This is a genomic window from Mesorhizobium sp. CNPSo 4670 (genome assembly GCF_057784235.1).
In genome coordinates, this window is sequence record NZ_JBWJFQ010000004.1 from 225,629 (window position 1) to 335,700 (window position 110,072).

Sequence of the window (110,072 nt, forward strand, 5' to 3'; positions counted from 1 at the left end):
CCAGCACCGCGCTGCCGGTGCCGAGGTCGAGCGCATTGCGCGGGTGCTCGCGGCGCATGACCTTTTCCAGCATTTCGAGGCAGCCGGCGGTGGTGCCGTGGTGGCCGGTGCCGAAGGCAAGGCCCGCCTCGATCTCGATGGCGAGTTCGCCGCTGTGGCGCTTCCTGCGGTCATGCGCGCCGTGGACGAAGAAACGGCCGGCGCGCACCGGCTTCAAGCCCTCAAGTGAACGCGCCACCCAGTCGATGTCGGGTAAGGCCTCGCGGCCGATCGACCTCGCAATGGAAAGGCCGGCAAGGATGTCCTTGGCCCGCGTCTCGACGGCATCGACGTCGCCATCGGCATAGAGCGACACTTCGTAGATATCGCGATCCTCATCGACCTCCAGCACGGCGATCGGCAGGCCTTCATCCTCGAAGGCCGCCTCGAACGCCGCGAAAATGCTGATGGATTCAAGCTTTCCGGTGATGAAATGAAGCCGTGTCTGGGTCATCGATTATGTGTCTTGCTCGAGCATGATCTTGTTCGAAAACCGGTTCCCACTTTTCGCTGACGCCGTCCTTCGGTTCGGGATCATGCGCCCGCGGCCAGTCGCTTCAACTTGGCGACGGCCGTGTCAGCGCTTTCGCCATAGGCGATGGTGCCGGCAAAGTCGCCCTTGGCGTTGAGCAGCAGCACCGAGGCGGTATGGTCCATCGTATAGTCGCCGTCGCCGGTGTCGACTTTCTTCCAGTAGATGCCGAACGATTTGGCCATGGCATGGACCTTGTCCGGATCCCCGGTGATGCCGACGATGCGGTCGGAGAAATTGCTGACATAGGCGTTCATCACATCGGGCGTGTCGCGCTCCGGATCGACCGAGACGAAATAGGCATGCAGGTTCTTGCCGTCGTTGCCGAGCGTCTTCAGCCAGCCCGCCAGTTCGAACAGCGTGGTCGGGCAGACTTCGGGGCAATGGGTGAAGCCGAAGAAGACGACGCTGGGCTGGCCCCTGAACGCGGCCTCGGTGATCGGCGCGCCTTTCTGGTCGACCAGCGTGAAGGCGGCGCCGAAGGGCTCGCCGCCATAGTGGCCACGGTACCAGTCGAAGGTCAGCCAGCCGATGCCGGCCGCCATCAGGACGAGAATGCCGACCAGAATAGAACGCATCATCAGTAAGGTCCGTCCGCAGAATCATCGGGAGCGCCGGCCACATGCCGCGCCAGCACGACAGTCTTAGCGGTTCGACCCCGCCCAGGCAAAGTGCCGCGTTGCCGCAACCGCATATGGGGTCGACGTATCCGCTTGCAAAGCCGGGCTGCTCGCCCCACCTGTGACCGGCAACTCGAACCGCAGGAGGCTATGTTGCAGGGACTGATTGGGCGAAAACTGATCGGCGGCGCGTTGGCCGCGTGCGTTGTCTTTGGCGCTGGCACGGCCGTCGCCGATGAAGTCGGCAAGGTCGGTGTCGACTGGCTGGGCAACGACATCATCGTCGAGGCGATCAAGGATCCGAAGGTGGAGGGCGTCACCTGTCACGTCGCCTATTTCGATCGCGGCATCATCGACCGCCTGCACAAGGGCAACTGGTTCGAGGATCCGTCCGACTCCTCGATCTCCTGCCGCCAGACCGGCCCAATCACCATCGGCGACATCGATATGAGCGAAGGCGGCGAGGAAGTGTTCAAGCAAGGCATCAGCCTGATCTGGAAGAAGCAGGTGGTGAACCGCATCTACGACAAGGCCAACGAGACGCTGATCTACCTGTCGCATTCACGCCAGGTGCAGAACGGCTCGGCCAAGATGTCGGTCACCACCGTGCCGCTCTACGGCCAGAACGTGGTGTGGACGAGCGGCAAGCCGAAATAGGTGGGTCGGCTGGAACCGAGCTTACGGAGGGTTGGTCCCGCTTGCGGGACCAACCGCCTAGGGGTAAAGCCGCCCGCATGGACCGTTCCGAAAATCTCGTCCCGAAGGATTCCGAGCCGCGCATCCATCCGACTGCGGAACTGAAGGCCTGCAAGCTCGGCCGCTATGCCTCGATCGGCGAGCGGGTGGTGCTGCGAGAAGTGACCGTCGGCGACTTCTCCTATTTCGAGCGCCACGCCGAAGCGATCTACACGACGATTGGCAAATTCTGTTCGATAGCCACAAACAGCCGCATCAACGCGCTGGAGCATCCCATCGAGCGGCTGACCCAGCACAAGGTCAGTTACCGGCCGAACGAGTATTTTCGCTGGCTGGGCGTCGACGCCGCATTCCGCGAGCGGCGGCAGGCGAAAGTCGTGACCATCGGCCATGATGTCTGGATCGGCCACGGCGCGGTGATCATGCCCGGGGTCACCATCGGCAATGGCGCCGTCATCGGCGCCAATGCGGTGGTGACGCATGACGTACCGTCCTACGCCATCGTCGCCGGGGTGCCGGCCAGACCGCTCAGATCACGCTTTCAGGCCACTGTCGCGGCTCGGATCGAAGCGCTCGCGTGGTGGGACTGGCCGGTCGAAAAGCTCGCCAGGGCAGTTCCCGACATGCAGGCATTGCCGATCGAGGCGTTCCTCGACCGCTGGGAAAACGACGCCATCTGACCGGACTGAAACCCCTTCCGCCATGCGGGGGTGGCGCGGCGGAAGGGGCTGGAGATAACCCGCTGGGTAGCGGAAGGAACAGGCACTCTTGCCTGTGCCGCTATTGTGGCATTGAAGCCATAAGGCGTGTTTTCCGCCTTGTTCTCTTTATGCGTGTAGCCAATTGCGCCTGACGTATTTGTTTGCGCCGGGAACCTGAAGCGGTCGCCGGTTGTTTCTCATCACGCCGCTGCGTTGAGGGATTTCGACACATGGAAAAGCTTTTCACCAAGATCGCCAACTGGGTCGCCCACGTCACCGGCCTGCCGCTGACATTTGCCGCCTGCTGCCTGATCGTCGTCGTTTGGGCGGTGACCGGGCCGTTCTTCGGCTTTTCGGACACCTGGCAGCTCGTCATCAACACCGGCACGACCATCATCACCTTCCTGATGGTCTTTCTCATCCAGAACACCCAGAACCGCGACGGCGCGGCGATCCAGGCCAAGCTCGACGAGCTGATCCGCGTCAGCGAGGGCCACAACAACTTCATCGGCATCGAACATCTGACCGAATCGGAGGTCGAGGAGATCCGTGACAAATGCGAGCGTGCGGCCAGGCGGCATGACGAGAAGATTGCCGCCATGGCGGCAAAGAAGGCTGTGGCGCAGAAGCGCGGGCCGAAAAAGCACGCGGCCTGAAGCGTCCGCGGTTTAGTTCGGGATCAACCGTGCGGTCATGCTCATTGCTTCATGAACGCCGCGAAATTCTCCTTGTAGTCCGGATGCCAGCGCGACAGAGCCGGACGGTTCTCGATGATGTCGCCGATCGCCCAGGCCATGCGCTTTTCATCCAGCGGCCGCGCCGCCTCATTGTCCGGGCACAGGATGTAGAAATCGCCCCTGGTCAGGGATTCCAGCATGAAATCAATGACCTGTTCGCCGCTCCAGGCGCCAGCCGGTTTTTCCGTCGCGCCCTCGGTGAGGCCGGTAAAGGTGAAGCCGGGGATCAGCAGATGGGCGGCGAGATGGGCGCCGGGTTCGTTGCGCAGCGCGTGTGCCAAGCCTTCCGTGTAGGTCTTCACGCCAGCCTTGGAGACATTGTAGGCGAGGTTGCCGGGCGGCGTGGTGATGCCTTGCTTGGAGCCGGTGTTGACGATCAGGCCGGGCTTGGCCGAGGCCAGCATGCGCGGCGCGAAGGCCTCGACGCCATGCACGACGCCCCAGAAATTGATGTCCAGAAGCCGCCTCCAGGCATCGCGGTTTTCCCAGGGCTTTCCGGGGTTGTTGCCAACGCCGGCATTGTTCATCAGCAGCGACACGTCGCCGAAGGCGCCGAACGCTCTTTCGGCGAGACGGTGCACTTCGTCCGCGTTCGAAACGTCGGCGGCAACGGCAAGCACGGCATCCTCGCCCGCAATCGCGGAAACGGCGCGGGAGGCGTCGTCAAGGCGTGCGCTGCCGATGTCTGCCAGCACGATCTTCATGCCCATCAATGCAAGCCGCTTGGCGGCCGCAAGACCAATACCGCTGGCGGCGCCGGTGATGACGGCGGTGTTGCCCGGGCCAAACGCGGGCAGGGCGGTCTGGATTTCGGCGTCGGTGATCATGGGCGATGGGGTCCTTCTTTCGATGGCGCAGAACTTAGCGCTGGAACGGGCCAGCGCAAGCCTCACTGCGCGTAAAGCGCATCGGGTTCGAAGCGATTTATGTGGCGCGCTTCAGGCCTTGTTTCATGCATGTCGTCGTCCCAAAGCCGCTGCACCCATTCGGGCGGCATGCATTGGCCCGGGTTGACCAGCCCGGCCGAGGCTGCGCATGTTGCCACGGCAAAAGGAGACTTTTGCCGTGAGAAATGGAGATTTCCTGATTGACGGACTGGGTCGCAATTCTGAAGGAACAGACCGCCACCGGCGATCAGATGAGCCGCGACGTGCCGGAGATGCTGGCCAACCCCGACATCAGCGAAGCGCAGGTGAAAACGCTCTTTTCCGCCCTCGAGAAACAAGCCGAGTTCGTCGAGAAGCTGCGCATGGCACTGGAGAAATTCGGCCATGATTTCTCGATCATCAAGGCGGCGGAACGGCTGGAGGAGCGCTATGCCGACCTTGCCGCCTCGGTGGCGGAAAAGCTGAAAGCGATGCGCAAGTAAAGCAATTCCAGGAAAAGTGTGAAGCGGTTTTCCCGGGAAAAGCGCGTAGCGCTTTCCCCAGGAATTGCGTCAGACAAAAAGCGCTATTTTTCGATCACCCGGGCGAAGCGCCTATCCGGCACAAACCAGATCATCGCAACCAGCACATAAAGCGCGACGCCGATCCACTGACTGACGAAGGTCAGCAGGACGCCTGCGATGTAGAGGGTCAGCGAGATCTTGCCCTTGCGGTCATTGCCCAGCGCCTTGGCAAAGGCGGTCTCGTTGCCGTGCAGGCGATGCAGTGCTGCGGCCAGTATCGTATAGGCGACGGCGCATAGCACGAGATCGATGCCATAGACGGCGACCGGCACCGGTGCGAAGTGGTTCTCGCCCACGAAGGCCGTCGTCACCGGCATCAGCGACAGCCAGAATAAAAGATTGAGGTTCGCCCACAGCACGCGGCCGTCGACGCGCTGCACCGTGTGGAACATGTTGTGCAGATTGTTCCAGTAGATGCCGACGTTGATGAAGGACAGCACATAGCTGAAGAAGATCGGCCACAACGGCAAGAGGGCGGAAACATCCTCGCCATGCGGCACTTTCAGCTCGAGCACCATGATGGTGATGATGATGGCGACCACGCCGTCGGTGAATGCTTCGACCCTGCCTTTGCCCATGAGTCCTCCCCCTCTATCGACGATATCTACGCGATGGTGGGACGGGCGGCTACCCGCCATGTGGCTGGGCGACCACCTCTGACGACGGGACGGATCGGTGCGGTTCGGGTGGAAGAAGATCAATTCGCCACCGTTGCCGGCGAACTGCGGAGGTATCGCCGGTCTGTCAGCCGTTCGGCGTCTCGGGCGCCATATTCGCGCGCTGGCGCGGCACGCCAAGGCCGGTATCCGGCGGCTCGCCGGCGGCCGGCCTGTCCTCGATCATGTGCATGGTGCGCCAGCGGCCGAAGCGGTAGTAGGCGGCGGCCAGCACCAGCGAGGTGATCGAGCCGGCCGGGAAACTCCACCACAGCGCTTCCTCGCCGATCACGCGGCGCATGAAATAGGCAAAGCCGGTGCGCACGACCAGCACCGAAATCACCAGGATGATCAGCGGCGGCATCACCGCGCCAGTGGCGCGCACGGTGGCGAACAGCACGATGGTGATGCCGAACAGGATGAACGACCATGACGCGACATTGTTGATGTGGGCAGCGATGTCGATCGCAGCGCTGTCGCTGCTCAGGAACAGGCTCAGCACCGAACGGTCGAAAAGCCAAAGCACGGCAACCAATGCGCCGGTCAGCACCAGATTGAAGCCGACACCGGAGGCGGCGATGCGGCCGATCCGGTCCCAGCGGCCGGCACCGACATTCTGCGCCGCCATCGAGGAGACCGCCGCACCGATGGCGAGCGCCGGCATCTGGATGTAGGTCCAAAGCTGCGCGGCGATGCCGTAGGCGGCGGCGACCTGCGAACCGTAGGAGTTGACGATGCCCATCACCGTCAGTGCCGCTACCGAGACGACGATCATCTGCAGGCCCATCGGCACGCCCTTGAAGACGATGATGCGCAGCAAGGAGGGGTCGGGCCGCAGCAGAGCAAGGTTCGCGCCGGCCAGCCGCAACGGGTGCTTGCGCACATAGAGCACGATCAGAATGGCGATCACGCTGACCGTCTGACCGATCAGCGTCGCGGTGGCGGAGCCGGCGATGCCGAGTTCCGGGAATGGCCCGATGCCACGGATGAGCAACGGGTTGAGTACGATGTCGAGGACGACGGCGAGCGCCATGAAGAAAAAGGGCGTGCGTGAATCGCCGGCGCCGCGCAGCACGGTCATGACGAAGGACAAAAGGTTCGTCATCGGCACGGCGACGAAGATGATACGCAGATAGGAGCGCGCCAGCGGCAAGGCATCGGCCGGAGTGCTGAGCGTGTTAAGGATGGCGTCGACCCATATCCAGCCGCAGACCGCGAACACCACCGAGACGAGGAAGAAGAAGGTGGCGCTGGTGCCGACGATGCGGCGCGCCTCGGGCAGATCGCGGGCGCCGACCGACTGTGCCACCAGGATGGTGGCCGCCATGCCGATGCCGAACACCGTGCCGAGGATGAGGAACAGGACGAGGTTGGCGTTGGAGGTGGCCGTCAGCGCCGATTCGCCGAGAAAACGGCCAACCCAGACGGCGTTGATCGAGCCGTTGAGCGACTGCAGCACGTTGGAGCCGAGCACCGGCAAGGCGAACAGCAGCAGCGTGCGCGGGATCGGGCCGGTGGTCAGGTCGCCGGTGCGCCGGCGCGTGGGCATCTTGTCGTCCATGGCAGGGAACTCTGCGAAGGCTGATCTCAGTCCGGTCCGTGCCTTGATCTAACCATGTTCTCAAAGCTTCGGTAATCGGATACTGGTTCTGGGCGCGTGGGGCGCGTTCCTTACTAGATCAAACTCGTAAGCCGGGGGTTCATGTCCGATATTCCACTGTTTTTTGAGCGCCTGAACAGGCGCGCGTTTCTCGGTGCCTCCGCTTTGGGCGCGGCCTCCGTGGCTCTTTCGGCGTGCACCACGACGGAGGTGGTGACGCCGCCAGTGGCAGCACCGCCAAGCGATCCGGCCTTCGGCGATGTCGCAAGCATGTATGCTGCGCGCGTCGACGAGGGCTTTCAGTTGCCGGCAATCCCGGTGGCCAAGATGGATCCGAAGTTCGTGCGTCAGATCGTGTCCGACCCGACCGGAGAAAAACCCGGCACGATCGTCGTCGATGTCTCCGAGCACTTCCTCTATCTGGTGCGCGACGGCGGCAAGGCTATCCGCTATGGCGTCAGCCTCGGCAAGGCCGGTTTCGGATGGACCGGCAGCGCCGTGGTCCAGGCCAAGAAGAAATGGCCGGTCTGGACGCCGCCGCCGGAAATGATCCAGCGCCGGCCGGAACTGGCGAAATACAAGGACGGCATGCCGCCCGGCCCGCAGAGCCCGCTTGGCGCCCGCGCGCTGTATCTCTTCCGCGACGGCAAGGACACGATGTACCGGCTGCACGGAACGCCGGAGTGGGACTCGATCGGGAAGAACGCTTCGTCCGGCTGTGTGCGCTTCATGAACCAGGACATCATCGACCTCTACGGCCGCGTCAACGGCGTCGCGCCGGTCTTCGTGCGCGCGAACCTGTCGGCCGCCGCGAAGATCACCGCCGTGTCGAACAGGACGGCCGAGCCGATCGACGCGGGCGTGCCAAAGGACGCGGAGATGTTGCAGTAAGTGTGCCTTCACGATCTGTAGGCGGACGCGCTCGGCGCGTCCGCCTGGGTGGTGTCGTTACTTCTTGGCGAGGCCGGGAAGCGTGACCTGATAGACCGTGAACATGGTGTCGACATCGGCGCCGTCTTCCGCCTTGTAGGGTGCGCCGACCTGGAAGCCGTCCTGGGTGAGGAAGTCGTTGTCGTTGGCCACGAACAGGAAATAGTCGTCAGGCAGCTTCGGATCGAGCACGCTGACCACCGACATCGCCTCCCACTTTTCCGAGAGGTTGTTCTTGTCGTTCGGCGCGCCATTGTGCAGGCCGAAGCGACCGAGTTCGCCCTTGTCGTTGAGGTCGATGAAGGGCGTCAGCTTGGCCGGCGTCACGGATGGGTCGAGCACGCCCTTGGGCGCCACCGGCTTGTCGGCGGCGTCGAAGGCGCCACCGGCGATGTCGGTCGCGGCGGAGAGGTCAACGATGTTGATCTGGCGGAGCAGCGAGGTGTCGCCCTTCAACCCCTGGCCGTTGCCGCTGTCGCGGGTCAGCATCAGGAAGGTCTGGTCGGACAGGGCCACGATCTCGCTCTGCGCCGCCACCTTGGTTTTGCCCTTGGCATCCTTGAACACCAGCAGCGGCACGACATATTCGTGCGCCAGCTTGAGATGGGCGAGGTCGGAAGCGTCATAGACCAGCGCGCGCGTGTTCTGGCGCGTCGCGCCGGAATCGCCGCCATCCTGCCGGGGCGCCGACTGCAGCACGGCGATCAGGAACTTGCCGTCCGGCGTCATCGCCATGCCTTCGAGGCCCTGGTTGTTCTGGCGGCCGGTATCTGGATCCTTCGGATCGGGCTCGGCAGCACTCGGACCAGGATTGTCCGAGGCGAAGTTCGGCGCGCCATGGCGCATCGGCACGAGGGCCGCCGGCGGCTGGGTCGCCGACAGCAGATGGCCTTCGGCGGAAAACCGATAGATGTTCGGGCCGTATTCGTCGGAGATGAACATCGAGCCGTCGGGTAGCCGCACGATCCCCTCGTTGTCGAGCGCCAGCTTGCCGTTGGCCTCGGGCAGGATCGGCATGTCGCCGCTTGCTGCGCGCACGCCGTTCAGCGGGTCGAGGCCGGTAGCATCGGCGCCCTTGTCGTCGGTCAAGAGCATGGTGTCGGCGAGCGTCGCCTTGACGCCGGACTGCTCCTGGCCGGCAGCGGGCGCCGCACCAGGCGCGGTCGGCGCGAACTCGATGCCGATCGTGTTGAGGCGCGGCCGGTAGTCGGTGGTGCCGACGACATTGTAGCCGCGGTCCGGCAGCAGCCAGAGCGAACCCTTGTAGCCGTCGGCGCCGTGCGTCCAGCCGGCGGTGTCGATCGCCATGCCGGAACCCGAGCCGAACGTCTCGCCGAACTTGTCCTTCTGGCTGGCCGGGATGCGGCCGACGCCGACCAGTCCCTTGTTGACGAAGCTGGTGCCGCCGACGGTCGCGGTGCTGTCGGCCAGCGCCGGCGTCAAGGCGCTGAACATTGCCAGCGCGACGCCGAGCGACACGGTTCGGTGCAGGTGTTTCATGGATGATCCTCTTTGTAACAAAGCGTGCCGGAGCGGCCGATGGCGTAAAAGCTGAAAGAGGTGCGGCATCGATGATGCCGCGTGCGCCTCCCCGAAAAGCGGTCTACGGCGCGAACATGATGCTTGCGTGACAGCGCGCAATGCCCGCCCGTCGGCATCTTTGCAAGCCGACAAAAACGTGTGGCCGCACGAAAGAATTGATCACCCCCTCAGGCTCCGGTCGACAAAGCGAGGTGTGCCCCGCATCGCACTAGACACTTATGTCCAGTGCGTATATGGTGCAGCCTTCGGACGAACCGGGGAGGGAAGCCCTTGAAGTCGCACTACCGCGCAGTCGTTATCGGGGGTGGCGTGGTCGGAGCCTCGGTGCTCTATCATCTGACGCGTTTCGGCTGGAGCGATGTGGCGCTGATCGAGCGGGCCGAACTGACGGCCGGTTCGACCTGGCACGCGGCGGCCGGGTTCCACGCGCTCAATGCCGATCCCAACGTCGCGGCGCTGCAGGACTACACCATCAAGCTCTATCGCGAGATCGAGGCCGAATCCGGCCAGAACGCGGGCCTGCACAAGACGGGCGGCGTCAACATGGCCAGCGATCCCCAGCGCTGGGAATGGCTGAAATCGGCCTGGGCCGTGTTCCAGTCGGTCGGCATCGAAACGGCTCGCCTGGTGACACCGGAAGAGATCAAGGAGATCTGCCCGATCGTCGATGTCAGCGACGTACTCGGCGGCCTCTACGATTCCAACGAAGGCCATCTCGACCCTTATGGAGCGACGCATGCCTATGCCGGCGCCGCGAAGAAGCGTGGGGCCGACGTGATCCTGCGCAACCGCGTGGTCGCGTTGAAGGCGCGTGCCGACGGGCACTGGGATGTCGTCACCGAGCAAGGCACGATCGTGGCCGAGCATGTCGTAAACGCCGGCGGGCTGTGGGCAAAGCAGCTCGGCCGCATGGCTGGCGTCGACTTGCCGGTGACGCCGATGGAGCATCACTATTTCATCACCGAGGACATTCCGGAGGTTGCCGCCCTCGACAAGGAACTCGGGCTTGCGGTCGATCTCGACGGCTTTTCCTACCTCAGGCAAGAGCGCAACGGCGTGCTGCTCGGCGTCTACGAGCAGAACCCGAAGCACTGGAACATGGATGGCGCGCCATGGGATTACGGCATCGAACTGATCCCGGAAGACATCGACCGCATCAGCCCGGAACTGTCCAAGGCCTATGAGCGCTTTCCGTGCCTGAGGACGGCCGGCATCCGCAAGTGGGTCAACGGCGCCTTCACTTTCACCCCCGACGGCAATCCGATCGTCGGGCCGGTGCGCGGGCGGAAGAATTACTGGCTTGCCTGTGGCGTCATGGCCGGCTTCAGCCAGGGCGGCGGCGTCGGCAAGTCGTTGGCCGAGTGGATGATTTATGGTGAGCCGCAGGCCGACATCTTCGGCATGGATATTGCTCGCTACGGCGCCTTCGCCGCCAACCGCGAATATCTCAGGCAGACGACGCGCCAGTTCTATTCGCACCGCTTCGTCATGACCTTTCCCAATGAGCGGCTACCCGCCGGCCGGCCACTGAAACGCCCCGGCGCCTATGACGGTATGACGGCGGCGGGATGCGAATGGACGGCGTCCTGGGGGCTGGAAATCCCGGCCTATTTCGCGCCGATGGGGTTTCGCGAGAACACGACGCTGCGGCGTTCGAACGCCTTCGACATCGTCGGCGACGAGGCGCTGCAGGTTCGGCGTGCCGCCGGTCTCGTCGATATCTCGGCCTACGCGCGCTATGCGGTTTCCGGGCCCGGCGCGGAAGCATGGCTTGACCGGCTGCTGGCCTGCAGGCTGCCGAAACCAGGACAGGCGCGGCTGGCGCCGATGCTTGGCCATGACGGACGACTGAAGGGCGACCTCACGGTCATCAACTGGGGTGGGGGCGACTATTGGCTGATGGGCTCCTACTATCTCAGGGAATTCCACATGCGCTGGTTCGAGAGCCATGCGGCGGAAGGGATTACTGTCACAGACCTTTCCGACACGGTGAGCGGCTTCCTGCTGACCGGGCCGAATGCACGCAAGATCCTGGCGCGCACGACGCATCAGGACGTGTCGGGCGCGGCACTGCCGTTCATGGCCTGCGGCGCATTCGACATCGGCATGGTGCCCGCGCGGGTTGCCCGCCTTTCGATCGCCGGCGAGCTCGGCTTCGAGATCAGTTGTCCGGTCACCATGCATGCCGGCTTGCGCGAGACGCTGCTTGCCGCCGGCGAGGATCTCGGCCTGGCCGAGATCGGCTACTACGCGCTCAATGCCCTGCGGCTGGAGAAGAGTTTTGGTATCTGGTCACGTGAATTCACGCAGGGCTACACACCCGATCAGGCCGGTCTCGATCGGTTCATCGCGTTTGGGAAAGGCGACTTCACCGGCCGCGAAGCGGCGTTGAAGCAGCGGGAGGCTGGCAGCGGCCAATGCCTGGTGACGCTGGAGGTCGATGCCGTCGACGCCGACGCCAGCGGCTTCGAGCCGGTCTGGCATCGAGGCCGGCGCGTCGGCTTCGTCACTTCGGGCGGCTATGGCTATACGGTCGGCAAAAGCCTGGCGCTGGCACTGGTCGACCGTGATTTCACGGGCGAGGGCACCGCGCTTTCGGTGCATGTCGTCGGCGCGGAGCGGCCGGCGCGCGTCATCGCGGGCTCGCCCTACGACCCCGACGGCAAGGCGATGCGGCTATGAGGAGGATTTCTGATGGATGACGCGGCACGTGACAGCAGGCGCGAGCGCCGGCGTGGGCGGACAGGCGAGGCCGGCTCGGAAACCAGCCGCCGACCCGATTACCGTTCGCTGAAGAATCCGTTCCTGTCGCAGCCGATTTTTTCGGATGATCAGGTCGCCGCCATCCACGACACGGCGTTGCGGGTGCTGGAAGAACTCGGCATCAAGGTGCTGCTGCCACAGGCGCGAGAGTACTTTGCGCGTGCCGGCGCCCTGGTCGATCCGGACACCGACATGGTGCGCATCGGCCGCGACATGGTGACTGCGGCACTGGCCTCGGCGCCGAAATCGATCCATGCTCATGGCGGTGCTCGCGCCCGCGATCTGACGCTCGAACTCGGCTCGATGATCTTCCTGGCCGGATGCGGGGCGCCGAACGTCACCGATCTCGAGCGCGGCCGGCGGCCGGGCACGCTGGCCGACTTCGAGGATCTGATACGGCTGGTGCAGCATTTCGACGTGCTGCATATGCTGGGACCCTGTATCGAGCCGCAGGACGTCGACAACCGCTTTCGCCACTATGCGGTCAACCGCGCTCAGCTGACGCTGTCGGACAAGCTTCCGTTCGTCTTCGCGCGCGGCACGCCGCAGGTCGAGGACGGCTTCGAGATGATCAGGTTGGCGCGTGGGCTCTCGGAGGACGAATTCCTCGCCAGCGCCCATTGCTACACCGTCATCAACACCAACTCGCCGCGCCAGCTCGACATTCCGATGGCGCAAGGCATCATCGATTTCGCCAGGGCCGGGCAGATCTCGGTCATCACGCCCTTCTGCCTGGCGGGCGCGATGGCGCCGATCACGGTCGCCGGTGCGCTAACGTTGCAGCATGCCGAAGCGCTGGCGGGACTGACGCTGGCGCAGATCGTGCGGCCCGGTGCACCGGTCGTCTACGGCTCCTTCTCCTCCAATGTCGACATGAAATCGGGTGCGCCCGCCTTCGGCACGCCGGAGCATGTCAAGGCGACGCTGGGCGCCGGCCAGCTGGCGCGCTTCACCGGGCTGCCATGGCGGTCCGGCGGCGGCAGCGCGGCCAACATTTCGGATGCGCAGGCGGCGCACGAGACGCAGTTCGCGCTGTGGGGCTCGGTGCTGGCCGGAGCGACGATGTGCATCCATGCCGCCGGCTGGCTGGAAGGCGGCTTGAGCGTTTCCTTCGAGAAGCTGGTCACTGATATCGAGGCGTTGCAGACGGTGGCTGAACTCTGCGCCCCGACGCCCGGCGACAGCGATTCCATCGGCTTCGAGGCAATCGCCGAGGTACAGCCGGGCGGTCACTTCTTCTCGGCCGGCCACACCATGGCGCGCTACCGCACCGCGTTCTACGAACCGCTGGTCGCCGACTGGTCGAATTTCGGCAATTGGACTCAAAGCGGCTCGAAGACGGCGAGCGAGCGCGCCACCGGTGTCTGGAGGCGCACACTTGCCGATTTCGTGCCGCCGGCTTCGGCTGTCGCCACCGCCGGTGTGCTCGACGCGTTCATCGCCCGGCGCACACAAGAGGGCGGAGCACCGCCGGTGTCCTGAGGCAGGAGCCGTCCGCAAGACGCCTGGCGCAGCTTTCGCGGGGTGATCGGTGACGGGTCATTGGCAATCGGCGCATCCCGTGCAGAAATGGCCGTCATGCGCGAAGCTTTGATCGCAGTGATGATCTTCCTGTGCCTGACAGCGGCGCCGCTGGTCAGCATGGCGATCTGGCCCCGGCTGCAGGTCAGACATCGCGACGACGATACGAACAATGTGGTTCGGCTCGCCGCCAACCTGTTTGGGGTCATGACGTCGCTGGTGCTCGGCCTGATGATCAACTCGGCCAAGAACACGTTCGAATCGATCGATCACAACGTGCACGACTATGCGACGGAGCTGATCCTGCTCGACAGGACCATGCGCGAGTATGGCCCGGAGACCGACGCGGCGCGCCAGCTGCTGGTCGTCTATGTGCAGAGGGTGGCGGGCGACGCTTCGCCGACTGGTGAAACGCCGGTCGTCGCCAACCGGCTGTCCGAACATCTGCTGACGGAGATCGGCACCCGGCTGAGGGCGCTGGAGCCGGCCGACGCGGCGCACAGCGCCCTTCTGCAGGATGCCGGTCAGCGCCTGCAGAAAGTGGTGGAGTTGCGATGGATTCTGATCGAGCAGTCGGAGGGTACGATCCCTGCGCCGCTGATCGCCATGCTGGTTGCGTGGCTGGTGCTGATCTTCGCCAGCTTCGGGTTCAGGGCGCCCCGCAACGCAATCACGGTTTCGACCTTCGTGGTTTCGGCCGTGCTGATCGCGGGTGCGATCTACCTCATCCTGGACATGGACATACCTTTCTCCGGCCCGATCTAGATTTCGCCGGCGCCCCTGCAGAGGGCGCTGGCGGAATTGCAGCGATGATGCGGAACCGGCGTCGTTCCCGGGCATTCATGGAGATGGCCTCAGGGAGGACGACATGGGATTCGACCAGTATCACGAACCGCCTGAAGAACTGTCGCAGAAGGTGCGGACCTTTGCCCGCATGATCACCTCGCTGATCGAGGAGGCGGAAGCGATAGGCTGGTACGAACAGCGCATATCGGTGGAGAAGGACGCGCAGGCCCGCGCCATCATGGAGAACGCGCAGGGCGAGGAGTTCAAGCATTTCGGCATGGATCTCGAATTCCTGCTGCGCCAGAAGAAGGACTGGCGGGCGGAACTGAAGGAAATCCTGTTCACCACCGGCGACATCGTCAAGGCCGGCGAGAGAGGTGAGAAGAAGGTGGATTGAGGCCTGATAGATCGTGACCGATCTGGCTCTGCTTCGGCCAGATCAATCGCTGTCGCGCGCCACCAGTTCCAATGGCCAGACCTCGCGCATGATGCGCGGACCTTGTGGGCCGGCGAAGGCCGGGATCGAAGCCAGCAGCATTTCAGCGAGCCGCTGACCCATCGGCTCCAGGGCCGGGCGGAAGGCGGTCAGCGCCGGCGAAAAGTAGCGGCAGAGCGGCGTATCGACGATGACGGTCACCGCCATGTCGTGCCCCGGCCTGATACCCATCTCGGCCAGCGCCTTGCAGCCTCCAAGTGCCATCGCGTCGTTGTTGAAGATGATGGCGGTCGGCGGGTCCTTGGAGCGCATGACCTGCGGCGTCACCTCATAGCCGCCGGCCTCGTTGATGAAACCGGACGCGATCAGCTCGGGATCGACCTCGATGCCGTGCCGCCGCAAGGCCTTGCGATAGCCGTCGAGGAACAGGTAGGCGAAATTGAGATTGAGCGACGGGCGGATGGCGGCAATGCGGCGGTGGCCGCGCGCCACCAGGCGGTCGACCGCATCGGCACCGGCCTTTTCGAAATCGAGGTCGAGCGAAGGGTAGGACTTCGACCCGGAGCGGCTGCGGCCGAGGGTGGCGAACGGGAAGCCGGCCTGGGTGAGATAGTCGATGCGCTCGTCCTCGCGCCGCGTCCAGGCCAGCACCACGGCATCGGCGCGGCGCGTCTCGACGACACGGCGCAGGCGTTCCTGCTGGTAGTCACCAGGCGCGCCCATGACCACGATCAAGTCGAGCCCGCTCTCGGCAAGCTTCGCCTGCAGCCCGATCAGGAACGGAATGAAGAACGGCTCGCCATATTGCTGGTCGCCCGGATGCGGCTGCAGCATGAAGGCGATCGAATGGGTGGCGCCCTGCCGAAGGCTGCGGCCGGACTGGTTCGGCGAATAGTTCAGCGTCCTGGCCGCCTCGAGCACGCGCTGGCGCGTGTCGGCATTGACGTCGGCGCGGCCGTTGAGGGCGCGCGACACGGTGCCGATCGAAATGTTCAGGTGACGGGCAAGGTCATGAATGCTGGACGCCAAGTGACTGTTCTCCCCCTTGCTTGGCTAGCACCGGTAAGCGCTCAGGCCAAGGCGACAAGACAATTTTTTGCGAGCGACCAATTGACATTCTACACCATCGGGTGTGTTCTCGTAAACGTTTACGGAAAACGTTTACGGCCATGCCGTGAATGCCGTGACGATCGGTCTGGAGGGACCGAGCGGAGGAGGAGTGCTGGATGATAAATGTCGTCCTGGCCGGCTGCGGAGCGATGAGCAAGCAGTGGCTCGATGCCGTCAGGCAGATCGACGGACTTTCCGTTGTCGGCCTCGTCGACCTTGACGCCGACAGGGCGAAGGCGAGGGCGCGCGAATACGACCTCACCAGCGCCGTCATCGGCACCAGCCTCGACGCGGTGCTCGACCAGACCAGGCCCGACGCGGTGTTCGACGTGGTGGTTCCCGCCGCCCGGCGTGAGGTCGCGTTCTCGGCCTTTGCCCATCATTGCCATCTCCTGACGGAAAAACCGCTCGCCGACAGCCCGGAGAATGCGCGCGCCATCGTCGAGGCCGCCCGCCAGGCCGGACGTATCCATGCCGTCGTCCAGAATCGCCGCTACGTCGCCAATGTCAGGCGCATCAGGCGCTTTCTCTCTTCCGGCGCCATCGGCGCCGCGACCAGCATCCATGCCGACTTCTTCGTCGCGCCGCATTTCGGCGGTTTTCGCGAAGAGATGGCCCACGTCCTGCTGCTCGACATGGCAATCCACACATTCGACGCCGCCCGCTACATGGTGAATGGCGAGCCGGCCGGCGTCTACTGCCAGGAATGGGAGCCGGCGAGTTCCTGGTACCGGCAGGGATCATCGGCCAGCGCCGTCTTCGATCTCGGCGGCGGCAAGGTCTTCACCTATGCCGGCTCCTGGTGCGCCGCCGGCTTCCGCACCAGCTGGGAGAGCACATGGCGCATCGTCGCCGAGCGCGGCAGCCTGGTCTGGGACGGCAATGACGAGCTGAAGGCCGAGGTCGTCCTGCCAGGCCGCGAAGGCCTGTTCGACCGTACCGAACCGATTGCCGTGCCGCCGCTCGATCCCGCCGACCGCGTCGGCGGCCATCTTGGCATCATCCAGGATTTCATGCGGGCGATCGAGACCGGCAGCGAGCCGGAGACGCGCGGCGCCGACAACATCAAGAGCCTGGCCATGGTCTTCGGCGCCATCGAGAGCGCCGAAACCGGGCGCCGGGTGACGATCTCTTCGCAGGAAGGACAATGATGCCAAACCCGCTTCTCGACATCAGGATCGGCACCATGGTGCGGGCCAATCTCGATGACCCGGCCGCCTATATCAAGGCGATCCTGCCGCACGGCTTCGAGTGCATCCAGCCCTTCTTCTGGCAGACTCTGGGCGGCAAGGATCTGCCGCGGCTTGCCGGTGAGATCCGAGAGGCGATCGGCGATGCCGACGTCACGGTCTCCTCGATCGGTGTGTTCGGCAATCCGCTGGAGAGCGGCGATGTCGATCGCGGCGTGCTCCAGGCCTGGGAAACGGTGATCGACAACGCGCATCTGTTCGGCACCTCGATCGTCAGCGGCTTCACCGGCCGCCTCCGCGGCAAGCCGTTGCCCGACAGCCTGCCACGCTTCAAAGAAGTCTGGGGTCCGCTGGCCAGGCGCGCCGCCGACAAGGGTGTGCGCATCGCTTTCGAGAATTGCGCCATGGACGGCAACTGGGCTGGTGGAGACTGGAACATCGCCCACAATCCGGATGCCTGGGAGCTGATGTTCAATGAATTGCCAGACGACAATCTCGGCCTCGAATGGGAGCCCTGCCACCAGCTCGTCTACCTGATCGATCCCCTGCCGCAGATCCGCAAATGGGCGCCGCGCATCTTCCATGTCCACGGCAAGGACGCGACGGTGCGCTGGGATGTGATCCGCGAACACGGCGTATTCGGCCGGCTGCCGTTCGTGCAGATGCGCACGCCGGGCTTCGGCGACAGCGACTGGACGCGGGTGATCAGCGAATTGCGGCTGGCCGGCTACAAGGGCGCCATCGACATCGAGGGCTGGCACGATCCGGTCTATCGCAACGAACTGGAGATCACCGGGCAGGTACGCGCCCTGGACTATCTGAAGCAATGCCGGGGAGGTGCCAGCTACCTGCCTAACCCGGTGTGATAGCGAGCCGGCGGGAGGTGCCGGCTGGCCAAGATTGCGGCGCATAGCCGAAGCGATCGTCGAAACCCCTCGGCCTGGCCAGGGAAAAAAGGGAGGATAAGTGCATGAGCATGACGATGAGAAGGACACTTCTGCGCTCGACCATCGTGGCCGCCGCCACGACGCTCGCCGCTGCGATTTACACCTTGCCGGCGCAGGCGCTCGACGCCCAATGGTGCAAGGACGTCCACATCCGCTTCTTCGTCGGCGGCGCCGAGGGCGACGCCTTCGGCACGATCGTCTATAATGGCGCCAAGCAGGCGGCAGCCGATCTCGGGCCGAAGGTCGATTACATTTTCTCCGGCTGGGACGTCGAAAAGATGGTGCAGCAATTGCGCGAGGCGGTCGCGGTCAAGCCAGGCGGCATCGCCATGATGGGCCACCCCGGCGACGCGGCGATCATGCCGCTGGCTGAACAGGCGCACAAGGACGGCATCAAGACGATGTACCAGAACGTGCCGGTGCCGACGGTGACAGCGGCGTTCGGCGGCGGTTATGTCGGCGCCCAGCAGGAGCAGCAGGGCCGCGCCCTCGGCGCCGAGGCGTTCAAGCTGGCCAAGCTGAAGGCCGGCGACAAGGCGATCATGATCGGCCCGTTCGAGAATGAGAGTCGGGGCGCGCGCGAGCGCGGGACAGTCGCCGCACTGAAAGAGGCCGGCATCGATGTCGTTCAAATCAATTCTCAAACCGAATGGGCAGCCGATCCGAATCTCGCGATCCCGTTGATCACTGCCGCGTTGCTCAACAATCCCGGCGTCAAGGCGGTCGGCTATCCCGGCGGGCAGATGCTCGGCAATGTGCCAACATATATGCAGGCCGCAGGGAGGAAGGCCGGCGACATCTTCAACTTCGGCTTCGACACCAGCCCGCAGATCGTCGAGGCCTTCAAGGGCGGCTGGGTACAGCTGACGGCCGACCAGCAGCCGTTCCTGCAGGGCTATCTGCCGATCCTCAGCCTCTGCCAGCAGGTGGTGCTCGGTCTGGCGCCGATGAATGTCGATACCGGCGCCGGCTTCGTCACGGTTGAAAATTACGAGATCGTCGCCGAACTCGCCAAGCAGGCACTGCGCTGACCTCCCAAGCTGCCGGCCGGGGCTGAGCCCGGCCGGCAGGACCGCCGGCAAAGGGGCCGGCAGCAACAACCAAGGCGAGGATCCGATGGCCGAACGCATCATCGAACTGCGCGATATCAGCAAGTCCTATGGCCAGGTCTATGCACTGGGCGGGGTCAATCTCAGCGTCGATCGTGGCGAAGTGGTTGGCCTGATCGGCGACAATGGCGCCGGCAAGTCGACGCTGATCAAGATCCTGTCCGGCGTGGTCAAGCCGACCAGCGGCGAAATCCTGATCCGCGGCAAGGCGGTGACCGGATGGAGTGCGGCGCGTTCGCGCGAGGCCGGCATCGAGACGGTGTTCCAAGACCGGGCGCTGGCCGTGCAGCAGACGATCGTGCGCAACATCTTCATGGGCCGCGAACTCACCGGCTTCCTCGGTTGGCTGAAGGTCAACAAGGAGATCGAGGAAGCCAGCCGGCTGATGCGCGAGATCGGCTTCACCTCGAAAGTGTTCACGCCGCAGTCGATTGTCGGCCAACTCTCGGGCGGCGAGCGTCAGGGCGTGGCGATCGCGCGCGCCATCTACAAGCAGGCGGAACTGATCATCCTCGACGAGCCGACGACGGCGCTGTCGCTGACCGAAACCGCCAAGGTCTTCCATTTCGTGCGCCAAGTCCGGGCAAGCGGCCGCTCGATCCTGTTCATCGGCCACAACATCCATCATGTCTTCGACATCGCCGACCGCTTCGTGGTGCTCGACCGCGGCAAGGTCGCGCTCACCGCCGACCGCAACGAGGTCAAGTCGGCCGAGGACCTGATCAACTTCATGGAGGATGTCGCACACCCCGGCGGGTTGGCCGGGCTGCACGACACCGGCGACGCCGAGAGGGCAGTGCGATGAGCAAGACCATGGAACCCGATCTGCACGAGCCGTCCACCGCCATTCCCCGCCCACAGAAAGAGTGGAAACACCCATCCGATCAATGGCTGCGCGGGTTCATCCTCGACAATCGTGCTTCGCTCGGCACGCTCGGCGTGTTCATCGTCATGATGGCGGTGTTCATGATCGCCAACCCAACCGTCTTCACGACCTGGTATCTCTACAGCTCGGTGCTGACCACGCTGCCGGTCGCGCTGTTCGTGGTGGTGCCGCTGGTCTTCGTCGTTACCTGCGGCGAAATCGACCTGTCGTTTCCGGCGACGATGGGTTTTGCTTCATGGGTCTTCGCGCTGGTCGTACAGGCCGGCTACGATCCGTTTCTCGGCATTGCCGCGGCGCTCGTCACCGGCGTACTGCTCGGTTTCCTGGTCGGCTCGCTGGTGGTCTATGGCGGGCTGTCGTCGCTGATTGCTACGCTCGGCATGAATTTCCTGCTGCGCGGCCTGATCCAGATCATCAACGAAGGCAAGTCGATGGCGCTGACCAACCTTGCCAACAGCTGGGCTTATAAGATTTTCTCCAGCCAGGTTTATGGCATCCCGGTGCAGATCTTCTGGGCTGTCGCCTTCGTCGTGCTGTCGGCGATGCTCTACAACCGCCACCGCTTCGGCGCGCAGGTGAGGGTGGTCGGCGACAATCCCGACAGCGCCCAGCAGATGGGCATCGACGTCAAGCGCGTGCGGGTGAAAGTGTTCGTCTTCGTCGGCATCGGCGCGGCGATCGCCGGCACCTTCTCGGTGATGATCAACTTCACCTGGTGGCCGACCGCCGGCGACGGCTATCTCTTGCCGGTGCTGGCATCGGTGTTCGTCGGCGGCACGCCGACCTGGGGCGGCATCGGCACCGTCGTCGGCGGCGCTATCGGTGCTGTCACCGTGTCCTTCATCCAGACCGGCGTCGTGGCGGCGGGCCTGAGCGGCTTCTACGTGCAGTTCTTCAACGGGCTGATCATCATCCTGTCGCTGCTCGGCCACAAATGGAACCAGGCGCGGTATCGGTGAGGGGTGGAGATTTTTAGCTGGGCGGTCGCTTGTAGGACAACGGGGCAAGCGGGCGCTCAAACCGCAGCCACAAACCCGTCCAGCACGCGCTTCTGACCGGCCTTGTCGAAGTCGATCGTCAGCTTGTTGCCTTCGATGGCCGAAATGTTGCCGTTGCCGAACTTCTGGTGGAAAACGCGATCTCCGACGCTGAAGGCGGATGGCGTATCCGAGACGGATTTGGCGACCAGCTCACCGTCGATGGTGCGGCCTTTGACGCTGGTGCGGCCGGCGCCGTAGCCGGAGTCGGTCTCGCCATAGCCGATGCGCTCGACCTGATGGCCGGAGCGCGAGCCCCAGTTACGGTCGGTCGCTTCAGTGCGGTTGGCTTGCGCGCGCTGCCAGCCCGGCGTCGCGTAGCTGTTGGAGAAGGCGCCGGATTTTTCGGTATTGACGCCGACATTGTCGAAGCGCGAGGCGCCATAGGGATTCTGCCGGCCACCGCGACCGGAGGCGAAAGAACCGCCGCCATAGGAATTGCCATAGCCACCATAGGAATTGCCGCTCTCGGCGACATCGACATGGGCTTCCGGCAGCTCTTCGAGAAAGCGCGACGGGATGGTCGACTGCCACAGGCCATGGATGCGACGGTTGGAGACGAACCACAAATGCAGGTTCTTCTTGGCGCGGGTCAGGCCGACATAGGCCAGACGCCGTTCTTCCTCCAGCCCGGAGCGGCCGCCTTCGTCGAGCGCGCGCTGGTGCGGGAACAGGCCTTCCTCCCAGCCGGGCAGGAAGACGGTCTCGAATTCGAGGCCCTTGGCCGAATGCAGCGTCATGATGTTGACGGCGTCGAGCTCGGCATTCTGCTCGGCGTCCATGACCAGCGCCACGTGCTCGAGGAAGGAGCGCAGCGACTCGTATTCCTCCATGGAGCGGATCAGCTCCTTCAAATTCTCCAGGCGGCCGGGCGCTTCGACCGAGCGGTCGTTCTTCCACATGTCGGTGTAACCGCTCTCTTCCAGAATGGTCTCAGCGAGTTCGGTGTGCGGCGTGGTCTCCAGCGCCTTCTGCCAGCGCTCGAAATTGGCAGCCACCTCGCGCAAGGCGGCGCGCGGCTTAGGCTTCAACTCGTCGCTTTCGGCGAGCTTGGCGGCGGCTTCCAGCATCGGCACGCGCAGCGCGCGCGCCGTGTCGTGGATCTGGCGGATGGTGGTTTCGCCCAGCCCGCGCTTCGGCACGTTGACGATGCGCTCGAAGGCGAGGTCGTCGGCGCCTTGCGCGACGACGCGGAAGAAGGCCAGCGCATCGCGGATTTCCATGCGCTCGTAGAAGCGTGGGCCGCCGATGACCCGGTAGTTGAGGCCGAGCGTGACGAAGCGGTCCTCGAACTCGCGCATCTGGAACGAGGCGCGAACCAGAATGGCCATGTCGTTGAGGTTGTGCTTCTGGCGTTGGTAGGCCTCGATGGTCTCGCCGACGGCGCGGGCTTCCTCCTCGGAATCCCAAGCGGCGTGGACATGCACCTTGTCGTCCTCGGGCTCGTCGCGGTCGGTGAACAGCGTCTTGCCGAAGCGGCCCTCATTGTGGGCGATGAGGTGGGAGGCAGCCCCCAGGATGTGCGCGGTGGAGCGATAGTTGCGCTCCAGCCGGATGATGGTGGCGCCTGGAAAGTCCTTGTCGAAACGCAGGATGTTGTCAATCTCGGCGCCCCGCCAGCCATAGATGGATTGGTCGTCGTCGCCGACGCAGCAGATGTTGACTTTGTTGTCGCTCACGGCCGCAGGCGAGCTTTGCGCGCTGGCCTCCGCGGGGGCGGCCTGGCCGGCCGACGCACGGTCGGGCTTGCGGCCTTCGGCCTGTCGCAGATCCGTCGATGTTGAAGAGCGTCCGGCATCGGGCCGCTGCGCCAGCAGGCGCAGCCACATGTACTGCGCGGTGTTGGTGTCCTGATATTCGTCGACGAGGATGTATTTGAAGCGCTTGTGGTATTCCTTCAGCACATCCGGATTGGCACGGAAGATGCGGATCGGATGGCACAAAAGGTCGCCGAAGTCGCAGGCGTTTAGCGTCTGCAGCCGCGCCTGATAGGCCTTGTAGAGCTCGCGGCCCTTGCCGTTGGCGAAGGCGCGGGCGTCGCCCTCGGCGATGTCGGCCGGGCCTTGCCCCTTGTTCTTCCAGCCGTCGATCATCTGGGCGAACTGCTTGGCCGGCCAGCGCTTGTCGTCCAGTCCCTCGGCCTGGATCAACTGCTTGATCAGCCGCACGACGTCGTCGGTGTCGAGGATGGTGAAGTCGGAGCGCAAACCGGCGAGCTCGGCATGTCTGCGAAGCAGCTTCACTCCAATTGAGTGGAAGGTGCCGAGCCACGGCATGCCTTCAACATTGCCTTCGCCGATCAGGATGCCGATGCGCTGCTTCATCTCGCGTGCGGCCTTGTTGGTGAAGGTGGCGGCGAGGATCTGCGAGGGGAAGGCCTTGCCGGTGGCGAGGATGTGAGCGATGCGGGTGGTCAGCACACGCGTCTTGCCGGTGCCGGCGCCGGCCAGCACCAGAACCGGGCCTTCGGTGGTTTCCACCGCCAGCCTCTGCTCGGGGTTCAGCCCCTTCAGATAGTCCGGCGCATTGTTGTGGCCGCTGCGGGCAGCCATGGCGCGCGCGGCAATGCCCGACGGGGCCGCGGGCCGCGCATTGGGTTCATCGAAAAACGGCATGTCTTCGGAAAAGCCGGACATCTCCCCCGAATGTAGTGATTCGGCGGCGAAAGGCCAGAAGTGTCTACGTTTTGTTCCGCTAAAGTGCCTGATATGGGCTGTTCAGGCCTTGCGATAACCGAGGGCGACGAAAAATCGATGTCCGAATGAGCGCGCCTCGTCCGTCATCACGGCGCCGAGGGCGACCTGCATCTGGTCGTAATAGCGGCGACCGGCGGGTGACGCCAGGAAGGTCGCGTAAAGCTTGAGATCGTCAAGCGGCAAATCCCGGTACATGTAGGCCGCCGATGCCATGACGTCCGTTTCGATGTCATGGCGAAGGCCTTCGGATCGCTGACGCAGCAGGGCCATGATCTGGTCGTCGGGCAGGGGCTTGCCGGCCGCTCCCAGCATCTCGGAAAGCATTGCATAGCCCATGTTCAAGGCCACGGCCTCTCCGGTGTCGACAGCGCTGAGATCGTCCACGAGCTTCTTGTACAGTGCGAGCCGAGCCGGATCCCTGGATGGAAGTTCGCCCAGGATCTTGGGACCTTCGATCGTCTTGCGTTGCCTTTCTTCCGGAGTTGAAGCCTGGATTTCCAGTGCCGTGACATGTTTGCCGAGGGGCGACGCATAGAACGAGGCCAGGTCGGACAGGTCCTGGGCGGGCAGTTTGTCCGTCATGCGCGATTCGATGGCTGCCTCCATCTTGTTCGCGTCAAAGGCGCCTTCCATGGCCGCCGCCAAGGCATCCTGGACCTTTTGCGGCGGCGTTTCCGGCGCCGATTTCACGGCTGCGATGAAACCCGGGCCGATAGCCATCAGCATCTCGTGAAAGCCGTTCGCCTTGTTGATCTCATGCAGCGTCTGTGCAGGCGCAGTCACGGTGAGAGAGACAAGGCAACAGAGTGCAAGCACCAGGCGCGTCAGCGGCGGAACGAATGACGTCATTTGCTTGCTCCTGCGGAGAGATGATGGAGACTGCTGGAAAACTCGACCGCAGGCAAGATGGATTGCCACCTTGGCGTGTGCGTCGCCTTGACAGGCGGGGCGGGCGGGAGAAAGCTGCTCGGAGGGCAGGAACGGGTGCATCGGGCTGTCCTCGGGCGTCGCAAAACGCAACAGTCGAAGGAGTATCATCTTGGCTGTCACCATCACCTCCCTCATCCTTTTCCTGATCGGTCTGGTGCTTGGCGGCGGCGGCATCCGCTTGGCTTCGCTGGGCGGCAGCTGGTACTATATCACCGTCGGCCTCGCCTTCCTGATCGCCGCCTGGCTGTTCTACCGGCGCCGGTCCACCGCGCTGTGGCTCTACGCGGCGATCGTGATCGGCACGCTGGCCTGGGCAGTCTGGGAAACCGGCTTCGACTGGTGGGAACTCGGCCCGCGCGGCGGCATCATCGTGCTGATTGCACTGTGGCTGCTGACGCCGTGGGCGCGGCGGGGGATTACCGGCCCTGACGCACGCGCGCCGCTGATCCTTGCCGTGCTGGCGTCGCTGGCGGTCGCCGGTTATTCAATGACAGCGGATCCGAAGGACATTGCCGGCGAGCTCGACACCGACAAGGTGATCCCCAATGCCAATCTCGGCAACGATGTGCCGGCCGGTGAGTGGCACTATTACGGCCGCACGCAGTTTGGCCAACGCTATTCGCCGCTCGACCAGATCACGCCGGACAATGTCGCCAAGCTGCAGCCGGCCTGGACCTATCGCACCGGCGACGTGAAAGGGCCGGACGATATCAGCGAGACAACGTATCAGGTGACACCGCTGAAGATCGGCGACACGCTCTACATCTGCACGCCGCACAATTTCGCCATCGCGGTCGATGCGGCGAGCGGCAAGGAGAAATGGCGTTACGATCCCAAGATCAAGCTCGACAAGGATCGCCAGCATCAGACCTGCCGCGGCGTGTCCTATTATGCGGATGCCGCAATCGCCGCCGGCCAGCCCTGTGCGACCCGCGTCTACCTGCCGACCTCCGATGCGAGGCTGATCGCGCTCGACGCTGCCAACGGGCAGGTCTGTCCGGCCTTCGCCGAAGGCGGCACGCTGAACCTGTTGACCAACATGCCCTATCCGAAGTCGGGCTATTACTATTCGACCTCGGCGCCATTGGTATCGGGCGGCAAGATCATCGTCGGCGGCGCCGTCAACGACAATTATTCGACGCAGGAGCCGTCCGGCGTCATCCGCGCCTATGATGTCAACACCGGCGCCCTCGTGTGGAACTGGGATTCCGGCAATCCGGACCAGACGACGCCGCTGGCGGCGGGCCAGACCTATACCGCCAACTCGCCCAACATGTGGTCAACGCCCAGCGCCGACGAGAAGCTCGGCCTGCTCTACGTGCCGCTCGGCAACCAGACGCCGGACCAGCTCGGCGCCGGGCGCAGCGACAATGTCGAGAAGTTCTCGTCCTCGATCACCGCGCTCGACCTCAACACCGGGCAGTTGCGCTGGGTGCGGCAGACCGTGCACCACGACCTCTGGGACATGGACGTTCCGGCGCAGCCGAGCCTGATCGACATCACCAAGGCCGACGGCACGGTGGTGCCGGCGCTGGTCGGGCCGACCAAGCAGGGCGACCTCTATGTGCTTGACCGCCGTACCGGCGAGCCGGTGGTTGCGGTCAAGGAAGTGCCGGCGCCCGGCGGCGCCATCGAGGGTGACCACAGCGCGCCAACGCAGCCAGCGTCGGACCTCTCCTTCAATCCCAAGCCGCTGACCGACGCCGACATGTGGGGCATCACCATGTTCGACCAGCTGGCCTGCCGGATCGCGTTGCACAAATTGCGCTATGAAGGCCGTTACACACCGCCTTCGGTGCAGGGGTCACTGATCTATCCCGGCAATTTCGGCACCTTCAACTGGGGTGGCGTCGCGGTCGATCCGGTGCGGCAGGTGCTGTTCGGCATGCCGACCTATCTGGCCTTCACGTCGAGACTCGTCCCGCGCGCGGACGTGCCGCCGCCCGGCAGCGACACCAAGGGCAGCGAGCAGGGGCTGAACCGCAATGACGGCGCTCCCTATGCCGTGGTGATGGGGCCGTTCCTGTCGCCGCTCGGCATTCCCTGTCAGGCGCCGCCCTGGGGCTATGTCGCGGGTGTGGATCTGCGGACTGGCACCATCGCCTACAAGCATCGCAACGGCACCGTCTACGACATGACGCCGCTGCCATTGCCACTGAAGGTCGGGGTGCCGGGCATTGGCGGACCGATGATCACCGCCGGCGGCGTTGCCTTCCTGGGCGCCGCGGTCGACGATTATCTGCGCGCCTATGACCTGACATCGGGCAAGCAGCTCTGGCAGGCCAGGCTGCCGGCCGGCGGGCAATCGACGCCGATGACCTACACCGTCGCCGACGGACGCCAATTCGTGGTCATCGTTGCCGGCGGCCATGGCTCGGTCGGCACAAAGCCGGGCGACTATGTGATGGCCTACGCGCTGCCGAAGTAGGGGAGACTACTTCAAGCCGGCATTGTCTTCACGGATCGACGCCTCAGCTGATCCCGAGATGGCTCTTCAGGCTGGGCACCGAGCCCAGCACCTCGTTGGTCAGGTCGGGTCCGGCGGCGGCCTCGGCCTGCTGTATCAGCGTCGCGCCCGCCTTCTGGATCTGCGCCATGTCGAGGCCCGATGCCTTGAGCGCCGCAATACCGTTGACCAATGCGCCGGCTTTCTCACCGAGAACGCCGCCAAGCGCGCCCTGCAGCGAGGACAGAAAGCCGCCACCGCCGGCCGGAGCGGCGGCCATGACGTCATACTTCTGCGCCAAGGCATCGGCGCCGGGGATCTTGGCGAAGAACGAGGAGGCGCTGGTGCCTTCCGCTTCGTGCTCCAGCACCGAGAATATGGTGCCGACGACCTTTTCCGTCGTCGCCTGGTCGAGACCGGCCTTCTGCGAAACAGTGTTCACGATGTCCTGTACGTCCATGACTTCACCTCAACCCTGGGTTTCGTGTTTGCCGGATGGCGCGGGCGGATGCGAACCTTGACCATGGACCTTCGACTTGCGGCAACGATCGTCGCGCGCAACGCTGGAATGGCGGTCGCGGCAAACAGGAAGGCGGTTGCCAGGATTGGCGAGGGCATGGTCATCGGCGTCGTTCCTTTCCAGATCGGGCCTTTCAGATCAGGACCGTGACCGCGCCGAGGCGCGGCCGACGTCGGTCAGTGTCCTCCACTATTGTGGCAGCGCCATCAAGATTTGTGGCCGATGACCAAAACGTGATGATGCTGGGAGCCTCCAGCCAATTGCGAGGGAGGACGAGTGTCACCGAGCCGTGACTGGACGACAGGAGCCTCGCTCCTATCTTGCGATCGGTACCAAAGCGGATCGAAGGAGCGCGCCCATGACGAAACCTGCCATCACCCAGGCGATGATCGACGCCTATGATGAATACACCCATCTGACGCTCGACCGCCGCCGCTTCATGGAGCAACTGACCCGGCTTGCCGGATCGGGTGCCGCCGCGGCCGCGATCGCACCGCTTTTGGCGGCAAATTCGGCGCAAGCGGCAATCGTCGCCGACAACGATCCACGCGTGAAGGGCGAGGACGTCACATATCCCGGCAGCAGCGGCGAGATGAAGGGCTATCTGGTCAAGCCGGCGAACCAGTCTGGCAAGCTCGGCACCGTCATCGTCATCCACGAGAACAGGGGGCTCAACTCTCATATTCGCGATGTGGCGCGGCGCGTGGCGCTCGAAGGGTTCGTGGCGCTGGCGCCGGACTTCCTGTCGCCGTTAGGCGGCACGCCTGATGACGAGGACAAGGCGCGCGACATGTTCACCAAACTGGATTCCGCGCAGACCGTCGCCAACGGGGTGGCAACGGTCGCTTTCCTCAAGGCCGAAAAGGACGGCAACGGCAAGGTCGGCGCCGTCGGCTTCTGTTGGGGCGGTGGGACGGCAAACATGTTGGCCGTCAACGCGCCCGATCTCAGCGCCTCCGTCGCCTACTACGGCATGCAGCCGAAGGCCGCCGATGTGTCGAAGATCAAGGCTGCATTGCTGCTGCACTATGCCGGCCTGGACGAGCGCACCAATGCCGGCATCGACGCCTTCAAGAAGGAGCTTGATGCCGCGCATGTCGAATACACGGTCTATGTCTATGAAGGCGCCAACCACGCCTTCAACAACGACACCTCGGCAGCGCGCTACGACAAGAAGGCGGCCGACCTCGCCTGGGGGCGCACGATCGCTTTCTTGAAGGAGAAGCTAGGGTAGCCGATCCGCGGCACCGATTGTTTCAGCGCGCCGGCTTGTGGAAGGCAACGCCGGCGACGACCAGCGCAATGCCGAGGCAATCGGTCAGGCTTGGAATCTGGCGCAGCACGATGACCCCTATCAGCGTCGCGGTGACCGGCAGCAGCGACAGCATCAGGGCGAAGCTCGCGCGCGGCAGCCGCGACATGGCGAGCTGGTCGCAGATGTAGGGAATGACCGACGAGCAGATTCCGACGCCGATGGCGGCGAGCAACAGCAATGGCGAGAAGAAGGCCGGCAGCGCGTCGGTGAGGCCGATCGGCAGCACGACGATGAAGGCGATGGCCATGGCCGCGCCGAGGCCCGCTATGCCGTCGCCTGCGCCCGCGCGGGCGACGCGGTGGCCGAGCACGATGTAGCCGACGAACAGCGCGCCGTTGAGGAAGGCCCAGAACAGGCCAAGCGGATCGCTCGACCACTTGACGTCGATGAGCAGCAATGTGCCGGTGACGGCAATGGCAAGGGCGGCAAGATTGCGCGGGCTCCTGAGGCCGATCAGTGCGATGCCGATGGTGCCGACGAATTCGATTGCCGCCACCAGCGAGATCGGCAAGCGGTCGAGCGCCAGGTAGAACGAACAGTTCATCATCGCCAGGCACGCGCCGAAGGCCAGCAACAGCTGCCGCGTCGAGCGATCGGCGCGGGCGAAGGTACGCCATGGACGGGTCAGCGGCGCGAAGATCAGGGCGGCGGTGGCGATGCGCAGCCACGCCATGCCGAGCACGCCGACATGCGGAAACAGCAGCACGGCGAATGCCGGCCCGAGATAATGGAACACGGCGCTGACGCCGAACCAGACATGTGGCGGCAGTCTTGTCGCCAACCCGCCCTGGACAGGGCCGGCAGGGGCAGGGCCTGCCGCGAGAGCTTGCGTTTGATCATCCATCGGATCAGTATCGCAGGCAGTTTTGTCGATTTATATGGGGGATGATTGGCTCTGCTGGCTAGGTTTCGCCCGGATGCAAGGAGTTTTCGATGAAACGCCTTCGAACTGAAAGCACCGACCTCGATGCGGCGGATATGAAGATCCTGCGCCTGCTGGAAAAGGACGCGCGCATCAGCACGGCGGAGCTTGCACGCTCGGTCGGCCTGTCGGCGCCGAGTGTCGCCGAGCGCATCAAGCGGCTGCAGGAGAGCGGCGTGATCGAGGCCTATTCGGTCAGAATCAACCCTGCCGCACTTGGCCTGCCGCTATCGGCATGGCTGCGCATCCGTCCGGTGCCGGGGCAACTGGCTGTGGTGGCCGAGATCATCCGCGACCTGCCGGAGATTGCGCAATGCGACCGGGTGACCGGCGAGGATTGTTTCATCGCGCTGGCGCATGTCGGCTCGGTGGCCGAGCTCGAACGGGTGATCGACCGCATCATCCCCTACGCGATGACCAACACGGCGATCATCCAGTCGTCACCGGTGGTGGCACGCTCGCCGCTGGGAGCGGTGAAGCGCCAATCTTGAGGGCGAGGCCAGTCTTGAGGGCGAGGATGTCGGTCCGAAGGCTTTAAGCGTGGCCGCGCCTCATGCGCGCCTGCTTCAGGATGGCGCGCCAGCGGATCATGTCGAACGGGATCGGCTCGTTGTTGTTGGCGATGTGGAAGATCTCGTTGTTGACGTTCTTGAGCGAGCGCCAGAAATCATAGTCGGTGATGCGCGGATCGGCCACGAGCCTGTCCACTTCGACCTTGATGTCGGTTTTCATGCACGTCCCTCGAACCGGCTTCGCCCGCCGCCGTATCGCAACCCATGAGCATCGTTCTCGACCGCTCCGCTGAGTCGTTCAATGGCTCAATTGGCTTGTTCCCGTTAAAACCTCGGTAAGGTTAACGTGGCCGTCGTGTCGCTTCAAGCGGTCTTGCGGCGAATCCCGATCGAACGGCCGGCGCGCTCCGGCATAGGCAGTGCCGAATGGGCGGCGCGCATGGCTTCGACCTTGGCAAGCACATCGGCGGGGAACGGCGCCACCTTCGGCCCGGCCATGTCGACATGCAGCGAAAGCGATTCCGAGGTGGCGGCGAGCCAGCCGTCGACATGGCGGATTTCCTGGTAGACCCGCAGTCGCTTGTCGTCATGGTCGATCAGCTGGAAGGTGACGGTGACCTTGTGCTCGAGATGCAACTCCTGCACGTAGCAGACATGGACTTCCGCCGTGTAGATGGTGAGGCGGCGGTCTCTGGCGTAGTTCGGCCCCATGCCCATTGCCTCGAAGGCGTCGTCCGAGCAGCGGTCGAACAGCACGTTGTAATAGGCCATGTTGAGATGGCCGTTGTAGTCGATCCAGTCCTTCTCGATGTCCATGGATTGGGAGACGAAGGGGGCGGGGATGGGCATCGAAACTTCCTTGTTCTGGCGCTGGACAGACTGTTGCCGGTGAGACTAGATCGGTCATCGTTTCACGGAAACGCCGAACTGCTCTATCTCCTTGTTTGACGCAATTCCGATGGAAAGCCGTTCCACGCCTTTCCTGGAATTGCCGAGCGCATCATCCATAGATGCACAACAAGGTTGCGCGCTGGTCCATTCGCGGAGGAATTCATGGCTCTGAGCGACCTCAATCCGGTCGAACGCAACGAGGAAGGCATTGCGGCCGTGCTCGGCATCCTCAAGCAGAGGCTCGGCGAGCGCTTCCAGACCGGCCAGGCCATCCGCTCCCAGCACGCCCACACCACCACCTATATTCCGACGCAGGCGCCGGATGGCGTTGCCTTCCCGGAGACGACGGCCGAGGTGCAGGAGATCGTGCGCGCCTGCGCCGCGTATCGGGTGCCGGTGATCGCCTTCGGCGTCGGCTCATCGCTGGAAGGCCACACCAATGCGCCGGGCGGCGGCATCTCGGTCGATACGTCACGGATGAACCGTATCCTGGCGGTCAATCCGCAGGATCTCGACTGCACGGTCGAACCCGGCGTCACACGCGAGGATTTGAACCGGCATTTGCGCGACACCGGCCTGTTCTTTCCGATCGATCCGGGCGCCAATGCCTCGCTCGGCGGCATGGCGGCGACGCGGGCATCCGGCACCAATGCGGTGCGCTATGGCACGATGCGCGAGAACGTGCTGTCGCTGACCGCGGTCATGGCCGACGGCGAGACGGTGACGACCGGCAAGCGCGCGAAAAAGAGCTCGGCCGGCTACGATTTGACGCGATTGCTGGTCGGCTCGGAAGGCACGCTTGGCATCATCACGTCGCTGACACTGAAGCTGCAAGGCATTCCGCAAGCCATCTCCGGCGGCGTTTGTCCCTTCCCGAGTGTCGAGGCGGCCTGCAACGCGGTCATCGCGACGATCCAGATGGGCATTCCGGTGGCGCGCATCGAACTCGTAAACGCACTGCAGATGCGGGCGATGAAGAATTATTCGAAACTCGATTATCCCGAGAGCCCGTGCCTGTTCGTCGAATTCCATGGCAGCGACGCCGGCGTTGCCGAGCAGGCCGAGACCTTCGGCATGATTGCCGAGGAGAATGGCGGCGGCCCGTTCCTGTGGACCAGTGTCGCCGAGGAGCGGACGAAATTGTGGAAGGCGAGGCACGACGCCTACTGGTCGTCGCTGACGCTGCGGCCGGGCGCCAAAGGGCTGTCGACCGATGTCTGCGTGCCGATCTCGCGCTTTGCCGAATGCGTCACCGAGACCGAAGCCGACATCGCCGAGATGGGGCTGATCGCGCCGATCGTCGGCCATGCCGGCGACGGCAATTTTCACGTACTGGTGCTGATGGACGTCGACGACCCCAAGGAGATCGCGCTGTCGGAAAAATTTGTCGCGCGGCTCAACATGCGGGCGATCGCCATGGATGGCACCTGCACCGGCGAGCACGGTATCGGCCAGGGCAAGATCGGCTTCCTGCGTCACGAACTCGGCCATGGCGTCGACATCATGCGCACCATCAAGCAGGCGCTCGATCCGCTTGATATCATGAACCCCGGCAAGATATTGCCGGGCGTCGGCTATTAGATGTCGGCTGCCGGACACAGGCGCCCATGCGCCAGGTCAAACCGGTTCGCTTACTCGACAGGCTTCTGCGGCGCAGTTGATGCAGGCTTCTCCTGCGCGCCCTGAACAAGCGTTTGCAGCATAGGGCGGGTTGGCGCGAAGAACGTCGTCCCGGTGTGCGGCGTGGAGAAATCGAGCAACCGGTCGTAAGCGCCCGGCGGGTCACCGATGTACATTCGCTGCAGCATCTTCTCGATCACCCAGAGATACCTGCTATAGCCGATAAAATAGGTTCCGAATTCCCGTCGCCCCGGCTGGCCGAAAGGCATGTTGTCGCGCAGGATGTCGTATTCGTTGCCATCGGCATCCTCGATGGTGGCAAGCGACTTGTGCGATTTGCGCGGCGCGTCGTCGTCATCGATTTCGATGTTGTCGATCTTGGTGCGGCCGATGATCTCTTCCTGGAGTGGCGTTGGCGTTCGCGCCCACGCATCGAGATCATGCAGATATTTCTGAACGACGACATAGCTGCCGCCGGCGAAATCGGCATCCTCATCGCCGACGAGCGCCGAGGCAGGCAGATCGAGACCGGTGGGGTTGGCCGTGCCGTCGACAAAGCCGAGCAGGTCACGCGCATCGAAATAGCGGAAGCCCGAGACCTCGTCGACGACAGTCACGCTGTCGCCAAGGCTGTCGAGCAGAATGCGCTCGAACTCGAAGCACATATCGGGGCGCTCGGACCGGATGTGGAAGAGAAGGTCGCCCGCTGTCGACGGCGCCGAATGAACCGCACCCTTGATCGGCGCAAACGATCTCAGCTCCAGCGGCCGCCGGTCCGGAGAGAGACGATCCCAGAACTCGCGGCCGATGCCGGCAATGCACGACAGCCGGCCGGAAAGGTCGCGAAATCCGACTGTCTTGACGAGATCGTCAAGCCCGCCGAGCACGGCCGCGACCTTGACGAGAGCGCTCTGCTCGCTTGCGACGGTGACGACAAGAAAGACGGCCGACAACGACAATGGAGCGTCGACGCTTTGGGCATCGATCGGCACGCGGTCCCAGTTCTTCCCTGACATCCGAAAAATCTCCGCTTTTTCCAGGATTTGTTTCAGATCACCCGAGATCACGCAACTGCGGATGAGACATCACGCAACACTGGATGAATTGCCTCTTTATCGACACGTGGATGCGGGTAGAGTGCGGCAGAATTTCAATCAACCCGTTCGGAGCTGATGCTCGCTCGCCTGTTCGTGATCTTCGGTGGCCTGTTCGTGCTGGTGCTGTGTGCGGCGCTGGTGGTGCCGTATTTTATCGACTGGACCGGCTACCGCGCCGAATTCGAGCGGGAGGCCAGCGCCATTCTCGGCCGCAAGGTGACCGTGCAGGGCGATGCCACGGCGCGGCTGTTGCCGTTTCCCTCGGTGACCTTTTCCAACGTCACCGTCGCCGGTGGCCCGAATGGCCAACCTGCCATGACCGTCGAGACGTTTTCGATGGATGCGGAGCTGGCGCCCTTCCTGCGTGGCGAGGTGCTGATCTTCGACATGCGGCTGGTGCGGCCGAAAGCGACCATCGATATTGCCAGCAACGGTACCGTCGACTGGGCGATGCGGCCATCCTCGCCCTTCGACCTCAACCAGATCTCGATCGAAAAGCTGACGGTGACGGAAGGGCAGATCAAACTCAGCCATGCCGCTGGTGGGCGCAGCCATCTCATCTCCGAGATCAATTCGACGATCTCGGCCAAGTCGCTGGCCGGGCCATGGCGCATGGACGGTACACTGCGGCTCGACGGTCTTCGCGCCACGGTCGTGGCGTCCACTGGAAAGGCCGAAGGCACCGGACAGATGCGGCTTCGGCTGAAGGCTGATCCCGATGCCTATCCGCTGGTCATCGAAACCGACGGCAATGCCGGCATCGTCAAGGGTGCCGCCGTCTACTCCGGCCAGTTCAAGATCTCCGGTGCCGACAAGAACAGCGCCGCGTTGCGTGGCAACGACGGCGAGACGGTGAAGGTCAGTGCCGGCAAGCCCGATCCAGGCTTTCGGCTGAATGGTAAGTTTTCGCTCGATCACCAGAAGCTCGGTGTCGACGAATTCCGCTTCGAGACCGGACCGCTGGACAATCCCTACACCGCCGACGGCAAGGCTTCGGTCGATCTCGGCCTGAAGCCGAGCTTCGCCATCGAGGCCAGTGGCGCGCAGGTGCAGTTCGACGAGGCGGTGGGCGCCGAGGCCGGCGCCGGCGCGACGCTCGACCAGCGCATCGCCGCGCTCGAACAGGCGTTGCACGAGATGCCGAAGCCGACCATACCCGGCACCGTCGAGGTCAAGCTGCCGGCGGTGGTCGCCGGCGATACCACGGTGCGCGACGTCCATCTTTCCGCCGAGCCGACCGATGGCGGCTGGCTGGTGGAATCGCTCGCCGCGACACTGCCAGGCCGCACCACGCTGGAGGCCAACGGCATGCTCAGCGTCGAGGATCATTTCGGATTCACCGGGTCGCTGCTGCTGGCCGTGGCGCAACCTTCAGGCTTTGCCGCCTGGCTGTCGAAGGATGTCGACGAGGCGATCCGCCGTCTGCCCGCCGCCGGTTTCAAGGCCACGGTCGATCTCACGGAAAAGCGCCAGGCCTTCAGCGATCTCGAACTGATCCTGGGCAAGGCGAAGTTTTCCGGCACTATCGATTCCAGCCAGCCTGACGATGCCAAACCGTCGGTGCTGATGCGGCTCGAAGGCGGTGAGCTCGATGTCGACGGGCTGGCGGCCTTCGCCTCGATCTTCGTCAGCGACAAGGGCGCCAATCGCTTTGCCGACCGCGACCTCGATTTCCAGATCAAGGCCGGGCCGGTCAGCGCCGGCGGCCTGACCGCCGACACGGTCGATACGGCGCTGAGGCTGCGCGACGGGTTGCTTGAAATCGACCGGTTGTCGTTGGGCGGGCTGGCCGGCGCCTCGATCAGCGCCACCGGCCGGATCAAGGATTTTCCGGCAAGTCCGACCGGCAAGCTCGACGCTTCGGTGGTTGCCGTCGATCTCAAGCCGCTGGTCGACGTCGCCGCCCAGCACTATCCCGACAATGCCGTGCTTAAGGGGCTGGCGAGCCGTGCAGCGGCCTATCCCGAGTTGTTCCAGGATGCGCGCGTCGACCTTGTGGCAAGTGCCGCCGACAATGGCGATGGCACCACGGGGCTGGCGGTGAGCGGCCAAGGCAAGGCCGGCGGCTCGGCCTTTTCGGCGTCGCTGTCGGGGAAGGGAGCAGCGGACAAGCTGCTCGAAGCGCCGGTGACGCTGACCTTCAACGCCAGGAACCCCGACGCCACGGCGCTGCTGGCGCTCTACGGCCTGCCGGCGCTGCCGCTCGGCATGCTGGGCGAGGCGAGCACGGACGTTCAGGCCAAGGGCACGCTTGGCGGCGGCCTAGCGACGACTTTCAGCCTCGCAGGCAACGACTTCAAGGCCCATTTCGAGGGAACCGTTGCAGACACGCCGCAAGGGGCTACCGCCAAAGGCAAGCTTAGCCTCGATGCCGCCGACATCGAGCCGTGGCTGATGACGACCGGCATCGGCCTGCCGGGCATGGGCGCGGGCATGTCGGCGTCGCTCACGGCGCAGGGCGACTATGGCAACGGCCTGCTGGTGCTGGACAATCTCAACGGCGCCCTCAACGAGGCGGCGGTGTCCGGTGACGTCAATGTCGACGTCAAGGACGGCGTGCCGCATCTGGCCGGCGCACTGGTGCTCGACGAACTTGACCTCGATCCGATGGCTGTGGCGCTGTTCGGCGATTCTGCTTTTCTTGCCAATAAGGGTGGGGGCGACAAGAATGGTGGCTGGCCGGCTGCTCCGTTCAGCCAGAAATCCAGCCTGCCATTCACCGCCGATCTCGACCTGACGACGGCGGCACTTGCCGCCGGGCCGTTCGCCACCGCCTATGACGCCGGCTTTTCGCTCAAGCTCGACCAGGAAGGCATCCGGGTTTCGGATCTCAAGGCGAAATTCCTCAATGGTGCGCTGACGGGCCTGTTCGAATTGAAGAACAATGACGGCACCGGACTTTTCACCGGCCAGATGAAACTGGCGGGCGCCGATCTGGCGACCGTGCTGCCGAATGCCGGCATAAGCGGCAATGGTGATTTCTCGACGGCACTGTCGACCAGCGGCAAGTCGGTCGATGCGATGGTGGCGGCTCTGTCCGGCTCCGGCACGGCGGCGCTGAAGGGCTTGCAGGTCGCCGGCGTCAATCCCGATGCGTTCAACGCGTTTCTCGCCAAGGCGGATGCGATAGGGCGCGACATCGATGCGGCCAAGACCGCCGCCTTCGCGCCGCAAATCGCCGCCGATGGCAGTTTTGCCGCAAAGGATACATCTGTCGCCTTCACGGTTGCCGGCGGCACGGTGCGGGCACCGCCGATCAGCTTGGAGAATCCGGCGGCGACCTTGTCCGCCGACATCATTGCGGACCTCAACGCAGCCATGGTTTCCGCCAAGGGAGCGATCACCTATCGGCCCGGCGACGACGCGCTGGTCGGCTCCGATCCGGTGATGAACTTCACCGCCGAGGGGCCGTTCGGCGCCGTGAAACGGCAGTTCGACAGCGAGCCGCTGGCACAGTTCCTGACCCAGCGCGCGCTTGAAAGGGAACAGCAGCGCGTCGAGGCGATGCAGGCGGCCCTGCTCGAAAAGCAGCGGCTGCGGCGCGAGGTGCGCTACTACGCGGCGTTGCAGGACGAGCGCGACAGGGCGGCCGAGGAACTGCGCCAGCAGGAGGAAGCAGCGCGGCTGAAAGCCGAGGCCGACGCCAGGGCAAAGGCCCAAGCAGATGCGCAGGCCCAGGCTGAAGCGGATGCAAAGGCGAAAGCCGATGCCGAAGCGAAAGCCCAGGCCGACGCCAAGGCCGCGGCCGAGCAGCAGGCCGCCGACGAGGCAGCCAAGGCGCAAGCAGACGAAGAAGCGAGACGCATCGCCTCGCAGGAAAAGGCAAGGCTCGAGGCCGAACGCAAGGCCGCGCAGCAGGCGCCGAAGGTAGAGCGTGCGCCGCTACCGGAGGCCAACGACAATCCGCCGCCGGCCAAGCCCAAGTCCAATCCGTTCACCATCGACAATCTGCTGAAGTCGTTGCAGTAGCGCAAACCGCCGCCGGCGCGCCGAACAATTGCGTCAGAGGACGGACATCTCGGCGCTGTCCGCGACGTAGCGAGCGTGACGAAAATCGCGAATGGCGGCAAGCCTGCCCTCCTGCCATCCCAGCAGCACGAAGTAGGAGGGCCGCGCCGCCGGATCGTTGGGATCGCAGACGAGGACTGCCGGCCTCCCTTCGACAAAGCCCGGCGCGAACCGCCAGTCCTGGACGCTCGAATAATTGTGGAAGTAGGTGCCGACTTCCTTGCGCCCGTTCAGCCGCGCCCTGGCCACCAGTTCCAGCCGCACCTCATCCGCCAGCATGTCGCGCACCGCGTCGAAATCGCGGGCGTTGAAGCGATCGATGTAGGCGTCGAGGAGCAGGCGTTCGGACGCACTCAGCCTGGGGGAAGGGCGATCCTCGGGTTCATCGGCGAGTTGTCGCAGGCGGCCGCGGCCACGATGCAGCGCCGCCTTGATGGCCGGAATGCTGGTGTCGAGCATGGCGCTGATCTCCTGCAGCGAATAGCCCAGAACGTCCATCATAATGACGCTGCTTCGCTGCGCGACGGGAAGGCGCATGAAGGTGTGCAGGCCGGCGGCCGCGGCCTGACGGTCGACGGTGGGGTTGGCCGGGTCGACGATCATGTCCGGATCCTCATCGGAAAAGGCCTTTTCACGGGCGCGACGGCGCAGGAAATCAAGCGCCGCATTGTGGGCGATGCGGAACAGCCAACCCTCCGGATTCGCTATCGGGCCGGTGTTGGGCAGAGCTTCGAACGCCTTGGCCAGGGCTTCCTGCAGCACGTCTTCACCGTCGATGGCCGAGCCCGTCATGCGGGCGCAGTAGCGGTGCAGCTTGGGGCGCAATTCTCCGAACAGCCGATCGAACGGCTCGCGGATATCGCCAGGGATGTTCATGCGCCTCTATCCCGACTACTCGCCCAGCATCCGATAGCTGCCCACCACGATCATTTCCTCACGTTGTGGGCGCTCAATGCAACGGTCGCGGATGCCGTTCTGAAAGGCCTCGAATGCCGCAAGCCCGGTGATGAGTTCGGCATGGGCATCAGTTTCCGTTTCGACCAGATGGACAAAGGTCCCGTCGACGGCCCGCAAAGTCATATAGCGAACGCCGTCCGGAGATTTGTTGCTCAGTTCCTGGAACACGGCCTTGATCAGCCGCTCGTTCTCATCGGCCAGCTCCGGCTTGGTCTTGTAGCGTATCAGATGGCGTTTCATCTTGATTGTTCCTTGGATCGTATTTCGCCTTGCCGGCCCACTCTTGTCGAGACGTTCCCGGGAAGCCCAAGGATTCGGGGTGCCAGGAATAATTCGCAGCCGTAATGCACGACGCCGGCGCGTCACTCGTTGACGAGCAGGCGCTTGAGCATGGGTTCAATGCGCGACAGCTCGTCGAGATGTGCTGCCGACAGCTCGGCCAGACAGTCGTCGGCGCGCTCGGTCAGCTGTAGCAGCACGCGGCGATGGTCATCCTTGTCCTGGTCCCTTGCCACCAGCCCTGCCTCGCAAAGGCGGTTGATCAGCTCGACGGCGCTGTGATGGCGAATGCGCAAGCGCTCCGCCAGATCGCCAACCGTCACCGGTCCGCCGTCCGGGAATCCCTTGATTGCCAGCAGCGCCTGATGCTGGCGCGGCGTCAGGCCGGCGCCTTCCGCCTGGATTTGGCTGAATTCGAGGAAGCGCCGGATCAGGTAGCGAAATTCGGACAGCCGCTGGTAGTCGGACTGCTTGATGGCGGGGCGAGGTTTCTGCGGCTGCGTCATACCAGACATTTGTTCGTTTTCCCGGAAAGCTCAAACGGATTTCGAGCAAAATCGGCTTGAATATTTATATCGTGTTACGATACATAGCCAGCCGACAAAGCCGGCTGGCCACCTCGACCATGCCGCGAGATACGGCTCGCCGCCAGAAAGCAAAGTCCGTCATGCAGCCCAATCACTCCAATCCCGGTCATCTCAGGGATTTCACCACCGATGCCAGGGTGCTGCTCGTCGCCGCCATCGCCGTGGTGGTGGCGACGGCGGGGCTGTCTGCCGGCATCGCGCTTTTGAAACTGATCCGGCTTGCCACCAACATTGCCTATTTTGGCCAGTTTACGCTTGCCGATCTGAAGCTACAGGACACGCCGCTTGGACTTGCCTCTGTGGTCGTCCCGGTGATCGGCGCGCTGATTATTGGGGTGATGGCGCGCTTCGGCAGCGAGAAGATCCGCGGCCACGGTATTCCAGAGGCCATCGAGGCGATCCTGCTCGGGCGCTCGAGGCTCGACGCCAAGCTTGCGGTCCTGAAGCCGCTGTCGTCGGCGATTTCGATCGGCTCGGGCGGCCCGTTCGGCGCCGAGGGCCCGATCATCATGACGGGCGGCGCGATCGGCTCGCTGATCGCCCAAATGCTGCCGGTCAGCGACAATGAGCGCAAGACGCTGCTGGTGGCAGGTGCGGCGGCCGGAATGACCACGGTCTTCGGCACACCGATCGCGGCCATCATGCTGGCGGTCGAACTGCTGCTCTTCGAATGGACCCCGCGTAGCTTCATTCCCGTGGCGGTCGCGGCAATCATTGCCGAGGTCGAGCGCACCATGCTGCATCTGCCCGGGCCGATCTTTCCGTTTCAGGGCGGCATGGAGGTGTCCTTCATCGGCCTTGCCGGCTGGGTCTCGATCGGTGTTGCGGCCGGCCTGTTGTCGTGGCTGCTGACGCAGATGGTCTATGCCTGCGAGGACGGCTTCCAGAAGCTGCCAATTCACTGGATGTGGTGGCCGATGCTGGGTGGCCTGGTGGTCGGCCTAGGCGGACTGATCGAGCCGCAGGCGCTCGGCGTCGGCTATGACAACATCACCGACATGCTGGATGGCCGCACGGTCGCCACCGCGGCACTCATCCTCCTTGTGGTCAAAGCCATAATCTGGTCGGTGGCGCTCGGTTCGGGAACGTCCGGGGGCGTGCTGGCACCGCTGCTGATCATGGGTGGTGCGATGGGAGCCGTGCTCGCCGGCGTTTTGCCCGCGGCCGATCCGGGCTTCTGGGCGCTGCTGGCGATGGCCGCCACCATGGGCGGCACGATGCGGGCGCCGTTGACCGCAACGTTCTTTGCCGTCGAGCTGACCGGCGACACGCACATGCTGGTGCCGCTGATCGCAGCCTGTGCGGCGGCACACACCGTCACCGTGCTTTTGATGAAGCGTTCGATCCTGACCGAGAAGATCGCCAGAAGGGGACATCATCTGGTTCGCGAATACCGTGTCGATCCCTTCGCCCTGACCAGGGTGCGCGAGGTGATGACCTCTCAGGTCGAGAGCGTATCTGCTGCGATGACGCTGCATGGCGCGGCGGCATTCCTGACGGCGCCGGAAACGCGGCATCCGAGCTTTCCCGTCGTCGACGAGAACGGGCATGTGATCGGTCTCATCGATCCGCCCGCGATCCTGCGCTGGAGACGCGCCGGCAGGCACCGTACCACGACGCTTGGCGAGCTGCTCGCCGGCAGCAAGATCACGCTGGCCTATCCGGATGAATATCTGGAGGGTCTCTCCGACAAGCTGCTGCTGGCCAACGTGTCCCATCTGCCCGTCGTCACCCGAGAGGGCCTGCAGCTGGTCGGTTATGTCGGCTGGAAGGATCTGATGCGCGTGCGGTCGAGGAAACAGGCCGAGGAACGCGATCGCTCGACCCTGCTTGGCTTCGGCACCAGACGCAGGAAAAGGCGGACGCGGTCGAGAGCCTCTAGGAGCAATTCCAGGAAAAGGGTTTAGCGGTTTTCCGTCCGAAAGTGCTTCAAACAACGAGTTAGAGCGGTTCGCCGTTTCCGGGAAGTGTCTAGCGGTTTCCGTCCGGAAGTGCGTAAAGACAAAGATTTAGCTGGCGCCGCGCTTTGCCCACTGCAGGACAAAGAGCCGGAGAGCCGAAGACAGGTTGGTGTCGCGGGGCCGCGTCTCGTCGACTTCGGCGACAAGACCGGCGAGCGTCAGCTTCCTGATCGATGCGATCGCGACGAGATCGTCATAGAAGGGCTTTTCCAGCGAATAGCTGGTGCGGTGACCGCGAATGGTCACCGAGCGCTTTTCGACGGCGCTCACGGCGGAGTGCTCATTTTGCTCTAAGCATCGGATTCATCCGGAAGCCGCCGCGCACTTTTCGGTCCGATGCTCTGGTTGTCTTTGTCGTCAAAGGGTTCGCGACGGTGGCCAGCGACGAATTTGTCGCTCTTGTCGGCGATCATGCGGTCGCGTTCCTTTTCGGCCTTGGAACGACCGTGCAGCGCCCGGTTCTGTTCGGCGACGCGCAGTTTCTCGTCCCGCGCCTTCTGCTTGCGGGCCTGGCGGAGGTTGACGATGTCGGCCATGGCGCGAAGCGTGGATTATTTCTTGCGGAAGGCGTCGAGCGAGACCACTTCGGCGCCCTTGGTGGCGGCGTCGGCAGCAGCGGGCTTCTTCTCCTGCTCGGCGGCGGCGGCCTTCTTCTCGGCCTTCGGCTTTTTCTCAGAGACGATGGTCAGCGGCTCGGGCGAGGCTTCAGCGGCTAGTTCCTCGGCAGCCACACCGTCCGTCTTGACGTCGAATTCGAGTTCGAAATTGACCGAAGGATCATAGAAGCCGCGTACGGCCGAGAAGGGGATTTCGAGTTTCTCCGGCACGTCGGAGAAGGACAGGCCGACCTCGAAGCCGGTGTCGGTCACCTTAAGGTCCCAATACTGGAACTGGATGACGATGGTCATCTGCTCGGGATAGCGCTCGCGCAGCCGCGACGACACGCGCACGCCCGGCGCGCCGGTCAGAAAGGTGATGAAAAAGTGGTGGTTGCCGGGGAGGCCGGTGCGCGCGACTTCGGCCAGGACCTTGCGCATGACGCCGCGCAACGCCTCCTGGGCGAGAATGTCGTAGCGGATGTGGTCGTCGGCCATGTGGCGGTCGGGTTCCGTTGAATCGTCCGCATAGCTGTAATCAAGCTTGAGCGCGGCGTAAACCGCATATAGACCACCTCCGCACCGAGACGAGGACTATTGCCGACGATTTGATCGCTCAGGCGCTGGCCAGCGCGGCCTGCTTTTCAACCGATGCGACGGACCGGCGCTTGCCAAACGCACGCAGGAAGGTGCGCACGCCATTGGTCGCCGACTGGAGCACCTCGTCCTCGCTCGGCGTGCCGCCGAGCATGAAGGTCGTTTGCAGCTCGGCATTGACGAGGCCGAGAAACTGGCGTGCCGCTACATCGGGATCCTCGATCGCGAGGTAACCGCCATAAGCCAGCCGCGCGAAGCGGGCGGCGATTGCCGGCCATGTCCGGCCTGGGCCCTGCTCGAGCCACTCGGCAAACAGTTCGGGATAGCGCTCGCCTTCGGTCTGGATCAGCTTGCGCAGGAATTTTCCGTCGCGGTTGCAGATGCAGTTCTGGTTCAGGCGCACGGCAAAGCCGATCAGGTCGGCTTCGAGGTCCTTGGGTTGATCGGGGAAGGTAGCAATGGTGGCGAAAATGCCGGTATTGCAGCGCTCGGTCAGATCGCGCACCACGGCGACGAACAATTTTTCCTTGTCGCCATGATGGTTATAGACGGTCTGGCGTGAGACGCCGGCCTCGACCGCGATCAGGTCGATGTTGGCGCCGGCATAACCTTCGCGGCAAAAGACTCCAGCGGCGGCGTCGACGATCGATATGCGCTTGGCCTCATGGCCGCGTGGCGGGAAAGTGTCAGGAGAAACGTGCATCTTCATCGAAATCTATATAGAGGTGATTGACGAATTAGACAAGAGTGTCTAAATTTGTGGACACAATATGAAGAGATTTGGCTCCGGAGAGACGAAGAGAATTCGCTCTTGGAGAGTCGGAATTTTCAGGGGATGGAACGTCCTTGGGTTACCCGCCGGCCTGCGGCGGCAACCAGATTCGAAAGAAGCCTTTATCATGAGTCCCAAATTCCTCCGCATCGCGGTCGTGCTCGGCTTGTTGTCCGCCATCGGCCCGTTCGCCATCGACATGTATCTGCCCGCGCTGCCTTCGATCGGCGCGGATCTGCACGCTGGCACTGCCGCCGTGCAGATGAGCCTGTTGATCTTCTTCCTGTCGATGGGTTTTGGCCAAATCGTCGTTGGGCCGATCTCCGACATGGTCGGCCGCAAGCTGCCGCTCTATGGCGGCCTTGCGCTGTTCATGATCGGCGGCATTGGCTCGGCAATGGCGCCGACCATCGAATGGCTGATCGCTTTCCGCTTCCTGCAGGGCCTTGGCGCCAGCGCCGGCATGGCCATACCACGAGCCATCGTGCGTGACCTGCACACCGGCAATGAGGCTGCCAAATTGATGTCGCTGCTGATGCTGGTGTTTTCGGTGTCGCCGATCCTGGCGCCGCTGACCGGCAGCCAGATCATCGAGAATTTCGGCTGGCGCGCCGTGTTCTGGACGGTGACGGGTGCGGCAGTGCTTGCCACCATCCTGTTGGCGACTTCGCTCAAGGAGACGCGGCCGGTGGAAGACCGCGCCGGATCCTCCTTTGCAACCGCGCTTTCCGGCTACCGCTTTCTGATGGGTGATCGCAACTTCCTCGGTCTGGTGGCGATCGCCGGTTTCGGCATTGCGAGCTTCTTCGTCTATCTGTCGAGCTCGTCGTTCATCCTGATCGATCATTACGGGCTTTCGCCTTCGGTCTACAGCGTGTTCTTCTCGATCAATGCGGTCGCCTTCATCGGCATGTCGCAGCTGACCGGTCTGCTGGCCGAGCGGTTCGGGCTGCGGCGCGTGGTGCGAGTCGCGGTGACTGGCTACGCCACGACGATGGTGGTGCTGTTCGCAGTGATGGCCACAGGCATCGACCGGCTCGACGTGATGGCGGCGTTGCTGTTCGTCGGCTACGGCTTCCTCGGCCTGGTCATCCCGACCACCTCGGTGCTGGCCATGGAAGAGCATGGCGAGATCGCCGGCACGGCTTCGGCGTTGATGGGCACGCTGCACTTCGCCATCGGCGCGCTCGCCATGGGCGTCGCCGGGGTGTTCTTCGACGGCACGCCGCTGCCGATGGTGGCCGGCATCACGCTTTGCGCGGTGATCTCCTTCACGCTGGCCAAGGTCACGCTCGGCCGCTCGCGCGAAGCCGTCGAGGCACCGGCGGAATAAGCGATTGCAATCGATGAAAAGGCCGGGCTTGCCCGGTCTTTTTTATCTCAATCCTGCCTCGGTCAGCACAAATCGAAGCCGGACCTCGACCGGCGCCAATGGCAGCGGGACCAGCTCGTAACCCAGTTCCGTATAGACGCCGACCAGCGCATGATAAGTGCGCTCGGCCTCGTCGAGCGTCTGCTTTCTCTCGGCATCCTGCGTGAAGATGTCAGGCCATGGCGGAGCAATGAAGACGCGGCCGGCGTAGCGGAAGCGTTCGGCGGCATGCATGAATTGCTCGGGAACGGGCAGGTCGGTCAGGCGCAAATAACCAAGTGTGTCCGGCACGCCGCGATCGAAAAAGACCGGGCCTGTCTGGTCGCACGCGACCTGATAGGAGCGCATCTCCCACGACAGCATCAACTCGGCAAACAGCGCGCGATCGTGCCAGGGCACGGCGGTCCCGCCTATGGCGGACTGGTCGCGGATGATGGCGCGGCAGGCTTCGACCGAAGTGGCGAAGCCTGCCCGGCGCAAGGCTTCGATCAAAGTCGTCTTGCCGGAGCCGGGACCACCGGTCAGCACGAAGAATCGATCTGAATCGTTTTGCATCTTTTGTCCATGGAGAAGGGGTACGCGGTGCTGCGCCCTTCGCGGCCATGGCGGTGCAAAGGGGCTGATCAGCCGAAGCTGTCGTTCCGCGTGAGGCGTATTGAAAGAGGGGAGAAGTGGAGGTTTCTGTTGCCAGGTACCTCCGAACCCCGCCTAGAAGTGCGAACCTCTAGGACTTGAATTGAAGCTATCGCACCGCATTAAGCAGCGAGACGTGCTTCCGCATAGTTGTCGTTGGCAACTATAAGTTTAGCCCGATGACGGTGGTACAATGCCGGGCAAAAGTACGATCTTTACACCTTCGTCGATCCTATTTCGCCCCCAGCAAAAACCGCCCTGTCTCAGCAGCGGCTTTTGGTGGAGGCGCCGGGTACCGCCCCCGGGTCCGAACGGCTTATTTCATCGCCCATTTATCGCCATAGTCGGTCAAGCCGACAAAACGAATATAGGGGCCGATGGTGGAAAATGAAAGGCCGCAATGGCACTTTGTCCCCATGCCAAAACCGCATCGCCAAGGGTTGACTTGGGCGCGGTCTCAACCGAAGCTTTGCGACGGTGAGGAGTTACCGACCTAGCGCATAAGTTGCAGCAGCGCGCCACAGCCCTCATCGATCGGATTCGTGGCGCCGACGAGGGGAATTCTGATGGCCGACTATCTTGCAGACGTGAAGAAATACGACGCCGCGGCAAGCGCCGACGTGGTCGACAAGATCGTGAAGCATCTGGGCATTGCGCTCAGGAACCGCGATTCCTCGCTGGTGTCCTGCACCGACCCGAAGGAACTCGACCGCGTCAAGGCCGGCTGGGTGTCAAAAAAGCTTGGCATATCAGACGACAAGAAGGCTGATGCGTCGATCGAAAAGGTCTGCGAGGCGATGGCCGCCGACAACACCAAGAACCGGGTGACTTTCTACTATCTGGTCGCCAAGGATCTGGGTAAGCTCGGCTCCCTCTGAGACCTTTTGATAATTCTACTCTGGCGGCCGACTAACGCGGTTTTCTGCGCTTCCTACAGCGCCGTGCGTCCTTTCGGACGCGCAAAGGATGCTGTGGCACTTTTTGGTTTTGCGCATGATCCTAGCGTGGCGTCAGCCCACACATGCGCTATGATTGGTAAAATCTCGAATCGAGCCGGAACCGATGCGCCAATATCTTGACCTCTTGCAGCATGTGCTGGACAACGGTGCCGATCGCGGTGATCGCACCGGCACCGGCACGCGCTCCGTGTTTGGCTACCAGATGCGTTTCGACTTGGCGCGCGGCTTTCCCGTCACCACCACCAAGAAGCTGCATCTCAAGTCTATCATCCATGAACTGCTGTGGTTCCTGGCCGGTGACACCAACATCAAATACCTCACCGACCATGGCGTTTCGATCTGGGACGAATGGGCCGACGAGAATGGTGATCTCGGCCCGGTCTACGGCAAACAATGGCGCTCGTGGCCGGATGGCCATGGCGGTTCCATCGACCAGATAGCAAATCTTTTGAAGGAGATACGCCGCAATCCTCAATCGCGGCGGCTGATCGTTTCAGCCTGGAATCCGGCCGAAGTGGAAGCCATGGCGCTGCCGCCATGCCACTGCCTGTTCCAGTTCTATGTTTCCGAAGGCCGGCTTTCCTGCCAGCTCTACCAGCGCTCCGCCGATATCTTCCTCGGTGTGCCGTTCAACATCGCTTCCTACGCGCTGCTGACTTTGATGGTGGCGCAGGTGACCGGGCTGACGCCAGGTGATTTCGTCCATACGCTCGGTGACGCGCATCTCTACGCGAACCATTTCGAACAGGCGCGCGAACAATTGCAGCGCACGCCAAGGGCGCTGCCGACAATGTGGATCAATCCCGAGGTGAAGGACCTGTTCGCCTTCCGCTTCGAGCATTTCCGGCTGGAAAACTACGTCGCCGACGCGACCATCAAGGCGCCGATCGCGGTCTAAGTCCCGCCGATCGGCTCACCCTCGAAATCAGGCACCGATCAGTCGATGCCGACCATCACGTCCGAAGCCTTGACCACGGCATAGGCCTGCTTGCCCTTTTCGAGCTTAAGATCGGCGACGGCCTCGTTGGTGATCGAAGCGGTGACGACGGCGCCGCCAATGTCGATCCGGACATGCGAAGTGGTGGCTCCCTTGACGATCTCGGTGACCGTTCCCTTAAGGATATTGCGAGCGCTGATCTTCATCGGAGTTTCCTTTCCAGTACTGGGGCCTTCCCTTGTTATATTCATGCGGATATATCGGTTGGCAGGCTTCGAGCCGATCGGATGTCAAACCCAGGGGAGTTTTCCATGACGCGCAAAGGTTTCGGATTGAAAGCGATCGCCATTGGCGGTTTTGCCGCGACGCTGATGGCGGCAGTGCCGGCCGCGCATGCGGAAGACAAGGTGGTGGTGTTTGCCGCGGCCAGCCTCAAGGACGCGCTCGACGCGGTGAACAAGGCATGCGAGCCCGATGTCGGCGAGGCCGCGACTGTCTCCTACGCCGCAAGCTCGGCGCTGGCCAAGCAGATCGAGGGCGGCGCACCTGCCGACGTCTTTATTTCGGCCGACCTCGACTGGATGAAATATCTCTCCGACAAGAAGCTGACCAAGCCGGACACCGAAGTGAAGCTGCTCGGCAACGAGATCGTGCTGGTGGCTCCGAAGGACTCGACGGTTGAAACCAAGATCGAGAAGGGTTTTGACCTTGCCAAGCTGATTGGCGACGGCAAGCTGGCCATGGGCGACTTCAAGGCTGTGCCGGCCGGCAAATACGGCAAGGCCGCACTTGAATCGCTCGGTGTCTGGTCGTCGGTCGAAGGCAAGGTGGCGCAGGCCGAGAATGTGCGCGCGGCGCTAAAGCTGGTTTCGACCGGCGAAGCCGCCCTCGGCATCGTCTACGCCACCGACGCGCACGCCGAAAAGGGCGTCAAGGTGGTCGGCACCTTCCCGGAGGATTCGCATCCGCCGATCATCTATCCGGTTGCCCAGACCGCCGATTCGAAGGACAAGGATACGCCGGCTTTCCTGAAATGCCTGCAGTCGGGCAAGGCTGGTGCGCTGTTCAAGGAGCAGGGATTTACTGTCCTGACGCCGAGCAATTGAGGTACGAAACCAACGCATGAACTGGCTGCTGGACCTCACTCCCGACGAATGGAATGCGGTCCGGCTGTCGATCAAGGTGGCGACGGTGGCGATGCTCGCCAGCCTGCCGCCGGGCATATTGATCGCGCTGCTGCTTGCCCGAGGACAATTCTGGGGCAAGACGCTGCTCAACGGCGTCGTGCATCTACCGCTGATCCTGCCGCCGGTGGTGACCGGCTATCTGCTGTTGCTGACCTTCGGCAAGCGAGGGCCGGCCGGCGCCTTCCTGGCCGAGCATTTTGGCATCGTCTTCTCGTTTCGCTGGACGGGTGCGGCGCTCGCTTGCGGCGTCATGGGCTTTCCCCTGATGGTGCGCGCGATCCGGCTGTCGATCGAGGCGGTTGACCGCAAGATGGAAGCGGCGGCGGGAACGCTCGGCGCAAATCCCTACTGGGTGTTCGCCACCATCACGCTGCCGCTGACCCTGCCCGGATTGATCGCCGGCGCCATCCTGGCTTTTGCCAAGGCGATGGGCGAGTTCGGCGCGACCATCACCTTCGTGTCCAACATCCCCAACGAGACGCAGACACTGCCGTCGGCGATCTATACCTTCACGCAAGTGCCGGGCGGTGATGAAGGCGCGCTCAGGCTGACGCTGATCTCCATTGTCATCTCGATGGCCGCATTGGTCGCTTCGGAGGTGCTGGCACGGCGTGTCGGACGGCGGATGGACATTGAATGACCGTCCTTGTCGACATCAGCCATCGCCTCGGCGATTTCAGCCTCGATGTTCGCTTTGAGAGCGCCGGGCGGCTGACGGCGTTGTTCGGACCCTCCGGGTCCGGCAAGACGACGCTGATCGACATGATCGCCGGGCTGATCCGGCCCGACAAAGGGCGCATCGAGGTCGATGGCCGCGTGCTGGTCGACACGGGCGCTGGCATTTTCGTGCCAAAGCACAAGCGCCGCATCGGCATGGTGTTTCAGGATGCGCGGCTGTTTCCGCATATGAGCGTGGCCAGCAATTTGCGCTATGGCCGCTGGTTCACGCCGGCGACGGAACGCTACGCCGAGATGGATGCCGTTGTCGAATTGCTCGGCATTGGACCGCTGCTGGACAGGCGACCGGCAAGGCTCTCGGGCGGCGAGAAGCAGCGCGTGGCGATCGGCCGGGCGTTGCTGGCCAGCCCTAGATTGCTGCTCATGGACGAACCGCTGGCCTCGCTCGACGAGGCGCGCAAGGCCGAGATCCTGCCCTATATCGAGCGGCTGCGCGACGAGTCAAAAATCCCGATCGTCTATGTCAGCCATTCGGTTGCCGAGGTGGCGCGGCTGGCCACTGACGTGGTGACGCTGGCGCAAGGCCATGTCATCGCCAGCGGACCGACCGAGGCGGTGATGCAAAGGCTCGACCTGCTCCCGGCGGAGGAGCGCGCCGAGGGCGGCGCCGTGCTGGACACGAAGGTGCTGCACCATGACGAGGTTTTCGGCATGACCGTGCTCGGCTCGGCCGCCGGCGATATCCGGGTGCCGTGGCTGGCGATGACGACAGGGGCGCGTGTGCGCATCCGCATCCGCGCCCGCGACGTGATGATCGCAACGGAGAAACCGACAGGCCTGAGCGCGCTCAACATTCTGCCGGGCACGATTGTCGCCATCGGCCCGGGCGAGGGCGCGACCGTTGAGGTCGGCATCGATTGCAACGGCGCAACCGTGCTGGCCCGCATTACCGAGCAGTCGCGGCAGGCGCTGAAGCTTCGGCTCGGCGGCAAGGTTTTCGCCGTGGTCAAGACGGTGAGCTTCGACCGGGCAAACACCGGCGCCGGCCTGCCCGCCGAAGCGGATGGCTGACCATCGCTATGTTTTTTTGGAATAGCGGTATCGCTGAGGAGCTTCTAGTATGGGATCGGACGTGACCGCGGAGGAGCAAAAATGCCGTCGCTGAGCTTGCGGATAAATCTCGACCCCGACGGGCGCATCGGACCGGGCAAGATCGAGCTTCTGGAGCAGATCGCCGCCTTCGGTTCGATCTCTGCCGCCGCGCGTGGCATGGAAATGTCCTACAAGCACGCCTGGGACCTGGTCGAGGACATGAACCGGGTGTTCGGCAAACCGCTGGTCGCGGCGCAGACCGGCGGCCGCAAGGGCGGCGGCGCGCAACTGACGGCGGTGGGGCTTGCGGTTGTCAGCCGCTTCCGCGCCATTGAACGCGCGGCTGCGGCTGCGGCAGCGACACATATGGAGGCGCTGCAGGCTGAAATCGATGCCGGGTGAGATCGGCTGGAAACTCTACCCTGACGGGCGCCTAGCGCGATTTTCTGCGCTTCCGGTGCTCGCGGACTTCAATGTCCGCTCCGCTCCAGTTCTCGAAATTCACGCTATTCACCTCGCCAGGGCGAGTTTCGAGCCGATCTCAGCGATGCCGCAAACAAAATGGGATTAGTTGTCCTGCGGCTCGCCAGGCTTGCGCAGCAGATACGTATCCATGATCCAGCCCTTTTGCCGACGGGCTTCTTCGCGGACCCTTTCGATCTCCGGGCCGATGTCGCCGATCCGGCCCGAGAGAATAATCTCGTCCGGGGTACCGAGATAGGCGCCCCAGTGGATAACGACATCCTTGTCGGCAAGCGTGTTGAACGCGCATTTTCCGTCCAGCATGACGACGGTGCTGCCGGCATTGTCGGCCAGGCCCTCCTGGGAGAGGCGGCGGCCGGTGGTGACGAGGACGGAATCGCCGATGCGGTTCAGCGCCATTTTGTGGCTGGCGGCAAGCGCCTGGATAGCGGTGATGCCTGGAAGGACCTCCAGTTCGAACGCGACATTGCCTCTCAGGTGCACGCGCTCGAGGATGCGCAGCGCGCTGTCGTAGAGCGAGGGATCGCCCCAGATCAGAAAGGCGCCGCAGCCATCCTGCGCAATCTCGTCGCGGATCAGGGCTTCGTAGATGGCGGCAATGGCCTCGTGCCAGTCGTCGACCGTCGAGCGGTAAGAGGGCGCCGGCTCGGCGCGCACCGGCACGTCGAATTCGACGCGGCGCGACTTCGGGTTGGTGACGAAGCGATCGCAGATCTGGCGGCGCAGATCGGCAAGGTCGTTCTTCTTCGCGCCCTTGTCGGGAATGAACAGCACGTCGGCGCGGTTGAGGCCGTTTATGGCCTGAACGGTCATGTGGTCTGGATTGCCGGCGCCGATGCCGATGACGAGAAGCTTGCGCATGGAACGATCTCCTGCCCGATCGAAACCTGTTAGTCCAGAGCGTCATGGCGCGCCCGCGGATGCGGAAGGGCTTTGAAACGCCACATTGAAACGGCTAGGGTCGTGTCGGCATTCTAGCCGAGGGGGCTTCCATGTTGCGATACGTCCTGACCGCCGTGCTGGCGCTTTCAGCCGCGCCTGCATTCGCCAATGATTCGGTTGCCGAGCTCGGCACCGGCGGCCTGATCCTGTCGCGCAGTGATGCGGTGTCGATGCAAAGCGAGGACCTCTTCATCTCGCCGGAAAAGGTGACGGTCGACTACGTCTTCCACAACAACACCGACAAGGATGTCGACGCGATCGTCGCGTTCCCGATGCCCGACATTTCGGGCGATCCCGAGGAGATGCCGGCGATCCCTGAAAATCAGAGCGACAATTTTCTCGGCTTCGAAGTGACGATCGACGGTGTCGCCGCCAAGCCGCAGCTCGAGCAGAAGGTGTTCGCGCTCGGCATCGACATCGGTGCGGATCTGAAGGCGCAGAATGTACCGTTCAACCCATTCGGCGACCCGGCGAAAGCTGCATTGGCAAAGCTGCCGCAAGCGGTGGCCGACGACTGGGTCAACCGCGGCATCATCATCGAGGACACGATTGACGACAGCCCCGGCGCGAAACCCAACTACGCGCCGTTCTGGCAATTGCGGTCGACCTACTGGTGGCGCTCGACCTTTCCGGCCAACAAGGACGTTCATGTCTCGCACCGTTACAAGCCGAGCGTCGGCGGCACGTCTTCGGTCAGCTTTTTCTTCGACGGCAAGTTCCAGGGCCAATACGTCAGCTACAAGACCCGTTACTGCATGGATGACACCTTCGAGAACGCGGTGCGCAAGGCGGCGAAGGATGGTCCAGACGGCTATCCCCAGTACAACGAAAGCCGCATCGCCTATATCCTGACCACCGGCGGCAACTGGGCGGCGGGCACCATCGGCAAGTTCAAGTTGACCGTCGACAAGGTCAATCCGAAAGCGCTGGTCTCGTTCTGCGGCGACAATGTCAAAAAGGTCGGGCCGACGACGTTCGAGATGACGGCAGACGATTTCTATCCCGAGCACGACATCGACATCCTGCTTCTGGATCCGACGGACAACAATGGCGGGGATGCGAACTGATGCATGTTGCGATCTACGTTGCCATTGCCGAGAACGGCGTGATCGGGCGGGATGGCGGGCTGCCCTGGCGCCTGTCGACCGATCTCAAGCGCTTCAAGGCCGACACGATGGGCAAGCCGATCATCATGGGCCGCAAGACCTTTGAAGGCATCGGCCGGCCGCTGCCGGGCAGGCTGAACATCGTCGTCACCCGCGACAAGGCTTGGCGCGCCGAGGGCATCGAGGTCGCGCATTCGCTCGAAGCCGCGATCCAGCTGGCGACTGTGCGCGGGCGCTGCATGGCCGGTGTGGACGAGGTCTGCGTCATCGGGGGCGGCGAGATCTACGCTCAGGCGCTGCCACTGGCCGACCGGTTGCACGTCACCCATGTGTTGGCAACGGTCGACGGCGATGCGCATTTCAGGCCGATCGATCCCAATTCCTGGCGTATGGTCAGCTCACAGGACGTTCCGGCGGGGGAAAAGGACAGCCACGCGACGCGCTATTCGGTTTACGAGCGCCGCCGCGACGTGCATTGAAAGACGACAAAGGGTCGCGACCGGACCAAATCGGACGAAGTCTGCAACGCATCGCGTTGAAAGCGTCTCGTGGCGTCCCTATAGAAGAACGATACTGGATTTCGCGCCATAATACCGGCGCTTGAGGGAATTCCATGCGAAAGGACATTCATGCCCTGGAACGATAAAAGCGGCGGCGGCGGCCCATGGGGCGGCGGCGGCAACAATCAGGGACCCTGGGGGCAGGGACCAAAGGGACCGAGCGGCCCGCAGGGCTCGCCTCCCGATCTCGAAGACATCATTCGCCGCGGCCAGGACAGGCTGCGGCGCGCACTGCCGGGTGGCGGTGGTGCGAGCCCGGCTATTTTCGCGCTGATCGCGGCCGCACTTGTGGTGCTGTGGGCGTTCCAGGCGGTTTACACCGTGCAGCCCGACGAGGTGGCGGTTGAACTGCGCTTCGGCAAGCCGAAGGCCGAACTGTCGCAGCCCGGCCTGCATTTCCATTGGTGGCCGCTCGAAACCGTCGAGACGGCGAAGATCTCCGAACAGCTCGTCGACATTGGCGGCGGCAACTCCAGCGGCAACGGCCTGATGCTTTCGGGCGACCAGAATATCGTCAACGTCCAGTTCTCGGTGGCCTATCAGGTCTCCGACCCCCGGGCCTATCTGTTCGACGTCTCCGATCCCGACGGCATGCTGCGCCAGGTTGCCGAAAGCGCCATGCGCGAAGCCGTCGGCCGCCGGCCGGCTCAGGACATCTTCCGCGATGACCGCCAGGGCATCGCCGCCTCAGTTCGCGAAATCATCCAGACGACGCTGGACGGCTACAAGGCCGGCCTCAACGTCAACGCCGTCTCGATCGAGGATGCAGCACCGCCACGCGAGGTGGCCGATGCGTTCGACGAGGTGCAGCGCGCCGAGCAGGACGAGGACAAGTTCGTCGAGCAGGCCAACCAGTACTCCAACCAGAAGCTCGGCCAGGCGCGCGGCGAGGCCGCACAGGTTCGCGAAGACGCGGCCGCCTACAAGAACCGGGTCGTGCAGGAAGCCGAAGGTGAGGCGCAGCGCTTCATCTCGGTCTATGACGAATATGCCAAGGCGCCGGATGTGACACGCAAGCGCCTCTATCTGGAAACCATGGAGAGAGTTCTGAAGGATTCGAACAAGGTGATCGTCGAGCAGGGCAACGGGCAAGGGGTCGTTCCCTATCTGCCGCTGCCGGCATTGCAGCCGAAAGCGCCGGCACCGGCCGCCCCTGCTGCCGTTACGGGAGGTAACCAGTGATGGCCAATCGTCTCCCCATCATCGTCGTCGCCGCGGCCATCATCCTGTTCCTGCTCTACTCGTCGGTCTTCGTGGTCAATGCGCGCCAGCAGGCGCTGGTGCTCAGGTTCGGCGAGATCGTCGACGTCAAGAGCGAGCCCGGCATCTACTTCAAGGCGCCATTCTCGTTCTTCGACGCCGATACTGTGCAACTGATCGAGAACCGGGTGCTGCGCTTCGACCTCGACAACATCCGCGTCCAGGTGTCGGGCGGCAAGTTCTATGAGGTCGATGCCTTCATCGCCTATCGCATCTCGGATCCGCGCGTCTTCCGTGCCGCCGTGTCCGGTCAGATCGAACTTGCCGAAGCCCGGCTCAGGACGCGTCTCGACGCTGCCTTGCGCCGCGTCTACGGTCTGCGCGATTTCGAGGCCGCGCTCTCCGAACAGCGCGCCGTAATGATGCGCGAAGTCCGCGATCAGCTCCGGCCCGACGCCACGTCGCTCGGCCTGCAGATCGAGGATGTCCGCATTCGCCGTACCGATCTCACCGCGGAAGTCTCGCAGCAGACATACGACCGCATGAAGGCCGAACGCCTGGCAGAGGCTGCGCGGCTGAGGGCACGCGGCAACGAAGCGGCACAGCGCATAACGGCTCGCGCCGATCGCGAAGTGGTCGAGATCGTTGCCGAAGCGCGCAAAGAGTCGGAAATCCTGCGAGGCGAGGGCGAAGCCCAGCGCAGCGCCACCTTCGCGGAAGCGTATAAGCGCGACCCGGCCTTCTTCGATTTCTATCGGTCGATGAACGCCTATGGCACGGCGCTGGACAACACCGGGACGACCATGGTGCTGTCGCCGAACTCGGAGTTCTTCCGGTTCTTCCGCGATCCTGATGGCAAGGAGGCGCCAGCGAAGCCGGTTTCGCCGGCACCTGCCGCGCCGGCGACGGCACCTGCCGCGCCTGCGGCACAGCCCAGCACCAGCCCGTAGCGGCAGGTGCAGGACTTTCTCGCCGCCATGGGCCTCGTCCTTGTGATAGAAGGTCTGGTCTATGGCGGCTTTCCAGGCCTTGCCAGGAAGCTGGCCACTGAAGTGCTGTCACTGCCCGAGAATGCGTTGCGGATCGCCGGGCTGGCGGCGATTGCCATCGGTGTCGGCATCGTCTGGCTGGTTCGAAGCGGGTGAGGGCGGCGAATTCGGTTTTCGGGATACGAGCTTCGATCCCGGGATACGAGCTTCGATCCCGGGATACGAACTTCGATCCTGGGATACGAGCTTCGATCCGGGGATACGAAGTTCGATCCCGGGATAACGGATGATTTATCCTCTGCCGATAGTCATAGCCGCAAACGTGCCTTATTTTTTGCCAACATGGCGCGACGCGGCGTTTTCGTCGAAGCGCTTTTCTTTTCAAGAATACCGGGAGGCTTCTCGATGACATCCAACACCCTTTTGCGCGCGGCACGGCGGACGCTGATCGCCGGCGCGGCAGCACTTCTTGTCAGCGCCGTCGCTGCTCCGTCCTTCATGACGCCGACATTTGCCGCCGACGGACCTGCTTCGGTTGCCGACCTGGCGCAAGGCCTGCTCGGGGCGGTGGTCAACATCTCGACCTCGCAGACTGTGAAGGGCACGGAAGGTCCGGGCGCGGTGCCGATGCCGCAGTTGCCCGAAGGTTCGCCTTTCCAGGATTTCTTCGACGATTTCTTCAAGAACCGTGGCGGCGACAAGGACAATGGCGGGCAGAAAGTGCAGTCACTGGGATCCGGCTTCGTCATCGACGCGGAGCAAGGCATCGTCGTCACCAACAATCACGTGATCGCCGATGCCGACGACATCGAGGTCAATTTCTCGGATGGCATCACCTTGAAGGCGACGCTGGTCGGCACCGACACCAAGACCGATGTCGCTGTGCTGAAGGTCGACCCGAAGGGCCACAAGCTGACGGCGGTGAAGTTCGGCGATTCCACCAAGATGCGCGTCGGCGACTGGGTCATGGCGATCGGCAATCCGTTCGGCCTCGGCGGCACAGTGACGGTCGGCATCGTTTCGGCCCGCAACCGCGACATCAATTCCGGTCCCTATGACGATTTCATCCAGACCGACGCCGCGATCAACCGCGGCAATTCCGGCGGTCCGCTGTTCAACAGCGCCGGCGAGGTCATCGGCATCAACACCGCAATCATTTCGCCGTCCGGCGGTTCCATCGGCATCGGCTTCTCCATCCCCTCGCAGCTCGCCTCGGGCGTCGTCGACCAGTTGCGCCAGTTCGGCGAGACCCGGCGCGGTTGGCTCGGCGTGCGCATCCAGCCGGTGACCGACGACATTGCCGAGAGCCTCGGCATGGCCACCGCCAAGGGCGCGCTGGTCGCCGGCGTCATCAAGGGCGGCCCGGTCGACAACGGCACCATCCAGGCCGGCGACGTCATCCTCAAATTCGACGGCAAGGACATCCATGAAATGCGCGACCTGCCGCGCGTGGTCGCCGAAAGCCCGGTCGGCAAGGCGGTCGACGTGCTGATCGTGCGCAAGGGCGTCGAGCAGACCGTGAAGGTGACGCTCGGCCGGCTCGAAGATGGCGAAAAGCTCGCCAGCGGCGAGGACAGCAGCAACACCGACAAGGACAAGGGTGACAAGGCTCCGGCCGTCTCGACGGCTTCGGTGCTTGGCATGACCGTCGGCGAACTGAACGACGAGACACGCAAGAAGTTCAGCATTGCCGCTGATGTCTCCGGTGTCGTCATTACCGATGTCACCAAGGATTCGGCTGCCGCCGAACGCGGCATCCAGCCGGGCGAAGTGATCACCGAGATCGCACAGGAATCGGTCGCCACGCCCAAGGACGTCATGGATCGGATTGGCGCCCTGAAGGAGCAAGGGCGCAAGAACGCGCTGCTGATGCTGGCGTCGAAGACCGGCGAGCTCAGGTTCGTGACGATCCGGATGGACTGAAGTCCGGAAAGGCTTGTAGTGCCCTGATTTTGAGAAGAAAAAAGGCGGCTATTGAGCCGCCTTTTTTCTTGCCTGCCAGTCCTTGCGCGACAATCTGTAGAGGACATGCCGCTTGAGCGCCGGGTGGCTGTCAGGGACGTCGGGATGATCGAAGTCGCTGGCCGGGTCGAACCTCATGCCGAGGCGTTTCATGACGGCGGTGGAGCGATGGTTGTCGCAGACCGCGAAAGACACGATTTCGTCCAGGTCGAGCGTTTCGAAACCGTAGGCGAGCCAGGCCTCGGCCGCCTCGGTGACGTAGCCCTTGCCCCAGAATTCCGGGGCGAGACGCCAGCCTATCTCGATCGTGCCGTCGGGTAGGACGTCGATGTCTTCTGTCCCGGTTATCCCGACAAAGCCGATGCACTCGCCGGTGGCCGCAATCTCGGCCGCGGCGAAGCCATAGCCGTCCTCATCGACCCAGGCGCGGACCTCGTCCATCCTGGCGTCCGCCTGCGCGCGGTTGCGGCGGAACGGAAAGAATTCCATGACCTGTTCGTCGGAGTTGATCCGGTGGAACAGTTCGCGATCGCGATCTTCCCAGTTGCGCAGGATCAGGCGCTCGGTTCGCATTGGTTTCATTGCACAAACTCTTCCTGTCTGTAGCCCTGCACATAGAGCAATGCTGTCAGGTCGCCGTGGTCGATGCGCACCTTTGCCTGTGCCGCCACCGTCGGCTTGGCATGGAGGGCGACACCGGTGCCGGCCAGCCGGATCATGTCGAGATCATTGGCGCCGTCGCCGACGGCAATCGCGTCTGTCGGCGTCAGGCCGAGGCGTGTGGAAATCTCGATCAGCGCATCGGCCTTGGCGGCGCGACCGAGTATCGGTTCGCCGACCAGCCCGGTGAAGCGGCCGTCCTGTTCAAGCAGGCGGTTGGCGCGGTTCTCCTGGAAGCCAAGCATGGCCGCGATGCGCGTCGTGAACACCTCGAACCCGCCAGACACCAGCGCCGTCCAGGCGCCATTGGCCCGCATGGTTCGCACCAGCGCGCCGCCGCCGGAGGCCAGCGTCAGGCGATTGGCGACGATGCGGTCGACCACGGCGGCGTCGAGGCCCTTCAACAACGCCACCCGCTCGCGCAAGGCCGGTTCAAACGCGATCTCGCCGTTCATCGATCGCGCGGTGATGGCGGCGACGTGATCCTTGACGCCGATCTCGTCGGCCAGTTCGTCGATGCATTCCTGGTCGATCATGGTCGAATCCATGTCGGCGATGAGGATCTTCTTGCGGCGGGTTTCCGCCTGCTGGACGACCACGTCGACCGGTTCGGTGGCGAGTGCTGCGCGCAAGGCGGCGCTTGTCCCGGCGGCGTCAGCCTCCCGCGGCAAGGCAAGATCGCAGGCAATCCCGTCGGCAAGCCAGGCAACAGCGCTTGCGCCGACCGACCGTGACGCCATATTCGCAAGCGACAGCGACAATGCGCGATCGGCGGGACGGGAAACAAGCGTGGCGATGAGCGGCATGGAACAATCCGGCAGACAGGCGGGCGAGGGCCGCGTGAAGGACGCGATCCTGATAGCCGGGCCGACCGCCAGCGGCAAGTCGGCCCTTGCGCTCGAGTTGGCCGAGCGCGAGGGCGCCGTCATCGTCAACACCGATTCCATGCAGGGCTATTCGGTGCTCGACGTGCTGACCGCCCGGCCGGGGGCGGACGACCTCGCACGCGCGCGGCATTTTCTCTATGGCCATGTCCACCCGGCCACAGCCTATTCCACAGGCGCCTGGCTGCGCGACGTGATGAAGCTGATCGAGGACGGTACGCTCTCCGGACAGCCTGTTATTTTTGTCGGTGGCACCGGGCTCTACTTCCGTGCGCTTGCCGAGGGCATTTCGGAAATGCCCGACATTCCGCAGCGGATTCGTGACCGCTGGCGCTATGAGCTGAAGGAGCAGGGCGCCGTCAAGCTGCACAGACTGCTGCTGCGCGAGGATTCGGCGGCTGCCATGATGCTGAAGCCGACCGACAGCCAGCGCATCGTGCGGGCACTGGAGGTACTCGACGCGTCGGGCCGTTCGATCCGGGAATGGCAGGCGGAGCGCGGCCGGCCGCTCATCGACAGGCAGAGCGCGCGTTTCTTCGTGATCGAGCCGGATCGAGCGGCGTTGGTCGACCGCATCGAAAAACGCTTCGACCAGATGTTGGACAAGGGAGCGCTGGACGAGGTCAAGCGGCTATTGGCGCTAGGCCTCGACACCGAATTGCCGGCGATGAAAGCGATCGGCGTTCGCGAACTGCAGGCTGCGATGGCTGGAGAGATTGGTTTTCCCCAGGCGATCGAGCGGGCCAAGATCGCAACCAGGCAATATGCCAAGCGGCAAACGACCTGGTTCAGGCATCAATTGGGCTCGGAATGGCAAAGATTGCGGCCCGGTGACGATCTGGAAACCACGATTTGATCGCCTGTCTCCATTGCAACCTGAAAAATTTATCTGCAAGGTAAGGTTCCCGTTGCGGTTGTCCAAATTAACCCTCCGTAAGCCCGCCCATGCCATAAGGTCAGTGGGCACTTTTCCATTGGGGAGCAGATGCGTTTCCACAAGGCGGAATCAGCATTTTTCGTCTTTATCTTCGTGATCCTGGCCGCCGGCCTGGTGACGCTGCATGCCTATGGACTGCTGCAATCCTTCGCCACCGAGCTGCATACGGCTTCGGGCATGGACAAGGTCATCTATCTCAACAAGCTGCTGTTCGCGACCGGCGTGCTTTTGGCCACTGCGCTGTTCTTCGGCATTTTCTTCATCTATCCGCTGATCCGCAAACAGGCGACGGAGGAAGGCAAGCTGCGCGCCATGACGGTTTCGCTCAGCGCCCGCTCGGAGACACTCGAGCATGCCGCCCTGACCGACGGCCTGACCGGCATGCAGAACCGGCGCTATTTCGACGACGCGCTGAAGGAATATCTCGAGGAGTTCCGGCGCATCGAAAAGCCCGTCGGGCTGATGATCCTTGACCTCGACCATTTCAAGCAGGTCAACGACACCCATGGCCATGATGTCGGCGACGAGGTGCTCAAGGCAGTTGCGAGCTGCCTCAAGGACTTGACACGCTATCACGACGTGGTGGCGCGGCTGGGCGGCGAGGAATTCGCGGTGGTCACGCCCAACATGGACTCCGAACTGCTGGGCAAGTTTGCCGAGCGCATCCGCAAGGCGGTCGCCAACATGTCGGTGCTCTCCGGCAATGTCCGGCTCAAGATCACCACCAGCGTCGGTCTGGCTGTCTGGGACCGCAAGGAAACCGCGGAGGAGTTCTATCGCCGCGCCGACCGCCAGCTTTATGAGGCAAAGAGGCAAGGCCGCAACCGCGTCTGCGCCTAAAATCCCGAAGAAGAATTCATGAGGCCGGTCGCCTGACGTCGCTTTCTCGACTTCCGGTGCTCACGGACTAAATGTCCGCTCCGCTCCGGCTTCTCGAAAGCCACGTCATTCAACTCGGCCTGATGAATTCCCTTTCGGGATTTACCCATGCGTGCCAACGACGCCCCGCCCTGGAAACTTGACGTGGCTTCCAAGTCGGTCGGCGGACTGGCGCTAGGTTCCCGGCTCAGTCGTTTTGCGGGCGCAGGCCGAAGGTTGCGGGCTTGAGACCGTAGCGCATGTCGAAATCGTCATCCGATTGCACGCGGCTGGTGGCCGGTGGCTTGCGGTAGTCGGGATCGCCGGCCTGGCGGCTTGAATCGACGACTTCGGCGAAGGCCATCGCCTGCTGCGTTGGTTTCGGCACGTTGCGCAGCCGCTCGACGATTGCCACCAGGTCGACATCCTCGCCGGCTTTCGATGCGGCTTCTTCGCGTTTGTTGGTGCCGGGGATCAATTCCGAGGATAGTTTTTCGAACTTCAGCCGCATCGTCGTCGCCACGCCTTCGCCAAAGGCAATGGCCTCGCGCTGGCCCATGGACGACAGGAAAGCCAGTGTCGAGGCCGAGGAGTCGGCAATCGCCGAACGGATGATCGCCTGATCCTGCTCGTTGGCAAGTCGCATGGCGAAGAAGGTCGAACATTGCGACAGGATGGTCGGGTCGAGCTCGCCCGGTCGCTGGGTGACGACGCCGAGATAACAGCCATATTTGCGGCCTTCCTTGGCGATGCGCGACAGCGCGTGCCTTGTCGGCGCAAAGCCGAGACGCGGATCGGCCGGCATGTAGCGGTGCGCTTCTTCGCACAAAAGCAGAAGCTGCAGCTTGCCCTCGCTCCACAAAGCGAGGTCGAAGGCCAGGCGCGCCAGCACCGAACAGACGGAATTGACCACTTCGGACGGCATGCCGGCCATCTCGAAGCAGGTCACCGGGCGGCCATGATGCGGCACCCGGAAGAGGTTGCCGATCGTCTCGTGGATAGTGTCCTCGATCAGGCGCGAGTTGAACATGAAGCGGTAGCGTGGGTCGGCCGCCGCCGATTCGACGCGCGTCTTCAAGGATTTCAGCGTCGGTCGATCGGTCTTGCTTTCGAGCATGCCCATACGCTCGTCGATCTGCTTGATGAGGTCGGCGATGCGGTAAGGCACCGGCGTATCGGCGGTCAGCGCATCGCTGCCGCGCCTGATGTAGCTGCCCGAATTCGGGTTGCGGTAAAGGTTCTTGGCGGCGGGGATGAGGTCGCGCAAGGCGTCAATCTCTTCCGGCACCGTCTCGCGGCCGCGGAACAGCACCTCGGCGAACTCCTCCAGCCTGAACATCCAGAACGGAAGGTCGAGCGTCTTGGAATCGACCCTGACGCAATATTCGGGCAGCGACGCGGCGAACTCGTTGTGCGGATCGAGGATCAGGATGCGCAGGTCCGGCCGCGCCGCGATCGACTTGCGCAGCAGCAACGAGACGGCGGTGGATTTGCCGACACCGGTGGTGCCGACAACGGCGAAGTGACGCGCCAACGTATCGTCGATGGCGATGTTGGCGGCGATCGTCTCGTCCTGCGAGAGTGTGCCGATGGTGATCGAATAACGCCCGGCAAGATCATAGACCGCCTGCAGGTCACGGGTGCGGATGCGATGGGCGATGGCGCCGATATGCGGATAGGTGGTGATGCCGCGATCGAAGATCGGCTTGGCGCCAGGTTCTGCTCCGTCGCGGACTTCGCCGATCAGCTCGATGCTGACCTCGATCGGGTTTTGACCTTCATTGCTCCAGGCGCGGTCCGACTTTCCGATCCCGTAGACCAGGCCGACGGTTCGCGTGGATCCCAGATTGATGGAAATCATCTTGCCGACCGTCCACAGGCCGGTCACCGCGCCGTCAATATCGTCCGCAAAGGCGCTGATGGTGGCGCGCGCACCGTCACATTGCACGACGTTGCCCAGAATGCGCCTGTCGTTCTGTTCTGCGTTGCGGCGCTCCTGCAATGTCGGTTCTCCAACGGAGGCTTCGCGTTCGACATACATGGATAGGCCAATCCCCATTTCCCCTGGAGCATCGAGCCTACAGGAACGGGGTTAAGGCGGGATGAGGTCGGATGGTGTAGAGACGATTAAGGGACCCGTGAAAATTGTCGCGAGAGGGCTCTTCTCCATCGCCGGCATTTCGCTATAATGGACATATGGATGATATAGCGAACGATATTTCCTCGACCATCGGCAGAAGAATACACGCCGAAAGGACCATGCGGGACTGGTCGCTGGCCGAGCTTGCGGGGCGCTCCGCTGTGTCGAAGGCGATGCTGAGCACGATAGAGCGCGGCAAGACCAGCCCGACGGCAGCACTTCTGGTGCGCATCGCGTCGGCCTTCGGCATGACGCTATCGACGCTCATCGCGCGCGCCGAATTGCAAAGCGGCGGGCTGCTGCGCGAGGCCGATCAACCGGTGTGGCGCGATCCTGGTACGGGCTATGTCAGGCGGCATTTGTCGCCCGCCTCGGACATGCCGCTGGAACTGATCAGGGTCCAGTTGCCGGCGGGCGCAAGGGTCAGTTTTCCCGCTGCGTCCTATGCATTCATCAAGCAGCAGATATGGTTGGTTTCGGGGCGGCTCGAGTTCATCGAGGGCGATGTGGTGCACCGGCTCGACCCTGGCGATTGCCTGGCGCTCGGCGCGCCGTCGGACTGTACCTTCCACGCCCTGGAACCCGGCGCCGACTATCTCGTCGCGTTGGTCAGGGGTTGAACTCATGGCCAGACGACCGAAGCGCTCCCACAATGGGGGGCCGCCTCTTGACGAGTACAAGGGCCCGCCATGGGGCAAGGGCGATCCCTATATCTTCCTTGCCTGGCACGCCGCCCATGCCAAGGCGTGGAAAGCGCCGAGCCGCGAGGTCATGCTGCTGCGCATGGACAAGGCCGAGCGGCTGGGCCTGACCTATGAGGAATACACGCTCGAGATTCTGGAACGCGGGCGGCATCTCGGGGAAGAGGACACCGAACGCATCGGCGCCATCAAGGCGGCCCGAAAGCGACGCCGTGTGCGCCATCTGGACTGACGGCAATGTGCCCGCATCTGCCGCCCCATCGCAATCACAGGACATCACGCGCATGAACTGGATCGAGATCGGACCACTGACCCCGGCTGCGGTGACGCAGGAGATGCTGGCCGAATTGCTGGTCGAAACGGTAGCGGCCGGTGGATCGGTCAGTTTCATGCATCCGCTGGCACCGGAAGCGGCTAGCGCATTCTGGCAGAAATCGCTGGCAGCGGCGGCAAGAGGGGAAAGGGCGGTGCTGGGCGCCTGGGACGGCGAGGTCCTGGTCGGCACTGTCACCCTGTTGCTCGACTGTCCGCCCAACCAGCCGCACCGGGCCGAGATCGCCAAGCTGATGACCCGTTTGGATTACCGGGGCAAGGGCGTGGGAACGCGCCTGATGCGGGCCGCCGAGAGCCTGGCCGTTCAAAAGGGGCGCACGCTGCTGGTTCTCGATACGGCGACGGAGGAGGGTGCTTCAGGCCTCTACGAGAAGCTCGGTTTCACGCTCGCCGGCGAGATACCGGACTATGCGTTGAAGCCGCATGGCGGACTGACCGGTACGCTCCTCTATTGGAAGCGTATCGGGCCAATCTCGTAACCAGTCACGCTGGACCGTAACCGGAAAGGCGGGACAGCAGCCACTGGCGGAAATCCTGCTCGGCGCTGGTCAGGCGCGCGGTCGACGCTTTGGTCAGGAAATGCCCCGAGGTGCTGGAGAGTTCGAAGTCGGAAAGCCTGACCAGGGTCCTGCTGTCGAGCGCGGTATTGACCAGCGGCCGCGAGCCCAGCAACACGCCGGCCCCGGCCCTGGCCGCCTCCATCGCGGCAACGAAACTGTCGAAGCGATGCGATCGCCGGGGGTGGCCGGCCAACCCAGCGGCCGCGAACCATTCCGCCCACATCTCGCGCGCGCCGGCGACCAGAAGCAGCGGCAGGGAGGTCCAGTCGGCGTCGCCGGCCAGGGCCGGGGCAGTCACCGGCACGAGCCGCTCGGCGGTCAGCCTGTCGGCTTCACGTCCAGGGAAGGATCCGTTGCCGAAACGGATGTCGAGCGTTGAGCCCGGCAGGTCGTAGTCGGCCGGTCGGTGGATCGTCACCAGGTCGAGCTGGATGCGCGGCAATGCCTTGGCCAGGTCGGGCAGGGCTGGAACAATCATCAGCAGGGCAAAGGAGATCGGCGCGCGAACGGTCACGGTCTGGACGGCGCGCGGCTCGAACAATTCCGCGGTGCTGTTGCCGATAGTGGCGAAAGCCGATTGGATGTGGGGCAGGTAAGCCGCGCCTTCCGGCGCCAGCGCGACGCCACGCGCCAGCCTGGAGAACAGACGCGTCTTCAGCCGTTCTTCGAGAAGCCGGATGTGCTGGCTGACCGCCGCCTGGGTCAGGCCAAGCTCGGTTGCCGCGGCGGTGAAATTCGACAGCCGCGCCGCAGCCTCGAAACTGCGCAGCCAGTCAAGCGGAGGCAAGGGCGGGATTGTTCGAGCCATTAGATATTTAAGGTCATTGGCCAAAAAACGATAATTTGAATTATGCCTTTCGCGCGGTCAACATGCAATCGAAACCTGCGGATCGGACCGCAGGCCTGGCTGCAGGAATGGATCTCCATGCTCACCCACGCGCTGATCGGCGACGAAGGCAAAACCATCGAACTTGGCTGGAAGGACGGGACGCGCACTCGCTTTCACGCCATGTGGCTGCGCGACAATGCGCTGGACGACAAGACGCGCAGTGCCGGCAACGGCCAGCGGCTCATCACCATCCTTGACATTCCAGCCGAGACGAAGATCGGCGCGGCGTCGATCAGGGGTGACGCCCTCGAGGTCAGCTTCGTGCCGGAAGGAAAGACGGTGAGCTTTCCCTCGATATGGCTGAGCGCCAACGCCTATGATCGCGATGTAGTCCGCCAAGCCGGCTGGACAGGCGAGGACACAATGCGCTGGACCAAGGCGACGATGCAGAATTCCGTGCCGCGTGCCGGCTATGCAGCTGCCAGCCGCGACCGCAACGTCTTGCGGCAATGGCTGGCGGCGGTGAAAGCCTATGGCTTCGCGGTGATGGACGATCTGCCGGCCGAATCCGGGGCGCTCTGCAAAGTGTCCGATCTGTTCGGCTATATCAGGGAGACCAATTACGGCCGCTGGTTCGAAGTGCGCGCCGAGGTCAATCCCAGCAATCTCGCCTACACCAATCTCGGCCTCCAGGCGCACACCGACAATCCCTATCGCGATCCGGTGCCGACGCTGCAGATCCTGTCCTGCATCGAGAATACGGTGGAGGGTGGCGAGTCCAGCGTCGTCGACGGGTTTGCCGTCGCGGCGGCCTTGCACGCTGAAAGCCCCGAAGGCTTCCGGCTGTTGAGTTTATGCCCGGCGCGTTTCGAATATGCCGGCTCTTCCGGCGTGCGGCTACGGGCGAAACGGCCGATGATCGAACTCGGGCCCGACGGCGAGCTGATCTGCATCCGCTTCAACAACCGTTCGCTGGCGCCGACGGTCGACGTGCCGTTCGCCGACATGGAGGCTTACTATGCCGCCTATCGCCGGTTTGCCGAGCTGATCGAAGATCCGTCCTTCGAAGTGACCTTCAAGCTCGAAGCGGGCCAGGCGTTCATCGTCGACAACACGCGCGTCATGCATGCCCGCAAGGCGTTTTCCGGCACTGGCAAGCGCTGGCTGCAGGGTTGCTATGCCGACAAGGACGGCCTGCTGTCGACGCTCGCGGCGATCGAACACGGGTTCAAGGAGGCGGCGGAATGAACAGCCAGGACCTGAACGCGGACAACATCGTCGAGTTCATCGCCGACATCTTTGAACGCCGGGGCGCGGAATCCTATCTCGGCGAGCCCGTCACCATGTCGGAGCATATGCTGCAGGGCGCATGGTTCGCCGAGCAGGATGGCGCACCGGACGAGTTGGTGGCGGCGGCCCTGCTGCACGACATCGGCCACTACACCAGCGAGTTCGGCACCTATTCGCCCGAGGATGTCGAGGACAAGCATCATGACGAAGCGGGCGGCGCGGTGCTGGCGCCGTTCTTTCCCCCGGTCATCGTCGAATGCGTCAGGCTGCATGTTTCGGCCAAGCGCTATCTCTGCGCCACCGATCCGAGCTATTTCGGCAAGCTGTCTCAGGCCTCGGTGCATACGCTGTCGCTACAGGGCGGGCCGATGAGCGCCGATGAGGTGGCCGAGTTCCGCAAGAATCCCTTCCATGAAGAAGCGGTCCGGGTCCGCATCTGGGACGAGAGCGGCAAGATCGCCAACATGAAGACACGGACGTTCCGCGATTACGTGCCGCTGCTGCAGCGGGTCGTTCGCGACTTTCGCGATCGCGCCTGACGCAATTCCGTCAAGGCCGAGCGCGCTCGCCGTCTTGCCGTTGCGCTCGTTCCGATGTATTGGCCGCGCCCGACATGCGGCTCGCATTTTCATTGGCCGCACCGTATCAACCACGCTTTTGATGGAGGCGACGATGAGATCTTGTTCACGCATTTCGCGCCTCCGCGGCGGACGAACGGGCTGACCCGCGCCACAGCGGTTCCAATTTCCTGACACTCTGAGGACCGCCGTGCCGCGATGCGCGGCGGCAGTTGTCGTCTGCGCGCGCCACGCTGCCCGCGACCGCGTTAGGCCGCATTGTCCATGAAAACGGTGGAAGCCTGGAGCTCCCCGCCGACGATCGCGGCTGCCTGAAAATCAAAGATGCAGCTTTGCAACACTCCGACAGGCCATTGTAAACATTGAAGGAATGGCACTTGCGCCGAGGTTCTTGTGGGCCTAGAGATCGCGCCTTTCCAACCCGTCATCCTGAAAGGAGACCTGTCCATGTCACGCCAACCCAGATCGACACATTCCGTGCCGACGCTGGAATTGCGTGCGGCTGACAGGGTTCCAATCGGGAAGAACGGCCATGGCCAGGTCCATGATCCAGCTCAGGCAGGACGCCGAGCGCCAACGCACTGAAGCATATCAAGCATCGCTGCGGCGGGTTTCCGCTATACCGCGCCCCGCTCCCGATTTCGAGCGGGCGCTCGACGAGGTACGCCGCGGCTATGCCGGCATGGCGATCCGCGACGGCGCGTTGTGGCGTCCAAAGCTGAAGACGCGCGACCCGGCGCGGCTGCGGCTGGCTGCCGCCCGCTATCTCTATGCGCGCTATCCGGTTTCTGCCGCGCTTGAGGCCATCTGGCTGGATAGGTCGGGGCTCGATGGTCAGGAGATCGCATTTCGCCTGGCCTGGTACGTCACGGCCGCAGGTGGCGGCTCGCTCTACAAGGCGGGCGCCAATGCGTGGCTGTCGCGAAAGGAGGTGCATTGCTTCCTGAACGTGTCCGGCGATTTCACCTTCGACGAGGCGTTCTGGTTCGCGATCGTCCGATCCTACACCGAGGATTGGGGGCTGGCTGCACGACTTGCACGCACGAAGATCGCGCGCACGCCGCGTGGCGAGTTGGCCTTCTGGCGCGAGGTGGCGCGCTTCTTCTGCGAGCATCCTGCTTCGAAGGAGGAGATCGACGATCTCTGTGACTATATCGGCGCCAAGCACCGGCGCGATGCTGCCTACAGCCTGAAGGGCCGCACGCTCGCCTCGCTGCACCGGCAGATGTCGGACTGGCATCGCGATCTTGCTGCGATCGAACGCATCGAGGCGATGCGCCGGCGGGCCGCCGCGCGGGCTCAGCCCGTCGCCGGCGCACCCGCGCAGTGCAGCGCCTGGGACGGCTCGCGCCTGCAGGATTGGGAATGGCATCCGCCGCCCAAGGAGGCGAAGGCGCATGGCGAGTGGTTCTCCATTCGCCAGTTGAAGACCGCAGAGGACCTCGTTGCCGAGAGCCGGGCGATGCATCATTGCGTGTCGTCCTATGCGACCAAATGCATTGCCGGCAATGCCTCGATCTGGGCGCTGCGACGCAAGGCGCTCGGCAAGACTGAACGCTTGCTGACGATCGAGCTCGATCCGCAGCATCGGGCGGTCCAGGTGCGCGGTTTCGGCAATCGTCTGGCAACGACGGACGAGCGCAAGATCCTCGAGCGTTGGGCCAAGGCGAAGTGCGTGACGCTGCAGGACTGAACAGACAGAGCCCGCGCGGCGGAATCGCCGCGCGGGTTCAAAAAGGAGCGGATGTACGAGGCGCTATCCCTTGTGATGGACCTGCTGCAGCCCGTAGACCGGCGTCGGCAGGCCTGCCTGCCTGGCCTTCAACTGCAGCGACAGGAACTGCGAATAGTGGCGTGACTGGTGCAGATTGCCGCCATGGAACCACAGTGCTTCCTGCTGCGTCGGTTTCCACATGTTGCGCAATTCGCCCTCCCATGGACCGGGATCCTTGGTGGTGTTCGAACCGAGACCCCAGCATTTGCCGACTTTGTCGGCGACGTCCCTGGAGATCAGGTCGGCCGCCCAGCCATTCATCGAGCCGTAACCGGTGGCGTAGACGATGACATCGGCGGGCAACTCCGATCCGTCACTGAGCACCACCGAATGCTCCTTGATCTCGACCACGTTGACACCGCTTTTCAGCTTGATCGAGCCATCGATGATCAGATCGGAAGCGCCGATGTCGATGTAGTAGCCCGAACCACGCCGCAGATACTTCATGAACAGGCCCGAATCGTCATCGCCCCAGTCGAGCATGAAGCCGGCCTTCTCCAGACCCGTGTAGAATTTTGCATCGCGCTTCTTCATCTCGGCGTACGCCGGAATCTGGAATTCGTGCAGGATCTTGTAGGGCAGGGAGGCAAAGACGAGGTCGGCCTTGGCCGTGGTCATACCGCTCTGCACCGCCTGTTCCGAATAGAGGGACCCCAGCCCGATTTCCATCAACGTGTCGGACTTGACGATATGCGTGGTCGAGCGTTGCACCATGGTGACATCGGCGCCTGCTTCCCAAAGTGCCGCGGCTATGTCGTGGGCGGAATTGTTCGAGCCGACGACAACGGCTTTCTTGCCGGCATAGGCATCCGGACCGGGGTGCTTCGAGGAGTGATGCTGATCGCCCTTGAAGTTTTCCATGCCTTTGAATTTCGGCATATTGGCCTTGCCGGATTGTCCCGTAGCAAGCACCAGCTGCTTCGGCCTTAGCGTAATGTCCTTGCCGTCGCGGTGGACGACCACCGTCCATTCCTTCTTCTTGTCGTCATAAGACGCGCTCTTGGCCTCGGTCGAGGACCAGTAGTTCAGTTCCATCACCTTGGTGTACATTTCCAGCCAGTCGCCGATCTTGTCCTTGGGCGAAAAGACCGGCCAGTTCTTCGGGAAATCGATATAGGGCAGATGGTCGTACCAGACCGGGTCATGCAGGCAGAGCGACTTGTAGCGCTTGCGCCAGCTGTCGCCGGCCCGCTCATTCTTTTCTATGATTATCGTGGGAACGCCGAGCTGCCGCAGGCGCGCGCCGAGCGCGATGCCGCCCTGGCCGCCGCCGATGATCACCGTGTAGGGCTGCGTCTTGAAGCCGAGCTCTGCGGCTTCCTTCTCGCGTTCCTCCTTCCATGTCTGACGGTTCTTGCCCGAGCCATGTTTGGCACCCATCGGTCGCGCGAAACCCGCCGGCTCCTCGTGGCCTTTCAATTCGACCATGGTGGTCAGCAGCGTCCAGATCTTGCCGTCCTTCAGCCTGACATGGCCGAAGCCACGCGCCACCTCTGTCTCAAAGCTGATCCAGCCGTCTATCACCCCGCCGCTCTCCGTCGCGTCCTCACCCTTGGCGATGGCAAAGTGGGATGGCTTGGTCTTCGACAACTGGCTCTTCAGCATGTCGCGGACCTGGTCGCGACCCTCCATGGTCTTGATGTTCCAGGTGAAGGTGACGAGGTCGCGCCAGTAACAGTCCTCCTGAAAGCAATCGACCGCTTTCTCGATGTCATTGGCGGCCAGGGCGGCGCCGAATTGGTCGAGCAGGTCGGACAGTTTCTTGTTAGGGGCCTTGTCGAGCATCAGCTTTCCTCCTTGGATTGTGATCGCTTCTCGTTCGAGCGATTTGGCCGGACTGAGTTGTCCACGATGAGCGGAGTATTTCTTCAAAAGCTCCGCAGCGTCACGCCCTCCAATAGTTTGGCGTGTTTTCAATGCCTTATCGGGAACCCCATGGGATTTTCCGGTGATGGCTTGCCGGTGCCGAACAGGAGAGCCGGCCCCTTTGCTGCGGGTTCATGTCACTCAGATTCGCCGTTGACAGCGGCGTAAAACCAATTCTATTGTCCGCCACCATGAAAACGGCACTCATTCTCGTAGGAAAGCGCGTGGGCAAGGCGGTGTAACCGCCGGGCGAAAACCTCCCATGCGCAACACACAGGCTCCCTCGGGGGCCTTTTTTATTGCCTGAAACACGACTAAACGACCAGCAATCGCCAGATGGCGGCAGTACGGGACCAGACCGATGAGCAACGGACAGAGTGAGCGGCGCGAAATGCCAAGAACCGAAATGACTGGCGCCGAAATGGTGGTGCAGGCGCTGAAGGACAATGGCGTCAAGCATGTCTTCGGCTATCCGGGCGGCGCAGTACTCCCGATCTACGACGAGATTTTCCAACAGGACGAGGTCGAGCACATTCTGGTGCGCCACGAGCAGGGCGCCGGCCATGCGGCCGAAGGCTATGCGCGCTCGACCGGCAAAGCCGGCGTCATGCTGGTGACATCGGGACCCGGCGCCACCAATGCGGTGACGCCGCTGCAGGACGCGCTGATGGATTCGATCCCGCTGGTCTGCCTGACCGGACAGGTGCCGACCTCGCTGATCGGCTCCGACGCTTTTCAGGAATGCGACACGGTCGGCATCACGCGCCCCTGCACAAAGCACAACTGGCTGGTGAAGGACGTCAACGAACTCGCCGCAACCATCCACGAGGCCTTCCATGTCGCGACCACCGGCCGTCCCGGTCCGGTCGTGGTCGACATCCCGAAGGACGTGCAGTTCGCCAGAGGCTTTTACGTGTCGCCGCAGATCGCGCCGCGCACCAGCTATCAGCCCAAGGTCCAGGGCGACCTGGACAAGATCAAGGCGGCGGTCGAATTGATGGCCGGCGCCAAGAAGCCGATCATTTATAGCGGCGGTGGCGTCATCAATTCGGGTCCGGAAGCGAGCCATCTCCTGCGCGAACTGGTCGATCTCACCGGCTTCCCGATCACCTCGACGTTGATGGGGCTCGGCGCCTATCCGGCATCGGGCAAGAACTGGATGGGCATGCTGGGCATGCACGGCACCTATGAAGCCAACATGGCCATGCATGATTGCGACGTGATGATCTGCATCGGTGCGCGCTTCGACGACCGCATCACCGGGCGGCTGACCGCGTTTTCGCCGAACTCGAAGAAGATCCACATCGACATCGATCCGTCGTCGATCAACAAGAACGTCCACACGGAAGTGCCGATCATTGGCGATGTCGGCCGGGTGCTGGAGGATATGGTGCGGCTGTGGCGGGCCACCGCCAAGGCCGACAAGAAGGCGCTCTACCCCTGGTGGGAGCAGATCGCCAAATGGCGTGCGCGCGATTCACTCGCCTACAAGATGAACAACGACGTAATCATGCCGCAATACGCCATCCAGCGGCTTTACGAACTGACCAAGGGCATCGACACCTACATCACCACCGAGGTCGGCCAGCACCAGATGTGGGCGGCGCAGCACTATCATTTCGAGAAGCCGAACCGCTGGATGACGTCAGGCGGGCTGGGCACGATGGGTTATGGCCTGCCGGCGGCATTGGGCGTGCAGATCGCGCATCCCGATGCGCTGGTCATCGACATCGCCGGCGACGCCTCCGTGCAGATGACGATGCAGGAGATGAGCGCGGCCGTGCAGCACGACGCGCCGATCAAGATCTTCATCCTCAACAACCAGTATATGGGCATGGTGCGGCAGTGGCAGCAGCTGCTGCACGGTAACCGGCTGTCGCATTCCTACACCGAGGCGATGCCGGACTTCGTCAAGCTGGCCGAGGCCTATGGCGGCCACGGCATCCGTTGCGAGAAGCCGGACGAACTGGACGATGCGATCAAGGAGATGATTTCGGTCAGGAAGCCGGTGCTGTTCGATTGCCGCGTGGCGACACTTGCGAACTGCTTCCCGATGATCCCGTCGGGCAAGGCACACAACGAGATGCTGCTGCCCGACGAGGCGACCGACGAGGCAGTGGCCAACGCCATCGACGCCAAGGGCAGGGAACTGGTGTAGCCCCACCTGGCCGAGGCAGGGCTGTCGCGAGAAGCCGTGCGAAAACAGAGAATTAGCTCAATAGTTTGAAAACGAGATTCATGTCATGAACGCACAGCACCTACAGCCCACGGGCTCCGCCTACTTCATCGCCAAGGAGACGGAAAGGCCGGAGAACCACACGCTTTCCGTGCTGGTCGACAATGAGCCGGGCGTGCTCGCCCGGGTCATCGGCCTGTTCTCCGGCCGCGGCTACAACATCGAGAGCCTGACCGTCTCCGAGACCGAGCATGAGAAGCACCTGTCGCGCATCACCATCGTGACGCGCGGCACGCCGCATGTCCTGGAGCAGATCAAGCATCAGCTCGAGCGCATCGTGCCGGTCCACCGCGTAGTCGACCTGACCGTGCGTTCGCAAGAGTTCGGCCAGGAGCGGCCGCTGGAGCGGGAGCTGGCCCTGGTCAAGGTTGCCGGTACCGGCGAGGCCCGCGTCGAGGCACTGCGGCTGGCCGACGCCTTCCGCGCCAGCGTCATCGACGCCAACACCGAGCATTTCATCTTCGAGATCACCGGCAAGGGTTCCAAGCTCGACCAGTTCATCGCCATCATGAAGCCGCTCGGCCTGGTCGAGATCTGCCGCACCGGCGTGGCGGCGATGAACCGCGGCCCGCAGGGGATGTAGGCACGGCCGGCCCTTCCAAATCTTTGACAAGCGTAGGTCTGGCTCTGCCACAAACCGGCCGCTGGTCTTTGTACGGCCGCCGGAAAGAGACAATAGTGCTGACGTGTCTGGGAGGATATCATGTCGCTTGACGCGTTCCTTGCCCTGCTTGTCTATGCCTTGGTGACGTCGATCACGCCGGGGCCGAACAATTTCATGCTTCTGGCATCGGGAGTGAATTTCGGCATAGTGCGGACGGTTCCGCACATGCTGGGCATCAGCATCGGTTTCCTGGTGCTGCTGGTTGCGGTTGGGCTTGGCCTGGGTGCGGTGCTGACTGCGTTTCCGATCTTGCATACGGCGCTCAAGGTCGCCGGCGGCGCCTACCTGCTTTATCTCGCCTGGAAGATCGCCATGTCGCGTTCGCTTGCCGGCAAGGGTGAGGCGAAGGGGCAGCCCATGCGCTTCATCGATGCGGCGGCATTCCAGTGGGTCAACCCCAAGGCATGGGTGATGGCGATCACCGCCATGGCCGTCTACACCAATCCGGAGCATCCGTTCCTGTCGGTGGTGTTGATCTCGGTAGCCTTCACCGTCGTCAATTTGCCGAGCGTCTCGGTGTGGGCGGGTTTCGGCACCGCGCTGCGCGGTTTCCTGTCGGACCCGGTGCGCCTGAAATGGTTCAATATCGCCATGGGCGTGCTGCTGGCGGCGACGTTGTGGCCGATGCTGCGCTAGGCGTGTCGACATTCCGATGATGCGGGCAGGTGATGCCGGCCTGACCTAAATCTCGGCCCACCTTGGTCGGCTGCACATCCATTGTGCAGTGCACATTAAATCTTCGTAATGCCGTGTTTTGGCCCTTTTCCGACAAAGGCGTGTCCTATCTATTCGGCGAAATCGCGGCAACGGGCCGTGATTTGCGCTAGAATGCGAACCATCGGCCCATCGCGTGTCGGATGGAGAGGGCCTTTTGACCATGCGTGGAAAAGTCGTTCTTTCGTTGCTTGCCGTCGCTTGCCTCGGCGCGGCGGGCTGGCTCTATCTTTCGCCGGACGCGCTGGGCAGGGTTGAACAGATCATCGGCGCAAAGCAGGTGGCCGCGGCGGACCAACCGGCTGCGGCTTCGGACAAGAAGGGCGCCACCGCGGCGCGCTCCGCATCCATCCTCTCGGCCGTCGCTTCGACCGCCGATTTCCCGATCCGGCGCTATGCGATCGGGTTCGTCTCGTCGCCGGCCGTCGTCAGCATCAATGCGCGGGTGTCCAGCCAGATCGTATCGATCGACGTCAAGGACGGGCAGATGGTGAAGACCGGCGACGTTCTGTTTTCACTAGACGACCGGGCGCTGAGGGCGCAACTGGCCAAGGACCAGGCGGCGCTCGCCAAGGACCAGGCGATGCTCGCCAGCTCGAATTCGGATCTCCAGCGGGCCAAGGACCTGGTCGCCAAGCAGGCCGGCACGCAACAGACCTACGACCAGGCGGTTGCGGCGCAAAAGGCTGCCGCGGCAACCGTCGATGCCGACAAGGCGACAATTGACGCCGACAACGTCCAGCTGGGCTTTGCCACGATCACCGCGCCGATTTCCGGCCGGCTTGGCGCCGTCAATGTCGCGGTCGGCGACCTGGTCACCACCAGCAACGGCAACAACAGCAGCACGGCGACCCCGCTGGTGACCATCACCCAGATGGACCCGCTGCAGGTCAACTTCAATCTGCCGGAAAGTAACCTGGCGCTTCTGCATAGGGCGCTTGCCGCGCCGCAGCAGGGTGCCGTGACGCTGACCAAGGACGGCGACCCGACGCCGATCGGCAAGGGGACGCTCGATTTCGTCGACTCCAGCGTCGACACCGCTTCCGGTACGATTGCGACGCGGGCGAGTGTGCCGAATGCCGATCTCTCGTTGTGGCCGGGCCAGTATGTGAATGTCGTGCTCGATGCCGGCATCATGCCGAAGATGACATCGGTTCCCACGGTTGCGGTGCAGCCCAGCCAGAAGGGGCCGTTCGTCTATGTCGTCAAGCCGGACAACACGGTCGAGATGCGGCCGGTGGAGGTGGCCCTGACCGAAGGTGAAAACAGCGCCATTAGCCAGGGGCTGAAAAACGGTGAGAAGGTAGTCACCGAAGGCCAGACAAGGCTGAAGGACGGCGCCGCCGTGCATGAAGGCAAGGCCGCGACCGGTGGCGGCGGCCAAGCCGCTCCCAAGGTCGCGCAAGCCGACAAGGCCGGCGAGGCGGCCCAATGATCTCTGAATTCTGCATTCGCAGGCCGGTCGCCACCCTCCTGATGTCGTTCGCCCTCGTGCTGGGCGGACTGTTCGCCTACAAGTTCCTGCCGGTGGCGGCACTGCCCAGCGCCGAATTCCCGGTGGTCAACGTCTCGGCGCAGTTGCCCGGGGCCTCGCCGGAAACCATGGCCACGTCGGTGGCGACGCCACTGATCAAGCAGTTCGCCACCATCGCCGGCATCGATTCGATCTCGACCACCAACTCGCTTGGCCAGACCTCGATCGCCATCCAGTTCGTGCTCAACCGCGACATCGACGCCGCAGCGGCAGACGTGCAGGCGGCGATCGCGCGTACGCAGAAATCATTGCCGCCGCAGATGACGGCGCCGCCGAGCTATCGCAAGGTCAATCCGGCCGATGCGCCGATCCTGCTGATGTCGCTGGTCAGCGACACGGTTCCGCTGACCGACCTCGATGCTTTCGCCGAAAACGTCATCTCGCCGTCGCTGTCGACCATCGACGGCGTCGCTCAGGTCTCGATCTTCGGCCAGCAGAAATACGCCGTGCGCATCCAGATCGATCCGACCGCACTCGCCGCGCGCGGCATCTCGATCGATCAGCTGCAGGCGGCGATCGCGTCTGCCAACAGCAACACGCCGCTCGGCGTGCTGCAGAACAACAAGCAGCAGCTCACCATCACGGCCAACACGCAACTCACCGACGCTGCCGGCTTCTCCAACCTCATCATCGCCACCAAGAATGGTCACCCGGTACGACTGGGCGAGGTGACCCGCGTCGTTGATTCGGTGCAGACGACCACCACCGCAAGTTGGTACGATGGTACCCGCGCGATCATCATGGCCGTGCAGCGCCAGCCCGACGCCAACACCGTCGACGTCGTCGACAAGGTCAAGGCGATGTTGCCGTCGTTCCAGGACCAGATGCCGGCCGCCGCCTCGATCAAGCTGCTCAACGACCGTTCGACCTCGATCCGCCAGGCCGTCGACGACGTGCAGTTCACGCTGCTGTTGACCATCGCGCTGGTGGTCATGGTGATCTTCGTGTTCCTGCGCCGGGTCACGGCGACCATCATCCCGGCCGTGGCGGTGCCGATCTCGCTGATTGCGACGCTTGGCGCGATGTTCCTGTTCGGCTTTTCCATCGACAACATATCGCTGATGGGCCTGACGCTTGCGGTCGGCCTTGTCGTCGACGATGCCATCGTGATGCTGGAAAACATCTTCCGCCATATGGAAGAGGATGGGTTGTCGGCCTTCGATGCGTCGCTGAAGGGCGCGCGCGAAATCGGCTTCACCATCATCTCGATCTCGATATCGCTGGTCGCCGTGTTCATCCCCGTGCTTCTGATGGGCGGCGTGATCGGCCGCATCTTCAACGAGTTCGCCGTCGTGGTGACGGTCGCTATCCTGGCCTCGATGTTCGTGTCGCTGACTCTGACGCCGATGCTGTGCTCGCGGCTGCTGTCGGTTACGAAGGCCGATCGCGACAAGCATGGCCCTGGTCACAAGCAGGACTTCATCACACGCGGCTACGACCGGATCTTGAGCTTCTGCCTGCGGCACACCTTCCTGGTGTTCCTGGTCTTCATCGGAACCGCGGCAGCGTCGGTATGGCTGATCCAGGTCTCGCCGAAGGGCTTCTTCCCGCAGGAGGATATCGGCCAGATATCGGTGACGACCATCGCGCGCCAGGACATCTCGTTTGACGCCATGGCCAAGCTGCAAGGGCAGGTGGCCAACGTCTTCTCGCATTCGCCTTATGTCGACCATGTGGCGTGGTCGGCGGGCAGCGGCAACAATGCGCTCAACCAGGGGCAGCTGTTCGTCCAGCTCAAGGCGAAGGACCAGCGTCCCGATATCGATAGGGTGCTTTCGGATCTAAGGCGACAACTGGCGGGCGTGGCGGGTATCGAGACCTACATGCAACCGGTGCAGAACCTGAGGCTGGGTTCGCGGTCGTCGGCCAGCGCCTATCAGCTCGTGGTTCAGGGCCTGGATACCGGCCAGACCGATATCTGGGCGCAGAAGATGAATGACGCGATGGCGGCCGACCATGCGACCTTCGCCGACGTCACCAGCGACCTGCAGAACAATGCGCTGCAGGCGACGTTGGTGGTGGATCGCGATAAAGCCGCCCAGCTCGGCATCGATACCGACACGCTACGCTCCGCTCTCTATGGCGGGTTTGGCACCGACCAGGTTTCGACAATCTTCGGTTCGGCCGACAGCTACGAAGTCATCACCGAGCTCGATCCCAACATCGAATGGTCGCCCGAGCGGATGCTTGCCATCCAGATGAGGACGGCGAGCGGCAGTCTGGTGCCGCTTGGCGCCTTTGCCCGGGTCGATCGCACGGCCGGCGCCTTGACCGTCAACCAGCTTGGCCAGCTGCCCGCTGTGACCATCTCCTACAATCTGCCGCAAGGCGTGGCGCTCGGCGACAGCGTGACCCGCATCAACGCGCTCAAGGAGCAGATCGGCATGCCGACGGCGATCTCGACGACCTTTGCCGGCACGGCCAAGACCTTCCAGGATTCGCTGGCCAACCAGGGCCTGCTGATCGGCGGCGCCATCCTGACCATCTACATCGTGCTCGGCATCCTCTACGAAAGCTTCATCCACCCGCTCACCATTCTCACCGGCCTGCCATCGGCGGTGCTTGGCGCCGTCGTTGCGCTGCGCTTCGCCGGCATGGATCTGTCGGTGATCGCTGTGATCGGCATTTTGATGCTGATCGGCATCGTCAAGAAGAACGGCATCATGATGGTCGACGTGGCGCTGGAATTGCGACGAGACGGCTTGTCGGCCACCGAGTCCATCCACAAGGCCTGCCTCATGCGTTTCAGGCCGATCATGATGACGACGCTGGCCGCACTGATGGGCACGTTTCCGATCGCGCTCGGCACCGGCGCCAGCGCCGAGCTGCGCCAGCCGCTGGGCGTTGCCGTTGTCGGCGGCCTGCTTGCTTCGCAGGCGCTGACCTTGTTCGTGACGCCGGTGATCTATGTCTACATGGAGAACTTCTCGGGCTGGCTGGTCGGGCTGATGCCGAAGCGCAAGGCTGAAGAGATCCCGAAGGAACCTGTGAGGCAGCCCTCGCTGTTCGATGTCAACGAGGAGCAGCAGCTCGAACCGCAGAAGACGGCCGCCGAATAGAATTCAAGGTCGCCAGGATCTGGCTCAAGGCGTTGCGCTTGCGGTGGCATCACCGGAAACGTAATTTGCGGTCATGTCACACGATCACGACCACGACAACGAGCTCGATCCCTTTGCCGCGCGGGTACGTGCGCTGGAGACTATCCTCACCCGCAAGGGGCTGATCGATCCGGCCGCGATCGATGTCATCGTCGACACCTACGAGACCAGGATCGGCCCGCGCAATGGCGCCAAAGTGGTGGCGAAGGCCTGGGCCGATCCGGCATTCGCCGACTGGCTGAAGCGCGATGCGACAGCGGCGATCGAATCGCTCAGCTACACCGGCCGCCAAGGCGAGCATATGCAGGCGGTCTTCAACACCGAGGACACGCACAATCTCGTCGTCTGCACGCTGTGCTCTTGCTATCCGTGGTCTGTGCTCGGCCTGCCTCCGGTCTGGTACAAGGCGCCGCCCTACCGCTCGCGCGCGGTCATCGATCCGCGCGGTGTGCTGGAGGAGTTCGGGCTGACGCTGCCTGCCGACAAAAAGATCCGCGTCTGGGATTCCACCGCCGAGCTGCGCTATCTCGTCGTGCCGATGCGTCCCGACGGCACCGAGGGCTGGAGCGAGGAGCGGCTGGCCGATCTGGTGAGCCGCGACGCTATGATCGGCACCGCTCTGGCGAGGCAGCCGGCATGAACGGGCCGCAGGACCTTGGCGGGCAGATGGGCTTCGGTCCGGTCGCGCCGGAAATTGACGAGCCGTATTTTCATGCCGCCTGGGAAAGGCGGGCGCTGGGTGTGACGCTGTGCGCCGGCGCGACGGGCGCGTGGAACATCGACGAGAGCCGGCATGCGCGGGAATCGCTGCATCCCGCCGATTACTATGCCTCCAGCTACTACGAGATCTGGATCAAGGCGCTGGAAGTGCTGCTCAAGCGCCATGGTTTTGTCAGCGAGCGCGATCTCAAGGCAGGCACCGCAGTCGATCCGGCGGCGGCGCCGAAACGGGTGCTGAAGGCGGAAAACGTGCCTGCCGTGCTGGCCAAGGGCGGTCCTTGCGACCGGCCGGTGGCGCAATCGGCGCGGTTCAAGGCCGGCGATCCCGTGCGGACCAGGAACTTCAACCCGACCGGCCACACGCGGCTGCCGCGCTATGCACGCGGCAAGCATGGAACGATCGAGGCGGTGCGCGACGGCTTTGTGTTTCCAGACAGCAACGCGCATGGCCAGGGCGAAAACCCGCAATGGGTCTACACGGTGGTTTTCGAAGGGTCGGAAATCTGGGGCGAGGGCGCCGACCCGACGCTGAGCGTGTCGATCGATGCCTGGGAGAGCTATCTTGAGCCGGCGTGAGGCAAACGATCACGCCGCCGATTTGCCGCTTAGCGTCGATGCCCCGGTCTTTGCCGAGCCATGGCAGGCCGAAGCATTCGCCATGACGGTTGCGCTGCATGACAAGGGCCTGTTTTCGTGGGGCGAATGGGCGCAGGCACTGTCGACGCAGGTGAAGAAGCCAGATGCCGCGGTTGACGGCCATGACTATTACGAACATTGGCTGGCGGCGCTGGAAAGCCTGCTTGTTTCGAAAGGGCTGACCGCCAGGGCGGATGTCGATGCCATGGCTGAATCCTGGGAGCGCGCCGCGCACGCAACTCCGCATGGCAAGCCGATCCTGCTGGAGAACGACCCCAGGCGCATCCGATAGGTCGTGGCAGCAGCCAAACCATAATCGTGGCGCAGCTGCATCTGTTCTCTTTACGTTCTTGTTTGCGCCTGATAGCCTGATCCGTCCGCGGCACTGAAGCGCCCCGACACGTCGATGGTGGTGGCGGCTATCTTGTCTTTCCCTTGCGAATCCGGTCTCTCGCGCTGATGGAATTCTCTCCCCAACAGGACGAGGCGCTGCAAGCGGTTGCCCGCTGGCTGAAGACCGGAAAGCCGCAGCTGTTCCGGCTGTTCGGCTATGCCGGCACCGGCAAGACGACGCTGGCGCGCTATTTCGCCGAGCATGTCGACGGCCAGGTCCAGTTCGCCGCCTTCACCGGCAAGGCCGCACAGGTACTGCGCTCCAAGGGCGCGATCAACGCCCGCACCATCCATTCGCTGATCTATCGGCCGAAGGGCGAGGAATCGGTATCGGACGAGGTCACCGGCAAGACCTCGATGTCACCGACCTTTTCGCTCAACCGGCAGAGCCCGATCTCGCGGGCGAAACTGGTCGTCATCGACGAATGTTCGATGGTCGACGAACAGCTTGGCCGCGACCTGATGAGCTTCGGTACGCCGATCCTGGTGCTCGGCGACCCCGGCCAGCTGCCGCCGATTTCGGGCGGCGGCTTCTTCACCGACCACGAGCCGGATTTCCTGCTCACCGAAATCCACCGGCAGGCGCGCGACAATCCGATCCTGCGGCTGGCGCTCGATGTTCGCGAGGGCCGTGAGTTCATGCGTGGCGACTATGGCACGGCCCAGGTGATCGGCAAGGAAGACGTTACCCAGGAGCTGGTGCTGAAGGCTGATCAGGTGCTGGTCGGCACCAACCGTACGCGGCGGCGCTACAATCAGCGGCTGCGCGAACTCAAAGGCTTCAATGCCGACTATCCGCAGGCCGGCGACAAGCTCGTCTGCCTGCGCAACGATCCGGCCAAGGGCCTGCTTAACGGCTCGCTGTGGAAGGTCATGACCTCGTCGCGCGAGACGGTGAAGCCCGGCATCAACCTTCTGGTGTCGCCGGAAGAGGACGATCCGGATCGCGGCGTCGCCAAGATCAAACTGCTCAAGGCGGCCTTCGAGGATCCGGATGCCGACATTCCCTGGCAGCAGAAGAAGCGCTTCGACGATTTCGACTATGGTTACGCGCTGACCGTGCACAAGGCGCAGGGCTCGCAATGGAACGAGATCGTGCTGTTCGATGAAAGCTGGGCCTTCAAGGAAACGCGCCAGCGCTGGCTCTACACCGCAATCACGCGCGCGGCCGAGCGGCTGACGATCGTCAGGTAGCAGGCATTCACCGAGACCCTGCGGGGCTGTCGTGTTTCAGCCGCGACCCTGTTGCTCTTCGGTCGGCCGGGCTCCAAGCCATTGCCAGGCCGAGGCTTCGTCCTCGGTCTCGAAATGCTTGAATTCGATTGACGGCGCATCCCGCAGGACATGTCGCGCGTCGGCGGTCCAGTCCGGCTCGCCGATCGTCGCGCAACGGCCGACATGTTGCATTGCATGGGCGGTGCCCTGCGTCAGGGTCTCTTCGGCAATATTGGCCCAGTCGACGCCATCGTGATCGACAAGGCGCACCAGCACGTCGATATGTGGGTGAAGGGCATAGGCTGCCTCCATCAAACCGAAAAGGTTTTCGCCATCGGCCGCCGAGACATGGCCGACGACATCGATGGCGAGAAGATCGTCACGGCTGGTCTCGAGACGACGGATAGCCGGTACGGCATCGAGAAAATTCATGGTGCTTCCTTTCGCGGACTCACTTCATCACGCTTGGAACACTCGAAACCCCCTGTCTGTTCCCGCCAAAGGCATTATAGGTGGCGCGTCGAATGATCTTCGAGGCCGCTTCCATGCCCGCAAAACTCTCCGTCAATCTCAATGCCGTCGCCATGCTGCGCAACAGGCGCGACCTGCCGTGGCCGAGCGTGACCGGCCTCGGCCGCATCGCGCTCGCCGCCGGGGCGCATGGGCTGACGGTGCATCCGCGCCCCGACGAGCGCCACACGAGGCACTCCGATCTGCCTGAGATACGGTCGCTGATCGACGACGAATTTCTGCGCTCGGAATTCAACATCGAAGGCTATCCGACCGAGGATTTCCTGGCGCTCGTGGAAAAGCATCAGCCCGAACAGGTGACGCTGGTGCCGGACGATCCCGCGCAGGCGACGTCGGACCATGGCTGGAACTTTGCCGCCGAGGCCGCGTTCCTTACTCCGATCGTCAAGCGTCTGAAGAAGGGGGGCTTTCGTGTGTCGCTGTTTTCGGACCCGGACCCTGCGGGCGTGACGGCCGCGCGTGACACCGGTGCCGACCGCGTAGAGCTTTATACGGGTCCGTATGGTAGTTGTCATTCCGATCCCGCCCGAGCGGCCAAGGAATTGGAAAGACTGGGAAAAACCGCTGATGCCGCGCTTGCCGCCGGTCTTCAGGTCAATGCCGGGCACGATCTGGTGGTCAGCAACCTTCCGGCACTGGCAAAGCGCATTCCCGCATTGGCCGAAGTGTCGATCGGACATGGATTGACAGCCGACGCGTTGGAGTATGGCATGGCCGGCACGGTGGGGCGGTTCCTGAAGGCCTGCGGATGGTAGGGTAGAGCCGCGCATTGAAAGTATGGCAGCCATCGCGTGCAATTGATATCGTATCACAGCATGCATAGAGCACCGCGCGCTTGTCGGAGAGTGGTCGATGGACCTTGCCAGTAGCGGTAGCGAGGCTGGAACCGTCGAACAATCGAGCCATTCCGAAGTCGAAAAGCACAGTACCAAGGTTCTGATGCTGGGCGCGCTCGGCGTCGTCTATGGCGATATCGGCACCAGCCCCATCTACGCCTTCCGAGAAGCGCTCCATGCTTCTCCCGGCACCGATACGCGTAGCGATGTGCTGGGCGTTCTGTCGCTGATTGTCTGGGCGCTGACGATCATCGTCACCATAAAGTATGTCGCCTTCGTGCTTCGTGCAGACAACAAGGGCGAGGGCGGTACGCTATCCCTGATGGCGCTTGCACGAAGCGCCTATCCGAAAGGCGCCCGACTAATTCTCGGGATCGGGCTTTGCGGTGCGGCGCTGTTCTTTGGCGACGCTATCATCACACCGGCCATCTCCGTGCTGTCGGCGGTCGAAGGCCTGGAGGTGGTGACCCCGACACTGGATGCCTATGTCGTGCCCATCACGCTGGTCATCCTGGCCTTTCTGTTTTCGGTGCAACGCTTCGGCACCGGAAAGGTCGCGGCGGTGTTCGGGCCGGTGACAGCGCTTTGGTTCCTGGCCATCGGCATTGCAGGGCTCTATCACCTGACGGACGATCCGTCGGTCCTGATGGCGATCAATCCTTACTACGCCGTCGATTATCTCGCCGGTACTCCGACCGCCGCCTTTGTGACCGTCGGTGCCGTGTTCCTGGCCGTGACCGGGGCCGAGGCGCTCTATGTCGATCTCGGCCATTTCGGGCGCAAGCCGATCGTGATGGCCTGGTTTTCCGTGGTTTTCCCGTGCCTGCTGCTCAACTATTTCGGGCAAGGCGCCTTTGTCCTGGCAAATGGTGGCAGGCCGACCAATCCATTCTTTCAGATGCTACCTGACTGGGCCCTGATGCCAATGGTGGGCATGGCAACGGCCGCGACCGTTATCGCCAGCCAGGCGGTCATCTCAGGCGCTTTTTCACTGACCCGTCAGGCCGTGCAGCTCAACCTTTTGCCCCGCATCGAGGTGCAGCATACCTCTGAAATGCAGCTCGGGCAGATTTACATGCCCCGCGTCAACCTGCTCATCGCGATCGGGGTGATGCTGCTGGTGGTTGGTTTCGGCAGCTCGAGTGCGCTGGCCTCGGCTTACGGAATTTCGGTGACCGGCGAAATGCTGATGACGACCATTCTGCTGTTCGTGGTGATGCGCAAGCTGTGGAAATGGAAGCTGGCGCTTGCCTTGGCTCTGGCCCTACTGTTCGGCATTATCGACAGCGGTTTTTTCTTGGCAAATGTCGTGAAGATCTTCGAAGGCGGATGGGTATCAATTACTGTCGCCTGCATGATGGGGCTGATCATGTCGACATGGATTCGCGGCACCCGCTATCTGTTCGACAAAACCCGGCGCAACGAGATCCCGCTCGATTTCCTCGCCGGCAACCTGTTGAAGAAGAAGCCGCAGCTGGTGTCCGGCACCGCCGTGTTCCTGACCAGCGATCCCCTCAGCGCGCCAACGGCACTGATGCACAGCCTGAAACACTACAAGGTGCTGCATGAGCAGAACGTCATCCTTTCGGTGGTGACCGCGCCGCAGCCGGTGGTTCCCGACAGCGAGCGGGTCAAGATGGAGACTGTCAACGAACTGTTCATGCGGGTGACGCTGACCTTCGGCTACATGGAGCAGCCCAACATCCCGCGCGCGCTGGCAATCTGCCGCAAGCAGGGCTGGAAGTTCGACATCATGACGACCTCGTTCTTCCTGTCGCGACGTTCGCTCAAAGCCTCGCCCAATTCCGGCATGCCGGTGTGGCAGGACCGGTTGTTCATCGGCCTGGCGCGCACGGCGGCCGATGCGACCGAATATTTCCAGATCCCGACCGGCCGTGTGGTAGAGATCGGTACGCAGGTGGCGATCTGACGGACGCATATGCTGCCGGTCCTGCTGGTGCGACCATGCCTGCAGATCGAGCCCGCGAATCTCGCGTGCACCGATGATCTCCCGAGCAGCCGAGCGTTGCCGGCATGGGAGCCATCACGCGACGGCACTTGATATTGCATCGCAGCAAGCGTAGATGACCGCGCACTTATCGGAGTGTCGTCCATGGCCCTTGCCAATGCTGGTAGTGAGGCAGAACCCGTCGAACAATCGAGCCATCCCGAAATCGAACAGCACAGCACCAAGGTGTTGATGCTAGGCGCGCTCGGTGTCGTCTATGGGGATATCGGCACCAGCCCGATCTATGCGTTCCGCGAGGCGCTGGTGGCATCGTCCAGGGGTAGCGTGGCGGATCGCGGCGATATTCTTGGCGTTCTGTCGCTGATCATCTGGTCGCTGACGATCATCGTCACCATCAAATACATCATGTTTGTGCTGCGCGCCGACAACCGCGGCGAGGGCGGCGTGCTGTCGCTGATGGCGCTGGCGCGCGGCAGTTTCCCCAAGCGCTCGGCGCTGATGCTTGGCATCGGCATCGTCGGGGCATCGCTTTTCTTCGGTGACGCCGTCATCACGCCGGCAATCTCGGTGCTGTCGGCGGTGGAGGGCATGAATGTCGTCACGCCTACCTTCCAGCCTTATGTGGTGCCGCTAACACTGGTCATCCTTGCCATGGTGTTCGCGGTGCAGCGATTTGGCACGGGCGGAGTGGGATTGGTGTTCGGCCCGGTGACTGCGGTATGGTTCCTGGCCATCGGCCTTTCCGGTCTCAACCACATCATCGCCGATCCTGAAATCCTGTGGGCCGTGAGCCCACACTACATCGTCGCCTTTCTGATTAATTCGCCCGACGTCGCCTTCGTTACCATCGGCGCCATCTTCCTCGCCGTCACTGGCGCCGAAGCGCTCTATGCCGATCTCGGCCATTTCGGCCGCAAGCCGATCGTGCTTGCGTGGCTGGCGATCGTGTTTCCCTGCCTGCTGCTCAATTATGCCGGGCAGGGCGCCTTCGTGCTGGCAAAGAACGGCGTGGTCGGCCATCCGTTCTTCGAGATGAACGAGGGCTGGACGCTGATCCCGATGGTCGTGCTGGCGACTGCCGCGACCGTGATCGCCAGCCAGGCGGTGATTTCGGGCGCCTTTTCGCTGACCAGGCAGGCGGTGCAGCTCAACATGCTGCCGCGCCTTGAAATCCTGCACACATCGGAAAAACAGTCCGGCCAGATCTACATGCCGCGCGTCAACCTCCTGCTGGCGCTGGTGGTGATGATGCTGGTCGTCGGCTTCGGCGAGTCCAGCAAGTTGGCGTCGGCCTATGGTATTTCAGTGACCGGCAACATGCTGGTGACGACGGTGCTGCTCTATGTCGTCATGACGCGGATCTGGAAATGGCAGCTGTGGCTGGCCGTCTCGCTGACGGCGCTGTTTGCCTTTATCGACATCGGCTTCTTTGCCTCCAACATCGTCAAGGTGTTCGAGGGCGGCTGGGCATCGCTGGCCGTGGCCTTCACCATCGTGCTGGGCATGTGGACCTGGGTGCGCGGCAGCCGCTATCTGTTCGACAAGACGCGGCGCAACGAGATCCCGCTCGATTTCCTCGCCGGCAATCTGCTGAAGAAGAAGCCGCAGCTGGTGTCCGGCACCGCCGTGTTCCTGACCAGCGATCCCTTGAGCGCGCCAACGGCACTGATGCACAGCCTGAAACACTACAAGGTGCTGCATGAGCAGAACGTCATCCTTTCGGTGGTGACCGCGCCGCAGCCGGTGGTGCCCGACAGCGAGCGGGTCAAGATGGAGACCGTCAACGAGCTGTTCATGCGGGTGACGCTGACCTTCGGCTACATGGAGCAGCCCAACATCCCGCGTGCGCTGGCGATCTGCCGCAAGCAGGGCTGGAAGTTCGACATCATGACGACCTCGTTCTTCCTGTCGCGGCGTTCGCTCAAGGCCTCGCCCAATTCCGGCATGCCGGTATGGCAGGACCGGTTGTTCATCGGCCTGGCGCGCACGGCGGCCGATGCGACCGAATATTTCCAGATCCCGACCGGCCGTGTGGTAGAAATCGGTACGCAGGTAGCGATCTGACGGGCTCTTGCCGATGAACGGCTGAGGAGGCGGGAATGAGCGGCGAATTGGTGCTTGTTACCGGCGGCTCCGGCTTCCTCGGCGCGCATTGTATTCTCGAACTGCTGAAGGCCGGCTACCGCGTGCGCACGACCGTGCGCTCAGCCAAGCGCGAAGCCGATGTTCTGGCCATGCTCAAGGCCGGCGGGTCCGAGCCTGGAGCGGCGCTCTCGTTTGCCGTCGCCGATCTGATGGCCGACGCGGGCTGGCCGGATGCGGTGGCCGGTTGCGACTATGTGCTTCATGTCGCCTCGCCATTTCCGCCCGGCGTGCCGAAACACCAAGACGACCTGATCGTCCCGGCCCGTGAGGGCGCGCTCAGGGTGTTGCGCGCGGCACGGGATGCGAGGGTGAAGCGCGTCGTGCTGACCTCGTCCTTCGCGGCAATAGGCTATGGCAAGCTGCCGCCCGGCGGGCAGCCGTTCACCGAGGAGAGCTGGACCGATCCGACGGCCAAGGTCAGCGCCTATGTGAAATCGAAGACGCTCGCCGAACGCGCCGCCTGGGATTTCATTGCCGCGGAGGGTGGCAAACTGGAACTCGCGGTCGTCAATCCGGTCGGTATCTTCGGGCCGGTGCTCGGCCCGGACCATTCGACCTCCACAGAATTTGTCCAGCGTATGTTGAACGGTGCCATGCCGGGGCTGCCGCGCCTGTCTTTCGGCGTTGTCGACGTGCGCGACGTGGCGGACCTGCATGTGCGCGCCATGACCAACCCCGCCGCCAGGGGCAAGCGATTCCTGGCGGTTGCCGGCGATTTCATGACCGTGCGGGAGATCGCGCAGACTCTGAAAACGCGCCTGGGCGATGCCGGGGCGCGCGTGTCGACGCGGGAGCTTCCCGATTGGCTGGTGCGGATCGTGGGCCTGTTCAACCCGGAAGTCGCACAGTTGGTGCCGGAACTGGGCAAGGTCAAGAATGCAACCAAAGCGAGGGCCGTGCGCCTGCTAAGCTGGGCGCCGCGATCACGCGAGGACGCGCTGGTTGCCACCGGCGAGAGCCTGATCCGGCTCGGGCTGCTCAAAAAGCCGAAGTAGCGCCGGAAGCCGGGGGGTCGGCTTCCGGGACCACTCACGGGCCGTCAGCCTGCCAAGGCGGCCTTGTTGGCCTCCAGGAACTGCTTCAGCGTTTTTGACTTCCGACCGGAAAGCGTCTCGACCGCATCCGTCACCATGGCGATGCGACCGGCGCGCGTGTTGGCGTCAAACGACACGATGATGCGGGCGAAGTCCTCGGGAATGCCGGTCGCCTTCACCCCTTCGGTCAGGGCCTCATCCGAAACCTGCACGACATCGAGCTGCTTGCCGGTGACCTCGCCTACCAGGGCGGCAATCTCGGCTGTGGTGTACGCATGCGGGCCGGTCAACGTGTAGGTCTTGCTTTCGTTTGAAACGTCAGCGAGACCGGCAGCGATCGCCGCTGCCATGTCATCGCGCGCGCCATGGGCGATGCGGCCTTCGCCAGCGGACGTATACCAGTGGCCCGACGCGATGGCCTGCGGGAGTGCCATGAACAGGTTCTCCTGGTACCAGCCGTTGCGGAAAATGGTGTAGGCAATGCCGCTTGCCTTGATCGCCTGCTCGGTGCCGTAGTGATCATTGGCAAACAGCACCGGCGAACCCGGCTCGGGGTTGGGCATCGAGGTGTAGAGAAGATGGCCGACGCCGGCCTTCTTCGCAGCGGCTACCGCCGTCTCATGCTGTTTCAGGCGCCGATCGTCCTTCAGATCTACTTCGCTGGTCGAGATGATCAGCACTTTGTCGACGCCCTGGAACGCGTTCTGCATTGACGTGCTGTCGTTGAAGTCGGCGGCCCTGACGACAACGCCGCGCGCCGCCAGGTCGGCAAGTTTGGCCGGCGTGCGCGTCGTGGCGATGATCTGCGCCGCAGGGACGTTGAACGTGTCCAGCAGGTGGTTGATGACGCTGCGGCCGAGTTGGCCGGAAGCGCCAGTGACGAGAAGGGTTTTGCTCATTGGATATCCTGGCATGGGTTGGAGAGGAGGGGCAAAAGGCGGTCTCAAAAAGAGACCAGCACTAAAATAGGAATTGACCCGTGGCCGTAAAGAAGGCAGTTTTTCGGGATGTAGGCACAGCCAGGGAACCAGCCGTGGACAGCACGATTGTCAATCTGAGATCCAAGCTCGAGATCTACAAATCCATGAGCGATGGCGGCAACGTTGCCGATTGCCCGGTCCGCGACGTGATCCAGGGTCTCAGCGGCAAATGGAGTTCGCTGTTGATGGGAGCCCTAGCCGAGCAGCCGTATCGCTTCGGCGAGCTGCGGCGGCTGGTGCCCGACATTTCGCAGCGCATGCTCACCCAGACGCTCTACGATCTGCAGCGCGACGGCTATGTGCATCGCGAAGTGTTCCCGACCAAGCCGCCGAGCGTCGAGTACAGCCTGACCGACCTCGGACGGTCGATGTTCGGCGCCTTGCACCAGCTGATCCTGTGGGCCGAGCTCAACCATGATGCGGTGCGCGACGCACGCGCCGGTTTTGATGCTGCCCAAGGGTGAGCCGGCCCGTCAACTGGACTAAGCCAGGGGCTGCGGCTTGATTTAGTCCGCCCGCTGAAGGATTGTCCGGCCAGTTCGGCTTTGGGGGCATTGGCATTTCCTACGACATCGCGATTGCCGGGGCCGGCCCGGCGGGGCTTGCCATGGCGCTCTATCTCAAGCGCGCCGGGCACAAGGTCACCATCTTCGAGCGCTTCGAGGAGCCGAAGCCGGTCGGCTCCGGGCTGATCCTGCAGCCGACAGGGCTGACGGTGTTGGCTGATCTTGGCCTGCTCGACGACATTCTGGCGCTGGGCAGCCGCATCGACCGCCTGCATGGCGCCGATGCCGCCACCGGCCGCACCGTGCTCGATGTCCGCTATGATGCCCAGCGCGGCCACCGTTTCGGGCTGGCAGTGCATCGGGCGGCCCTGTTCGGCGTGCTCTTTCGCGCTGTGCAGCGCGAAGCGATCGCCATCGAGAGAGGTGTCGAGATCGAGACTCTGGAAATCGGCGAACGGGCAACGCTGATCTGTGGCAACGGCCGTAGGGCAGGACCATTCGACTTCGTCGTCGACGCCAGCGGCTCACGCTCGAAGCTGCGGCGGTGCGCGGGCGATGCAGGCGCGCCACGCCCACTCATCTATGGTGCGTTCTGGGCGTCGCTGCGCTGGCGCAATGAAGGTTTCGACGAGCACGCGCTGCTGCAGCGCTACGACAAGGCCAGCGTGATGATCGGCGTGCTGCCGATTGGCCGGCCGGAGCCGGGTGTTGAAAAGATGGCGGCCTTCTTCTGGAGCCTGAAGCCGGCGGACGCCGATGAGGTGCGCGCCCGCGGCCTCGACGCCTGGAAGGAGAGGGTGGTTCGGCTGTGGCCCGAGAGCGCGGCGTACACCAGCCAGATCGAGGATTTCGACCAGCTTTCGCTGGCGCGCTACGGCCACCACACGATGAAGCGGCCGATCGGCCGTCGCCTGGCCGTCATCGGCGACGCGGCGCATTCGACCAGCCCGCAGCTGGGGCAAGGGGCGAACATGGCGCTGCTCGATGCGGCGGCGCTCAGCCATGCGCTGGCACGGACGCCAAACGTCGAGGCGGCACTTGAAGCCTATGCGAAGGCACGGCGCTGGCATGTGCGCGTCTTCCAGGCGCTGTCGCTGGCGTTCACGCCCTTCTACCAGTCGGATTCCGTGGCGTTGCCCTTCATCCGCGACAGGCTGGTGGCGACGGTGGCAAGGATCCCGCCGGCGCCACAGTTCCTTGCCTCGATGGTGGCCGGCACGGTGGTCGATCCGTTCAGGCGTATCGGGCTCAAGGAAGCGCGATGGCCAGATCGTTCCGCTGAATGATCGTCGAGAGTTGCGACTTCTTCGCCTGCAGAAAGGCATGCAGGCGCCGCGGGTAGTCCGGCGCGACGGCGTGCCTGATCGACGGGCGCTCCCTCAACGCCTGACGCCAAGCCCGGACGAACGGCTTGCCGTCCAGAATGCCGAAATCGCCGATCCGGTCGAAGACGTCGAGATATCTGAAAACAGGGCCATGGACGGCGTCGACGAGCGAGAAGCGCTCGCCGGCGAACCATGGTCCGTTCCGTTCGGTGACCGCCAGCTCGGCCTCGAGACGATCGAACATCGACGACAGCGCGCTGGTTTCGGCGAGGAAGCCGGCCTCCGTCGAGGCCGAATAGAACCGGCCGATGGCGTTGAGGATTGCCGAGCCGAACTCGATCCAGGCGCGATGCCGGGCGCGGGCATAGGGATCGGCGGGGTGGAGGGGATTGGCCTGGGTCTCTTCGAGGAATTCGAGAATGACGGCGGATTCGAAGATCACCGTTTCCTCGCCATTTCGCTGCACGCGCAGCAGCGGCACCTTGCCAAGCGGCGAGATCGCTCTGAACCAGGCCGGCTTGTTGGCGAGGTCGATATCGACGCGCTCGAACGGCACGCCCTTTTCGGCCAGTGAAATCGCCGCGCGCTGCACATAGGGGCAGAGAGGATGGCTGACGAGAATGAGCTTGTCGGTCATCTCACTCTCCCCAGACATAGTTCAACGCGCCGTCCTCGACGCGCGTCGACAGGAACATCAGGCGGGACTCCTTTGGCGCCGGACCATCGATGCGGTCGCCGCTTGCCAAGTCGAACGAGGCGCCGTGCCATTGGCAGACCAGTCTGCCGTCCTTGCAGTCGAGCGGCCCGCCAAAGTGCAGACAGACATTGGCGGCGGCGCGGATACGCTCGCCGCTGCGGTAGACATGGACCTCACGGCCGAAGAACGGGGCGATCAGGCTGCCCGTCTGCGGAATGTCGGCGACCTTGCAGATTTCATGTTTCATAACGCGTCCTTCAAAGTTAATGCAGTTGCATCAATATAGATGCATCTGCATTAACCGTCAAGCTTGATGCAATTGCATCTATCGCCTATGGTGGGCCATGACTGAGAAAGCCATGCCTTCGCCCGAAGCCATCACGACCTGGGCTCGCCTGATGCGGGTTTCGCGCCAGCTCGTGGAAAGTGCTGAAGACGCGCTGAAGGAGAGCGGCCTGCCGCCGCTCGCCTGGTACGACGTGCTGCACGAACTCGCCGAGGCGGGTGGGGGCGGATTGCGGCCGTTCCAGCTGATCGAGCGCACTTTGTTTGCGCAATACAACGTCTCGCGGCTCCTGGCCCGGCTCGAGGCAGACGGGGTGGTCGAGAAACTGCCGGTGGCCGATGACGGCCGCGGCCAGACCATCCGTATCACGGCCAGGGGCCGCGAGATGCGTCGCCAGATGTGGGCTGTCTATGGGCGGTCGATCACCGAACTGGTCGGTGCCAAACTCTCCGCTGATGAGCTGAACATGGTGTCGGCACTCCTGGGTCGATTGCGCCATCCGCCCGTTGTGGACTGACGATTTGGCGCGCCGGTCAGGCCGAATGACTGTCCCAGAGAAAGGCCAGTGTCGCCAGCACGCTAAGGGCTACGCGAACCAGGTGCAGATTGCCCCATTTGACGATCAGGGACCTGGCTTGCGGATTGCCGGCGCCTCCGTCCATCGCCTCCAGCACCCTGTTGGTCGGCATCATGGCGATCAGCGTCCAAGGCCAGGGCAGGATGATCAGCACCGCGCCGACCAGAAAGGCGAAACCGCCGGTTTGCCACCAGGCAATGAGGCCGAGAACGCAGGCGATAATGGCAATCGACGCCTGCATGGCGGCGCCCCGCTTGTAGGAAGGCTGCCATTCCTGCAGCAGCGCCTTGTCGTCGAGACGAAGCCGCGCCGGTTGCTCGGCGACACTGACGTAAATAGCAGCGCCCGAGAATACGGCGGCAACCGTCAAGGCCAACAATCCGATCAGCATCTTCGTTCCCCGCGCAGCCCGTCCGGCAGGACGCCATGTGGATAGAAATAAGACTTGCATGGATCGGGACAATACGCCATAGAAGTGGCGAACCGTAACGTACGGTACGGCTTGCCGGAAATAACCGGCCGGCCTTGCCTGCCGAGAGAAGAGCGTGTTGGACATCGTGCCCGAGATCGACACCAGCGAAGCGCTGACTGAGCGGCAGAAAGCCGTGCTCGACGCAGCGTTGCGGCTGCTGGTCGAGGAGGGCGACCAGCTGACCATGACCGCCGTGGCGCGCCGGGCAAGCTGCTCCAAGGAAACGCTCTACAAATGGTTCGGCGACCGTGACGGGCTGCTGACGGCAACGGTGCAGTGGCAGGCGTCCAAGGTGCGGGTGGCGCAAGTCGATGGCAAGGGGCTCGATCTTGTGTCGTTGACCGCAAGCCTCGAACGCTTCGCTTCCGACTGGCTGAAGGTCATTTCGAGCGACACTTCGATCGCGCTCAACCGGGTGGCGGTGAGCCATGCGAGTTCCGGCAAGGATAACCTTGGCGCCGTGGTGCTTGAGAATGGCCGCTTCGCGCTGGCCAAGCGGCTGAAGCCGGTGCTTGAGGCCGGACGACAGGCGGGACTGCTCGACTTTGCGGATGCCGAGACGGCGTTCCGCACCTTTTTTGGGCTGGTCGCCCGCGACGTGCAGATCCGTCTGCTGCTCGGCGACCGGCTGGAATTGACTGAGGCGGCGATCGGCGGCGATGCCGCGCGGGCGACGCAGCAGTTTCTCGCTCTTTTCAAGAGCAACAACCGGCCGCAAGGCCTCTGATTCATAAACCGGGAAGGAAGACAAAATGCGTGTCTATTACGATCGCGATGCCGATCTCAACCTGATCAAGGGCAAGAAGGTCGCCATCATCGGCTATGGCAGCCAGGGCAGGGCGCACGCGCTCAACCTCAAGGATTCCGGCGCCAAGGACATCGCCATCGGCCTCAAGGCCGGTTCGGCGACCGCCAAGAAGGTCGAGGCCGACGGTCTCAAGGTTATGAGCGTGGCGGACGCGGCCAAATGGGCCGACCTGATGATGATGGCGACGCCTGACGAACTGCAAGCCGACATCTATCGCAACGAGATCGCGCCGAACATTCGTGACGGCGCTGCAATCGCCTTCGCGCACGGCCTCAACGTGCATTTCGGCCTGATCGAGCCGAAGGCCTCGGTCGACGTCGTCATGATCGCGCCGAAGGGCCCTGGCCACACGGTGCGCGGCGAATACCAGAAGGGCGGCGGCGTGCCGTGCCTGGTCGCGGTCAACCAGGACGCCTCGGGCAATGCGCTTGACCTGGCGCTGTCCTATGCCTGCGGCGTCGGCGGCGGCCGTTCGGGCATCATCGAGACCAATTTCCGCGAGGAGTGCGAGACCGACCTGTTCGGCGAGCAGGTCGTGCTGTGCGGCGGTCTGGTCGAGCTGATCCGCGCCGGCTTCGAGACGCTGGTGGAAGCCGGCTACGCGCCGGAAATGGCCTATTTCGAGTGCTTGCACGAGGTCAAGCTGATCGTCGACCTGATCTATGAAGGCGGCATTGCCAACATGAACTATTCGATCTCGAACACCGCCGAATGGGGCGAATATGTCTCGGGCCCGCGCATCATCACCGCCGAGACCAAGGCCGAGATGAAGCGCGTGCTGAAGGACATCCAGACCGGCAAGTTCACATCGGAATGGATGCAGGAATATCGCGCCGGCATGTCGCGCTTCAAGGGCATTCGCCGCAACAATGACAGCCACCAGATCGAGGAAGTCGGCGCCAAGCTGCGCGCGATGATGCCGTGGATTTCCAAGAACAAGCTGGTCGACAAGGCCAAGAACTAAGTTAAATCCACGTTCTTGCCTTTGCGCGTCCTCGGGCTTCGCCCTGCGGGCGCGCGGGGATTTCCAAGAACGAGCTGGTCGACAAGGCCAAGAACTGAACCTTGCGCTCGAAGTCCTTGGGTTCGAACAGCCGAAATGAAAAACGGCGCCACATGGCGCCGTTTTTCATTTCTGGGCTTCGCTACAGACTAGCTCGTCAATAGGGCGAGTAGCACTGCTGACGCGGACCGCCATAGGGCTGGAACGTGTTGTCCCAGGCGCGATACGACCGGTAGCGGTTGTAGCACCATTGGACATGGGCGCTCGAAACCCGCGCCCGGTAGGTGCGGTAGTAGCGGCGCGGCGGCGCGTCGTAATAATTGTAGTTGTTGTACATGCTGCCAATGCCGAGCCCAAGGCCGAGGCCCAGAAGGGCAGCCGCGCCGTCGTCGTAGTAGCCGCCGCCGTGATAATGATGGCGACCATGGCGCCAACGCCAGTTGTCTCCATTGTTCCAGTTTCCGCCGCCGCCGTTCCAGTGTCCGTGGCCACCGTTCCAGTGTCCGTTGCCGCCATTCCAGTTGCCATTCCAATTGCCGGACCGGCGCCATCTCCAATTGCCGCCATTGTTGCCACCCGCCCAGCCTTCGCGGACCACCATCGGCGCCGCAGTGCTGGCGGGGATCGACACGTCCGGCTGCATCATCGGCCCCGCGGCCGACGGCGCCGTGACGCCGGACAGGATACCGAGGGCTATCAGCCCTGATTTGACCGTGGAAGAAAAGAGCGAGTTCATTGCACTCTCCAAAAGATACAGGCCCGACGCCTACACTAGGGGGCCTATTGTGGATGTTTGCATCTGAACGGCGGATGAACGGAAAGGTTCCGTCAACCATGGCGCGAGGCGCATCTCGATCTCCGCTGGTGGTCCTGCGACCTTGTTTTCCGCCGCGCTTGCGGGCAAAGGTCATGACATGTCGCTGCGCCTCGCCACCTTCAATGTCGAGAACCTGATGAACAGGTTCGATTTTTCCGGCTATCGCAACCAGCTAAACGAGGATCGCACGCTGGCGCTGTTCGATATCCAGAGCGAGGCGGAATACAAGATGCTGGAGCAGGCGCGCGCCATCGCCCAGTCCGACGATACGCGCCAACTGACGGCGCTGGCGATCGCGGCCACTCGCGCCGACATCATCTGCATGCAGGAGGTCGACAACATCGAGGCGCTGAAGGCCTTCGAATATGGCTATCTGTTCAAGATGGTGGGGCAGGGCTACCGGCAGAAATACACCACATCGGGCAATGATTCGCGCGGCATCGACGTGGCTGTGATGATGCGCAACGAGACCGCGCAGGGCCAGGCGATCGAATTCGTGCGCATGACCAGCCATGCCTACGTCACCTACGAACAGTTCGGGCTGCACACGCCGGAGCTCGAGGCACTCGGCAACCAGGCCAATGAGCGCATCTTCCGGCGCGACTGCCTGGAAGTCGACGTGACCGTGGGCGGCGTGCCGCTGACGCTTTATCTGGTGCACTTCAAGTCGATGGGCTCGCCCCGCAACGGGCTCGACGGACGCGAAGCGACAATGCCGGTGCGCATCGCCGAGGCTCAAGCCGTGCGCCGGATCATCGAGGAGCGCTTCGGCAAGGACCACGCCGCCGACAAGCGCTGGGCGATCTGCGGCGACATGAATGATTACCGGCAACGCGTGAAGATCGCCGGCGACGCGATCGACGGCCACCGCTTCGAGGTGGTCAACGAGAACCAGTCCTGCATCAACGTGCTGGCAGAAGGCGGCTTCTGCGAAAACGTCGTCGAGCGGCGGCCGGAGATGAACCGCTGGAGTTTCTACCACACGCGCGGACCGGAAGAACGGCATCTGTGCCAGCTCGACTACATCCTGTTGTCGAAAGGGCTCGCCGCCAGCAACGCGACGGCCGTTCCAGACATCATCCGCAACGGCCAGCCCTGGCGGACGATTTTCCCGCCCGGCCAGGAGGTTGAGCGCTTTCCGCGCGCCGGCTGGGACCGGCCGAAGGCTTCGGATCACTGCCCCGTGGCGATCACTCTGGACATGACCTGATACGCCGATGAGTTTCGACCTGCCGCGCAATGTCATCCTGCCGGTCGATGCCGTCGACGTGCGGCTCGATCCCAATCCGCACCCGTTCGCACTGGATAATGCGGAGGCCATCGTCGAGAACTGGCAGCGCGAGGTGGCAGCCAAGCCGGCGCTGTTCGACGGCACTGTAGTGCTGCTGTCGCAACTCACCTATCGCGACAACCGTCTCGTCGGCCGCTGCCATGCGGTCAACTACTCCACCTTCATGCTTTGGCGTAAGCGGCGCGAGAATTCGGGCGCCGAACATGCCTATGCCCATGCCGTGCTGGTGGCCGGCGACAATGCGCTGGTGGCGATCCGCATGGGCTCGCACACGGTCAATGCCGGGCGCGTCTATTTCGCCGCCGGCTCGTTCGAGCCCATCGACTTTCGCGACGGCCAGGTCGACGTCGATTTCAACATGATCCGCGAGGTGCGCGAGGAGACCGGTCTGGATCTGTCGGACGCGCCACGCGGCAAGCGCTACCACGTCCTGTCGACGGCCAGCGGTACGGTGATCTTCCGCCGCTATCGCGAGACTGCGCCGGCCGACGAGATTGCCCGGCGAATCTCAGCCTTCGTCGCCACCGAGACCGAGCCGGAGATCGAGGGGCCGGTCATCATCCGCCACGCCGCCGACCTGCCGGACGGATTGGCGGCGCATATGAAGCCGCTGGTCGAGTGGCATTTTGCGGGCGTGGATTAACGACGCGTCTTGTCCTGCGCCACCTTGCGATCGTTGCGGGCGGCGACGAAGAACAAGATAAATCCGAGACCCAGCAAGCCGCCCATCGCCATGCCCATGGTCTGTCCGACGACTGCCTGGAAATCGGCGGTGACACGATCGGGATTGGCCATGCCGAAGCGGGCGAGATACCACCAGATGCCTGCAAGGACTGCTTCGATGATGACCATCGCCAGGATTAGTCGTGCCTTCTTGCTCATGCGTTATTCGCCCCCGACCAGAGATATCTTGCTTTAGGGCCCGGAGATCGCCGAGTCGATCGAATCTGCATCGAAATGAGGTCGATTTGGAAGCGATCGCGGCGGGCACGCGGCACGCGCCGGATCTCCTGTTGCATGCAGCCAATCCGTCTGCTAAATACTGAACCACATGGTTCAGTATTTCCGCCTCCCTCTCGATGCCTCGTTCGCCGCGCTCTCGGACACCACCCGACGCGGCGTCCTGGAGCAGCTCGGACGTTCCGATGCTTCGATCACGGAGCTTGCCGAGAAGTTTCACATGACCCTCACGGGGATGAAGAAGCATGTCGGCGTCTTGGAGCAGGCGGGGCTCGTCACCACGGAGAAGGTCGGCCGTGTGCGGACCTGCAAGCTCGGCCTGCGCCGACTGGAGGAAGAGGCGGCATGGATCGAGAGGTACCGCCAGCTCTGGGACGCACGCTTCGACGAGTTGGACAAGGTTGTCGAGGAATTGAAACGGAAGGAGAAAGCCGATGGACGCTAGAAGAGAGAGTGAGCCAACCCCCATGAATAGCCGCACGACGATCGAACGGAAGTCCGAGCGAGAGCTCGTCGTTACGCGAACGTTCAATGGCCCGGCGCGCATCGTTTACGAGGCGTGGACCAAGCCCGAGCTGTTCATGCGATGGTGGGCGCCGAAGTCGATGGGCATGTTCTTGCGTTCCTGCGAGATGGATGTTCGTACCGGTGGCACGTACCGTCTGGTGTTCGGCCACGATGCCTCAAACTCTGACGAGTTCTTCGGCAGGTATATCGAAGTGATACCGCACTCGCGCATCGTCTGGACCAATGACGAAGGTGGTGACGTTGGACCCGTCACCACGGTGACCTTCGAGGAAAAGGGTGGCAAGACGCTGCTGGTCCTGCACGAACTCTATCCCTCGAAGGAAGCTCTCGACGCTGCCGGGACCGGGGCGGCGGATGCGATGGGCGAGCAGTTCGAGCAACTGGACGAGCTTCTCGTCGCCCTGGGCGGGGGACGGTCATGAGGTTGTCCGCGCATGGAGTAGCGTTGATCGGACGGCGACAGCAAACATCCCAAGCTTGTGGATGGAGGTCCCCTTCGAGCTGGCCTCGGCTCACTCGTGCCGCAGCGCGTCGATCGGGTCGAGCCTTGCGCCGCGCAGCGCCGGGAAGAAGCCGAACACCATGCCGATCAGCGCCGAAAAACCGACAGCGAGCAGGATGACCGCCGGGCTTGGCGCAAAGGGGATGGTCAGTGCCACCGAGGCGAGGCCGGCCAGCGCCAGGCCGATCAGGATGCCGATGATGCCGCCAAGCAGCGACAGCACCGTCGCCTCGACCAGGAACTGGATGAGGATGTGCTTTTCATGCGCGCCGATGGCAAGCCGGATGCCGATCTCGCGTGTGCGCTCGGTGACAGAGACCAGCATGATGTTCATGATGCCGATGCCGCCGACCAACAGGCTGACGCCAGCGACAGCGCCCAGCATGCCGGTCATGGTGGTGGTGGCGCTGGCCATGGCGTCGGCGATCTGGGTCATGTCGCGGATGGCGAAATCGCTCTCGCGGTCGGGGGTGACGCGCCTGATATCGCGCAAGATATCCTCGACGCGCGGCTGCAGTTCGCTGGTCGGCGTCGTGTCGTCGGCGGCGATGTAGATGTTGTCGATGTCGCGGTTACCGGCGATGCGGCGCTGATAGGCGTGCAGCGGCATCAGCACCACATTGTCCTGGTCCTGGCCGAAGCCGGTATAGCCCTTGGGCTCGAGCAGCCCGATGATCTTGCAGGAGGTGCGGTTGACGCGGATGAACTCACCTTCCGGGTCGCCGGCGCCGAAGAATTGCTGGCGAACCGTCTGGCCGATCAGGCAGACACCGGTGCCGGAGCGGGTTTCGGAATCGCTGAACGGACGGCCGGACACCAGCTTCCAGTCGCGCGCATCGAGATAGGCGCTGTCGGTGCCGGTGACGCCCGATGTCAGGCTCTCGGTGCCGAAGATGACGCGGACCTGCTTTTGCGAGGCCGGCGAAATGGCGCGCGCGCCGGTCAGATGCGCGACCAGTGCCGCGAGGTCCTTTTCGGCCAGCGGACGGACCACCTGGTCGAGCCCGCCCGGACCGCCTGGCCCGGCCGGACGGCCGGAGCGGACGACCAGCAGGTTGCTGCCGAGCTTTGAAATGTCGGCCTTGACCTTTTCGGTGGTGCCGGAGCCGATGGTGAGCATGGCAATGACGGCCGCAACGCCGATGACGATGCCGAGCAATGTCAGGAACGAGCGCAGCACATTGCGGCGGATCGAGCGGAGCGAGAGGCGGACGGTTTCCCAGATCATGGTTTAGGCCACCTCGAGATTCTTGGAATCGGAAGCGACGTGGCCGTCGAGGAAGCGAATGGTGCGCTCGGCATAGCCGGCGACGTCCGCTTCGTGCGTGACCATGGCGATGGTCAGGCCAAGCTCGGTGTTGAGCTGCGTCAGCAACTCCATGATCTCGTGCGTTCGGGCGGTGTCGAGATTGCCGGTCGGTTCGTCGGCGACGAGCAGCGTCGGCCTTGTGACGATGGCGCGCGCGATCGCCACGCGCTGCTGCTGGCCGCCGGACAGTTCGGCCGGCGTGTGGTGCTCGCGGCCGACCAGGCCGACCTGGGACAGCGCCTGCATGGCAAGATCGCGGCGCTCGCGAGCGGCAACGCCGCGATAGATCAGCGGCAGTTCGACATTTTCCGCTGCCGTGGTGCGGGCCAACAGATTGTAGCCCTGGAAGACGAAGCCGACATAGAGGTTGCGCAGCATGGCGCGGCGGTTGCGGCCGAGCCGGCCGGCGTCGATGCCCATGAAGGAATAGGTGCCGGCCGTCGGCGTGTCGAGGCAGCCGATGATGTTCATCGCCGTCGACTTGCCGGAGCCGGATGGGCCCATGATGGCGACGAATTCGCCGCGCCGGATGGCAAGATCGACGCCGGCCAGCGCATGGACCTTGGCTTCGCCCTGGCCGTAGCTCTTCCAGACCTTGTCGAAGGTGATGAGGGCAGCACCGGCAGCCACGGCCTCAGCTCCGCTGCTGCGATGCGGTGATGACCTCAGCGCCTTCCTTGAGGCCCGAGGTGATCTCGGTCAGTTCGCCATCGGTTGAGCCGATCCTGACGTTGACCGGATGCGGCCGCCCATTCTCCAGCACATAGAGCGTGCGCGAGCCGTCGGTGGGCGTCGTCGCGGCTTGGCGCTGGCGGTTGCCGCCGGGGCGACCCATGCGGCCGGTGAACAGGTCGCTGAGGCTCCAGCCACGGGCCGCCTGCTGGGCCGGGCGATAACGGAAGGCGGTGGCGGGTACGGTGAGCACGTCCTTGGCCTGCCGTGTGACGACCGAAACGGTTGCGGTCATGCCGGGCCGCAGCAACAGCTCGTTGTTGTCGACCTCAAGCCGCGCATTGTAGGTGACGACGCCGTCGGTGGTGACCGAGGCATAGGAAATGTCCCGGATCTCGGCGTCGAACGGCCGGTCCGGGAAGGCATCGACGGTGAAACGGGCATGCTGTCCGGTCTTGACCGCGCCGATGTCGGCCTCGTCGACCGCCGCCACCAGCTCCATGTTTCTGAGATCGGCGGCGATGATGAACAGCACCGGCGCCTGCAGCGAGGAGGCGACCGTCTGGCCGGGGTCGACCGAGCGCGTCAGCACGATGCCGTCGATCGGCGCATAGATGGTGCTGTTGGCGAGGTCGGTCTGCTGTGATTTCAAATCGGCATTGGCGATGGCGAGATTGGCCTCGGCGCTGTCGAGTGCCGCCTTGGAGCGGTCGCGCGTCGCGGTCGCCGCCTCGAGCGACTGGTCGGTCGCCATGCCACGATTGGTCAGCGAGGCCGCGCGGACAAGCGCCTTCTCATTCTCGGCGAGCGTCACGGTAGCGTCCTCGACATTGGCGGCCGCTCCTTTGGCGGATGCCTGCGCCCGCTCGATCTGGACCTGCAGCTTGGCGGTATCGAGGGCGGCCAGCACATCGCCCTTCTTGACCTGCTGGTTTTCCTCGACGGACACCGAACGGATGATGCCGGACAACTGGCTGGAAATGTCGACCTGGGTGAGCGGCTGCAGCGTGCCGGTCGCCGACACCGCGACGGTGAGATCGGCCTTGGCGGCCGGCACGGTCGTGTAGTCGATCTTGGCCGGCGAGCCGGCATACCACTGATAAAGGCCAAGCCCGGCGGCCAGCACAATCGGAGTCAGCAGTGCATAGAGCCAGCCACGCCGGCGCGTCTTGCGCAGACCCTGCGTGTCGAGCCCGAGCGCCGTCTCGATGGCGGAATCCGATTCCGTCTTTGGCAGATTGACAATCTGGTCCACGTCGGACCCCTATGATGCGCAATGTCCCTATCTGTGCACAGATCAGGCTGACTGGTTCAAATATCAAATTAAATTTCGCCCATATTGGGATTGAGGCAGGCATGCAAACCCGGAATTACTTACTTTACGACGTGTTTACGACCGAGCGACTGGCCGGCAACCCGCTGGCCGTGGTGTTGGATTGCAAGGGTCTGGACACGGCCGCGATGCAGGCCATCGCGCGCGAGTTCAACCTGTCCGAAACGGTCTTCGTGCTGCCGCCGGACAATCCCAAGCACCGCAACCGCATCCGTATCTTCACCCCCGACTATGAAATGTCGTTCGCGGGCCATCCGACGGTGGGTTCGGCGATCGCGCTGGCCGAACTGGCGGGAGAGGGCGGCGCCGGTATCTTCGTGCTGGAAGAAAACATCGGCCCGGTGCGTTGCGCCGTCAGCAAGCATGATGGCAACATTTTCGCCGAATTCGACCTGGCAAAGCTGCCAGAACCGTTGGGGCTCGAAGCCGATCCGGAGGCGATCGGTGCGGCCATTGGGCTGGCGCCGCACGAGATCGGCTTCGAGAATCACCGCGTCTCGTTCTGGTCGGCGGGCGTGCCCTATGTCACCATTCCGGTCGCCAATCTCGAGGCAGCGGGCCGAATCCGGCTGGACAACCAGGCGTGGTCGGAACTGGCGCCGCGTAAGAGCGAGTGGGCCTTCGCCAGCCCCTATGTCTATTGCCGCGAGACGGTGAACCACGAAAGCGCGTTCCATGTCCGCATGATCGTGCCGGGCACGCCGTCCTATGAGGATCCGGCGACCGGCTCGGCGGCGGCCGCCTTCGCCGGCGCCATCATGCATTTCGACGCGCCGACCGATGGTGTTTCGCAACTGTGGATCGAGCAGGGGCTGGAGATGCACCGGCCGTCGCGCATCCGCCTCGAACTGACCGTGCAAGGCGGAAAACTGGCCTCGGCACGCATCGGTGGCAACGCCGTCAAGGTGGCGGAAGGCAGACTGTTCGTCTAACCGCAGACGGGCTCGGTCGATTTGTCGGGAAATGATTCCGGCAGGGCTGGACAGGACCGATGGTGGCGGCTATATGCCCGCCAACGCCGGTTTTCGCCGGCCGAGTGGGTGCGTAGCTCAGTTGGTAGAGCAGCTGACTCTTAATCAGCGGGTCCACAGTTCAATCCTGTGCGCACCCACCAAATTCTTCAAAGACTTGGTGGAAAGACCTGAAAACGAGACGCGTTGACGCGTCTCGGGCATGCGCCGGTTATGGTGCGGTCATCTCAAGACTGGCTTTGAACCTGGCCCTCATGGTGATTTGCCCGGCGGCGCCCTCAACATCATCCGGGCGTGGCATCAGGGCCTGCGATTGCCGCGCCGAAAAATGCGGTTCAGAAACCTGCCGAGCCGAAATGCGATGCCGTTGTCTGTACTTGATGGCCATCGGCATCAATGCTGGCCTTGCCACCTGAAAAATCACTGATGAGCCACCAGAAGAAAACCAGGAAAACCGCGAGAATCGCGGTGTCGATCGGGCCGTAACTTGAATATCCATTGCGCCGAAGCACAACTGCAAGCAGCACGGCGATAGTCACAGCAGCGGTAGCAGGATGAAGCTTTTTCATCCACCAGCCCTATTAGAGAATCGCTACGATAGAAAGATACCGCCCTTGCTGTGATGACTGTGGCTTGTCCGATCGATGCGAGACGTCGGCGTTTACTTCTCCGACACTCCAGCCTCGGCAAAACTTGCCATGCGGGTGTGGCACTCCAGCGCCGAGCGGATGATGTTGACGGCGAGGCAAGCGCCGGAGCCTTCGCCAAGCCGCATGCCGAGATCGAGCAGCGGCGGCAGGCGGAGCGCTTCGAGCAGGCCGCGATGGCCCGATTCGGCCGATACGTGTGCAGCGATCGTATGGGCGAGCCCTGCCGGGTGCAATCTTGCCAGCGGGGCGGCGGCGGCGGTGCAGACGAAGCCGTCGAGCAGCACGGGTATGCCCAAATGGCGGGCGGCGAGCGTGGCGCCGAAGATGGCGGCGAGTTCGCGCCCGCCGAGTGCCGCGGCAACGCCCAGCGGATCGGCAAGGGCGGCGGCATGGCGCTTCAGGCCGGCCTCGATGGCGACAACCTTGCGCTTGAGGCCGGCGTCATCGACGCCGGTGCCGCGACCGGTCCATTTTTCAGCACCGCCCCCGAACAGCGCTGCCGAAATGGCGGCTGCCGGCGTGGTGTTGCCGATGCCCATTTCGCCGAAGCAGACCAGATCGAGGTCCTTCGTCACCGCGTCATAGCCGGCTGACACGGCGGCGAGAAACGCCTTGTCGTCCATCGCCGGCCCTTGCGTAAAATCGCCCGTGGGATGGTCGAGATCGAGCGGGATGACGTCGAGGTCGGCGCCGGCGATCCGGGCGAGCTGGTTGATGGCGGCACCGCCACCGGCGAAATTCGCCACCATCTGCACCGTGACTTCCGAGGGATAGGCCGACACGCCTTGCGCGGTGACGCCATGGTTGCCGGCGAAGACAAAGACCTTCACCCGGTCGAGTTTTGGCATATCGCGGCCCTGCCAGCGTGCCAGCCATGCTGCGATTGTTTCCAACCTGCCGAGGCTGCCTTGCGGCTTGGTCAGCGTGTCCTGGCGGCGGGCGACCGCATTTGCGGCGGCATCGCTGCCGGCGGGTAGATCGACGCAAGTGGCGCGCAGTTCATCGAGCGATTTGAAGGGCATGGGGGCAAAGTCTCCGAAAGGGAATCAGGCCAAGGGGGAATCAGGAAAGAGCAACGGAAGCGACGAGTAGCACGGCGATTTCACTCAGTTGCTGCAAGGCGCCGATCGTGTCACCGGTCTGGCCATCGATCTGGTTGAGGCAAATGGCGCGAAAGGCGGCAAACAGCAGGCCAAGCAGGATAAGCGCGACAATGGCGCCGCCGAGCCCGAGCAACAGCAGCGGTACCGCGCCAAGCACGGCACCGGCGATGGCGGTTTCGAACGAAACCGTGCCGGAATCGGCCGAGAGACCATCGGATCGGGCCGGCGGCAAAAGGTGCATGAAGACACCCAGCACGCCGCGCGAGGCGGCATGTGCGGCCACGAGGGCGAAGAGGGCCTGCGTGGGTTCGACGAATTCCTGCAGTGCGCTCCAGCGGATCAGCAGCGACAGAGTGAGTGCTGCCGCACCGTAGGCGCCGATGCGGCTGTCGCGCATGATGTCGAGTTTGCGGCCGCGCGATTTACCGCCACCGAAGCCGTCGGCGACATCGGAGAGCCCATCCTCATGCAGGCAGCCAGTGGTGAGCAGGGTTGCCGTAAGAGCAAGGGCCGCCGCCGGGCCCATGGCGAGGCCAAACCGTTCCGCCGTGGCAAAGACGATGGCGCCGATCAGGCCGACGACAAGGCCGGCGACCGGGGCGGCCCAGATCGCGGCGGCGAGGCTGCGGCCGCGAAAGTCGAAGACGGGCAGCGGCAGCCGGGTGAAGAAGACCAGGCAAAGCGCGATATCGCTGGGGATTTGCCGGGGCGAACGGCTGAAGTTCTGGAATTTGAGCCGGATTTCTTCCCAAAACCGGCTGCCATTTTTCGGGATCATGCTCTAGCCCCTCGCAATGGCGTGGAAGAAGGTGCCGCTGACATGGCCGCGTCGGTAACCCGAGGCGCCGATGGGGTTGCCCTGGCCGTCGGCGAGGTCGGCCAGCGCCTCGTCATTGCCGGTCGCGATCATCTGCGCGTAGTGGAATTCGTGGCCGCGGATCAGCGCGCCTTGCGTGCCCAGCGGACAATCGGCGCGCAGCCGCGCCTCGCGGTAACCGAGATTCATCTTCCGTTTGGCAAAGCTGGTGGAGTGACCGAGCAGGCCGAGCATTCCGTGCGTTTCGCCCGACGCGTCCTCCAGGGCTTCGCCGAGCACCATGAAGCCACCGCACTCGCCATGGACGGGCTTCGTCGCGGCGAACCTTGCCATTCCGGCGCGGAAATTCGTCGCGGCGGCGAGCTTGCCGGCATGGAGTTCGGGATAGCCGCCGGGCAGCCAGCAGACATCGCAGCCTTCGTCAGGTGCCTCGTCGGCGAGCGGCGAGAACGGGACGATCTCGGCGCCGGCCTTGCGCCAATAGGCCGCCACATGCGGATAGAGGAACGTGAAAGCGGCATCTTCAGCCAGTGCAATGCGCTGGCCGGGCGGCGATAGCGCGTCATCGAAGCCGCCGGGCGCCGGGGTGAGGGGTGTCGCCAAGGCCATGATGGCATCGAGATCGAGTGACTTTTCCGCCATGTCGGCCAGCCGGTCGAGATGCGCCATCAGGTCGTCATATTCGCCGGCCTGGACGAGGCCGAGATGGCGCTCGGGCAGGTTCAGTGTCGGATCGCGCAAGATGGCGCCGACAACGGGTAGGCCGATCGCCTCGATGGCATCGCCGGAGAGCCGGCGGTGGCGCTCGCTGCCCAGCCGGTTGAGCACAACGCCGGCCATACGCACGTCCGGGTCGTAAGTGGCAAACCCCTTGGCGACAGCGGCCGCAGTGGTCGACTGGCCGGAAACGTCGAGCACCAGCAGCACCGGCAGGCCATAGAGCCGGGCGAGGTCGGCTGCGGAGCCGTTGCGGCCGGGAGCCGCCGGAATGCCGTCGAACAGCCCCATGGCGCTTTCGAGGATGACGAGGTCGGTGTCGTCAGCCGCTTGCGCGGCCAGTGCGTTGAGCAGCGATGGCGGCATCGCCCAGCTGTCGAGATTGACGCCGGACAGCCCCGTGGCGGCGGTGTGGAAGCCAGGGTCGATATAGTCAGGGCCCGACTTGGCGCCACGTACTTTCAAGCCTCGCCGGGTCAGCGCGCGCAGGATGCCGATGGTGACGCTGGTCTTGCCCGAGCCGGAACGCGGCGCGCCGATGATGATCGCGCGGGCGCTCACGGGTTGCCCGCCAGTGCCGCGCGCATGGCGACGATGCCGCCAACGACGATCAGCGCCGGAGAGGTCAGCCCGGCGGCGGCGGCTTTCTCGGCAATGGTGGCGAGCGTGGCGACGACGGTCTGTTCCTGCGGCGTCGTCGCGGCAACGATCACTGCCGCCGGCGTCGACGGTGCCAGCCCTCCATCGAGCAATGCCGCGGCGATGAGGGGCAGATTGGCCATGCCCATATAGACCACGACGGGCTGGCCGGTGCGGGCGATTGCGCCCCAGTCGATATCGTCATCGGAACCGGCGGCGTGGCCGGTGGCCAGGATCACCGCCTTGTTGATGCCGCGCATGGTGGCGGGGATGCCGGTCGCGGCCAGCGCGCTCAGCCCCGATGTCAGGCCGGGCAGTACGCGGAACGGGATATGTTCCCGCGCCAACGCCAGGGCTTCTTCACCGCCACGACCGAAAATATAGGGATCGCCGCCCTTCAGCCTGACGACGCGGCGACCTTCGCGCGCCAGCCGGACCAGCAGGGCGGTGATGTCGTCCTGCTTCATCGACGGTTTTCCGCCGCGCTTACCGGCGAAGAAAAGCTCGGCGTTTGCGGCAACGGCGACGACATCGGAGGAGACCAGCGCGTCGTAGACCAGTGCATCCGCCTCGGCCAAGGCCGCCAGCACTTCCAGGGTCAGGCAGCCGGGGTCGCCCGGGCCGGCGCCGGCCAGCCAGACATGGCCGGGCTCAAGGCGGCGCGGCTTGAAATTCAGCCGGGACAATGCCTGCTCGAGCGTGGCGTTCTCGCCCTTGTTCCTGGTGCTGGCGCTCACAATCCGTCCCGTCCGCGAAAACGCCGCTGGTAGTGGGCGTCGTATAATGAACTCTCGCCAAAGCCTTCCGCCGCCAGCGAACGGCCGACGAAGATGATCGCCGTGCGCTCCATCGGATCGGCCGCGAGTTGTGCCTCGATTGTTTCCAGTGTGCCGGTCAGCACGCGCTCGTCCGGCCAGGAGGCGCGGAAGACGATCGCCACCGGGCAATCCCCACCATAGTACGGCGTCAGCTCGGCGACGACGCGGTCAATGGCGTGGATGGCAAGGTGAATGGCGAGCGTGGCGCCGGTGCGGCCGAAACCAGCCAGCGTTTCTCCAGGCGGCATCTTTGAGGCGCGGCCTGAGATGCGGGTCAGCACCAGGCTTTGCGCGACTTCGGGGATGGTCAGCTCGCGGCGAAGTGCTGCGGCCGCGGCGGCGAAGGAGGGGACGCCCGGCGTCAGCGTGTAGGGAATGCCGTGCTTCTCCAGCCGCCGGATCTGCTCGGCGACCGCGCTCCACACCGACAGGTCGCCGGAATGCAGACGGGCGACATCATGGCCGGCCTTGTGGGCCTCCAGATACGCGGCCTCGATCTCGTCGAGCGACATCGGCGCGGTGTCGATCAGTTTTGTCCCTGGCGCACAGTGCTGCAGCAATTCGGGCGCGACGATCGAACCGGCATGGAGGCAGACCGGGCAGCTTGCCAGCAGCCTGGCGCCACGCAGCGTGATGAGATCGGCGGCGCCTGGACCGGCACCGATGAAATGCACGGTCATGGCGCATCTCCGCTGATGGCGATGGCGCAGGTGACCGGGCCGAGCACTGTACGGGCTCCGAGCAGCCTTGCGCCCCTGCCGGCGACGGCAAGCGCGGATGCTTCGGAGACGGATGGCGTGCCGGCCAGATCCTGCGAGAGAACGGAATGGCTGAGCGTGGCTGATGAGACTGCCTCGATCGCGGCCGTGTCGGCGACGACGATCGGAAGATGGAGTTGATGCCCGGCAGCGAAAATAGCCTTTTCGTCCTGCTTCAGGGGAGCGGTCGCCAAGGCGGACAACGCCGTCATCGTCAGCCCATGCGTCTCCAGGGCGGTTTCTATCGCCGCGAGCACGTCTTCGACGCTCACGCCCTTTCGGCTGCCGATGCCCGCGACCATCA

At 63.5% G+C, this 110,072-nt stretch carries 113 protein-coding genes, 1 tRNA gene and 1 other RNA gene (3 of these 115 only partly in view); 66 read left to right on the top strand and 49 right to left on the bottom strand.

The genetic code is table 11. The features are described from left to right. Both AC0ZT5_RS09710 and AC0ZT5_RS09715 read right to left on the bottom strand, forming a co-directional pair. Positions 1–493 carry the 5' portion of a 50S ribosomal protein L11 methyltransferase gene (locus AC0ZT5_RS09710; protein ID WP_488496270.1) on the bottom strand. Its footprint begins 380 nt before the window's first position, so 493 of the gene's 873 nt are visible here — the first part of the coding sequence; the start codon lies at positions 491–493; its stop codon lies off the left edge, out of view. Between the two features lie 80 nt (positions 494–573). Then, positions 574–1,152 carry an SCO family protein gene (locus AC0ZT5_RS09715; RefSeq protein ID WP_488496271.1) on the bottom strand — a complete coding sequence of 193 codons (579 nt, stop codon included), beginning with the start codon at positions 1,150–1,152 and terminating at the stop codon, positions 574–576. 189 nt (positions 1,153–1,341) lie between these two features. Here AC0ZT5_RS09715 and AC0ZT5_RS09720 point away from each other — a divergent pair, with 189 nt between their 5' ends. The 3 genes from AC0ZT5_RS09720 to AC0ZT5_RS09730 all read left to right on the top strand — a co-directional run bounded on the left by AC0ZT5_RS09720 (position 1,342) and on the right by AC0ZT5_RS09730 (position 3,244). Continuing rightward, positions 1,342–1,848 (top strand): CreA family protein, encoded by a 507-nt coding sequence (locus AC0ZT5_RS09720; protein WP_477286900.1) that lies wholly within the window; start codon positions 1,342–1,344, stop codon positions 1,846–1,848. Between the two features lie 77 nt (positions 1,849–1,925). After that, complete coding sequence (locus tag AC0ZT5_RS09725; RefSeq protein ID WP_488496272.1) at positions 1,926–2,567, top strand: DapH/DapD/GlmU-related protein; 642 nt, start codon at positions 1,926–1,928, stop codon at positions 2,565–2,567. Positions 2,568–2,818: 251 nt separating this feature from the next. Beyond that, on the top strand, positions 2,819–3,244 hold the full coding sequence (locus tag AC0ZT5_RS09730; RefSeq protein ID WP_457151469.1) for a low affinity iron permease family protein: 426 nt from the start codon (positions 2,819–2,821) through the stop codon (positions 3,242–3,244). 41 nt (positions 3,245–3,285) lie between these two features. Here AC0ZT5_RS09730 and AC0ZT5_RS09735 read toward each other — a convergent pair whose 3' ends face one another. Then, entirely contained in the window at positions 3,286–4,152 is an 867-nt protein-coding gene (locus AC0ZT5_RS09735) for an SDR family NAD(P)-dependent oxidoreductase (protein ID WP_488496273.1), read from the bottom strand. 260 nt (positions 4,153–4,412) lie between these two features. On the opposite strand from AC0ZT5_RS09735, the gene AC0ZT5_RS09740 reads away from it, so the two are divergent. Then, complete coding sequence (locus AC0ZT5_RS09740) at positions 4,413–4,694, top strand: hypothetical protein (protein WP_488496274.1); 282 nt, start codon at positions 4,413–4,415, stop codon at positions 4,692–4,694. An 83-nt stretch (positions 4,695–4,777) separates the two neighbouring features. Here the strand turns inward: AC0ZT5_RS09740 and AC0ZT5_RS09745 are convergent, their stop codons facing one another. Together AC0ZT5_RS09745 and AC0ZT5_RS09750 are read right to left on the bottom strand one after the other, a co-directional pair. After that, positions 4,778–5,353: a TMEM175 family protein gene (locus AC0ZT5_RS09745; RefSeq protein ID WP_488496275.1), complete on the bottom strand. Its 576-nt coding sequence runs from the start codon at positions 5,351–5,353 to the stop codon at positions 4,778–4,780. Positions 5,354–5,519: 166 nt separating this feature from the next. Continuing rightward, positions 5,520–6,992: an MATE family efflux transporter gene (locus AC0ZT5_RS09750; protein WP_488496276.1), complete on the bottom strand. Its 1,473-nt coding sequence runs from the start codon at positions 6,990–6,992 to the stop codon at positions 5,520–5,522. Between the two features lie 141 nt (positions 6,993–7,133). Here AC0ZT5_RS09750 and AC0ZT5_RS09755 point away from each other — a divergent pair, with 141 nt between their 5' ends. Next, entirely contained in the window at positions 7,134–7,922 is a 789-nt protein-coding gene (locus AC0ZT5_RS09755; RefSeq protein ID WP_488496277.1) for a L,D-transpeptidase, read from the top strand. A 57-nt stretch (positions 7,923–7,979) separates the two neighbouring features. Here AC0ZT5_RS09755 and AC0ZT5_RS09760 read toward each other — a convergent pair whose 3' ends face one another. Further along, positions 7,980–9,461: an esterase-like activity of phytase family protein gene (locus tag AC0ZT5_RS09760; RefSeq protein WP_488496278.1), complete on the bottom strand. Its 1,482-nt coding sequence runs from the start codon at positions 9,459–9,461 to the stop codon at positions 7,980–7,982. Between the two features lie 312 nt (positions 9,462–9,773). Here AC0ZT5_RS09760 and AC0ZT5_RS09765 point away from each other — a divergent pair, with 312 nt between their 5' ends. The 4 genes from AC0ZT5_RS09765 (at position 9,774) to AC0ZT5_RS09780 (ending at position 14,970) form a co-directional block, all read left to right on the top strand. Further along, a complete protein-coding gene (locus AC0ZT5_RS09765) occupies positions 9,774–12,185 on the top strand; it encodes a GcvT family protein (RefSeq protein ID WP_488496279.1) in 2,412 nt (803 codons plus the stop codon). A gap of 9 nt (positions 12,186–12,194) precedes the next feature. Then, positions 12,195–13,748 (top strand): trimethylamine methyltransferase family protein, encoded by a 1,554-nt coding sequence (locus tag AC0ZT5_RS09770; protein ID WP_488496445.1) that lies wholly within the window; start codon positions 12,195–12,197, stop codon positions 13,746–13,748. A 96-nt stretch (positions 13,749–13,844) separates the two neighbouring features. Continuing rightward, a complete protein-coding gene (locus AC0ZT5_RS09775) occupies positions 13,845–14,552 on the top strand; it encodes a bestrophin-like domain (protein WP_488496280.1) in 708 nt (235 codons plus the stop codon). Between the two features lie 103 nt (positions 14,553–14,655). Further along, the gene (locus AC0ZT5_RS09780) at positions 14,656–14,970 is read left to right on the top strand and encodes a ferritin family protein (protein ID WP_477286916.1); all 315 of its coding nucleotides are present in this window, start codon (positions 14,656–14,658) and stop codon (positions 14,968–14,970) included. A gap of 42 nt (positions 14,971–15,012) precedes the next feature. Here the strand turns inward: AC0ZT5_RS09780 and AC0ZT5_RS09785 are convergent, their stop codons facing one another. Beyond that, positions 15,013–16,038, bottom strand: coding sequence for a LacI family DNA-binding transcriptional regulator (locus AC0ZT5_RS09785; RefSeq protein WP_488496281.1), 1,026 nt, complete (start codon positions 16,036–16,038; stop codon positions 15,013–15,015). A gap of 197 nt (positions 16,039–16,235) precedes the next feature. On the opposite strand from AC0ZT5_RS09785, the gene AC0ZT5_RS09790 reads away from it, so the two are divergent. The 5 genes from AC0ZT5_RS09790 (at position 16,236) to AC0ZT5_RS09810 (ending at position 21,210) form a co-directional block, all read left to right on the top strand. Further along, a complete protein-coding gene (locus AC0ZT5_RS09790) occupies positions 16,236–17,270 on the top strand; it encodes a Gfo/Idh/MocA family protein (RefSeq protein WP_488496282.1) in 1,035 nt (344 codons plus the stop codon). Continuing rightward, a complete protein-coding gene (locus AC0ZT5_RS09795; RefSeq protein WP_488496283.1) occupies positions 17,267–18,175 on the top strand; it encodes a sugar phosphate isomerase/epimerase family protein in 909 nt (302 codons plus the stop codon). Before AC0ZT5_RS09790 ends, AC0ZT5_RS09795 begins: the two co-directional genes overlap by 4 nt. Positions 18,176–18,279: 104 nt before the next feature. Next, the gene (locus AC0ZT5_RS09800) at positions 18,280–19,287 is read left to right on the top strand and encodes a substrate-binding domain-containing protein (protein WP_488496284.1); all 1,008 of its coding nucleotides are present in this window, start codon (positions 18,280–18,282) and stop codon (positions 19,285–19,287) included. Positions 19,288–19,372: 85 nt separating this feature from the next. Continuing rightward, on the top strand, positions 19,373–20,170 hold the full coding sequence (locus AC0ZT5_RS09805) for an ATP-binding cassette domain-containing protein (RefSeq protein ID WP_488496285.1): 798 nt from the start codon (positions 19,373–19,375) through the stop codon (positions 20,168–20,170). Then, the gene (locus AC0ZT5_RS09810; protein WP_477286928.1) at positions 20,167–21,210 is read left to right on the top strand and encodes an ABC transporter permease; all 1,044 of its coding nucleotides are present in this window, start codon (positions 20,167–20,169) and stop codon (positions 21,208–21,210) included. Before AC0ZT5_RS09805 ends, AC0ZT5_RS09810 begins: the two co-directional genes overlap by 4 nt. Positions 21,211–21,266: 56 nt before the next feature. On the opposite strand, the gene AC0ZT5_RS09815 is transcribed toward AC0ZT5_RS09810, so the two are convergent. Both AC0ZT5_RS09815 and AC0ZT5_RS09820 read right to left on the bottom strand, forming a co-directional pair. After that, positions 21,267–23,924 (bottom strand): ATP-dependent helicase, encoded by a 2,658-nt coding sequence (locus AC0ZT5_RS09815; protein ID WP_488496286.1) that lies wholly within the window; start codon positions 23,922–23,924, stop codon positions 21,267–21,269. 81 nt (positions 23,925–24,005) lie between these two features. Next, a complete protein-coding gene (locus AC0ZT5_RS09820; RefSeq protein WP_488496287.1) occupies positions 24,006–25,037 on the bottom strand; it encodes a DUF2059 domain-containing protein in 1,032 nt (343 codons plus the stop codon). Between AC0ZT5_RS09820 and AC0ZT5_RS09825 the strand changes: the two genes are divergently transcribed. Next, positions 25,024–27,342: a glucose/quinate/shikimate family membrane-bound PQQ-dependent dehydrogenase gene (locus AC0ZT5_RS09825; RefSeq protein WP_488496288.1), complete on the top strand. Its 2,319-nt coding sequence runs from the start codon at positions 25,024–25,026 to the stop codon at positions 27,340–27,342. The two genes, AC0ZT5_RS09820 and AC0ZT5_RS09825, sit on opposite strands and share 14 nt — an antisense overlap. A 43-nt stretch (positions 27,343–27,385) precedes the next feature. On the opposite strand, the gene AC0ZT5_RS09830 is transcribed toward AC0ZT5_RS09825, so the two are convergent. After that, positions 27,386–27,820 (bottom strand): hypothetical protein, encoded by a 435-nt coding sequence (locus tag AC0ZT5_RS09830; protein ID WP_488496289.1) that lies wholly within the window; start codon positions 27,818–27,820, stop codon positions 27,386–27,388. Between the two features lie 63 nt (positions 27,821–27,883). On the opposite strand from AC0ZT5_RS09830, the gene AC0ZT5_RS09835 reads away from it, so the two are divergent. Together AC0ZT5_RS09835 and AC0ZT5_RS09840 are read left to right on the top strand one after the other, a co-directional pair. After that, positions 27,884–28,030: a hypothetical protein gene (locus AC0ZT5_RS09835; RefSeq protein WP_488496290.1), complete on the top strand. Its 147-nt coding sequence runs from the start codon at positions 27,884–27,886 to the stop codon at positions 28,028–28,030. A 208-nt stretch (positions 28,031–28,238) separates the two neighbouring features. Next, positions 28,239–29,114 (top strand): dienelactone hydrolase family protein, encoded by an 876-nt coding sequence (locus AC0ZT5_RS09840; protein WP_488496291.1) that lies wholly within the window; start codon positions 28,239–28,241, stop codon positions 29,112–29,114. A gap of 22 nt (positions 29,115–29,136) precedes the next feature. Here AC0ZT5_RS09840 and AC0ZT5_RS09845 read toward each other — a convergent pair whose 3' ends face one another. After that, a complete protein-coding gene (locus AC0ZT5_RS09845) occupies positions 29,137–30,039 on the bottom strand; it encodes an EamA family transporter (protein ID WP_488496292.1) in 903 nt (300 codons plus the stop codon). An 89-nt stretch (positions 30,040–30,128) separates the two neighbouring features. Between AC0ZT5_RS09845 and AC0ZT5_RS09850 the strand changes: the two genes are divergently transcribed. Further along, the gene (locus AC0ZT5_RS09850; RefSeq protein WP_488496293.1) at positions 30,129–30,608 is read left to right on the top strand and encodes an Lrp/AsnC family transcriptional regulator; all 480 of its coding nucleotides are present in this window, start codon (positions 30,129–30,131) and stop codon (positions 30,606–30,608) included. Positions 30,609–30,651: 43 nt separating this feature from the next. On the opposite strand, the gene AC0ZT5_RS09855 is transcribed toward AC0ZT5_RS09850, so the two are convergent. Both AC0ZT5_RS09855 and AC0ZT5_RS09860 read right to left on the bottom strand, forming a co-directional pair. Next, entirely contained in the window at positions 30,652–30,849 is a 198-nt protein-coding gene (locus tag AC0ZT5_RS09855; protein WP_184873377.1) for a hypothetical protein, read from the bottom strand. 143 nt (positions 30,850–30,992) lie between these two features. Further along, positions 30,993–31,478 (bottom strand): thioesterase family protein, encoded by a 486-nt coding sequence (locus tag AC0ZT5_RS09860; RefSeq protein ID WP_488496294.1) that lies wholly within the window; start codon positions 31,476–31,478, stop codon positions 30,993–30,995. Positions 31,479–31,682: 204 nt separating this feature from the next. Here AC0ZT5_RS09860 and AC0ZT5_RS09865 point away from each other — a divergent pair, with 204 nt between their 5' ends. Continuing rightward, positions 31,683–33,101 carry an FAD-binding oxidoreductase gene (locus tag AC0ZT5_RS09865; RefSeq protein ID WP_488496295.1) on the top strand — a complete coding sequence of 473 codons (1,419 nt, stop codon included), beginning with the start codon at positions 31,683–31,685 and terminating at the stop codon, positions 33,099–33,101. 50 nt (positions 33,102–33,151) lie between these two features. On the opposite strand, the gene AC0ZT5_RS09870 is transcribed toward AC0ZT5_RS09865, so the two are convergent. Further along, positions 33,152–34,156, bottom strand: a complete 1,005-nt coding sequence (locus tag AC0ZT5_RS09870; protein WP_488496296.1) for a Dyp-type peroxidase — start codon at positions 34,154–34,156, stop codon at positions 33,152–33,154. A gap of 156 nt (positions 34,157–34,312) precedes the next feature. Here AC0ZT5_RS09870 and AC0ZT5_RS09875 point away from each other — a divergent pair, with 156 nt between their 5' ends. Next, positions 34,313–38,206, top strand: a complete 3,894-nt coding sequence (locus tag AC0ZT5_RS09875) for an AsmA family protein (RefSeq protein WP_488496297.1) — start codon at positions 34,313–34,315, stop codon at positions 38,204–38,206. A 33-nt stretch (positions 38,207–38,239) separates the two neighbouring features. On the opposite strand, the gene AC0ZT5_RS09880 is transcribed toward AC0ZT5_RS09875, so the two are convergent. The 3 genes from AC0ZT5_RS09880 to AC0ZT5_RS09890 all read right to left on the bottom strand — a co-directional run bounded on the left by AC0ZT5_RS09880 (position 38,240) and on the right by AC0ZT5_RS09890 (position 39,996). After that, entirely contained in the window at positions 38,240–39,121 is an 882-nt protein-coding gene (locus AC0ZT5_RS09880; protein WP_488496298.1) for a sigma-70 family RNA polymerase sigma factor, read from the bottom strand. Between the two features lie 15 nt (positions 39,122–39,136). Continuing rightward, positions 39,137–39,442 carry a hypothetical protein gene (locus AC0ZT5_RS09885; protein WP_488496299.1) on the bottom strand — a complete coding sequence of 102 codons (306 nt, stop codon included), beginning with the start codon at positions 39,440–39,442 and terminating at the stop codon, positions 39,137–39,139. 122 nt (positions 39,443–39,564) lie between these two features. Further along, the gene (locus tag AC0ZT5_RS09890) at positions 39,565–39,996 is read right to left on the bottom strand and encodes a MarR family winged helix-turn-helix transcriptional regulator (RefSeq protein WP_488496300.1); all 432 of its coding nucleotides are present in this window, start codon (positions 39,994–39,996) and stop codon (positions 39,565–39,567) included. A gap of 152 nt (positions 39,997–40,148) precedes the next feature. Here AC0ZT5_RS09890 and AC0ZT5_RS09895 point away from each other — a divergent pair, with 152 nt between their 5' ends. Next, positions 40,149–41,975: a chloride channel protein gene (locus AC0ZT5_RS09895; protein WP_488496301.1), complete on the top strand. Its 1,827-nt coding sequence runs from the start codon at positions 40,149–40,151 to the stop codon at positions 41,973–41,975. Positions 41,976–42,077: 102 nt separating this feature from the next. Here AC0ZT5_RS09895 and AC0ZT5_RS09900 read toward each other — a convergent pair whose 3' ends face one another. The 4 genes from AC0ZT5_RS09900 to AC0ZT5_RS09915 form a co-directional block, all read right to left on the bottom strand. Then, positions 42,078–42,299, bottom strand: coding sequence for a ribbon-helix-helix domain-containing protein (locus AC0ZT5_RS09900; protein WP_488496302.1), 222 nt, complete (start codon positions 42,297–42,299; stop codon positions 42,078–42,080). Positions 42,300–42,319: 20 nt separating this feature from the next. Next, positions 42,320–42,565, bottom strand: coding sequence for a DUF4169 family protein (locus AC0ZT5_RS09905; protein ID WP_488496303.1), 246 nt, complete (start codon positions 42,563–42,565; stop codon positions 42,320–42,322). Between the two features lie 15 nt (positions 42,566–42,580). Further along, positions 42,581–43,123 carry an SspB family protein gene (locus tag AC0ZT5_RS09910; RefSeq protein WP_488496304.1) on the bottom strand — a complete coding sequence of 181 codons (543 nt, stop codon included), beginning with the start codon at positions 43,121–43,123 and terminating at the stop codon, positions 42,581–42,583. 118 nt (positions 43,124–43,241) lie between these two features. Beyond that, a complete protein-coding gene (locus AC0ZT5_RS09915) occupies positions 43,242–43,931 on the bottom strand; it encodes a TetR/AcrR family transcriptional regulator (RefSeq protein ID WP_488496305.1) in 690 nt (229 codons plus the stop codon). Positions 43,932–44,121: 190 nt separating this feature from the next. On the opposite strand from AC0ZT5_RS09915, the gene AC0ZT5_RS09920 reads away from it, so the two are divergent. Further along, entirely contained in the window at positions 44,122–45,327 is a 1,206-nt protein-coding gene (locus tag AC0ZT5_RS09920; protein ID WP_488496306.1) for a multidrug effflux MFS transporter, read from the top strand. Positions 45,328–45,369: 42 nt separating this feature from the next. Here AC0ZT5_RS09920 and AC0ZT5_RS09925 read toward each other — a convergent pair whose 3' ends face one another. Both AC0ZT5_RS09925 and ssrA read right to left on the bottom strand, forming a co-directional pair. Further along, positions 45,370–45,921 carry an AAA family ATPase gene (locus AC0ZT5_RS09925; RefSeq protein ID WP_488496307.1) on the bottom strand — a complete coding sequence of 184 codons (552 nt, stop codon included), beginning with the start codon at positions 45,919–45,921 and terminating at the stop codon, positions 45,370–45,372. Between the two features lie 115 nt (positions 45,922–46,036). Further along, positions 46,037–46,396: a transfer-messenger RNA gene (ssrA, locus tag AC0ZT5_RS09930) on the bottom strand. 169 nt (positions 46,397–46,565) lie between these two features. Here ssrA and AC0ZT5_RS09935 point away from each other — a divergent pair. Next, positions 46,566–46,877 carry a DUF2853 family protein gene (locus AC0ZT5_RS09935; protein ID WP_488496308.1) on the top strand — a complete coding sequence of 104 codons (312 nt, stop codon included), beginning with the start codon at positions 46,566–46,568 and terminating at the stop codon, positions 46,875–46,877. A gap of 184 nt (positions 46,878–47,061) precedes the next feature. Continuing rightward, entirely contained in the window at positions 47,062–47,856 is a 795-nt protein-coding gene (locus AC0ZT5_RS09940; protein ID WP_488496309.1) for a thymidylate synthase, read from the top strand. A gap of 38 nt (positions 47,857–47,894) precedes the next feature. Here the strand turns inward: AC0ZT5_RS09940 and AC0ZT5_RS09945 are convergent, their stop codons facing one another. Beyond that, a complete protein-coding gene (locus AC0ZT5_RS09945; protein WP_477286973.1) occupies positions 47,895–48,101 on the bottom strand; it encodes a TOBE domain-containing protein in 207 nt (68 codons plus the stop codon). A 105-nt stretch (positions 48,102–48,206) separates the two neighbouring features. Here AC0ZT5_RS09945 and modA point away from each other — a divergent pair, with 105 nt between their 5' ends. The 4 genes from modA to AC0ZT5_RS09965 all read left to right on the top strand — a co-directional run bounded on the left by modA (position 48,207) and on the right by AC0ZT5_RS09965 (position 51,254). Further along, the gene (gene modA / locus AC0ZT5_RS09950) at positions 48,207–49,001 is read left to right on the top strand and encodes a molybdate ABC transporter substrate-binding protein (protein ID WP_488496310.1); all 795 of its coding nucleotides are present in this window, start codon (positions 48,207–48,209) and stop codon (positions 48,999–49,001) included. 16 nt (positions 49,002–49,017) lie between these two features. Beyond that, positions 49,018–49,722, top strand: coding sequence for a molybdate ABC transporter permease subunit (gene modB, locus AC0ZT5_RS09955; RefSeq protein WP_488496311.1), 705 nt, complete (start codon positions 49,018–49,020; stop codon positions 49,720–49,722). Continuing rightward, the gene (gene modC / locus AC0ZT5_RS09960) at positions 49,719–50,831 is read left to right on the top strand and encodes a molybdenum ABC transporter ATP-binding protein (protein ID WP_488496312.1); all 1,113 of its coding nucleotides are present in this window, start codon (positions 49,719–49,721) and stop codon (positions 50,829–50,831) included. Before modB ends, modC begins: the two co-directional genes overlap by 4 nt. Before the next feature lie 81 nt (positions 50,832–50,912). After that, complete coding sequence (locus tag AC0ZT5_RS09965) at positions 50,913–51,254, top strand: winged helix-turn-helix domain-containing protein (RefSeq protein ID WP_095087111.1); 342 nt, start codon at positions 50,913–50,915, stop codon at positions 51,252–51,254. A 165-nt stretch (positions 51,255–51,419) separates the two neighbouring features. On the opposite strand, the gene cobF is transcribed toward AC0ZT5_RS09965, so the two are convergent. Further along, entirely contained in the window at positions 51,420–52,196 is a 777-nt protein-coding gene (gene cobF / locus AC0ZT5_RS09970) for a precorrin-6A synthase (deacetylating) (protein WP_488496313.1), read from the bottom strand. A 131-nt stretch (positions 52,197–52,327) separates the two neighbouring features. Between cobF and AC0ZT5_RS09975 the strand changes: the two genes are divergently transcribed. The 6 genes from AC0ZT5_RS09975 (at position 52,328) to AC0ZT5_RS10000 (ending at position 58,055) form a co-directional block, all read left to right on the top strand. Further along, entirely contained in the window at positions 52,328–53,344 is a 1,017-nt protein-coding gene (locus AC0ZT5_RS09975; protein ID WP_488496314.1) for a DUF4424 domain-containing protein, read from the top strand. Continuing rightward, complete coding sequence (locus AC0ZT5_RS09980) at positions 53,344–53,862, top strand: dihydrofolate reductase (RefSeq protein WP_488496315.1); 519 nt, start codon at positions 53,344–53,346, stop codon at positions 53,860–53,862. The genes AC0ZT5_RS09975 and AC0ZT5_RS09980 overlap by 1 nt, the downstream gene beginning before the upstream one ends. 150 nt (positions 53,863–54,012) lie before the next feature. Further along, complete coding sequence (hflK, locus tag AC0ZT5_RS09985) at positions 54,013–55,125, top strand: FtsH protease activity modulator HflK (protein WP_477286990.1); 1,113 nt, start codon at positions 54,013–54,015, stop codon at positions 55,123–55,125. Further along, the gene (hflC, locus tag AC0ZT5_RS09990; RefSeq protein WP_477286992.1) at positions 55,125–56,093 is read left to right on the top strand and encodes a protease modulator HflC; all 969 of its coding nucleotides are present in this window, start codon (positions 55,125–55,127) and stop codon (positions 56,091–56,093) included. The genes hflK and hflC overlap by 1 nt, the downstream gene beginning before the upstream one ends. Before the next feature lie 6 nt (positions 56,094–56,099). Next, the gene (locus AC0ZT5_RS09995) at positions 56,100–56,288 is read left to right on the top strand and encodes a DUF2065 domain-containing protein (protein WP_095087125.1); all 189 of its coding nucleotides are present in this window, start codon (positions 56,100–56,102) and stop codon (positions 56,286–56,288) included. Positions 56,289–56,537: 249 nt separating this feature from the next. Then, positions 56,538–58,055 (top strand): DegQ family serine endoprotease, encoded by a 1,518-nt coding sequence (locus AC0ZT5_RS10000; RefSeq protein ID WP_488496316.1) that lies wholly within the window; start codon positions 56,538–56,540, stop codon positions 58,053–58,055. A 48-nt stretch (positions 58,056–58,103) separates the two neighbouring features. On the opposite strand, the gene AC0ZT5_RS10005 is transcribed toward AC0ZT5_RS10000, so the two are convergent. Beyond that, positions 58,104–58,676: a GNAT family N-acetyltransferase gene (locus tag AC0ZT5_RS10005; RefSeq protein WP_488496317.1), complete on the bottom strand. Its 573-nt coding sequence runs from the start codon at positions 58,674–58,676 to the stop codon at positions 58,104–58,106. Further along, positions 58,673–59,560, bottom strand: coding sequence for a phosphoserine phosphatase SerB (serB, locus tag AC0ZT5_RS10010; RefSeq protein WP_488496318.1), 888 nt, complete (start codon positions 59,558–59,560; stop codon positions 58,673–58,675). The genes AC0ZT5_RS10005 and serB overlap by 4 nt, the downstream gene beginning before the upstream one ends. On the opposite strand from serB, the gene miaA reads away from it, so the two are divergent. Beyond that, positions 59,550–60,494: a tRNA (adenosine(37)-N6)-dimethylallyltransferase MiaA gene (gene miaA, locus AC0ZT5_RS10015; RefSeq protein ID WP_488496319.1), complete on the top strand. Its 945-nt coding sequence runs from the start codon at positions 59,550–59,552 to the stop codon at positions 60,492–60,494. The two genes, serB and miaA, sit on opposite strands and share 11 nt — an antisense overlap. 129 nt (positions 60,495–60,623) lie before the next feature. After that, a complete protein-coding gene (locus AC0ZT5_RS10020) occupies positions 60,624–61,415 on the top strand; it encodes a GGDEF domain-containing protein (protein WP_488496320.1) in 792 nt (263 codons plus the stop codon). A gap of 226 nt (positions 61,416–61,641) precedes the next feature. On the opposite strand, the gene AC0ZT5_RS10025 is transcribed toward AC0ZT5_RS10020, so the two are convergent. Beyond that, on the bottom strand, positions 61,642–63,474 hold the full coding sequence (locus AC0ZT5_RS10025; RefSeq protein ID WP_488496321.1) for an ATP-binding protein: 1,833 nt from the start codon (positions 63,472–63,474) through the stop codon (positions 61,642–61,644). 155 nt (positions 63,475–63,629) lie between these two features. Between AC0ZT5_RS10025 and AC0ZT5_RS10030 the strand changes: the two genes are divergently transcribed. Genes AC0ZT5_RS10030 through AC0ZT5_RS10040 form a run of 3 tightly spaced genes read left to right on the top strand, consistent with a single transcriptional unit; the run spans position 63,630 to position 65,086 of the window. After that, on the top strand, positions 63,630–64,193 hold the full coding sequence (locus AC0ZT5_RS10030; RefSeq protein WP_488496322.1) for a helix-turn-helix domain-containing protein: 564 nt from the start codon (positions 63,630–63,632) through the stop codon (positions 64,191–64,193). A gap of 4 nt (positions 64,194–64,197) precedes the next feature. Next, the gene (locus AC0ZT5_RS10035) at positions 64,198–64,506 is read left to right on the top strand and encodes a hypothetical protein (protein ID WP_488496323.1); all 309 of its coding nucleotides are present in this window, start codon (positions 64,198–64,200) and stop codon (positions 64,504–64,506) included. Between the two features lie 52 nt (positions 64,507–64,558). Beyond that, positions 64,559–65,086: a GNAT family N-acetyltransferase gene (locus tag AC0ZT5_RS10040; RefSeq protein WP_488496324.1), complete on the top strand. Its 528-nt coding sequence runs from the start codon at positions 64,559–64,561 to the stop codon at positions 65,084–65,086. A 4-nt stretch (positions 65,087–65,090) separates the two neighbouring features. On the opposite strand, the gene AC0ZT5_RS10045 is transcribed toward AC0ZT5_RS10040, so the two are convergent. Continuing rightward, on the bottom strand, positions 65,091–65,975 hold the full coding sequence (locus tag AC0ZT5_RS10045) for a LysR family transcriptional regulator (RefSeq protein WP_488496325.1): 885 nt from the start codon (positions 65,973–65,975) through the stop codon (positions 65,091–65,093). 117 nt (positions 65,976–66,092) lie between these two features. Here AC0ZT5_RS10045 and tmpA point away from each other — a divergent pair, with 117 nt between their 5' ends. The 3 genes from tmpA (at position 66,093) to AC0ZT5_RS10060 (ending at position 69,557) form a co-directional block, all read left to right on the top strand. Then, positions 66,093–67,244, top strand: a complete 1,152-nt coding sequence (tmpA, locus tag AC0ZT5_RS10050; protein ID WP_488496326.1) for a 2-trimethylaminoethylphosphonate dioxygenase — start codon at positions 66,093–66,095, stop codon at positions 67,242–67,244. Further along, positions 67,241–67,825 (top strand): (R)-1-hydroxy-2-trimethylaminoethylphosphonate oxygenase, encoded by a 585-nt coding sequence (gene tmpB / locus AC0ZT5_RS10055; protein ID WP_488496327.1) that lies wholly within the window; start codon positions 67,241–67,243, stop codon positions 67,823–67,825. The genes tmpA and tmpB overlap by 4 nt, the downstream gene beginning before the upstream one ends. Positions 67,826–68,396: 571 nt before the next feature. Next, positions 68,397–69,557: a PcfJ domain-containing protein gene (locus tag AC0ZT5_RS10060; protein WP_488496328.1), complete on the top strand. Its 1,161-nt coding sequence runs from the start codon at positions 68,397–68,399 to the stop codon at positions 69,555–69,557. 63 nt (positions 69,558–69,620) lie between these two features. On the opposite strand, the gene AC0ZT5_RS10065 is transcribed toward AC0ZT5_RS10060, so the two are convergent. After that, positions 69,621–71,423, bottom strand: a complete 1,803-nt coding sequence (locus AC0ZT5_RS10065) for an NAD(P)-binding domain-containing protein (protein WP_488496329.1) — start codon at positions 71,421–71,423, stop codon at positions 69,621–69,623. 442 nt (positions 71,424–71,865) lie between these two features. Between AC0ZT5_RS10065 and AC0ZT5_RS10070 the strand changes: the two genes are divergently transcribed. The 9 genes from AC0ZT5_RS10070 to AC0ZT5_RS10110 all read left to right on the top strand — a co-directional run bounded on the left by AC0ZT5_RS10070 (position 71,866) and on the right by AC0ZT5_RS10110 (position 82,693). Continuing rightward, positions 71,866–73,662 (top strand): acetolactate synthase 3 large subunit, encoded by a 1,797-nt coding sequence (locus tag AC0ZT5_RS10070; protein WP_488496330.1) that lies wholly within the window; start codon positions 71,866–71,868, stop codon positions 73,660–73,662. An 85-nt stretch (positions 73,663–73,747) separates the two neighbouring features. Then, on the top strand, positions 73,748–74,323 hold the full coding sequence (gene ilvN, locus AC0ZT5_RS10075) for an acetolactate synthase small subunit (RefSeq protein WP_488496331.1): 576 nt from the start codon (positions 73,748–73,750) through the stop codon (positions 74,321–74,323). A 120-nt stretch (positions 74,324–74,443) separates the two neighbouring features. After that, entirely contained in the window at positions 74,444–75,040 is a 597-nt protein-coding gene (locus AC0ZT5_RS10080) for a LysE family translocator (RefSeq protein WP_457151506.1), read from the top strand. A gap of 241 nt (positions 75,041–75,281) precedes the next feature. Next, positions 75,282–76,553 carry an efflux RND transporter periplasmic adaptor subunit gene (locus tag AC0ZT5_RS10085; protein WP_488496332.1) on the top strand — a complete coding sequence of 424 codons (1,272 nt, stop codon included), beginning with the start codon at positions 75,282–75,284 and terminating at the stop codon, positions 76,551–76,553. Beyond that, a complete protein-coding gene (locus AC0ZT5_RS10090; protein ID WP_488496333.1) occupies positions 76,550–79,711 on the top strand; it encodes an efflux RND transporter permease subunit in 3,162 nt (1,053 codons plus the stop codon). The genes AC0ZT5_RS10085 and AC0ZT5_RS10090 overlap by 4 nt, the downstream gene beginning before the upstream one ends. Before the next feature lie 73 nt (positions 79,712–79,784). Continuing rightward, the gene (gene nthA, locus AC0ZT5_RS10095) at positions 79,785–80,390 is read left to right on the top strand and encodes a nitrile hydratase subunit alpha (protein ID WP_477287034.1); all 606 of its coding nucleotides are present in this window, start codon (positions 79,785–79,787) and stop codon (positions 80,388–80,390) included. Beyond that, entirely contained in the window at positions 80,387–81,046 is a 660-nt protein-coding gene (nthB, locus tag AC0ZT5_RS10100; protein ID WP_488496334.1) for a nitrile hydratase subunit beta, read from the top strand. Before nthA ends, nthB begins: the two co-directional genes overlap by 4 nt. After that, the gene (locus tag AC0ZT5_RS10105) at positions 81,033–81,398 is read left to right on the top strand and encodes a nitrile hydratase accessory protein (RefSeq protein ID WP_488496335.1); all 366 of its coding nucleotides are present in this window, start codon (positions 81,033–81,035) and stop codon (positions 81,396–81,398) included. The genes nthB and AC0ZT5_RS10105 overlap by 14 nt, the downstream gene beginning before the upstream one ends. A gap of 167 nt (positions 81,399–81,565) precedes the next feature. Then, on the top strand, positions 81,566–82,693 hold the full coding sequence (locus AC0ZT5_RS10110) for an ATP-dependent DNA helicase (protein WP_457151500.1): 1,128 nt from the start codon (positions 81,566–81,568) through the stop codon (positions 82,691–82,693). A 36-nt stretch (positions 82,694–82,729) separates the two neighbouring features. Here AC0ZT5_RS10110 and AC0ZT5_RS10115 read toward each other — a convergent pair whose 3' ends face one another. Next, positions 82,730–83,146: a SpoIIAA family protein gene (locus tag AC0ZT5_RS10115; RefSeq protein WP_477395615.1), complete on the bottom strand. Its 417-nt coding sequence runs from the start codon at positions 83,144–83,146 to the stop codon at positions 82,730–82,732. A gap of 113 nt (positions 83,147–83,259) precedes the next feature. Here AC0ZT5_RS10115 and AC0ZT5_RS10120 point away from each other — a divergent pair, with 113 nt between their 5' ends. From AC0ZT5_RS10120 to AC0ZT5_RS10135, 4 genes are all read left to right on the top strand, one after another. Further along, complete coding sequence (locus tag AC0ZT5_RS10120) at positions 83,260–84,000, top strand: pyridoxine 5'-phosphate synthase (RefSeq protein WP_488496336.1); 741 nt, start codon at positions 83,260–83,262, stop codon at positions 83,998–84,000. Positions 84,001–84,097: 97 nt separating this feature from the next. Further along, positions 84,098–86,011, top strand: coding sequence for a potassium transporter Kup (locus AC0ZT5_RS10125; RefSeq protein WP_488496337.1), 1,914 nt, complete (start codon positions 84,098–84,100; stop codon positions 86,009–86,011). A 183-nt stretch (positions 86,012–86,194) separates the two neighbouring features. After that, complete coding sequence (locus tag AC0ZT5_RS10130) at positions 86,195–88,114, top strand: potassium transporter Kup (protein ID WP_488496338.1); 1,920 nt, start codon at positions 86,195–86,197, stop codon at positions 88,112–88,114. A 35-nt stretch (positions 88,115–88,149) separates the two neighbouring features. Continuing rightward, a complete protein-coding gene (locus AC0ZT5_RS10135; protein ID WP_488496339.1) occupies positions 88,150–89,190 on the top strand; it encodes an SDR family oxidoreductase in 1,041 nt (346 codons plus the stop codon). A 44-nt stretch (positions 89,191–89,234) separates the two neighbouring features. Here AC0ZT5_RS10135 and AC0ZT5_RS10140 read toward each other — a convergent pair whose 3' ends face one another. Next, the gene (locus tag AC0ZT5_RS10140) at positions 89,235–90,128 is read right to left on the bottom strand and encodes an SDR family oxidoreductase (RefSeq protein ID WP_488496340.1); all 894 of its coding nucleotides are present in this window, start codon (positions 90,126–90,128) and stop codon (positions 89,235–89,237) included. Positions 90,129–90,262: 134 nt separating this feature from the next. Between AC0ZT5_RS10140 and AC0ZT5_RS10145 the strand changes: the two genes are divergently transcribed. Both AC0ZT5_RS10145 and AC0ZT5_RS10150 read left to right on the top strand, forming a co-directional pair. Then, positions 90,263–90,673: a winged helix-turn-helix transcriptional regulator gene (locus AC0ZT5_RS10145; protein WP_488496341.1), complete on the top strand. Its 411-nt coding sequence runs from the start codon at positions 90,263–90,265 to the stop codon at positions 90,671–90,673. Between the two features lie 143 nt (positions 90,674–90,816). Further along, a complete protein-coding gene (locus AC0ZT5_RS10150) occupies positions 90,817–92,001 on the top strand; it encodes an FAD-dependent oxidoreductase (RefSeq protein ID WP_488496446.1) in 1,185 nt (394 codons plus the stop codon). Here the strand turns inward: AC0ZT5_RS10150 and AC0ZT5_RS10155 are convergent. Both AC0ZT5_RS10155 and AC0ZT5_RS10160 read right to left on the bottom strand, forming a co-directional pair. After that, on the bottom strand, positions 91,964–92,677 hold the full coding sequence (locus AC0ZT5_RS10155) for a glutathione S-transferase family protein (RefSeq protein ID WP_488496342.1): 714 nt from the start codon (positions 92,675–92,677) through the stop codon (positions 91,964–91,966). The two genes, AC0ZT5_RS10150 and AC0ZT5_RS10155, sit on opposite strands and share 38 nt — an antisense overlap. 1 nt (position 92,678) lies before the next feature. After that, positions 92,679–92,984 (bottom strand): Rieske (2Fe-2S) protein, encoded by a 306-nt coding sequence (locus AC0ZT5_RS10160; RefSeq protein WP_477289459.1) that lies wholly within the window; start codon positions 92,982–92,984, stop codon positions 92,679–92,681. A 97-nt stretch (positions 92,985–93,081) separates the two neighbouring features. Between AC0ZT5_RS10160 and AC0ZT5_RS10165 the strand changes: the two genes are divergently transcribed. Continuing rightward, on the top strand, positions 93,082–93,540 hold the full coding sequence (locus AC0ZT5_RS10165) for a MarR family winged helix-turn-helix transcriptional regulator (protein ID WP_488496343.1): 459 nt from the start codon (positions 93,082–93,084) through the stop codon (positions 93,538–93,540). Positions 93,541–93,556: 16 nt separating this feature from the next. Here AC0ZT5_RS10165 and AC0ZT5_RS10170 read toward each other — a convergent pair whose 3' ends face one another. Then, positions 93,557–93,991 (bottom strand): anthrone oxygenase family protein, encoded by a 435-nt coding sequence (locus tag AC0ZT5_RS10170; RefSeq protein ID WP_488496344.1) that lies wholly within the window; start codon positions 93,989–93,991, stop codon positions 93,557–93,559. A 154-nt stretch (positions 93,992–94,145) separates the two neighbouring features. Between AC0ZT5_RS10170 and AC0ZT5_RS10175 the strand changes: the two genes are divergently transcribed. Both AC0ZT5_RS10175 and ilvC read left to right on the top strand, forming a co-directional pair. Further along, entirely contained in the window at positions 94,146–94,799 is a 654-nt protein-coding gene (locus AC0ZT5_RS10175) for a TetR/AcrR family transcriptional regulator (protein WP_488496345.1), read from the top strand. A gap of 25 nt (positions 94,800–94,824) precedes the next feature. After that, on the top strand, positions 94,825–95,844 hold the full coding sequence (gene ilvC / locus AC0ZT5_RS10180) for a ketol-acid reductoisomerase (RefSeq protein ID WP_095087167.1): 1,020 nt from the start codon (positions 94,825–94,827) through the stop codon (positions 95,842–95,844). A gap of 1 nt (position 95,845) precedes the next feature. Here ilvC and AC0ZT5_RS10185 read toward each other — a convergent pair whose 3' ends face one another. After that, positions 95,846–96,013 (bottom strand): hypothetical protein, encoded by a 168-nt coding sequence (locus tag AC0ZT5_RS10185; protein ID WP_488496346.1) that lies wholly within the window; start codon positions 96,011–96,013, stop codon positions 95,846–95,848. A 27-nt stretch (positions 96,014–96,040) separates the two neighbouring features. Then, entirely contained in the window at positions 96,041–96,619 is a 579-nt protein-coding gene (locus AC0ZT5_RS10190) for a BA14K family protein (protein WP_488496347.1), read from the bottom strand. Positions 96,620–96,797: 178 nt separating this feature from the next. Between AC0ZT5_RS10190 and AC0ZT5_RS10195 the strand changes: the two genes are divergently transcribed. Then, entirely contained in the window at positions 96,798–97,910 is a 1,113-nt protein-coding gene (locus AC0ZT5_RS10195; protein WP_488496348.1) for an endonuclease/exonuclease/phosphatase family protein, read from the top strand. A 7-nt stretch (positions 97,911–97,917) separates the two neighbouring features. Next, positions 97,918–98,634, top strand: coding sequence for a hypothetical protein (locus AC0ZT5_RS10200; protein WP_488496349.1), 717 nt, complete (start codon positions 97,918–97,920; stop codon positions 98,632–98,634). On the opposite strand, the gene AC0ZT5_RS10205 is transcribed toward AC0ZT5_RS10200, so the two are convergent. Beyond that, positions 98,631–98,873 carry a hypothetical protein gene (locus AC0ZT5_RS10205; protein WP_488496350.1) on the bottom strand — a complete coding sequence of 81 codons (243 nt, stop codon included), beginning with the start codon at positions 98,871–98,873 and terminating at the stop codon, positions 98,631–98,633. The genes AC0ZT5_RS10200 and AC0ZT5_RS10205 overlap by 4 nt on opposite strands. 169 nt (positions 98,874–99,042) lie before the next feature. Here AC0ZT5_RS10205 and AC0ZT5_RS10210 point away from each other — a divergent pair, with 169 nt between their 5' ends. Beyond that, complete coding sequence (locus AC0ZT5_RS10210; RefSeq protein WP_477289472.1) at positions 99,043–99,396, top strand: ArsR/SmtB family transcription factor; 354 nt, start codon at positions 99,043–99,045, stop codon at positions 99,394–99,396. A 22-nt stretch (positions 99,397–99,418) separates the two neighbouring features. Continuing rightward, a complete protein-coding gene (locus AC0ZT5_RS10215) occupies positions 99,419–99,901 on the top strand; it encodes an SRPBCC family protein (protein WP_477289445.1) in 483 nt (160 codons plus the stop codon). Between the two features lie 90 nt (positions 99,902–99,991). On the opposite strand, the gene AC0ZT5_RS10220 is transcribed toward AC0ZT5_RS10215, so the two are convergent. From AC0ZT5_RS10220 to AC0ZT5_RS10230, 3 genes are read right to left on the bottom strand one after another with little or no spacing between them, the layout of a single operon-like run. Continuing rightward, positions 99,992–101,209, bottom strand: coding sequence for an ABC transporter permease (locus tag AC0ZT5_RS10220; RefSeq protein ID WP_488496351.1), 1,218 nt, complete (start codon positions 101,207–101,209; stop codon positions 99,992–99,994). A 3-nt stretch (positions 101,210–101,212) separates the two neighbouring features. Continuing rightward, the gene (locus tag AC0ZT5_RS10225) at positions 101,213–101,920 is read right to left on the bottom strand and encodes an ABC transporter ATP-binding protein (protein ID WP_488496352.1); all 708 of its coding nucleotides are present in this window, start codon (positions 101,918–101,920) and stop codon (positions 101,213–101,215) included. A 4-nt stretch (positions 101,921–101,924) separates the two neighbouring features. Then, complete coding sequence (locus tag AC0ZT5_RS10230; protein ID WP_488496353.1) at positions 101,925–103,217, bottom strand: efflux RND transporter periplasmic adaptor subunit; 1,293 nt, start codon at positions 103,215–103,217, stop codon at positions 101,925–101,927. Between the two features lie 101 nt (positions 103,218–103,318). Here AC0ZT5_RS10230 and AC0ZT5_RS10235 point away from each other — a divergent pair, with 101 nt between their 5' ends. Continuing rightward, positions 103,319–104,227, top strand: a complete 909-nt coding sequence (locus AC0ZT5_RS10235; RefSeq protein WP_488496354.1) for a PhzF family phenazine biosynthesis protein — start codon at positions 103,319–103,321, stop codon at positions 104,225–104,227. 106 nt (positions 104,228–104,333) lie between these two features. Next, a tRNA-Lys gene (locus AC0ZT5_RS10240) sits at positions 104,334–104,409 on the top strand. Between the two features lie 192 nt (positions 104,410–104,601). Here AC0ZT5_RS10240 and AC0ZT5_RS10245 read toward each other — a convergent pair. Further along, complete coding sequence (locus tag AC0ZT5_RS10245; RefSeq protein WP_488496355.1) at positions 104,602–104,835, bottom strand: hypothetical protein; 234 nt, start codon at positions 104,833–104,835, stop codon at positions 104,602–104,604. A gap of 92 nt (positions 104,836–104,927) precedes the next feature. Further along, positions 104,928–105,938: a nicotinate-nucleotide--dimethylbenzimidazole phosphoribosyltransferase gene (gene cobT / locus AC0ZT5_RS10250; RefSeq protein WP_488496356.1), complete on the bottom strand. Its 1,011-nt coding sequence runs from the start codon at positions 105,936–105,938 to the stop codon at positions 104,928–104,930. A 40-nt stretch (positions 105,939–105,978) separates the two neighbouring features. Beyond that, on the bottom strand, positions 105,979–106,797 hold the full coding sequence (locus tag AC0ZT5_RS10255) for an adenosylcobinamide-GDP ribazoletransferase (RefSeq protein WP_488496357.1): 819 nt from the start codon (positions 106,795–106,797) through the stop codon (positions 105,979–105,981). A 3-nt stretch (positions 106,798–106,800) separates the two neighbouring features. After that, on the bottom strand, positions 106,801–108,114 hold the full coding sequence (locus tag AC0ZT5_RS10260; RefSeq protein ID WP_488496358.1) for a cobyrinic acid a,c-diamide synthase CobB: 1,314 nt from the start codon (positions 108,112–108,114) through the stop codon (positions 106,801–106,803). Beyond that, on the bottom strand, positions 108,111–108,929 hold the full coding sequence (cobA, locus tag AC0ZT5_RS10265; protein WP_488496359.1) for a uroporphyrinogen-III C-methyltransferase: 819 nt from the start codon (positions 108,927–108,929) through the stop codon (positions 108,111–108,113). The genes AC0ZT5_RS10260 and cobA overlap by 4 nt, the downstream gene beginning before the upstream one ends. Continuing rightward, a complete protein-coding gene (cobM, locus tag AC0ZT5_RS10270; protein WP_477228771.1) occupies positions 108,926–109,690 on the bottom strand; it encodes a precorrin-4 C(11)-methyltransferase in 765 nt (254 codons plus the stop codon). The genes cobA and cobM overlap by 4 nt, the downstream gene beginning before the upstream one ends. Beyond that, on the bottom strand, positions 109,687–110,072 hold the 3' portion of the coding sequence (locus tag AC0ZT5_RS10275) for a cobalamin biosynthesis protein (RefSeq protein ID WP_488496360.1). Its footprint extends 1 nt past the window's final position; only the last 386 of its 387 coding nucleotides appear in the window; its start codon straddles the right edge of the window (only 2 of its three bases are visible, at positions 110,071–110,072); the stop codon is at positions 109,687–109,689. Before AC0ZT5_RS10275 ends, cobM begins: the two co-directional genes overlap by 4 nt. Further along, on the bottom strand, positions 110,070–110,072 hold the end of the coding sequence (gene cbiE, locus AC0ZT5_RS10280) for a precorrin-6y C5,15-methyltransferase (decarboxylating) subunit CbiE (protein WP_488496361.1). The gene runs 1,239 nt beyond the window's last position; the window shows 3 of its 1,242 coding nt (coding positions 1,240–1,242); the start codon falls outside the window, past its right edge; its stop codon occupies positions 110,070–110,072. The genes AC0ZT5_RS10275 and cbiE overlap by 4 nt, the downstream gene beginning before the upstream one ends.

Bases quoted from the DNA above. Each gene is read 5' to 3' on its own strand.
- AC0ZT5_RS10130 (WP_488496338.1), top strand. From the start codon at position 86,195: ATGGCCCTTGCCAATGCTGGTAGTGAGGCAGAACCCGTCGAACAATCG.
- AC0ZT5_RS10040 (WP_488496324.1), top strand. From the start codon at position 64,559: ATGAACTGGATCGAGATCGGACCACTGACCCCGGCTGCGGTGACGCAG.
- AC0ZT5_RS10210 (WP_477289472.1), top strand. From the start codon at position 99,043: ATGGTTCAGTATTTCCGCCTCCCTCTCGATGCCTCGTTCGCCGCGCTC.
- AC0ZT5_RS10065 (WP_488496329.1), bottom strand. From the start codon at position 71,423: ATGCTCGACAAGGCCCCTAACAAGAAACTGTCCGACCTGCTCGACCAA.
- AC0ZT5_RS09720 (WP_477286900.1), top strand. From the start codon at position 1,342: ATGTTGCAGGGACTGATTGGGCGAAAACTGATCGGCGGCGCGTTGGCC.
- AC0ZT5_RS09860 (WP_488496294.1), bottom strand. From the start codon at position 31,478: ATGCCCATCCCCGCCCCCTTCGTCTCCCAATCCATGGACATCGAGAAG.
- serB (WP_488496318.1), bottom strand. From the start codon at position 59,560: ATGCCGCTCATCGCCACGCTTGTTTCCCGTCCCGCCGATCGCGCATTG.
- AC0ZT5_RS09795 (WP_488496283.1), top strand. From the start codon at position 17,267: ATGATGCCAAACCCGCTTCTCGACATCAGGATCGGCACCATGGTGCGG.
- AC0ZT5_RS10035 (WP_488496323.1), top strand. From the start codon at position 64,198: ATGGCCAGACGACCGAAGCGCTCCCACAATGGGGGGCCGCCTCTTGAC.
- AC0ZT5_RS09830 (WP_488496289.1), bottom strand. From the start codon at position 27,820: ATGGACGTACAGGACATCGTGAACACTGTTTCGCAGAAGGCCGGTCTC.
- AC0ZT5_RS09890 (WP_488496300.1), bottom strand. From the start codon at position 39,996: ATGTCTGGTATGACGCAGCCGCAGAAACCTCGCCCCGCCATCAAGCAG.
- hflC (WP_477286992.1), top strand. From the start codon at position 55,125: ATGGCCAATCGTCTCCCCATCATCGTCGTCGCCGCGGCCATCATCCTG.
- AC0ZT5_RS09915 (WP_488496305.1), bottom strand. From the start codon at position 43,931: ATGAAGATGCACGTTTCTCCTGACACTTTCCCGCCACGCGGCCATGAG.
- AC0ZT5_RS10005 (WP_488496317.1), bottom strand. From the start codon at position 58,676: ATGAAACCAATGCGAACCGAGCGCCTGATCCTGCGCAACTGGGAAGAT.
- AC0ZT5_RS09940 (WP_488496309.1), top strand. From the start codon at position 47,062: ATGCGCCAATATCTTGACCTCTTGCAGCATGTGCTGGACAACGGTGCC.
- AC0ZT5_RS10070 (WP_488496330.1), top strand. From the start codon at position 71,866: ATGAGCAACGGACAGAGTGAGCGGCGCGAAATGCCAAGAACCGAAATG.
- tmpB (WP_488496327.1), top strand. From the start codon at position 67,241: ATGAACAGCCAGGACCTGAACGCGGACAACATCGTCGAGTTCATCGCC.
- AC0ZT5_RS09715 (WP_488496271.1), bottom strand. From the start codon at position 1,152: ATGATGCGTTCTATTCTGGTCGGCATTCTCGTCCTGATGGCGGCCGGC.
- cobM (WP_477228771.1), bottom strand. From the start codon at position 109,690: ATGACCGTGCATTTCATCGGTGCCGGTCCAGGCGCCGCCGATCTCATC.
- AC0ZT5_RS09905 (WP_488496303.1), bottom strand. From the start codon at position 42,565: ATGGCCGACATCGTCAACCTCCGCCAGGCCCGCAAGCAGAAGGCGCGG.
- cobT (WP_488496356.1), bottom strand. From the start codon at position 105,938: ATGCCCTTCAAATCGCTCGATGAACTGCGCGCCACTTGCGTCGATCTA.
- AC0ZT5_RS10215 (WP_477289445.1), top strand. From the start codon at position 99,419: ATGAATAGCCGCACGACGATCGAACGGAAGTCCGAGCGAGAGCTCGTC.
- modA (WP_488496310.1), top strand. From the start codon at position 48,207: ATGACGCGCAAAGGTTTCGGATTGAAAGCGATCGCCATTGGCGGTTTT.
- AC0ZT5_RS10235 (WP_488496354.1), top strand. From the start codon at position 103,319: ATGCAAACCCGGAATTACTTACTTTACGACGTGTTTACGACCGAGCGA.
- AC0ZT5_RS09735 (WP_488496273.1), bottom strand. From the start codon at position 4,152: ATGATCACCGACGCCGAAATCCAGACCGCCCTGCCCGCGTTTGGCCCG.
- AC0ZT5_RS10150 (WP_488496446.1), top strand. From the start codon at position 90,817: ATGGCGCTCTATCTCAAGCGCGCCGGGCACAAGGTCACCATCTTCGAG.
- AC0ZT5_RS09920 (WP_488496306.1), top strand. From the start codon at position 44,122: ATGAGTCCCAAATTCCTCCGCATCGCGGTCGTGCTCGGCTTGTTGTCC.
- AC0ZT5_RS09945 (WP_477286973.1), bottom strand. From the start codon at position 48,101: ATGAAGATCAGCGCTCGCAATATCCTTAAGGGAACGGTCACCGAGATC.
- AC0ZT5_RS10000 (WP_488496316.1), top strand. From the start codon at position 56,538: ATGACATCCAACACCCTTTTGCGCGCGGCACGGCGGACGCTGATCGCC.
- AC0ZT5_RS10045 (WP_488496325.1), bottom strand. From the start codon at position 65,975: ATGGCTCGAACAATCCCGCCCTTGCCTCCGCTTGACTGGCTGCGCAGT.
- AC0ZT5_RS09850 (WP_488496293.1), top strand. From the start codon at position 30,129: ATGAAACGCCTTCGAACTGAAAGCACCGACCTCGATGCGGCGGATATG.
- AC0ZT5_RS09965 (WP_095087111.1), top strand. From the start codon at position 50,913: ATGCCGTCGCTGAGCTTGCGGATAAATCTCGACCCCGACGGGCGCATC.
- AC0ZT5_RS09980 (WP_488496315.1), top strand. From the start codon at position 53,344: ATGCATGTTGCGATCTACGTTGCCATTGCCGAGAACGGCGTGATCGGG.
- AC0ZT5_RS10220 (WP_488496351.1), bottom strand. From the start codon at position 101,209: ATGATCTGGGAAACCGTCCGCCTCTCGCTCCGCTCGATCCGCCGCAAT.
- AC0ZT5_RS10110 (WP_457151500.1), top strand. From the start codon at position 81,566: ATGGAATTCTCTCCCCAACAGGACGAGGCGCTGCAAGCGGTTGCCCGC.
- AC0ZT5_RS10120 (WP_488496336.1), top strand. From the start codon at position 83,260: ATGCCCGCAAAACTCTCCGTCAATCTCAATGCCGTCGCCATGCTGCGC.
- AC0ZT5_RS09815 (WP_488496286.1), bottom strand. From the start codon at position 23,924: ATGTCCGGCTTTTCCGAAGACATGCCGTTTTTCGATGAACCCAATGCG.
- AC0ZT5_RS09865 (WP_488496295.1), top strand. From the start codon at position 31,683: ATGGCTCTGAGCGACCTCAATCCGGTCGAACGCAACGAGGAAGGCATT.
- AC0ZT5_RS09925 (WP_488496307.1), bottom strand. From the start codon at position 45,921: ATGCAAAACGATTCAGATCGATTCTTCGTGCTGACCGGTGGTCCCGGC.
- AC0ZT5_RS09975 (WP_488496314.1), top strand. From the start codon at position 52,328: ATGTTGCGATACGTCCTGACCGCCGTGCTGGCGCTTTCAGCCGCGCCT.
- AC0ZT5_RS10185 (WP_488496346.1), bottom strand. From the start codon at position 96,013: ATGAAAAACGGCGCCATGTGGCGCCGTTTTTCATTTCGGCTGTTCGAA.
- AC0ZT5_RS10115 (WP_477395615.1), bottom strand. From the start codon at position 83,146: ATGAATTTTCTCGATGCCGTACCGGCTATCCGTCGTCTCGAGACCAGC.
- AC0ZT5_RS09870 (WP_488496296.1), bottom strand. From the start codon at position 34,156: ATGTCAGGGAAGAACTGGGACCGCGTGCCGATCGATGCCCAAAGCGTC.
- AC0ZT5_RS09745 (WP_488496275.1), bottom strand. From the start codon at position 5,353: ATGGGCAAAGGCAGGGTCGAAGCATTCACCGACGGCGTGGTCGCCATC.
- AC0ZT5_RS09880 (WP_488496298.1), bottom strand. From the start codon at position 39,121: ATGAACATCCCTGGCGATATCCGCGAGCCGTTCGATCGGCTGTTCGGA.
- AC0ZT5_RS09935 (WP_488496308.1), top strand. From the start codon at position 46,566: ATGGCCGACTATCTTGCAGACGTGAAGAAATACGACGCCGCGGCAAGC.
- AC0ZT5_RS09800 (WP_488496284.1), top strand. From the start codon at position 18,280: ATGAGCATGACGATGAGAAGGACACTTCTGCGCTCGACCATCGTGGCC.
- AC0ZT5_RS10030 (WP_488496322.1), top strand. From the start codon at position 63,630: ATGGATGATATAGCGAACGATATTTCCTCGACCATCGGCAGAAGAATA.
- AC0ZT5_RS10245 (WP_488496355.1), bottom strand. From the start codon at position 104,835: ATGAAAAAGCTTCATCCTGCTACCGCTGCTGTGACTATCGCCGTGCTG.
- AC0ZT5_RS09835 (WP_488496290.1), top strand. From the start codon at position 27,884: ATGGACCTTCGACTTGCGGCAACGATCGTCGCGCGCAACGCTGGAATG.
- AC0ZT5_RS09790 (WP_488496282.1), top strand. From the start codon at position 16,236: ATGATAAATGTCGTCCTGGCCGGCTGCGGAGCGATGAGCAAGCAGTGG.
- hflK (WP_477286990.1), top strand. From the start codon at position 54,013: ATGCCCTGGAACGATAAAAGCGGCGGCGGCGGCCCATGGGGCGGCGGC.
- AC0ZT5_RS09885 (WP_488496299.1), bottom strand. From the start codon at position 39,442: ATGAAACGCCATCTGATACGCTACAAGACCAAGCCGGAGCTGGCCGAT.
- AC0ZT5_RS09730 (WP_457151469.1), top strand. From the start codon at position 2,819: ATGGAAAAGCTTTTCACCAAGATCGCCAACTGGGTCGCCCACGTCACC.
- AC0ZT5_RS10200 (WP_488496349.1), top strand. From the start codon at position 97,918: ATGAGTTTCGACCTGCCGCGCAATGTCATCCTGCCGGTCGATGCCGTC.
- AC0ZT5_RS09820 (WP_488496287.1), bottom strand. From the start codon at position 25,037: ATGGTGACAGCCAAGATGATACTCCTTCGACTGTTGCGTTTTGCGACG.
- AC0ZT5_RS10090 (WP_488496333.1), top strand. From the start codon at position 76,550: ATGATCTCTGAATTCTGCATTCGCAGGCCGGTCGCCACCCTCCTGATG.
- AC0ZT5_RS09845 (WP_488496292.1), bottom strand. From the start codon at position 30,039: ATGGATGATCAAACGCAAGCTCTCGCGGCAGGCCCTGCCCCTGCCGGC.
- AC0ZT5_RS09750 (WP_488496276.1), bottom strand. From the start codon at position 6,992: ATGGACGACAAGATGCCCACGCGCCGGCGCACCGGCGACCTGACCACC.
- AC0ZT5_RS10255 (WP_488496357.1), bottom strand. From the start codon at position 106,797: ATGATCCCGAAAAATGGCAGCCGGTTTTGGGAAGAAATCCGGCTCAAA.
- modC (WP_488496312.1), top strand. From the start codon at position 49,719: ATGACCGTCCTTGTCGACATCAGCCATCGCCTCGGCGATTTCAGCCTC.
- nthB (WP_488496334.1), top strand. From the start codon at position 80,387: ATGAACGGGCCGCAGGACCTTGGCGGGCAGATGGGCTTCGGTCCGGTC.
- AC0ZT5_RS09805 (WP_488496285.1), top strand. From the start codon at position 19,373: ATGGCCGAACGCATCATCGAACTGCGCGATATCAGCAAGTCCTATGGC.
- AC0ZT5_RS10155 (WP_488496342.1), bottom strand. From the start codon at position 92,677: ATGACCGACAAGCTCATTCTCGTCAGCCATCCTCTCTGCCCCTATGTG.
- AC0ZT5_RS09775 (WP_488496280.1), top strand. From the start codon at position 13,845: ATGCGCGAAGCTTTGATCGCAGTGATGATCTTCCTGTGCCTGACAGCG.
- AC0ZT5_RS10205 (WP_488496350.1), bottom strand. From the start codon at position 98,873: ATGAGCAAGAAGGCACGACTAATCCTGGCGATGGTCATCATCGAAGCA.
- AC0ZT5_RS10195 (WP_488496348.1), top strand. From the start codon at position 96,798: ATGTCGCTGCGCCTCGCCACCTTCAATGTCGAGAACCTGATGAACAGG.
- AC0ZT5_RS09910 (WP_488496304.1), bottom strand. From the start codon at position 43,123: ATGGCCGACGACCACATCCGCTACGACATTCTCGCCCAGGAGGCGTTG.
- AC0ZT5_RS10060 (WP_488496328.1), top strand. From the start codon at position 68,397: ATGGCCAGGTCCATGATCCAGCTCAGGCAGGACGCCGAGCGCCAACGC.
- ilvC (WP_095087167.1), top strand. From the start codon at position 94,825: ATGCGTGTCTATTACGATCGCGATGCCGATCTCAACCTGATCAAGGGC.
- AC0ZT5_RS09760 (WP_488496278.1), bottom strand. From the start codon at position 9,461: ATGAAACACCTGCACCGAACCGTGTCGCTCGGCGTCGCGCTGGCAATG.
- AC0ZT5_RS10125 (WP_488496337.1), top strand. From the start codon at position 84,098: ATGGACCTTGCCAGTAGCGGTAGCGAGGCTGGAACCGTCGAACAATCG.
- AC0ZT5_RS10140 (WP_488496340.1), bottom strand. From the start codon at position 90,128: ATGAGCAAAACCCTTCTCGTCACTGGCGCTTCCGGCCAACTCGGCCGC.
- AC0ZT5_RS10085 (WP_488496332.1), top strand. From the start codon at position 75,282: ATGCGTGGAAAAGTCGTTCTTTCGTTGCTTGCCGTCGCTTGCCTCGGC.
- AC0ZT5_RS10080 (WP_457151506.1), top strand. From the start codon at position 74,444: ATGTCGCTTGACGCGTTCCTTGCCCTGCTTGTCTATGCCTTGGTGACG.
- AC0ZT5_RS09725 (WP_488496272.1), top strand. From the start codon at position 1,926: ATGGACCGTTCCGAAAATCTCGTCCCGAAGGATTCCGAGCCGCGCATC.
- nthA (WP_477287034.1), top strand. From the start codon at position 79,785: ATGTCACACGATCACGACCACGACAACGAGCTCGATCCCTTTGCCGCG.
- AC0ZT5_RS10165 (WP_488496343.1), top strand. From the start codon at position 93,082: ATGACTGAGAAAGCCATGCCTTCGCCCGAAGCCATCACGACCTGGGCT.
- AC0ZT5_RS09810 (WP_477286928.1), top strand. From the start codon at position 20,167: ATGAGCAAGACCATGGAACCCGATCTGCACGAGCCGTCCACCGCCATT.
- AC0ZT5_RS09840 (WP_488496291.1), top strand. From the start codon at position 28,239: ATGACGAAACCTGCCATCACCCAGGCGATGATCGACGCCTATGATGAA.
- AC0ZT5_RS09875 (WP_488496297.1), top strand. From the start codon at position 34,313: ATGCTCGCTCGCCTGTTCGTGATCTTCGGTGGCCTGTTCGTGCTGGTG.
- ilvN (WP_488496331.1), top strand. From the start codon at position 73,748: ATGAACGCACAGCACCTACAGCCCACGGGCTCCGCCTACTTCATCGCC.
- AC0ZT5_RS10170 (WP_488496344.1), bottom strand. From the start codon at position 93,991: ATGCTGATCGGATTGTTGGCCTTGACGGTTGCCGCCGTATTCTCGGGC.
- modB (WP_488496311.1), top strand. From the start codon at position 49,018: ATGAACTGGCTGCTGGACCTCACTCCCGACGAATGGAATGCGGTCCGG.
- AC0ZT5_RS10190 (WP_488496347.1), bottom strand. From the start codon at position 96,619: ATGAACTCGCTCTTTTCTTCCACGGTCAAATCAGGGCTGATAGCCCTC.
- cobF (WP_488496313.1), bottom strand. From the start codon at position 52,196: ATGCGCAAGCTTCTCGTCATCGGCATCGGCGCCGGCAATCCAGACCAC.
- AC0ZT5_RS10025 (WP_488496321.1), bottom strand. From the start codon at position 63,474: ATGTATGTCGAACGCGAAGCCTCCGTTGGAGAACCGACATTGCAGGAG.
- AC0ZT5_RS09780 (WP_477286916.1), top strand. From the start codon at position 14,656: ATGGGATTCGACCAGTATCACGAACCGCCTGAAGAACTGTCGCAGAAG.
- tmpA (WP_488496326.1), top strand. From the start codon at position 66,093: ATGCTCACCCACGCGCTGATCGGCGACGAAGGCAAAACCATCGAACTT.
- miaA (WP_488496319.1), top strand. From the start codon at position 59,550: ATGAGCGGCATGGAACAATCCGGCAGACAGGCGGGCGAGGGCCGCGTG.
- AC0ZT5_RS10135 (WP_488496339.1), top strand. From the start codon at position 88,150: ATGAGCGGCGAATTGGTGCTTGTTACCGGCGGCTCCGGCTTCCTCGGC.
- AC0ZT5_RS09855 (WP_184873377.1), bottom strand. From the start codon at position 30,849: ATGAAAACCGACATCAAGGTCGAAGTGGACAGGCTCGTGGCCGATCCG.
- AC0ZT5_RS09755 (WP_488496277.1), top strand. From the start codon at position 7,134: ATGTCCGATATTCCACTGTTTTTTGAGCGCCTGAACAGGCGCGCGTTT.
- AC0ZT5_RS10160 (WP_477289459.1), bottom strand. From the start codon at position 92,984: ATGAAACATGAAATCTGCAAGGTCGCCGACATTCCGCAGACGGGCAGC.
- AC0ZT5_RS09895 (WP_488496301.1), top strand. From the start codon at position 40,149: ATGCAGCCCAATCACTCCAATCCCGGTCATCTCAGGGATTTCACCACC.
- AC0ZT5_RS10020 (WP_488496320.1), top strand. From the start codon at position 60,624: ATGCGTTTCCACAAGGCGGAATCAGCATTTTTCGTCTTTATCTTCGTG.